Origin of the sequence: Candidatus Avelusimicrobium fimicolum (genome assembly GCF_021632165.1) — a bacterium.
GTDB classification, from domain to species: Bacteria; Elusimicrobiota; Elusimicrobia; order Elusimicrobiales; family Elusimicrobiaceae; genus Avelusimicrobium; species Avelusimicrobium fimicola.
Genome location: NZ_JAJWTS010000002.1, coordinates 56,952 through 138,566 on the forward strand (window position 1 = coordinate 56,952; position 81,615 = coordinate 138,566).

79 protein-coding genes and 1 tRNA gene (1 of these 80 cut by a window edge) are annotated in these 81,615 nt (G+C 47.4%); 38 read left to right on the forward strand and 42 right to left on the reverse strand.

Annotation, left to right across the window (positions count from 1 at the left end; genetic code table 11):
• Positions 1-661, reverse strand: partial view of an MDR family MFS transporter gene (locus ACQY2K_RS01580; RefSeq protein ID WP_428040487.1) — the 5' portion only. The gene continues 584 nt to the left of window position 1, outside the view; the window shows 661 of its 1,245 coding nt (coding positions 1-661); the start codon lies at positions 659-661; the stop codon falls past the left edge of the window.
• Positions 662-771: 110 nt separating this feature from the next.
• Here ACQY2K_RS01580 and ACQY2K_RS01585 point away from each other — a divergent pair, with 110 nt between their 5' ends.
• Together ACQY2K_RS01585 and ACQY2K_RS01590 are read left to right on the forward strand one after the other, a co-directional pair.
• On the forward strand, positions 772-1,473 hold the full coding sequence (locus tag ACQY2K_RS01585; protein WP_428040488.1) for a YggS family pyridoxal phosphate-dependent enzyme: 702 nt from the start codon (positions 772-774) through the stop codon (positions 1,471-1,473).
• Positions 1,470-1,736 (forward strand): DUF167 family protein, encoded by a 267-nt coding sequence (locus ACQY2K_RS01590; RefSeq protein WP_177747271.1) that lies wholly within the window; start codon positions 1,470-1,472, stop codon positions 1,734-1,736. Before ACQY2K_RS01585 ends, ACQY2K_RS01590 begins: the two co-directional genes overlap by 4 nt.
• A gap of 553 nt (positions 1,737-2,289) precedes the next feature.
• Here the strand turns inward: ACQY2K_RS01590 and ACQY2K_RS01595 are convergent.
• Entirely contained in the window at positions 2,290-3,564 is a 1,275-nt protein-coding gene (locus ACQY2K_RS01595) for a mechanosensitive ion channel family protein (RefSeq protein WP_428040489.1), read from the reverse strand.
• Positions 3,565-3,605: 41 nt separating this feature from the next.
• Here ACQY2K_RS01595 and ACQY2K_RS01600 point away from each other — a divergent pair, with 41 nt between their 5' ends.
• Complete coding sequence (locus tag ACQY2K_RS01600; protein WP_428040490.1) at positions 3,606-4,487, forward strand: hypothetical protein; 882 nt, start codon at positions 3,606-3,608, stop codon at positions 4,485-4,487.
• A 70-nt stretch (positions 4,488-4,557) separates the two neighbouring features.
• Here ACQY2K_RS01600 and ACQY2K_RS01605 read toward each other — a convergent pair whose 3' ends face one another.
• Together ACQY2K_RS01605 and ACQY2K_RS01610 are read right to left on the reverse strand one after the other, a co-directional pair.
• Positions 4,558-5,664 carry a hypothetical protein gene (locus tag ACQY2K_RS01605; protein WP_428040491.1) on the reverse strand — a complete coding sequence of 369 codons (1,107 nt, stop codon included), beginning with the start codon at positions 5,662-5,664 and terminating at the stop codon, positions 4,558-4,560.
• Positions 5,665-5,935: 271 nt separating this feature from the next.
• The gene (locus ACQY2K_RS01610; RefSeq protein ID WP_428040492.1) at positions 5,936-10,951 is read right to left on the reverse strand and encodes a PAS domain S-box protein; all 5,016 of its coding nucleotides are present in this window, start codon (positions 10,949-10,951) and stop codon (positions 5,936-5,938) included.
• A 164-nt stretch (positions 10,952-11,115) separates the two neighbouring features.
• Between ACQY2K_RS01610 and ACQY2K_RS01615 the strand changes: the two genes are divergently transcribed.
• From ACQY2K_RS01615 to ACQY2K_RS01675, 13 genes are all read left to right on the forward strand, one after another.
• The gene (locus tag ACQY2K_RS01615; protein ID WP_428040493.1) at positions 11,116-11,682 is read left to right on the forward strand and encodes a hypothetical protein; all 567 of its coding nucleotides are present in this window, start codon (positions 11,116-11,118) and stop codon (positions 11,680-11,682) included.
• A gap of 24 nt (positions 11,683-11,706) precedes the next feature.
• Positions 11,707-12,447 carry a DUF1189 family protein gene (locus ACQY2K_RS01620; protein WP_428040494.1) on the forward strand — a complete coding sequence of 247 codons (741 nt, stop codon included), beginning with the start codon at positions 11,707-11,709 and terminating at the stop codon, positions 12,445-12,447.
• On the forward strand, positions 12,448-12,792 hold the full coding sequence (locus ACQY2K_RS01625) for a 6-carboxytetrahydropterin synthase (RefSeq protein ID WP_177748893.1): 345 nt from the start codon (positions 12,448-12,450) through the stop codon (positions 12,790-12,792).
• On the forward strand, positions 12,767-13,360 hold the full coding sequence (locus tag ACQY2K_RS01630) for a 7-carboxy-7-deazaguanine synthase QueE (protein ID WP_428040495.1): 594 nt from the start codon (positions 12,767-12,769) through the stop codon (positions 13,358-13,360). The genes ACQY2K_RS01625 and ACQY2K_RS01630 overlap by 26 nt, the downstream gene beginning before the upstream one ends.
• Positions 13,285-13,905 (forward strand): GTP cyclohydrolase I FolE, encoded by a 621-nt coding sequence (gene folE, locus ACQY2K_RS01635; protein ID WP_177748889.1) that lies wholly within the window; start codon positions 13,285-13,287, stop codon positions 13,903-13,905. Before ACQY2K_RS01630 ends, folE begins: the two co-directional genes overlap by 76 nt.
• 8 nt (positions 13,906-13,913) lie before the next feature.
• Complete coding sequence (gene folP, locus ACQY2K_RS01640; RefSeq protein ID WP_428040496.1) at positions 13,914-14,711, forward strand: dihydropteroate synthase; 798 nt, start codon at positions 13,914-13,916, stop codon at positions 14,709-14,711.
• Positions 14,708-15,058 (forward strand): 6-pyruvoyl trahydropterin synthase family protein, encoded by a 351-nt coding sequence (locus ACQY2K_RS01645; protein WP_428040497.1) that lies wholly within the window; start codon positions 14,708-14,710, stop codon positions 15,056-15,058. The genes folP and ACQY2K_RS01645 overlap by 4 nt, the downstream gene beginning before the upstream one ends.
• Positions 15,058-15,555 carry a 2-amino-4-hydroxy-6-hydroxymethyldihydropteridine diphosphokinase gene (gene folK, locus ACQY2K_RS01650; protein WP_428038311.1) on the forward strand — a complete coding sequence of 166 codons (498 nt, stop codon included), beginning with the start codon at positions 15,058-15,060 and terminating at the stop codon, positions 15,553-15,555. Before ACQY2K_RS01645 ends, folK begins: the two co-directional genes overlap by 1 nt.
• Positions 15,556-15,598: 43 nt before the next feature.
• On the forward strand, positions 15,599-16,153 hold the full coding sequence (locus ACQY2K_RS01655) for an OmpA family protein (RefSeq protein ID WP_428040498.1): 555 nt from the start codon (positions 15,599-15,601) through the stop codon (positions 16,151-16,153).
• 145 nt (positions 16,154-16,298) lie between these two features.
• A complete protein-coding gene (locus tag ACQY2K_RS01660; RefSeq protein WP_428039947.1) occupies positions 16,299-16,934 on the forward strand; it encodes an OmpA family protein in 636 nt (211 codons plus the stop codon).
• A gap of 157 nt (positions 16,935-17,091) precedes the next feature.
• Positions 17,092-17,937 (forward strand): transglutaminase family protein, encoded by an 846-nt coding sequence (locus tag ACQY2K_RS01665; protein WP_428040499.1) that lies wholly within the window; start codon positions 17,092-17,094, stop codon positions 17,935-17,937.
• Positions 17,938-17,953: 16 nt separating this feature from the next.
• On the forward strand, positions 17,954-18,379 hold the full coding sequence (locus ACQY2K_RS01670) for an NfeD family protein (protein ID WP_428039949.1): 426 nt from the start codon (positions 17,954-17,956) through the stop codon (positions 18,377-18,379).
• A 47-nt stretch (positions 18,380-18,426) separates the two neighbouring features.
• A complete protein-coding gene (locus tag ACQY2K_RS01675) occupies positions 18,427-19,443 on the forward strand; it encodes an SPFH domain-containing protein (RefSeq protein WP_177748873.1) in 1,017 nt (338 codons plus the stop codon).
• Between the two features lie 137 nt (positions 19,444-19,580).
• On the opposite strand, the gene ACQY2K_RS01680 is transcribed toward ACQY2K_RS01675, so the two are convergent.
• Positions 19,581-19,766 (reverse strand): hypothetical protein, encoded by a 186-nt coding sequence (locus tag ACQY2K_RS01680; protein WP_428040500.1) that lies wholly within the window; start codon positions 19,764-19,766, stop codon positions 19,581-19,583.
• Between ACQY2K_RS01680 and ACQY2K_RS01685 the strand changes: the two genes are divergently transcribed.
• From ACQY2K_RS01685 to ACQY2K_RS01695, 3 genes are all read left to right on the forward strand, one after another.
• Complete coding sequence (locus ACQY2K_RS01685) at positions 19,746-21,125, forward strand: TrkH family potassium uptake protein (RefSeq protein ID WP_428040501.1); 1,380 nt, start codon at positions 19,746-19,748, stop codon at positions 21,123-21,125. The two genes, ACQY2K_RS01680 and ACQY2K_RS01685, sit on opposite strands and share 21 nt — an antisense overlap.
• A 28-nt stretch (positions 21,126-21,153) precedes the next feature.
• The gene (gene rimO / locus ACQY2K_RS01690; RefSeq protein ID WP_428040502.1) at positions 21,154-22,449 is read left to right on the forward strand and encodes a 30S ribosomal protein S12 methylthiotransferase RimO; all 1,296 of its coding nucleotides are present in this window, start codon (positions 21,154-21,156) and stop codon (positions 22,447-22,449) included.
• Between the two features lie 92 nt (positions 22,450-22,541).
• Positions 22,542-23,066 (forward strand): hypothetical protein, encoded by a 525-nt coding sequence (locus ACQY2K_RS01695; protein WP_428040503.1) that lies wholly within the window; start codon positions 22,542-22,544, stop codon positions 23,064-23,066.
• Here the strand turns inward: ACQY2K_RS01695 and ACQY2K_RS01700 are convergent, their stop codons facing one another.
• A complete protein-coding gene (locus ACQY2K_RS01700) occupies positions 23,067-23,669 on the reverse strand; it encodes a GDSL-type esterase/lipase family protein (protein ID WP_428040504.1) in 603 nt (200 codons plus the stop codon). It abuts the gene before it with no gap.
• Between the two features lie 78 nt (positions 23,670-23,747).
• On the opposite strand from ACQY2K_RS01700, the gene cdd reads away from it, so the two are divergent.
• From cdd to ACQY2K_RS01725, 5 genes are read left to right on the forward strand one after another with little or no spacing between them, the layout of a single operon-like run.
• On the forward strand, positions 23,748-24,182 hold the full coding sequence (gene cdd, locus ACQY2K_RS01705) for a cytidine deaminase (RefSeq protein ID WP_177748862.1): 435 nt from the start codon (positions 23,748-23,750) through the stop codon (positions 24,180-24,182).
• 27 nt (positions 24,183-24,209) lie between these two features.
• The gene (locus tag ACQY2K_RS01710) at positions 24,210-25,148 is read left to right on the forward strand and encodes a DUF5107 domain-containing protein (protein WP_428040505.1); all 939 of its coding nucleotides are present in this window, start codon (positions 24,210-24,212) and stop codon (positions 25,146-25,148) included.
• A gap of 30 nt (positions 25,149-25,178) precedes the next feature.
• Positions 25,179-26,351, forward strand: coding sequence for a galactokinase (locus ACQY2K_RS01715; RefSeq protein WP_428040506.1), 1,173 nt, complete (start codon positions 25,179-25,181; stop codon positions 26,349-26,351).
• A gap of 57 nt (positions 26,352-26,408) precedes the next feature.
• Positions 26,409-27,383 carry a UDP-glucose 4-epimerase GalE gene (gene galE / locus ACQY2K_RS01720; RefSeq protein ID WP_428040507.1) on the forward strand — a complete coding sequence of 325 codons (975 nt, stop codon included), beginning with the start codon at positions 26,409-26,411 and terminating at the stop codon, positions 27,381-27,383.
• A 14-nt stretch (positions 27,384-27,397) separates the two neighbouring features.
• Positions 27,398-28,903, forward strand: a complete 1,506-nt coding sequence (locus ACQY2K_RS01725; protein WP_428040508.1) for a UDP-glucose--hexose-1-phosphate uridylyltransferase — start codon at positions 27,398-27,400, stop codon at positions 28,901-28,903.
• A gap of 59 nt (positions 28,904-28,962) precedes the next feature.
• On the opposite strand, the gene ACQY2K_RS01730 is transcribed toward ACQY2K_RS01725, so the two are convergent.
• Positions 28,963-30,231 (reverse strand): hypothetical protein, encoded by a 1,269-nt coding sequence (locus ACQY2K_RS01730; RefSeq protein WP_428040509.1) that lies wholly within the window; start codon positions 30,229-30,231, stop codon positions 28,963-28,965.
• 302 nt (positions 30,232-30,533) lie between these two features.
• Between ACQY2K_RS01730 and ACQY2K_RS01735 the strand changes: the two genes are divergently transcribed.
• A complete protein-coding gene (locus tag ACQY2K_RS01735; RefSeq protein WP_428040510.1) occupies positions 30,534-31,142 on the forward strand; it encodes a LexA family protein in 609 nt (202 codons plus the stop codon).
• A 282-nt stretch (positions 31,143-31,424) separates the two neighbouring features.
• Here the strand turns inward: ACQY2K_RS01735 and ACQY2K_RS01740 are convergent, their stop codons facing one another.
• The 13 genes from ACQY2K_RS01740 to ACQY2K_RS01800 all read right to left on the reverse strand — a co-directional run bounded on the left by ACQY2K_RS01740 (position 31,425) and on the right by ACQY2K_RS01800 (position 44,156).
• Positions 31,425-32,054, reverse strand: coding sequence for a hypothetical protein (locus ACQY2K_RS01740; RefSeq protein WP_428038094.1), 630 nt, complete (start codon positions 32,052-32,054; stop codon positions 31,425-31,427).
• 18 nt (positions 32,055-32,072) lie between these two features.
• Positions 32,073-32,143 (reverse strand) — tRNA-Gly (locus tag ACQY2K_RS01745).
• Between the two features lie 51 nt (positions 32,144-32,194).
• Complete coding sequence (locus tag ACQY2K_RS01750; protein ID WP_428040511.1) at positions 32,195-33,724, reverse strand: HD domain-containing protein; 1,530 nt, start codon at positions 33,722-33,724, stop codon at positions 32,195-32,197.
• Complete coding sequence (locus ACQY2K_RS01755; RefSeq protein ID WP_428040512.1) at positions 33,702-35,327, reverse strand: class I adenylate-forming enzyme family protein; 1,626 nt, start codon at positions 35,325-35,327, stop codon at positions 33,702-33,704. The genes ACQY2K_RS01750 and ACQY2K_RS01755 overlap by 23 nt, the downstream gene beginning before the upstream one ends.
• Positions 35,328-35,373: 46 nt before the next feature.
• On the reverse strand, positions 35,374-36,249 hold the full coding sequence (locus tag ACQY2K_RS01760) for an ABC transporter permease subunit (RefSeq protein ID WP_177748841.1): 876 nt from the start codon (positions 36,247-36,249) through the stop codon (positions 35,374-35,376).
• A 1-nt stretch (position 36,250) separates the two neighbouring features.
• Positions 36,251-37,276 (reverse strand): ABC transporter permease, encoded by a 1,026-nt coding sequence (locus ACQY2K_RS01765; protein ID WP_428040513.1) that lies wholly within the window; start codon positions 37,274-37,276, stop codon positions 36,251-36,253.
• Positions 37,277-37,288: 12 nt separating this feature from the next.
• Positions 37,289-38,434, reverse strand: coding sequence for a M20/M25/M40 family metallo-hydrolase (locus ACQY2K_RS01770; RefSeq protein ID WP_428040514.1), 1,146 nt, complete (start codon positions 38,432-38,434; stop codon positions 37,289-37,291).
• An 8-nt stretch (positions 38,435-38,442) separates the two neighbouring features.
• Positions 38,443-39,423 carry an oligopeptide/dipeptide ABC transporter ATP-binding protein gene (locus ACQY2K_RS01775; RefSeq protein WP_428040515.1) on the reverse strand — a complete coding sequence of 327 codons (981 nt, stop codon included), beginning with the start codon at positions 39,421-39,423 and terminating at the stop codon, positions 38,443-38,445.
• The gene (locus ACQY2K_RS01780) at positions 39,420-40,397 is read right to left on the reverse strand and encodes an ABC transporter ATP-binding protein (RefSeq protein WP_428040516.1); all 978 of its coding nucleotides are present in this window, start codon (positions 40,395-40,397) and stop codon (positions 39,420-39,422) included. The genes ACQY2K_RS01775 and ACQY2K_RS01780 overlap by 4 nt, the downstream gene beginning before the upstream one ends.
• 39 nt (positions 40,398-40,436) lie before the next feature.
• Complete coding sequence (locus ACQY2K_RS01785) at positions 40,437-41,303, reverse strand: VIT1/CCC1 transporter family protein (protein ID WP_428040517.1); 867 nt, start codon at positions 41,301-41,303, stop codon at positions 40,437-40,439.
• A gap of 26 nt (positions 41,304-41,329) precedes the next feature.
• Positions 41,330-42,790 carry a M20/M25/M40 family metallo-hydrolase gene (locus tag ACQY2K_RS01790; RefSeq protein WP_428040518.1) on the reverse strand — a complete coding sequence of 487 codons (1,461 nt, stop codon included), beginning with the start codon at positions 42,788-42,790 and terminating at the stop codon, positions 41,330-41,332.
• Entirely contained in the window at positions 42,787-43,230 is a 444-nt protein-coding gene (locus tag ACQY2K_RS01795) for a DUF192 domain-containing protein (protein ID WP_428040519.1), read from the reverse strand. The genes ACQY2K_RS01790 and ACQY2K_RS01795 overlap by 4 nt, the downstream gene beginning before the upstream one ends.
• Positions 43,231-43,568: 338 nt before the next feature.
• Complete coding sequence (locus ACQY2K_RS01800) at positions 43,569-44,156, reverse strand: type IV pilin protein (protein WP_428040520.1); 588 nt, start codon at positions 44,154-44,156, stop codon at positions 43,569-43,571.
• A 399-nt stretch (positions 44,157-44,555) separates the two neighbouring features.
• Here ACQY2K_RS01800 and metK point away from each other — a divergent pair, with 399 nt between their 5' ends.
• From metK to ACQY2K_RS01815, 3 genes are read left to right on the forward strand one after another with little or no spacing between them, the layout of a single operon-like run.
• The gene (metK, locus tag ACQY2K_RS01805) at positions 44,556-45,716 is read left to right on the forward strand and encodes a methionine adenosyltransferase (protein ID WP_428039967.1); all 1,161 of its coding nucleotides are present in this window, start codon (positions 44,556-44,558) and stop codon (positions 45,714-45,716) included.
• A 49-nt stretch (positions 45,717-45,765) separates the two neighbouring features.
• Positions 45,766-46,215, forward strand: coding sequence for a C-GCAxxG-C-C family protein (locus ACQY2K_RS01810; RefSeq protein WP_428040521.1), 450 nt, complete (start codon positions 45,766-45,768; stop codon positions 46,213-46,215).
• Positions 46,216-46,755: a DJ-1/PfpI family protein gene (locus ACQY2K_RS01815; RefSeq protein ID WP_428040522.1), complete on the forward strand. Its 540-nt coding sequence runs from the start codon at positions 46,216-46,218 to the stop codon at positions 46,753-46,755. It begins immediately after the preceding gene.
• A 50-nt stretch (positions 46,756-46,805) separates the two neighbouring features.
• On the opposite strand, the gene ACQY2K_RS01820 is transcribed toward ACQY2K_RS01815, so the two are convergent.
• The 7 genes from ACQY2K_RS01820 to ACQY2K_RS01850 form a co-directional block, all read right to left on the reverse strand.
• Complete coding sequence (locus ACQY2K_RS01820) at positions 46,806-47,126, reverse strand: cupin domain-containing protein (RefSeq protein WP_177746239.1); 321 nt, start codon at positions 47,124-47,126, stop codon at positions 46,806-46,808.
• Positions 47,127-47,244: 118 nt separating this feature from the next.
• The gene (locus ACQY2K_RS01825) at positions 47,245-48,012 is read right to left on the reverse strand and encodes a hypothetical protein (RefSeq protein WP_428040523.1); all 768 of its coding nucleotides are present in this window, start codon (positions 48,010-48,012) and stop codon (positions 47,245-47,247) included.
• A gap of 29 nt (positions 48,013-48,041) precedes the next feature.
• The gene (locus tag ACQY2K_RS01830; RefSeq protein ID WP_428040524.1) at positions 48,042-48,383 is read right to left on the reverse strand and encodes a DUF192 domain-containing protein; all 342 of its coding nucleotides are present in this window, start codon (positions 48,381-48,383) and stop codon (positions 48,042-48,044) included.
• Entirely contained in the window at positions 48,380-48,835 is a 456-nt protein-coding gene (locus ACQY2K_RS01835; protein ID WP_428040525.1) for a hypothetical protein, read from the reverse strand. The genes ACQY2K_RS01830 and ACQY2K_RS01835 overlap by 4 nt, the downstream gene beginning before the upstream one ends.
• Entirely contained in the window at positions 48,835-49,401 is a 567-nt protein-coding gene (gene efp / locus ACQY2K_RS01840; protein ID WP_177746246.1) for an elongation factor P, read from the reverse strand. Before efp ends, ACQY2K_RS01835 begins: the two co-directional genes overlap by 1 nt.
• 35 nt (positions 49,402-49,436) lie before the next feature.
• Complete coding sequence (locus ACQY2K_RS01845; protein WP_428040526.1) at positions 49,437-50,501, reverse strand: M24 family metallopeptidase; 1,065 nt, start codon at positions 50,499-50,501, stop codon at positions 49,437-49,439.
• 1 nt (position 50,502) lies between these two features.
• Positions 50,503-51,561 carry a M24 family metallopeptidase gene (locus tag ACQY2K_RS01850; RefSeq protein WP_428040527.1) on the reverse strand — a complete coding sequence of 353 codons (1,059 nt, stop codon included), beginning with the start codon at positions 51,559-51,561 and terminating at the stop codon, positions 50,503-50,505.
• Positions 51,562-51,691: 130 nt separating this feature from the next.
• On the opposite strand from ACQY2K_RS01850, the gene ACQY2K_RS01855 reads away from it, so the two are divergent.
• The gene (locus tag ACQY2K_RS01855; RefSeq protein ID WP_428040528.1) at positions 51,692-53,308 is read left to right on the forward strand and encodes a hypothetical protein; all 1,617 of its coding nucleotides are present in this window, start codon (positions 51,692-51,694) and stop codon (positions 53,306-53,308) included.
• A gap of 86 nt (positions 53,309-53,394) precedes the next feature.
• Here the strand turns inward: ACQY2K_RS01855 and ACQY2K_RS01860 are convergent, their stop codons facing one another.
• The gene (locus ACQY2K_RS01860) at positions 53,395-55,173 is read right to left on the reverse strand and encodes a DUF2207 domain-containing protein (protein WP_428040529.1); all 1,779 of its coding nucleotides are present in this window, start codon (positions 55,171-55,173) and stop codon (positions 53,395-53,397) included.
• 65 nt (positions 55,174-55,238) lie between these two features.
• On the opposite strand from ACQY2K_RS01860, the gene dacB reads away from it, so the two are divergent.
• A complete protein-coding gene (gene dacB, locus ACQY2K_RS01865; protein WP_428040530.1) occupies positions 55,239-56,693 on the forward strand; it encodes a D-alanyl-D-alanine carboxypeptidase/D-alanyl-D-alanine endopeptidase in 1,455 nt (484 codons plus the stop codon).
• A 164-nt stretch (positions 56,694-56,857) separates the two neighbouring features.
• Here the strand turns inward: dacB and ACQY2K_RS01870 are convergent, their stop codons facing one another.
• On the reverse strand, positions 56,858-58,222 hold the full coding sequence (locus ACQY2K_RS01870) for an MATE family efflux transporter (RefSeq protein WP_428040531.1): 1,365 nt from the start codon (positions 58,220-58,222) through the stop codon (positions 56,858-56,860).
• Positions 58,223-58,309: 87 nt separating this feature from the next.
• Positions 58,310-58,513, reverse strand: a complete 204-nt coding sequence (locus tag ACQY2K_RS01875; protein ID WP_087288232.1) for a cold shock domain-containing protein — start codon at positions 58,511-58,513, stop codon at positions 58,310-58,312.
• Positions 58,514-58,652: 139 nt separating this feature from the next.
• On the opposite strand from ACQY2K_RS01875, the gene ftcD reads away from it, so the two are divergent.
• Complete coding sequence (gene ftcD / locus ACQY2K_RS01880; protein ID WP_428040532.1) at positions 58,653-59,624, forward strand: glutamate formimidoyltransferase; 972 nt, start codon at positions 58,653-58,655, stop codon at positions 59,622-59,624.
• A gap of 14 nt (positions 59,625-59,638) precedes the next feature.
• Here the strand turns inward: ftcD and rsmA are convergent, their stop codons facing one another.
• Genes rsmA through ACQY2K_RS01895 form a run of 3 tightly spaced genes read right to left on the reverse strand, consistent with a single transcriptional unit; the run spans position 59,639 to position 62,567 of the window.
• Entirely contained in the window at positions 59,639-60,415 is a 777-nt protein-coding gene (rsmA, locus tag ACQY2K_RS01885; RefSeq protein WP_428040533.1) for a 16S rRNA (adenine(1518)-N(6)/adenine(1519)-N(6))-dimethyltransferase RsmA, read from the reverse strand.
• Position 60,416: 1 nt separating this feature from the next.
• Positions 60,417-62,111: a tetratricopeptide repeat protein gene (locus ACQY2K_RS01890; protein ID WP_428040534.1), complete on the reverse strand. Its 1,695-nt coding sequence runs from the start codon at positions 62,109-62,111 to the stop codon at positions 60,417-60,419.
• Between the two features lie 39 nt (positions 62,112-62,150).
• Complete coding sequence (locus tag ACQY2K_RS01895; RefSeq protein ID WP_428039981.1) at positions 62,151-62,567, reverse strand: hypothetical protein; 417 nt, start codon at positions 62,565-62,567, stop codon at positions 62,151-62,153.
• Between the two features lie 60 nt (positions 62,568-62,627).
• On the opposite strand from ACQY2K_RS01895, the gene ACQY2K_RS01900 reads away from it, so the two are divergent.
• Positions 62,628-63,449 carry a radical SAM protein gene (locus tag ACQY2K_RS01900; protein WP_428040535.1) on the forward strand — a complete coding sequence of 274 codons (822 nt, stop codon included), beginning with the start codon at positions 62,628-62,630 and terminating at the stop codon, positions 63,447-63,449.
• A 44-nt stretch (positions 63,450-63,493) separates the two neighbouring features.
• Here ACQY2K_RS01900 and ACQY2K_RS01905 read toward each other — a convergent pair whose 3' ends face one another.
• The 6 genes from ACQY2K_RS01905 to thrS all read right to left on the reverse strand — a co-directional run bounded on the left by ACQY2K_RS01905 (position 63,494) and on the right by thrS (position 71,566).
• Complete coding sequence (locus tag ACQY2K_RS01905; RefSeq protein ID WP_428040536.1) at positions 63,494-64,891, reverse strand: PTS transporter subunit EIIC; 1,398 nt, start codon at positions 64,889-64,891, stop codon at positions 63,494-63,496.
• Positions 64,892-65,509 (reverse strand): carbonic anhydrase, encoded by a 618-nt coding sequence (locus tag ACQY2K_RS01910; RefSeq protein ID WP_428040537.1) that lies wholly within the window; start codon positions 65,507-65,509, stop codon positions 64,892-64,894.
• A gap of 156 nt (positions 65,510-65,665) precedes the next feature.
• Positions 65,666-67,363 carry a glycoside hydrolase family 3 N-terminal domain-containing protein gene (locus tag ACQY2K_RS01915; protein WP_428040538.1) on the reverse strand — a complete coding sequence of 566 codons (1,698 nt, stop codon included), beginning with the start codon at positions 67,361-67,363 and terminating at the stop codon, positions 65,666-65,668.
• Between the two features lie 20 nt (positions 67,364-67,383).
• The gene (locus ACQY2K_RS01920; protein WP_428040539.1) at positions 67,384-68,997 is read right to left on the reverse strand and encodes a hypothetical protein; all 1,614 of its coding nucleotides are present in this window, start codon (positions 68,995-68,997) and stop codon (positions 67,384-67,386) included.
• On the reverse strand, positions 68,987-69,691 hold the full coding sequence (locus ACQY2K_RS01925) for a glycosyltransferase family 2 protein (RefSeq protein WP_428040540.1): 705 nt from the start codon (positions 69,689-69,691) through the stop codon (positions 68,987-68,989). The genes ACQY2K_RS01920 and ACQY2K_RS01925 overlap by 11 nt, the downstream gene beginning before the upstream one ends.
• Positions 69,692-69,814: 123 nt before the next feature.
• Positions 69,815-71,566, reverse strand: coding sequence for a threonine--tRNA ligase (gene thrS / locus ACQY2K_RS01930; RefSeq protein WP_177746280.1), 1,752 nt, complete (start codon positions 71,564-71,566; stop codon positions 69,815-69,817).
• A 106-nt stretch (positions 71,567-71,672) separates the two neighbouring features.
• Between thrS and ACQY2K_RS01935 the strand changes: the two genes are divergently transcribed.
• Positions 71,673-73,412, forward strand: coding sequence for an LTA synthase family protein (locus ACQY2K_RS01935; RefSeq protein ID WP_428040541.1), 1,740 nt, complete (start codon positions 71,673-71,675; stop codon positions 73,410-73,412).
• 262 nt (positions 73,413-73,674) lie between these two features.
• Here the strand turns inward: ACQY2K_RS01935 and ACQY2K_RS01940 are convergent, their stop codons facing one another.
• Positions 73,675-74,169 carry a type IV pilin protein gene (locus tag ACQY2K_RS01940; RefSeq protein ID WP_428038075.1) on the reverse strand — a complete coding sequence of 165 codons (495 nt, stop codon included), beginning with the start codon at positions 74,167-74,169 and terminating at the stop codon, positions 73,675-73,677.
• Positions 74,170-74,316: 147 nt separating this feature from the next.
• Here ACQY2K_RS01940 and yajC point away from each other — a divergent pair, with 147 nt between their 5' ends.
• The 5 genes from yajC to ACQY2K_RS01965 all read left to right on the forward strand — a co-directional run bounded on the left by yajC (position 74,317) and on the right by ACQY2K_RS01965 (position 78,466).
• Positions 74,317-74,628 carry a preprotein translocase subunit YajC gene (gene yajC / locus ACQY2K_RS01945; RefSeq protein WP_177746284.1) on the forward strand — a complete coding sequence of 104 codons (312 nt, stop codon included), beginning with the start codon at positions 74,317-74,319 and terminating at the stop codon, positions 74,626-74,628.
• On the forward strand, positions 74,628-76,043 hold the full coding sequence (gene secD, locus ACQY2K_RS01950) for a protein translocase subunit SecD (RefSeq protein WP_428039990.1): 1,416 nt from the start codon (positions 74,628-74,630) through the stop codon (positions 76,041-76,043). The genes yajC and secD overlap by 1 nt, the downstream gene beginning before the upstream one ends.
• Positions 76,040-77,050 (forward strand): protein translocase subunit SecF, encoded by a 1,011-nt coding sequence (gene secF / locus ACQY2K_RS01955; protein WP_428038076.1) that lies wholly within the window; start codon positions 76,040-76,042, stop codon positions 77,048-77,050. Before secD ends, secF begins: the two co-directional genes overlap by 4 nt.
• A 91-nt stretch (positions 77,051-77,141) precedes the next feature.
• Positions 77,142-77,774: a hypothetical protein gene (locus ACQY2K_RS01960; RefSeq protein ID WP_428040542.1), complete on the forward strand. Its 633-nt coding sequence runs from the start codon at positions 77,142-77,144 to the stop codon at positions 77,772-77,774.
• A complete protein-coding gene (locus ACQY2K_RS01965; protein WP_177746292.1) occupies positions 77,774-78,466 on the forward strand; it encodes a DUF374 domain-containing protein in 693 nt (230 codons plus the stop codon). Before ACQY2K_RS01960 ends, ACQY2K_RS01965 begins: the two co-directional genes overlap by 1 nt.
• 7 nt (positions 78,467-78,473) lie before the next feature.
• Here ACQY2K_RS01965 and ACQY2K_RS01970 read toward each other — a convergent pair whose 3' ends face one another.
• On the reverse strand, positions 78,474-80,012 hold the full coding sequence (locus ACQY2K_RS01970) for a glycosyltransferase family 39 protein (protein ID WP_428040543.1): 1,539 nt from the start codon (positions 80,010-80,012) through the stop codon (positions 78,474-78,476).
• A gap of 5 nt (positions 80,013-80,017) precedes the next feature.
• On the reverse strand, positions 80,018-81,484 hold the full coding sequence (locus ACQY2K_RS01975) for a glycosyltransferase family 39 protein (protein ID WP_428040544.1): 1,467 nt from the start codon (positions 81,482-81,484) through the stop codon (positions 80,018-80,020).
• Positions 81,485-81,615 lie beyond the last annotated feature (131 nt).

Below are 81,615 nucleotides of genomic sequence, written 5' to 3' on the forward strand. Positions count from 1 at the left end.
GCAGTACATACAAGCACATCTTGGCAAGCCGCGTATCTTTCAAAGCAAGCAAAGTGGAAACAAAACTGGGTTTGCGGGATTTGCACGGAATATGGTTATCCTGCACCAAGCGGCCCAAATACAAAATAGTAACAGCATATAAAATAGCCGTAAAATAAAAGGCCATACTATACGAATAGCGTACCAAAAATCCACCCATAGCCGGGCCTAATGCCCAACCGATATTAAGCCCGATGCGGATAATGCCAAAGGCTTCCACGCGGTCTTTTGGCGTGGTATTATCCGTTACCCACGCATTAGAGGCCGGACGGAAAAAAGCACCCAAAAAGGTGGTTAAAAAGTACCAAATAAGCATCCAGCCCACATTTACTTTTAGTTCAATACACAGCCCCAGCGCAAACATTGCTACAATTTGGGAAAACAATCCCCACATCATTACATTTTTCCGTCCAAACGCATCAGCCAGTTCACCGCTGATAGCACTGGATACACAGCGCGACAGCCCGGCTAATGCTATCACCAGGCCGGCCAAAGAGGGGGTTAAATGCCGTTGGGTAATTAAATAAATGGTAAAAAACGGTAAAGAAAGCCCATAGCCAAAGAGCAAAAGGCCGTTGGCTGCGGAAATAAGAATCATACTGCGTTTTGTTTCCCGTTGCATAATATATATTGTATAAAATTAACCGCGTCCCCGTTGAGTGCCCGACGGGTACAAATAGAAAAAATTTCCCAATTAAAGTAAATTTTGATATAATATGTCAAGGGATTTTTATGACCAGGGAAGAAGAACTCATAAAAAATGTGCAATTTGTAGAGTCTGCCCTGTGCGCCGCGTGCCAAAAGGCGGGCCGGAACCCGCAGGATGTATCCCTAATGGCGGTAACCAAGTACGCACAAGACAAAGATGTTTTAACGCTCTTGGATAGCGGCCTTATCCGGCATATCGGCGAATCTCGGGTCCAACAGGCTGAAAAACGTTGGACAAGTTCCGTTTTTGCAAAGTATAAAACCGTTAAACATTTTATCGGTCATTTACAAAAAAATAAAGCGGCAAAGGCCGCGCGGTTGTTTGACTTTATAGACTCCTTGGATAGCGAAGAAACCGCCTTGGCTTTGAACCGTACTGCGCCGGAAGGAAAAACCATCCGTGCGCTTATACAAATAAAACTGACGCAAAAAGACACCCAGTCCGGCTTGCCGCTTGAAGAAGCGCGGAAATTAGTCAAAAAACTGGCGGAATTAGAACACATTAAAGTTTGCGGGTATATGGGTATTGCTCCGCAAGGCGCATCCGAAGAGGAATTGCACCAAATTTTTAAACAGGTCAAAACAGCCTTTGACCAAGATTTTCCCGGGGGCGAGCGGTATTTGTCTCTCGGGATGAGCGAAGATTTTAGGGTGGCGGTAGAGGAAGGCTCTACCTTGCCGCGAATTGGCAGCCGTTTATTTGCCACAACATTGGAGGGTTTATGATTATAAAGGTCCGTTTAATCCCAACCGCCGGACGCAATGAGGTAATTAGCCGCATTGGAAGCGTACTGCGTGTAAAGATTAAAAATAAAAAGGTAGATGATGATGCCGCCAATGCCATTATGAAAACCTTCCTGGCTGATTTCTTTAACGTGGCAGAAGAAAGCATTATTATTGTAAAAGGCGCCAAAGGAAAGGAAAAAACCGTAGAAGTGCGCGATAAAAGTGAAGAAGAATTGCGTAAAATTATGGATTCTATTCCGTAGAATTTACAGAGGTTCCCTACAAAACCCAAAGTCCGGCATTTTGATTGCCGGGCTTTTTTTATGGTGCTTTCAAACGAAAGAAGTGTAATAACGATAGTGCTCGGGAATCCGTTGGTTGTCGTTGCCGTCATCCTGGAAAGTCGTAGTCCAGGATCTGTTGTTATAAAACTAGGATTAGATTCTGGAACGCTCCGCGCCGGGTCCTCGTGGGCCGCCAAAACCCTTCGGGGCTTCCTTTTGATCTCATTCCCGAATGTCGTAGTCGGGAATCTGTTGTTTGTCGTTGCCGTCATCCTGGAAAGTTGTAGTCCAGGATCTGTTGTTCGTCGGACTTGTTTCCTTACGACACCGCTACGAGATCCCCGAACCCTGCGGGCCGCCAAAACCCTCGGGGATGACTTTTGCTTTTGCCTTTTTGCTTGTCGTCATTTCCGCTGTTGAGTAGCCCGCTAGGGTGCCGCCCGGGGAGGGAGGATATGACAAAAATTTTCCACGAAAAACGCCCTAGCGCCTAAACAGGCACTAGGGCGAACGCCAAACAAAACCTGCAATTTTACGCTTTGGGCGCGTTATCCAACAAATTTGCCATACCTTGCGCAATATTCCGCCCGCTGGGCTGTTGGTAAGCATACAGGCCAAACTGCGGCAATACAGCAAATAAATGGTCAAAAATATCACTCTGCAACGCTTCGTAATCGGTCCAAACCGTCGTGTTTAAGAAACAATACACTTCCAACGGAAGACCCTGAGACTCTTGCTTTAATTGGCGGACCATTAAAGTAAAATTGGAGTCATTTGATACCACATACGGACGCGAAGCCAAATACAGTTCCGCATAATGGCGGAAAGTACCCAGGTTTGTTAAATGCCGTCCGTTAATCAAATTTTCCTTTACGTTGCGCTTGGCATTAAAGGCCGCAATTTCGGCCTCTTTATCCGCCAAATAATCTTTTAACAGTTCAATTTTTTTCAACCGCGCCAACATATCGCTATCCAAAAATTTAACCGTATCCACATCAATTAAAATACTGCGCTGGATACGCCGGGCCTTGGCTGCATACATACCGCTCCAATTTTTAAACGGTTTGGAAATCATATCGTAAGTCGGCACGCTGACAATCGTCATATCAAAGTTTTGCACGCGCACACTGGTAAGCGAAATATCAATAATATTTCCGTCAGCCCCGGCAGAATCTACGGTAATCCAGTCGCCTATTTTAATCAGTTTGTTTGTAGTCAACTGAATACTGGCGGCAAATCCTAAAATCGGGTCTTTAAAAATTAAAGAAAATACGGCTGCCAAAGCGGATAAACCCGTAATAATATACATTGGTTTGCGCCCCAACACCAAGGACAATATAAAAAGCCCCGTGCCCAAAAAGACGACGATTTTTACCGCCTGCACAAGCCCCTTTATGGGGATATTCGGGTTGCGCCCGTACAGGTGGGATAATGTATCCAAGAGCGCATTAATCAGCCACGAAAAACTAATCACCACGAACAGGCCCGTCAGTTTACCCATTAAGGTTGCCAGCCAAGTGATATCCTCGGAAATAAAGGCCGGATGCAGATTAATGCCCACCAGCGCAGCCACCACCACACCAAGCGCAGTAAAAAAGCGGTGTTCTTGCATTGCATTAAACCACTTTTCGGAGTTTAATTTCTGCACCAGTTTGCTCAAATAAGTATTGCAAAACCAAGTGCTAATGCGCGCCAACACATACAATATCAGCACAAACAGTACCGCAGACATAATTTGCGCAATCAACACGTTATATTTGTCCGGAATATACGGCAAGTTTTCCACTAACGGCAGGATAAATTTCACAAAATGCTCCTTTCTGTAAAAAAGTTACTATAATAAAGTGTATGAAAAAAATACTTTGCGGCGCAATGCTTGCCTGCCTAATTTCCGCTTGTTATACGCCGCTAAACAACTCCGGCGTAGCCACCACAAAACCTTGGTTGGAAGTTTCCGCCAAGAAACTGGACTTTGACGGCAAACAATACGACTCTTGCTACCAATTTAATCTTCATTTTTGGCCGCAAGAGGCCGCCGAAGCGGTGGATTTAAAAAAATCTTGCGTAAATGCTTGTTGCTGGCGCAGCGACAAAAGCGAAGTAACGCTGGACTTTAATAAAGATTTTGACGCCCGCCTGGCTTACTATGGCCGCGCACGCAAATACACCCCGGGAAAAATAACCTTTAAGGTAACGCACTCCAATTTAGTAAACACCACCAAAGTAACCACAGACCCCAAAGGTGCGGTTTCAAACAGCGGCCTTGTAAAACTGACGTATAAGGAGTATGAAAATCCCGCACGATTAAAACAAATTGAAGAGGCCGCCACCCGCCTGCAAACCAGACGCAACGCTTATTTAAACGAACAACGCCAACAGCAGGCCGAAAAAACCGCTAAAAGGGGCGCACAACCCATTAGCAAGGAATCGCAGGCCAAGGCTTTGCTCTCCCGCGTGGCGGGGCCAAAAATAGACAAATATTTCTATCAAATGAATAAGTCCTACAACCGCCAAGGGGCCGTATTTATGTTAAGCGAGCGCCTGTTGCAAGTGCAGGAATTAAACACACAGGGAGGATTTACCGTCTATTGCCACGCCAAAGCCCGCACAGGAGTAAATACCGCCCAATTAAAAGCATCCACCTTTCCTTGCGGTAAGTGGCGCGTAGATTTGGAAACACAAACCGTCCAGCCGGACAATGCCAAAGCCAGACAAATTTGGGGCAAATAGTTAGCCTTAAAAACACTTAAAAACCCCGGGGACCTTTTATAGTACCCCGGGGTAAATGAGTCGCCTAATGCTATAATTTTGAAGGTTTACAAGTTGCCGTATAAATCCGTCCTTGGCACATTGTTACCGTTTTGGACGAACTTATTTGCCCATATCTACAAGCAATACGGTTACTGTGTTGTTCCCGCACCACGCAGGTTGCGCCTCTCGTGGCCGTCGGGCATGCAGACAACGAATTAGCCACATAGCGGTCCGCCCCACAAGTAGAAGATACCATAATCTCAACTTGGCTTAAACCATTATCTAATAATTGACAATAGGTAGATTCTCTTATTTGGCAACTTATTAAATTGCCCTTGCTGCCCCAAGTACACTTTTCGCTTCCGGAGAAATCCCCATCGGAACTGCCATTACAATTTGCAAGCGCCAAAAGTTTTACCTTTTGGTTATTGCTTGTTACGCGCTCTTCCCATTTTAAGGTGCAGTTGCTAAGTGCCGCGCCTGTATTGACGTGCGAAGATGTCGGCTGCGGAATATCGTTCCCGGATAATGTAAACCCGTCCGTTGTGGCTTCATCATAAAGGCTTGCATCCTCTGAGCCGCTGACAGATAATTTATTAACGCGCAGAGTGGCCGCTTTCTGTTTTAAGCGGTTTACCGCATCTAACGTGGATATATACGAATCGCTTTTGACCGTTGTCGTTCCGCCGTTTACATACACTTTATTTAAAAGTGCATTAGGTGTACCCGTATTGACGGCCTGATAGTTATCATAAGTATTGGCCGCCGCCCCGTGGATAGCCGTGTTCGGCATATCAAGCGTAGAGCCGGACTCCCCCACCACGGCGGGAACATTATAATTTAAATTAGGTGAACTGGCGCTCACAGTACCGCCGGAACGGACCGTCATCGTATTGGATTCAATACCGCCTTTTAAATTAGCCTTATCGGCTACCTTTAAATAAACATAATCGCCCATACGAGACGGATTATACGACACCGCGGAAATGATTTCCGCCGGAGCATTTACCGCCGCAAATAGAGTAATCAGAAACAAAACAACCAACCGTTTGACAAAGGCTCTTGCCGTGCGGCCACTTGTTGTTAAACCGTCATTCCCAAGAGTGGAGCGGCCCGCTGAGTTCGGGAATGACACCATAGAAGTAACTCCTTTCATTTTTCTCCTTTTTAAGGTCTTTATATTTAGGCAAAAAGGCCTTTTATACGCGTTTTTATATACCGGATACATCCGGGTATATCCGGCCTTAATTTTCAAAATTTTAACAAAAAAAAAAAATAAAACAACCCTTTAAAAAGAAGTCCTGCGGACGGCTTGCCTTTTCCCCTCTTTTGACTAATGGAGCCACACTATTAGAGTATTAGCACAAAAAGGGACAGCCTGAAAAATACAGGCCGTCCCTTAAATAACACTACTGCTAAACGAAAACTTAATTGCCGGAGGCGATTAAAGCATAGCCGTCAATCTCTCCGTCGGAATTTTTGCACGCATACACGTCCCACGCGGTATCTTGGTAGAGACCGTTTTCGTGCAATAAATCCATACGCACTTGAAACGCGTTTCCCGCGGCAGAATTTTCGGCCGATTTGAACATCCGTTTGGATAAATCGTCATTACGGATAACCGTTGCAAAAAAGTCGTGTCCCAGCATATTGCCAATGCGCTTGCCCGTCGTCTGCAACAGGGCATTATTCACAAAGGTTGTCTGATAATCCAGGTCAATAATAGCGGCGGGCATTTCCACATATTCCAGCGTCCGCGCCAAGGAGCGCGAAGCCTCGCCCAACTGCTTGCCGGTTTGGCGCAATTCTATGCGCAGGCCGAGCAGCCGCGCCATAATTCCCAACAGTTCCTCGGCTCCGTCGTCAAAACTGCGGCGGGAGGCTCGGGAAGCAAAACACAGCGCGCCCTGCACCTTTCCCCCCACATACAAAGGGGCCGCAGCCAAGGAGCCGAAGTTCTTTTCCTTATGCAAACAATGCTCACAGGAAGCATTACCCAAATCCGGGAACATAACCACATTTCCATCGGGAACATCTACCAAACATTCCTCTACCGGAAATTCCATATGGCGCTCCAAATGAAAATCATTTTTAGTAACGTACACGACGTGGCTTTCCAAGCCCAATTTGCCTTGTTCAAACCGCAGAACAAGCCCCACGTCCGCCCGGAACGCCTTTAAACCAAAAGCCAATACTTTATTTACCTGGTCGGTAATAGAAAGCCCCGGTTCGCTTGTTAAATGATACAGTTCGTGTATTTGCTCGTCGTATGCGTGGGAGTTGGAAACGTCCTTTACCCACAGGACAGCCTCATCCCGCCCGGAAATGGGCGTTACGCTTGCTTCAAAGTGGCGCAGTTTGTCCGGCACCGTCCACGAAAACTCAAAGTTGGAACTTACGTTAATGGATAACGATTCCTTAATAGCAAACAGCGCCCGTCCGGCGGCTTCCTCCGGCCAATATTCGGCGGGTTTTTTATCCAAAAACAGTTCCGCGGCCTGCTGGTTATTTAAATAGTCCAAGTTGGAATACACTTCCAACACCCGGCCGTTATTATCGGTTTTTAAATAGAGGCCGGGCAGAGCTTGGCGGACGCTTTTTAATTCCTGCGCTTCCTTGGAGTCTTTGGACATACGGTCCATTTGCTCGGACAAATCGTGCACCACCACCAAGGCCGAATCTTTCCCCGGCATATCCAGCGCGGTCAATACGGTTTGCGCTTCAAAAGTAGTGCCGTCCTTTCTGCGTACCGGCAGTTTAAAGGACGTTTTGCCTTGCAAGGCCAGTTCCTCTTGGGCGCGAGCCAAGACGGACGCGCAAAATTTTTCGCCGCGGTTTTTATCGTCAAACAAATCGGCAAAATTCTTATGCACCAACTCATCCTGCGAAAAACCCAACTTGTGCGCAAGCGGTTTACCCGCTTGTTCAATGTGTCCGAAACGTCCGTTTTCAAACAATACAGTAAAGACCACACCGTCGGTGGCTTCCAACAAAGCGTTTAGTTGGGCGGAACGCTCCTCTAAAATCTTCATAATTTGGCGGTGAAATGCCATATTACGGAACACAAACAAATACCGTCCGTCCGTTTCCTTGATAGCCGTCAGGCGAACGGCTGTGCTTTCCGGGCCGTTACCCAGCAAAATATGGTACTCGCGGTTGACCAAGGTGCCGTCCTGCAAGAGGTCCTTTAAATCGGTTTCCAACCGCTTGCGGGATTCTTCATCAAACATACTGCGGATATCTTTTCCCGTCAGCCCGTCCAACGGTCTTTGGCACAAGGAAGAAAATAAATCATTGCATACGTCAATTTGCCAAGTATCCTTGCACAGCGCGTAAGGCTCGCTGTTGGGCAAAACAAGCATTTCCTGCGGAGTTTTGGTGATGACTTCGTGCACCGGCGGGGCGGGCGGCAGCGGAGTGTGCTGTTTTTTAGGCTCCAAAAACACCACATAGTCGGCCTCAATAGAGCCGTCCTTTGCATCGCGCTTATTTATCGGCACAAAACTGACGGAGAGCGGCATTTTGCCTGTACCCTTTACGCGCCCGGGGAACTGCCGCGCGGCGCGGTCAAAATCAAAGGTATAATCCATTTGGGCCGGTTGCCCCGCACGCAACAGTTTACGCGCAGAGAGCGAAATGGCCGGTTTTATATAGACATTACGGTAGAAATTCTTATCCGCTTCCGTAAGGGCAAACAAACTGCGGCAGGACTCGTTCATTACGCTGATATATCCCTTATGCGATAAGATAAATGCCGGGGTTACGCATTTTTCAAACGCGGCGCGGAAATTGGCGCGCTCATTTTTTACCTCGCGCAGGGTGCGGTTGGCCCCCGTTACATCACGCACGAAGCCCAGCACAATGCGCCGGCCCAAATAAGTAGAGGCCACGGCGGCAAACTCGGCTTCTATTTCCGCCCCGTTCTTTTTAATCATACGCAAATCAATGGCAGAGGAAGCATCATCGGCCCCGGCCACCACAGCATCGTATTTATCCTTTAAAAACAAGCGGTGATCCTCAACTGCCAAGTCCAACAGTGCTTTGCCTTTTACGGTGGCTAAATCTTCATATCCCAACAAACTGCACAAGGCGCGGTTGGCGTAGATAATTTTGCCGTCCTCCAAAATGGCAATTCCTTCGCGGGCGTTTTCAACCAAGAGAGTGTTTTTGTCGCTCGCTTCGCGGATTTGCTTTTCCATACGCGTTTTGGCGGTAACATCTTCCGAAACAGAAAGCAGACAGTTGGGGGTGCCGTCCTCGTTAAACAGCGGCGTTTTAACTGTGTGCATAATCTTTACGCCCTCGGTAGCCGTGGATATAAGTTCCTGCGGAATATTTTGTTCGCGCTTGTTATCAAACACACGCAAATCGGACTCGCGTACAAACTCCGCCTGGTCCTTGTTCAAGTCCGCGCGGTACGAGGTCTTGCCGATAACATCCTTGGCAAGTGCGCCAAAGATTTCCTCGGCCTTTTTGTTCCACAAAATATATTTTCCGTCGTAATCTTTTACAGACAAGGAAACAGGCAGGTTGTTAATAACCGTCTGCAAGAAGTTGCGCGCATTGACAATAGCCTTTTCCTGCGCTTTCTTTTGCGTAATATCCTCCGCCACCGTCAGCACCATAAAGGGCTTGCCCTCTTTGTCAAAAACCGGGGCTTTAATTAAATGCAAGAGGATTTTATCCCCGCGCTTGGTGGTGTACCACTCCTCGGGAAATTCCACCATTTTGCCGTCGTGGAAAATGCTGTCTTCGCGTTGGATATAGAAAGGGTCCTCTTTTTCCGGATTTTCGTCGGGGAACAGTTCCAAGGCGCGGCGGTTTACATACGAGATTTTTTTGTCCACCCCGCGTGAATAGATAGCCACCGGCACTTGGTCCAACAAGGTTTGCAGGAAATTTTTATTTTCTATCAAAGCCTTTTCCTGCTCTTTCTTTTGCGTGATATCTTCGGCCAGGGTAATCACCATATTGGGTTCGCCATTAGTACCCGTAATCGGCACTTTAATCATATGCAAAAGTTTCTTTTCGCCGGAGCCAAGCACATATTCTTCCTCCGGGATATCCAGGGTTTTGCCCTGTTTTAACAAATCGTGTTCACGCGTGATATACTGGCTGACTTGGTCCGGCGTTTCGTGCGGCAAGGCACCATCCAGAGAGAAGGCCTCCTCTTTTTCGCCAAAAATATCACAGCATTTTTTGTTGCGCAACCACATTGTCCCGTCCTCTCCACGGGCATACAGGCCGATAGGCGCATTTTGCAAAATGGCGGAAAGGATACTGTTCATACGGGAAATTTTTTCTTCCTGTTGGCGGCGTTCGGTGATGTCCTCCACAATAGAAAGCACCAAGGGTTTTGGCCCCGCATCCATAAGCGGCACCTTGATTAAGTGTAAAATTTTTTTATTTCCGTGGTGGTCCACATATTCTTCGGAAGGATAGTCTTGAATTTTTCCCTCTTTCAAAACTTCTTGTTCGCGGATATGATGCTCGGCCACCACATTTTTATCCTGATACGGATGCGGGGTATTGACGCATTTTGCATCCGTTTCGCCCAGCACCGTCATACTCTGCCGGTTGTAAAAGGTCATTTCGTTGTCGCAATCGCGCGTATAAAGCCCCAAAGGTACGTTATCCAAAACAGCACGCAGCAAAGTACGGTTTTGCAACAGGTCCTGCTCGTAATTACGGCGCTCGGTGCAGTCCTCAAACGAGGTTAAAATAAATTGCGGTTTGCCGTTATCGCCTTTTACCAAGGTTTTGCTTACACTCAGGGCGCGTTCCTCCCCCTTGGTATTGCGATACGTCAGTTGTACGCCCTCGCGCGGTTCCAGTTTGGTGCGGACCTGTTCATCCACGCGCTTGACGGACGGGATAATTTCCTTGGGTAAAAAGTCATAAATACTTTTGCCTGTTACATCCGCCGACTTATGGCCGAACAACTTGGCCGCTGCATTATTCCACAAAGTACAAACGCCCGCAAAATTTTGCAATGCAAGCGCACAGGGATATCCGTCCAACAAAGAAGATAAAAAGTTTTTTTCCGCTGTTAGTTGTTTGAAAAGCGGCACGGCTTCAAACGTCAGCATAATAAACGGAGTGGAGGCCAAATTGCTCGCACCCGCACTGACAAAAACGGCATCGGCATCCCGGTTGACGAGTTGGATTACCACCTTTTTGGCGGTTTTATCCTCCGCCATTGTACGCACCTGCGGCATTGTCAGGCCGAAACGGTCCACCTTGGCCCCGGTTAAAGAAGATACTTTACTGTGGAGTAACGTCGCCGCGCTGGCGTTAGCAAAGGCAATTTTTCCCGTAGCATCTAACAGCAAAATAGCCGTAGGGAACTGGCTTAAAAAGGAAAACATTTCCGGAGTTAAAGTATTAATTTCAACGGACGGAACTTCTTTTTTGGAAAAAAAGGAAAAAAAGTTATTGGACATAAGCCCTCTTTACAATATAGAGATGATAATACGGATATATCTTAATAAATTCCGCCCGCACTTGCAACATACAGAAGTACGCGCCCGTCCGCGTGCGTACGGAAAAACAAGAACTAATCATTTTTTACACCGGCACAAAAAAATAAATTTGCTACTATACCCTTATGAAAAAATTTTTATTTTTATTCTTGATCCTGGGCGCCACCGCTATCCAAGCGGCAGACGGCGGCAGTAAAAAACCGCAAACGGTGCGTGAAGCCCCGCAATATTTATCCACCGACGGCGCAGCCGTGGAGGACACCTGCCCGGGCAACGATATTTTTAACCAATTTTTCTGCTCGTCCAAAGAGAAACCGGGCTTTAAATGCTTTGATGTGTACCGCGTACAAGGCGACCCCATAGATACAGAACGATACACCCTGCTCGCCCAAACGCTGACGACCGAAAATTCCTCCGCCGAACCCGCCTGCACTTTTGAGGGCGAACTGACTTGTGATAATTTTTTAAAAGCACTCAACTACAATTTATCCTTTTCGTGGTTTATTGATAATTTTCCCACCTCGTCTTTTCCCGAGTGCGGCAAAACCTATTCCTGCACGCGGATATCTTGTTTAAAGGGTTTGCCCCCTGCGGCAAACGGCTCACCGCAATCAGCCAAACTTACTTGCGTGTTTAAAAAGAACCAAATCTACTTTTTGGGAACTCCGCTTACCTGCCAGAACAAAAAATAACCCCCAAATTGCTATAATGGACATATGATTTGGTTGCATATAAAAAGTATTTTTTCCTTCCGTTTCTATCACCGCCTGGCCTTTGCCACGCGGGGACAAATGATTGCGTTCGGCATTTATCTGTTTATGCTCTCGCTGGTTGTTTTCTACTTTTTTGCGGGTTCATATATTGATAAAAATCTGCCTGTCCTGCTTAAAAACTTCCCCGAAGTTACCTTTGAAAAAGGTGTATTGGCGGCACCAAAAAACGCGGTCAGCGTTACCGTGCCGGACAGTGATGTAAAACTGGTGTTTGATGCCTCACGCACCACACCGCCCACACAAGCGGATATGGTAAAGGAGCAAATTTTAATGTTAGTCAGCGGAAATAAACTCTATATGCCGGCCGCCAACGGGGTGCAAAGCCGGGACCTTCCGCCACAACTGACGTTTGTAACCTCGCAAGATAATTTAGCCAAGCAAAAAGACTCTTTGGCCTCGGCACTAATGGTAATGGCGTGCCTGTCAGCACTTGTTGCTATTCCGCTTGTTATGCTTTTCGGCTTTTGTGTAGCCGGGGCGGTGGGAATGTTTTTCAAACTGTTTACCCGCAGCGCACTGCCGCGCAAGATTATTTTTAAATGGGCTTTTTTTATGCTGGGGCCGTTGTCTGCGCTGTGGTATGCACGGCTATACTGGAATATTCCGCTGTTTACCTTTGCCCAAATCATTTTATGCCTTATTTATATGCAACAAATTTTTAATACACTTCCCGAGGAGAAATAAATGTTAGTAAAACTTATCCGCTCTTTCAGTTCGGCCCACCGTCTGCCGCAATACGACGGCCCCTGCCATAATCTGCACGGGCATACCTGGAAGGCTGTTTTTGTGATTGAGGGCGAAATACGCCCGGACGGGATGGTCTGCGATTTTAAGGTTATTAAAAAATTGTTGGACGACAACTTGCCAGACCACCGCTTTTTGAACGATTTGGTGGAAAATCCCACCGCAGAAAATTTGGCCGATTACCTGTTCCAAAAAATCGGCGCAGAACTGGCAAAAAAAGATTTAAAACTAAAAACATTGGAAATTTGGGAGAGCGACAATGCCGCAGCCGTCGTGGAAGGTTAACGAAACTTTTTATTCTATCCAAGGAGAAGGCCGCCATACGGGTATGCCCGCTGTTTTTTTGCGTCTGTCCGGCTGCTCTATGAACTGCTCCTTTTGCGATACCAAATATGCCTTTGGCGCAGGCAAGGAAATGGGCGCAGAGGCTCTGTTAAATGACCTGGCACAATACCCGGTAAAAACCGTTATTATTACAGGCGGAGAACCCACCGAGCAAGATTTGCCCGCGCTGATTGCCCTGCTTAAAAAGCACGGCTACACCGTACACCTGGAAACAAACGGCGCACGCGACTGCAACGTCAGCCAAGCGGATTTTGTGTGTGTATCACCCAAAAAATACGTCAGTCCGGAAATGCTAAAAAAGGCGGATATTATCAAAATTGTCGTCGGACAGGACACCGATTTAACAGATTTGAAGAAATACTATGCGTATGAAAACGACCACACCCGTATTTATCTTCAACCCGAAAGTAACAAACAGGAGAACATTGACTTATGCGTAAAACTGCTAAAAGAACATCCCACAGCCCGGTTAAGCCTGCAAATGCACAAACTGATAAACATCCGCTAACCGAAGAAAAGATTTTGCAAAACCTGCGTGAAATTTTAGCCTATATCGGCGACGACCCGGCCCGCGAAGGATTACTGGAAACGCCCAAACGTATCGTGCGCAGTTGGCAAAAACTCTTTGGCGGTTACAAAATGAAACCGCAGGACGTCTTAAAAACCTTTACAGAAGGTTCCTGCGAAGAAATGGTGGTGCTGAAAGATATTGAATTTTATTCCACCTGCGAACACCATTTGCAACCGTTCTTCGGCACAATCAGCATCGGCTATCTGCCCAAGGGGCGCGTGCTTGGCATTTCCAAATTGGCGCGCCTGGTGGAGGTTTATGCCAGACGTCTGCAAATCCAGGAAAAACTGGTGGCGCAAATTGCCGACAGTTTAATGGAAACTTTACAACCCTATGGTGTAATGGTGGTTTGCAAGGCCAAACATATGTGCATCAGCGCACGCGGCATTGAAAAGCACGATGCCGTAATGGTTACAAGTGCCATCCGCGGTGCGTTCAAAAAAATGGAAGTGCGCAGCGAATTTTTGGAAATGATTAAATAGGCTCGCTTATGACAAAACCGCTATTAATGGGCATTGTAAACGCCACACCGGATTCGTTTTACGACGGCAATCCGCAAAACAATCTGCCCACCTTGCTTGCCAAATGCAAAGATTACGCAGACGGCGGCGCAGATATTTTTGATATCGGCGGCGAATCCACCCGCCCGAGTGCCGCCCCCGTTCCGGCGGAGGAAGAATTGGCCCGCGTTTTGCCGCTTATACAAGAGGTGCGCAAGGCCTGGCCGCAAATACCCGTTTCGTTAGATACCGTCAAAATTCCGGTAGCCTTAGAGGGGTTAAAGGCGGGCGTTTCTATCATCAACGACGTAAGCGGTACCCCGGATAAAGAAATGTTTAAAATTGTCAAAGATTTTAACGCAAAAATTGTGGTAATGCATACCCGCGGAACCCCGCAGACAATGCAAACAATGACGGAATATAAAGATTTATTGGGTGAAATAAAAGAATTTTTGGCCCGCAAAATAGACGAAGCCGTTTCGTGCGGGATTGCAAAGCAAAACGTGATTATAGATGTAGGCTTCGGCTTTGCCAAAACGCGCGAACAAAACTATGAACTCTTAAAACATTTATCTTTCTTTAAAGATTTGGGAGTACAAATGTTAGTCGGCCTGTCGCGCAAAACCTTTCTTGCGCAAAAGCGCGAACTCCCCCCCAAACGCAAGGCGCAAACATTAGCCGCTAATTTAGTAGCCTTGCAGGGCGGGGCGGACATTTTGCGTGTGCACGACGTAAAAGATACACGCAAAATTATGGACTTTTACCAAGAATTACAGGGGGCCAAATGAGCAAGGTCTATTTGACCCAATGCGGCTCCTTTACCGCGCGCCACGGACACGGCGGCACCTTGGCCGAGGCCGTTCACGCGCATCATTTCCATTACGAGGTTACCTTTTACGGCCCCACTAATGCGGAGGGCTACCTGATTGATTTCCGCCTTTTAGCGGACACCTTTCAAAAGGAAATTAACGAAAAATTGGATGATTGCGACCTGGGAACCTTTTTAAAGCAACCCACCACCGAAGAACTGGCCGTATGGATGTACAACCGCCTAAATGCCCTGTTGCCGTATTTGTTTAGCGTAAAAGTAGGCGAAGAGCCTGACCGCTGGATAGAATACAGAGGAGAAAACTAATGCCCCGTGCCGTAATTGCTTTGGGCAGCAATATTGCCCCCGCCAAGGAACACATAGACCGCGCCATTAAGGCCCTGTCTGCCGCCGGAACAGTAAAAGAAGTGGCTCCGTATATTATTTCCAAACCGGAAGGATATTCTCACCAAGAAGATTTTATCAATACAGTGCTGATTTTAAGCACCCCCTTTCAGCCAATGCCGCTTTTAAAAAAACTAAAAGCGTTGGAAAAGGAACTGGGCAGAAAACCCTCGTTTACCAACGGCCCGCGCGTAATTGACTTGGATATTTTGTTTTATGACGATTTAGTCCTGTTTGAGGACGACCCGCAATATCACTTATTTCTGCCGCATCCGCGCCTGCACGAGCGGGAATTTGTATTAAAACCGCTCTCGTACCTGTTGCCGGATTATGTTCACCCCAAACTGGGTAAGCCTGTTTACCGGCTCTACCGCGAGTTGATGAAAAAAAAGGGCGCACCCACCTGCCGTATTTTGTAAAATATATACAGAGCAGTCATACTGTACACAACAAGGAGATTCTATGAAAAAAGTAGTTACAATCTTGGCCGCTGCTTTATTTTTAGGCGCGTGCCATTGCACTTGCACAAAAAACACCTGCAAAACCACTAAAAAGCCCGTTCAAACCCAAGCCGCCGCTAAACCGGCCCCCAAGAAAGAACCTGCCAAACCCGCCAAAACCGTAGTGGACGACAAAGATTTTACCGAAGTTGCCAAAGTCAACCGCAAGGCAGACCGCGTTGTTTTGACCTATAAAGAACCGATTAATTTCCGCTACAACAGCGACGAAATTGACCCCGCCTCTTTAAAACCCATTAAACAAACCGCCCGCGCGCTGAAAAAATACCCGGATCATACCGTCCGCGTAGCCGGTTACACCGATTCCTTCGGCCCCGCCGATTACAATATGGACCTTTCCCAACGCCGCGCCAAGGCCGTAGCGTTGGAACTCGTAAAGGAAGGCGTACCCGCTAAAAATGTATCCTTTATCGGTTACGGCGAAGCGAACCCAATTGCCTCCAACAAAACCCGCGAAGGACGCGCCAAAAACCGCCGCGTGGAATTGGAAATCAAATAGTTTTATCCGGTTGTATGACAAAAGCCCCGCCCCCGCGGGGCTTTTTATTTTTATGCGTTTTTTTGTCAAAAACACTTTGAAGCAAACGCTAAAAAAAGTAAAATATATTTACTTTAAAAAAGTTGTACAAGGAGATACATCTACTATGAAGAAAGTTGTTTTGCTTTGCACGGTTTGCGCTTTACTCGGCGCGGCCTGCACGACTCCCGGCAAAAGAACCGCTTGGGGTGCCGCTGGCGGCGCTGCCGTAGGCGCGGCTGCCGGTGCTATCATCGCCAACAATACGGGCCACAAGAGCGAACACGGTGCCATTTACGGTGCGCTTGCCGGCTTGGCTGCGGGCGGTGCGTTAGGCAATTATTATGACAAACAAGCCAAAGAATTGGCCAGAATCGCCGAAGTCGTCAAGACCGATAACGGTATTCAAGTTTATTTGAAGAACGATATTTTGTTCGCCACCGGCAGTTCCGAACTCAGCGCCGATTCTATGCAAACGCTGACGGACCTGAACAGAGTGTTCAAAAAATATCCCAAAAACCGCATTGTGGTACAGGGATACACCGATTCTACCGGTTCGGCTGCTATTAACAATAAACTTTCCACCCAACGCGCCAAAGCCGTGTACGATTTCCTCTTGGGCAGCGGTTTAAAGACCAAGAGCATTACCTATGTGGGCTATGGTTCCGCCAACCCGATTGCCAGCAACGCTACCGCTGCCGGCCGCGCGCAGAACCGCCGCGTAGTCTTGCAAATCACCGCCAACGAAAAAGATATCCAATAACTTTTTTGAAGCGATATTGCTGAAAAGCCCCTCCTTTGGGATATTCCCAGGGAGGGGTTTTTGTTGGCAAAATTTAAAGGAATATATTTTCCCCCGTCAATAAATGCCCTTCAAAAAACAGTAGAAAAAACAACCCCAATTTGCTATCTTTTATTATATGACTATTCTTGGTTACGACGGCATCAAAGCACTTATCAAACTCTTGGAAACGGAAGGCGACGCATACGGCCCCGTTTTGAAGGACGCGTTGGCTGTCGCTATCAAACAAAACCCCGACCAGGTAGAGCGCGTAATGCAGGAAGAATTCCACTCCTCGGCACCGCGCACCGTCGTCCACGCATTAGAGGAAATCTGCTGGGAAGACCTGGCCAAAGCATTGGCGCGCTACTGCAACAAAATCAACCCGGATCTGGAAGAAGGTCTCACCTTACTTGCCAAGTTTACCAGTCCCACCACTGCACGCGGGAACATTTCCGCGCCGCTAGACCGTATGGCGCAAGACTTACGCCCGGCTTTATTAAATGCCGCCAATTATGGGGAAATTGCCGCTATTTTGGGTCATTATATTTTTAATGTAAGCCAATTTTCTGCCTTGTCCGCCAGCGCGGACGTAAAGGATATGTCTTTTTCCCGTTTTTTAGCCAAAAAACGCGGCTCCGGCTTATGTATGGCTTGTCTGTATGCGGCATTAGGCCAACGCTTTGGCCTGGATGTAAACCTGATTGATTTAGCCGGACGGATACTCGTCAATTTGCAAAATCCTGCTACGGGTGAGGCATTGTTCATTGACCCGTTGGATAACGGAAAAATTTTAAGCGAGCGCGACTGCCGCCAATACATTGAACTCCGCCAACTCTCTTGGCACGATTCCTTCTTAACACCGCTTTCATCCCATTTAATTATCCGGCGTTTTATCGCCAATATGATTTATGCTTTAAATAAACTCCGCGATGAAAGGCGTCTAAAATACCTGCGCGGCTATTTGGATATTATCAAGGGCTAACCCCAAGGAGGGAAAAATGAACTATTATGTATGGCTAATTATTGCCGTAGGTTGTTTTGTGGGCGAAATGTTTTCTATGGAATTTTCGCTTGCGTGCTTGGGTACGGGATTGTTAGGGGCCGCCGTGGCGGCTTATTTGGGGCTGGGTTTATGGGCCCAAGTAGGTATATTTGCCGCTGTTTCCGCCATTACCTGGATAGGTGTCCGCCCTTTTGCTTTAAAACATCTCTACGGCAAGGCCAAGGACGTTAAAACCCCGGCCGAGGACGTGCTTGGCAAACCGGCTGTGGTAGAAACGGATATTGACCCCTTGCAAGAGACCGGACGCGTAAAAGTGGAGGGCGAAAGTTGGAAAGCCACCGCAAAAGAACCCTTACCGGCCGGCACAAAATGCGTAGTTGAAAAGTTAGACGGCGTAACCTTGACGGTACGCAAAGAGTAATTTGGCAGGAACGCCCACGGGCGTAAAATAAAAAAAGGAGTTATTCTATGATAGAAACAGCAGGGAACTTCGGGCTAGTGTTTTTGGCTGCCTTTATCTTCTTTGTCATCGTCATCATCGCCAAGGGCATTGTAATTGTGCGCCAGGCGCAGGTGATTATTATTGAGCGTTTCGGGAAATATTTGGAAACGTTAAACCCGGGCATCAACTGGATTATCCCGATTATGGATAAGCCGCACTTAATGGAGTGGCGCAACAGCCGCGAATATTTGGATTCCACGGGCCGCACGCGTTCCGTACCGTTTATGGAAATGCGCGACACGATTGATATGCGCGAAACAGTGTATGACTTTCCGCGCCAGAGCGTAATTACCAAAGATAACGTGGGTATTGAAATTAACGCTTTGCTGTATTTCCAAATCACAGACCCGATTAAAGCCGCTTACAAAGTGGAATCTTTGCCGACCGCCATTGAGAAATTAACCCAAACTACGTTAAGAAATATCATTGGCGAAATGGACCTGGACCAAACGCTTACTTCGCGCGAAATTATCAACAGCAAATTACAGGTAATTTTGGATGATGCGTCCAACAAATGGGGTGTAAAAGTCAACCGCGTAGAATTGCAGGACATTATCCCCCCCGCCGCTATCCGTGAGGCTATGGAAAAACAAATGAAAGCCGAACGCGACCGCCGTGCAATGGTAACGGAAGCCGAAGGTACCAAAACGGCCCAAATTTTAAAGGCCGAAGCCGTACGCGAAAGCGAAATTAAAAAAGCCGAAGGTATGAAACAATCTGCTATTTTACAGGCAGAAGGTGTGGCGGAGGCCAAAATCAAAGTGGCCCAGGCGGAAGCCGAATCCGTCAAAATTGTAGCCGCCACCGTGGCACAATCTTCCAACCCGGCCAGTTATATGATTTCGCTCAAATACATTGAAGCCTTAACCAAAATGACCGACGGCAAAGACAATAAAATCGTCTATATGCCTTACGAAGCCTCCAATGTGTTGGGTGCGGTAGCCGCTATCAAAGATTTAACGGGCGGCGTTCCCACCAAATAGTCTTTACGGACAAGGTTTTACTACCCCGGGTGTTACAATCCGGGGTGTTTTTTATTCTAACGGTCTGTAACGACTTTTTCCTTTTAGTTGTCATTCCCGAAGTTCGTAGTCGGGAATCTGTTTTTATTGTTCTTTGCTTACAACACGACAGATCCACGAACGCTCCGCGCCGGCAGACACTCGGGGATGACGGCTGGTGCTACCTTTTCATTTGCCAGAAACTTTACAAATAGTGTATGGTTCCACCAATCACTACCCAGCACTTTGAGCAGCCACCCGCAGGGATTTACTATAATAATTTTATGGGAAAAATTAACTGGCATCAGGTATATGCCGAAGTAAAAGAATTTACCAAAATTACGCTCAAAAAATATTCGTTGTTTCTTGTGCGCCTCACTCCGCACCAAAACATCGCCCAAACGGTCTTATCCTACACGCTTATCGGGTGGATTGTCCTTTCTTTGCCGTTTATGAACACGGTACACGTTTCTTTTTTGGATAATCTCTTTACCGCTGCATCCGCTGTTTCCACGACCGGGCTTAACAGTGTAAACTTTGCCGACTCTTATACCTTTTTAGGCAAATTAGTAGTCTTAGTTCTTATTCAAGTAGGCGGCGTGGGGTATATGACGTTCGCTTCGTTTGTGTATTTGTCCTTTTCACAAAAGCACCGTCTGCGCAAAAGCCAACAAGATGCCCTGTCTGCCGAAGTAGCCTTGCCAAATACCTTAAAACTTTCCGACTTTTTGTGGGCGGCACTCGCGTTTACTGTTATTGCGGAAAGTATCGGAACCGTTTTTTTGTTCAACTATTTCCGCCACCACGACTATACTATTTGGCAGGCTGCCTGGTACAGCGTTTTCCACAGCGTTTCCGCTTTTTGTACGGCGGGTTTTTCTCTTTGGAATAACAGTTTGGAAACTTTTGCCGACAGTAAAACCATTAACTTGGTAATGTCGTGCCTGATGTTAGCGGGGGCGATGGGTTTTATCGTAGTAACAGACCTGTTCAACTTTATCTGCCGCCGCACCAAAGAAATTTCTTTTACCACCAAACTGATTTGCCTTTCCACCGTAGTAATGGTGGCATTCGGTACATTTACACTGTTTGTAACCACGCCGGGGCTTTCCGTTTGGGAATCTTTTTTCCAATCTGTTGCCGCAATGACCACCGCCGGGTTCAATACGGTAAACATTGGTATTTTATCCTCGTGTTCATTACTTATTTTAATTTTACTTATGAGCATCGGCGGTTCCCCCTCCGGCACCGCAGGCGGTATCAAAACAACGGCTTTCGTGAGCGTAATGGCAATTATGTATAACCGGTTGCGTCTGCACGACCGTGTGGAAATGATGGGCCGCCGCTTGCCCTTGGTGCGGATGTATGCCGCCACCTCTACTTTTTTACTCTATGCCTTAATGCTGTTTGGCAGTATTTTCCTTTTAACCTGGACAGAAAAATTGCCATTTTTAGATTTAGTATTTGAAGCCTCCGCCGCACTTAGCACCTCGGGTTTATCCACGGGGGCTACGGCACAACTTTCATGGTTGGGCAAACTGATTATTATCGGCACAATGCTTATCGGCCGTATCGGTGTAGTAACGTTTGGTATGGCCCTTTTAGGAAATGATGACGATGATGACAACGACAAGCCCGCCGAAAAAGAGGACGTGGCCGTTTAGCCGAGGGCCAATTTAGTAAAATATAAGTATGAAATTTTATCTTATCAGTTTGGGTTGCCCCAAAAACTTAACCAATAGTGAAGAATTTTCCGCCCGGCTTTTAGCCAACGGGCACGAACTCGTCTTCTCGCCAGAAGAAGCCGACACCGTTATTATTAACACCTGCGGATTTATTTCCTCCGCCGTCAAAGAAGGCACGTCCGAAATACGCCGTGCGCTGGAACTGAAAAAAGAGGGCAAAATCAAACGTGTAGCCGTTACCGGCTGTATGGTGGACCGCTACAAAGAAAAAATGGCAAAAGACTTTCCGGAAGCCGATTTAGTGTTTTCTATTGCCGCGCAGGAACACGTAGAGGATATTATTGGTCAAAACGGCCTGTTTTTAGAATCTTTGGCAAATGCCTTGTATATTCCCGAATACAAAATGAGCCTAACGGCCACGCACACCGCTTATTTAAAAATTGCCGACGGGTGCAACTACCGCTGCGCTTATTGCACTATTCCTTTTATCCGTGGGGCGTACCGTTCAAAACCTATGGAACAAGTCGTGCAGGAAGCACGCCTGATGACCCAAAACGGCGTGAAGGAAATTTCGCTGATTGCACAAGACACTACCTCATACGGAATTGATTTGTATAAAAAGCCGCAACTGACGGAACTGCTTAAAAAGTTGTTAAAAATCCGCGGGCTGGGCCGTTTGCGTATTATGTACGCATATCCCAATATGGTTACGCGGGAACTGGCGCAATTAATTGCCGGAGAAGAAAAGATTTTCCATTATGTAGATATTCCGTTGCAGCATATTGCGGACCCGGTGCTAAAAAATATGAAACGCCAATGCGACGGGAAAAAAGTGCGTGCCACGCTGGATATGCTTAAAAAGGAAATCCCTGACGTATCCCTGCGCACAAACTTTATTGTAGGTTTTCCGGAAGAAACGGAGCAAGATTTTGAAGAATTAAAAGATTTTGTCCGCGAATATGAGTTTGACAATATGGGTGTATTTGAATATTTCCGCGAAAAGGGTACAGCGGCCTACGAGATGAAACAAATTCCCGCCAGTATAAAGCACCGCCGGGCGCGGGAATTGGAAGAAGTGCAAAGCCGCGTAATTGATAAAATCAACAAAAACCTGATAGGCTCCGAATTGGAAGCCGTTGCGGACGGCGCTGATTTTGGGCGCACTTATAAAGATGCGCCGGATATTGACGGACGGGTAACCTTTACAAAACCCGTTATGCCCGGGAGCATCTTCAAAGGACGCATTGTCGCAGCCGAAGGATACGACCGCGTACTGGAACCCCTAAAAATCATCAAAAAGTAAATTAAATGCCCCGGTATTTCCGGGGTTTTTTAACCCTTTTTTTCCTCTGCCCAAAAGCGTGCTTTTTATTATTCTAAAATCAGGAGCCGCTTATGCAAAAAAACCTTTCCCTATATGTACCCGGTCATAAAATTACGGTACACGATAAAATGCAAACTCATTATTCCTATGTGCTGCAAAAACCGCCGGGAACAGACTTAGCCTTTTCCCCGCAACTTACGCCTGGGCAAATGTTGGAAATGGGCGTTTTTGAAGGGCATTACTTAACAGACTGTACGGAGGAATTTCCGGCAGAGTGGTTTAAAAAGGCAAAATTAAACCCAAACCGCCCCGATATTACGCTAAATTGTTTTGGAGTAAAATCCCGCCTGAACAGAAGCGATTGGATACAACGCGGCTGGATTTTTCCGCCTGACCCGCGAGGCTGGTTTCAATGGTATTGCCGCTATTGGTTGGGAAGGAGAATCTCCGGTCTGGACGAACTTCAAATAACCCGTTGGAAAAGTTTTAAACGGCATTTAGCGCAAGTAGAAAAAAATTGTCTCCCGGCAGACCTGTCTTGCCGTCCAAGACAGCGGCAAGCCCTTCTCCAATGGGCCTATAATCCGTTTATTTAATCATAAATACGGTTTAATACCCTTGTACACCCGCTCAGCAACGATTTCATACCCGGCGGTATTGGGATGTATTTGGTCCGCTTTATATTTATTTTGGTGAAAAATGCCATCTAAAATACCCGGCACAAACACAGCGCCGGTTTCGCGTGCAATTTGTTTATACAGTTTGGTGTAGCGCGCCATTTGGGAATATCCCCCCGTATCCACAATCACGGCAATGGCTCCGTACTGTTGCACCGCGGCAACAATTTGACGGATAGATTTTTCCGTTTCCTCCAAACCTACCCCGCGCATAAAATCATTTCCGCCGAACTCAATTAACACCATATACGGGTTTTGTTCCATCACTTTGTCCAGGCGCACCGGCGCCGCCGCGCCCGTATCGCCAGAGAGGCCCAAATTTACCACCGGGCGGCTAATTTTTTTAGCAAGCACGCTAGGATAGGCATTATCCCTACCCGCGCCGTATCCTGCCGTCAAACTGTCGCCAAATGCCACCACCGTCAGCCCGGGGTTATGCAAATTTTTGATTTTCGTTTCCGGTGTCATAAAAAACCAATAAGCCGCCCCCGCCAGTAAACAAATAAAAAATGCTTTTTTCATACTCTTATTATAACAAAGCGCCGTACGCGCGTACAAAAAAAGGGTTGACTTTTTGTTACTTTATTATAGAATAAGAGTATGAGAATACCGCTGAGCAAAGACGAAGAAAAAAATCTGTTAGACGCCGCGCAGAACGCGCGGGAAAATTCCTACTCGCCCTACTCTAAATTTAAAGTAGGGGCGGCCGTGCTTACGGAGGATAATCATATCTTCGCAGGCACCAATATTGAAAACGCTTCCTACGGGCTGACTGTATGTGCCGAACGCAACGCGATATTCGCGGCTGTCGGCGCGGGCAAACGCCGTTTCCGCGCGCTAGCGCTCATTACGCAAAAATTGCCCGGGCTGACGTTTAACTCGCCTTGCGGCGCGTGCCGTCAGGTAATGAGCGAATTTATGGCGCCCGATACGCCGATATATATTGCCGTATTAAACGGAACCAAACGCGTTGCCTACAAAAAGCAACTGCGCGAAATTATGCCTTATCCGTTTGATAAATTTACGGAAAAATAATTCCGCTTTACACACTGGGGGAACCTTATGACCGAAGCCGTCTATAAAGGGCTTTCTGCCCTTGTGCTGGAAAATGAAATACTGCGCCTGACTTTTCTGCCCGGGTACGGGTTTAAATTAGCCAGTTTACTCAGCAAGAAAACAGGGCGGGAGTGGTTGTTCCAATCCCCGGAAAATACCCTGCGCATACCGGAATACGGCGCGCCGTTCTCCGCGTATGATTCCAGCGGCTTTGACGAAGTGTTCCCCTCTATTGATGCCTGTCCGTACCCGGACGGCCCCTATAAAGGCTTACCCGTGCCGGACCACGGCGAACTGTGGACCCTTCCCTGGGAGGGCATAGCCTCGCCGGACGGGAAATCGGTAAAAGCGTTCACAGAGAGCAAAATTTTCCCGTATATTTTTTCCCGCCGGACCACGTTAAACAACAACGAAATTACCTTTGAATATGAGGTGGAAAATACCTCGTGCGAGGAATTTAAATTTATTTGGACACCGCATTGTCTGCTGGCCTGTTCCCCTGCCACGCGCATTATCGTACCGGAAAATTTAACCCAAGTTATGACGGTGGAACACTCCACCCAGCACTTAGGCGTTTGGGGTTCGCGCCATTCTTACCCGATTACTACTGATATACACGGGAAAACGATTGACCTCGCCGCCACCGAACCGGCGAGCGCGTGCAACTGCGAAAAGTTTTATTTTACCTCCCTTAACTTGGCCGGCTGGTGCGCCATTGAACACACCGACACCGGCGAAAAACTCCGCTACGATTACGACGGCAAAAAAATACCTTATTTGGGCGTATGGAAAACCCAAGGAGGCTACCGCGGAGACTATAATATCGCCTTGGAACCCTGCACGGGCGAGTTTGACGATTTGTACGTCGCCAACAAACTTCGCCGTACTGCGGTAATAGAACCCAAAGACAAATTTGTTTGGAAATTAAAAATGACTGTGCTTTAAAACAGGCGCTTATGCGCCAAGGGGATAAATATGAACCAACTGGCTTTAAGAAGTAAATTTAACGAAGTTTTTAAGAAGGAAAAACTATACTTTTTTGCTCCGGGGCGCGTAAATTTAATCGGCGAACATACCGACTACAACGGCGGACACGTTTTTCCGTGCGCGCTCTCGTTCGGTACACATTGTGTATTCTGCAAACGCGACGATAAAAAGATACGTCTTTATTCGTTAAATTTTCCCGAAAAGGGCATTATAGATGCTGATTTATCCGCCATTTCATACGATAAAAAACAAGATTGGGCCAATTACCCGCTGGGAGTCATCAAAACCTTGCAAAACCACGGCTATAATATTAACCAAGGTTTTGAACTAATGTTCTGGGGAGATATCCCCAACGGAGCGGGATTGTCGTCCTCCGCGTCCATAGAATTGGCTACCGCCGTAGCGATGAACAAGGTTTTTAACCTCTATATCCCGCAAGTGGAACTGGTGAAATTTTGCCAAGAGGCCGAAAATAAATTTGTAGGAATGAACTGCGGCATTATGGACCAGTTTGCTATCGGTATGGGCAAAGAGGGCTGCGCGGTGCTTTTGGATTGCAATACGCTAAATTACGAATATGCCCCGCTGGATTTAAAGGGCGTGTCTATCGTAATTATGAACACCAATAAACGCCGCGAATTGGCCGATTCCAAATATAACGAACGCCGCAGCGAGTGCGAACGCGCCTTAAAGGAACTGCAACGCAAACTGCCAATTAAATCGTTGGGCGACTTATCCATAGACGAGTTTGAAAAAAACAAGGAGTTAATCACAAACCCGACCGACAGGAAACGCGCCAAACACGCCGTGTACGAAAACCAACGGACCTTGCAGGCCGTGGAACGCTTAAAGGCGGGCGATTTAAAAACCTTTGGAAAACTGATGAACGAATCCCACATTTCCTTGCGCGACGATTACGAAGTAACCGGAAAAGAACTGGACACCTTGGCCGAAGCCGCTTGGCAGCAGCCGGGCGTATTGGGCGCAAGAATGACCGGTGCAGGCTTTGGCGGCTGCGCAATTGCACTGGTGCAAGATGCCGACGTAAAACATTTTATTGATAACGTGGGCAAAATCTACCGCGAAAAAACAGGGCTCCAAGCAGATTTTTATATTGCTTCCGTCGGCGGTCCGGCGCGGCAAGAAGAAAAGATGTATTAAAATTTTACGCCGACAAAAAAGCACCTCGGCTATACCTATTTGATTGGAGGACAATTTATGAAAAATATTTTAGTAATCGGCGGGGCAGGCTACATTGGCTCCCATATGGTGCGGATGCTCGCCAAACAGGGATATAATCCTGTCGTATTTGATAATCTTTCCAAAGGGCACAGAGAAGCCGTAGCCAACTATCCCTTTGAACTGGGCGACTTGGGCGATAAAGCCCGATTAACCGAAGTATTTAAAAAATACGGTATAGAGGCGGTAATGCACTTTGCCGCATTTGCCGAAGTGGGAGAGAGCGTCAAGGAGCCTTCCAAATATTACCACAACAACGTAGCCAAGGTGCTGGATTTGCTGGACGCGTTGGTGGGAAACGATATCAAATACTTTGTGTTTTCCTCCACGGCGGCCACCTTTGGCGAGCCTATCCGCCCCAAAATTGACGAATCTCACCCGCAAAACCCCATTAATCCCTATGGCAACACCAAATTAATGGTGGAAAAAATACTCGCGGACTTTGACACCGCCTACGGCTTAAAGGCTACCGCCTTGCGCTATTTTAACGCAAGCGGTGCTGATGATTCGGGCGAAATCGGCGAATCACACAATCCCGAAACGCACTTAATCCCCATTGTGTTGCAAGCCGCCGCAGGCAAACGCGCTTCTATTAAAATGTTCGGTACGGACTACCCAACGCCGGACGGTACCTGTGTGCGTGATTATGTGCACGTGAACGATTTGGCCCGCGCCCATATTTTAGCACTTGAAAAAATGTTCAAAGATAACGTCAGCGAACGCTTTAACCTGGGAAGCGGAAACGGATTTTCCGTGGCTGAAATCGTCAAAGAGGCGAAACGCATTACGGGCATAGATTTTACGGTAGAAAAGGCCCCCCGCCGCGACGGAGACCCTGCCGTTTTGGTGGCGGACAGTGCCAAGGCCGAACGCATACTGGGCTGGAAACCACAGTATAACTTAACCCGCATTATTGAAACCGCTTGGAACTGGGAACAGCACCGCAAATATTAGGAGTTTTTATATCTATGGATATCAATTTACTGATTGACCAATTAATTACCTACGCAATCAACGAAAAACTGCTCGCGCCGCGCGACCGTGCGTGGGCGGTAAACCAATTGTTATCGCTCCTGCACCTGGACGAATACATTCCCAGCGGCTTTAAGGGCAAAACTCCCAAATTTCCGTGCGAAATTTTAAACAACATCTGCAACTGGGCCGCCAAAAACGGCCTTATTTCGCCCGATACGGTTACGATGCGCGATTTGTTTGATACGAAACTAATGGGTGTTTTTGCCGGTTTACCCTCGGCAGTTACGGACGAGTTTTTTAAACTGCACAAAAAAAGCCCCAAATCCGCCACCGATAAGTTTTATCACGACGCCCGGGCTTTGGACTATATCCGCACCAACCGCGTGGCTAAAAACCAAGTTTGGAAAACGCGCACCCCGTACGGCACGCTGGACATCACTATCAATATGTCCAAGCCCGAAAAGAGCCCCCAAGACATTGCCGCCGCTTTACAAGCCAAACCTTCCGCCTATCCGCTATGCCTGCTGTGCAAGGAAAACGAGGGCTACTCCGGCAGAATTAATCACCCGGCACGCCAAAACCTGCGCTTAATTGCGCTAGATGTGTTAAAGGACGGGAACCCGTGGTATCTGCAATACTCCCCGTATGTTTATTATAACGAGCATTGTATTTTTCTTTCCGCGCATCACGAACCGATGAAGATTTCCCAAACCACCTTTGCGCGACTCCTTAATTTTGTGGAATTTTTACCCCATTATTTTATCGGTTCCAATGCGGATTTGCCTATCGTCGGCGGGTCTATTTTAACGCACGACCACTTTCAGGGCGGGCGATATACCTTTGCTATGGAAAAGGCCCCCGTGGACAGGACCTTTAAAATGAAGAAATTTCCGCGCGTGAAAGCAGGCATCGTCAAATGGCCGATGAGCGTTATCCGCCTGAACGGAACGAAGAAAGATTTAATAGAAGCAAGCGGATACATCCTTAAAAAATGGCGCGCTTACAGCGACGAAAAAGCCTCTATTTTGGCGCATACAAACACCACGCCCCACAACACCATTACACCGATAGCCCGGCGGCGCGGAAAAGCGTTTGAAATAGACCTTGTTCTGCGTAATAACCGCACCTCGCCGGAGTGTCCGTTCGGCATTTTTCACCCGCACCAAGAGGTGCACCACATCAAAAGGGAAAATATCGGGCTGATTGAGGTAATGGGCCTGGCTGTTTTGCCGGCACGGTTAGGCAAGGAACTGGCAGACTTGGCCCCCTTACTCATCAAGCGGGATTTAACGTCCATAAAAAAGAGCGACACGCTAAATAAGCACGCCGAGTGGGCCGAAGAACTGCTTAAAAGATATACCTTTACCCCGCAAAACACGCAAACCATTTTGCGCAGCGAAGTGGGCAAAGTGTTTGCCAAAGGACTGGAATATGCAGGGGTTTTTAAGCGCACGCCCGAGGGGCAGGATGCCTTTGACAGGTTTATCAAAAAGTTGTAAAACTACCGTAAAAAACCTCCGCAAAAGCGGAGGTTTTTACTTTATTCCCCAATATAGCCTTACTGTGGGCAACAGGTAACATTTCCCGTGTAAAATTGATCGGATTTTGCGACCTCACACAGCCCGGCAGTAATAACATACCAATAGTTAGTCGGGGTCCCATCCGGTGCTTTCACACGAAAAAGACCACCCGAATACATCAGATAGTAGCCCTCTTCTCTTTCAAGCGGAGCCCGTTCTTTACAAATTTTCCTAAACTCATCATGTCTAACACCTGCTGCATAAGGCAGGTTACCGCCTATACCCTCCCAGTCCATGACTACACCCTTTGGATGCTCCTCCCAGAAATATGAATCCCTGTATTCCATATATCCTTTAAAGGCCTGTCCGCCAATGCCTTTTGGCAAATAACGTTCCATAACATTTGGAGAAGTAGGACGACTGCTGCTTGGCTGTCTTTTATAATCAATTTCAGTTCCATAGTCATCTTTAAATTTCGTTTCTGGCACCCTGTTCGTATATATGCCTACATAGGAAGAACCGTCCCTATGAGCTTTATAAATATCTATACATTCCTTTTTCTCGGTCAAATTAGTCGGACAAGTATATTTTTGAAGTTTGGCGTAGTAGTCGAAACAAAGGTTTCCTTGGTCCTCCAAGTACATGGCTTCTTCTTCTGTAATTTTTTCATATTCAGAGCGGTAAGGCGTGCAGTCGTCAACACTTCCTTTGCTTTTCAGCAAAAACGAGGTGTAAGTTTTGCCGTTGGTTTTCTTGTTGCCGGAAGCATCATAATCGTTTTTGTATTGGTTATCCCACCACAGTTCCACTCCCAAATTCTCTGTCTTTTGCGCACTTTTGTTTATTTTAGCCGTGGAACTAATTTCCATATTGTCCGTTTTTCCGCCCATTACGGCTACATCATTTCCGTAAAGCGTATTTGTTACATTACTTTTGTGGTAGTTAGTATCGTCAAAGGTAACTTGATTAGCCATTACGCGCCCGGCCGTTATCGTTCCGTCATTTTCAATAGTCAGTTTTTCACCCAAACGGTATTCCGGGGTATTTGTACTGCCCAAGGCAGTTCCGTTTTGGATATCTATTTGTTTTAAATACGCTCCCGCCCCTTTGATGGCTATCTTCCCTGCGCTGGAGCGCGTATTACAAAAGTTAAGTATCGGCGCAGTAGTTACGTAAGTAGAGTCTGCCGCGTCCAAGTGAGCAAAACTACCCACCGGGGGAGATATTGTAGTTACAAACTGTAATTCTTCTGCACTCGCGGCTGTAAATAGCAGCAAAGAGGCAGAAAAAAATATAATTTTCTTCATACTTCCTCCTTTTTTGACTTTTTTATATTTGAGCAAAACGGCCTTTTATACACGTTTTTATACAGCGCACACATCCGGGTACAGCCGATACTCAATGTCTGCATTTTAACAAAAAAAAAAAAAACGAAAACAACCCCTTTATGATAACTACTAAACAACAACGACAAAAACCCAAAAAGTAGATCCTGAAACAAGTTCAGGATGACCTCTTTTTTCGTAAATAGGAAATTCCCCCTTGACTTGTTCCCCATAAATTTTATAGAACAAAATATAGAACGATACAATATGTAAAAGGAACGCTTATGAAAGCCCTGCACCCCAAACAAACAGAACTTTTGGAAATTTTAAAAAGCAATATTTCCGACCCGCTGACTATGGAAGAATTGGCTGACCGCCTAAACGTAAGCGGAAAAAGTGTGGTCTTTCATCACATTAAACAGTTGGAAAAAAAGGGTTTTTTAAAGCGCAACCCCGCCAACCCGCGCGACTATATTATTTTAAAAGACCCGGAGCGTAACGTCATCTATCTAAAAATGTACGGTATGGCCAAATGCGGCCCGGAGGGGACTATTTTGGACGGCGAACCTACGCGCATCGTGCCGGTGGACCCTAGTATGATTTATTTTCCGGCGTGCAAGGGCTTTATGGTGGAAGCCAAGGGCGACTCTATGGAAAACCTTATCGCCCCGCACGACTGGCTGATTGTGGAGCAGAACCACCAACCGAAAAACAAAGATGTCGTCGTATGTGTGAACAACGGGGAAGTAATGGTAAAACGGTTTACGCAGGATGGCGAAAATGTTATTCTGCAATCGGAAAACCCGCGCTATAACCCCATTGTAGCCGATAGAACGGCCTTCCGCGTGGAAGGCATTGTGCGCAGTATTATCAAGCGCAACGTAAGTTGCTAAACATCCTGCTGCCCTTGGGTGCCGAAACCCGGGGCAATTAGTCGTAACCTCACCCCCCGCGTTTGCTGGCGCGGGGGCTTTTTATTGTATCTAGCCCCCGCTTTGCCGGGGAATAGTTTAAAGGCTGTTTACACCAAAAAGAAATCCCGGTCTTAAATGACCTTTATTTTTTCTTTTACGCGTAATCTCTAAAAGTTTTAGATAACAGACCAAATAAAGAATATTCCGACACAATAAAAAACCCCGCACACAAGGAGCGGGGTTTTCTCTTAAAAATTTATTTTATTTGACGATTAACAGCGAACGTCCGTCTTTTTCTTGGGAGTACGGGTCCAAGGTATTTTGCCCGTCCACCACATATAAGAATTTATAAGTACCGGGCGCAATAGAAAGGGTGGTTTCCCAATAGCCGTTGCGTTTTTTAAGTGCTTGGGGCTTAGCCATTGTAAAACCGCTTACAATCGCTACTTTGTTCCCCTCGCCATACCAACGGAACGTTACGCGGCGGTATTTGCTGCTTTTAGAAGGATTAACCGTTACGCTTTCTTTTGTTTCCTGCTTCGTTTCGGGCGCGGGAGCGGCTTTGGCGGGTTCGGCCTTCTTTTCTTCTTGCTCAATTACAGCCGTAACCGGGATTTCCACCGGAGCCGCCGCAGGGACTTTTTCCTCTACCGGTTTATTTTCTTCCACCAACACAGGTTCGCTCTCTTTGGGGAGTTCGGGCGTTTGCACGACTTCGGCCTGTTCGGCACGCGGAGCATTGGCAGGCGCGTCAAACACGCGCGCAGAAAAATGTTTGTAAACGAAATAACCGAAAACGCACAGAAAGATAATGTCTATAATAATCAGAAACAGCCATAAATCTTTATTTCCGGCAGGTTTTATGTCCAAATCTAAATTTTCGTTTTCCATAATGGTTCCTGATTAAAAAGCGGGCGAAGGGAATCGAACCCTCGTCTAAAGCTTGGGAAGCTTCCATTCTACCATTGAACCACGCCCGCATAGCGGAGTCCGCTTCTTTATTTTAGCAAATTTTAGGCGAACATACACAACTATTTAATATGTTGCGCCCGTAAATCTAATGTTTTAAGAAAATCAAGCGCATCTTGGCGGCTTGCTATTTTTCCTTCCACCTGGGCCACGGAAACGGCTTCCAAAATCTCACCGATTTTGGGGCTTGGCGGCAGGGATAACGCGTCCATTACGTCGCGCCCGGTAATCAGCCGCGTGGGCTGAACCTTTTTCGGTTGGTCAAAAAATTTGTGCAGCAGTAACGTCAGCACTTGCATATGCCGCAGGGTTTTACCCACATTAGCCGTTTGCTGGGCGCGGGCAATACTCATCAACCGTTCTCCGCTTTTGGGCATAATACGCCGCAACTGCGCATCCGTAACATAACTGGTATAATCGGCCCAGCACAATAGCAGCATTGGCACACCGGCTTCGCCCAAATCGCGGAAAAAATGATAGGCTCCTTTGTCGGTTATCACGTCGTTACTGGCCAGATTAGACGGGCGCAAATGCTCGCCAATCATCGCGCAAATCAGCCGGATATCGGCCCGGCTGTAATGCAACCGTTCCAATACGGTTTTGGCCATTTTGGCGCCCCGTTCTTCGTGATAGAAAAAGCGCAGGCGGTCCCCCACTTTTTTGGCAGTGGCGGGCTTTGCGATGTCGTGCAACAGAGCCGTCATTTTATAAAGCGCTTTATGCCGGGCAATCGGAGCCAGTTTGGCGGCGTATTTAGGGAAAGCCTTTTGCAAATGGTCTAACAAATATTCCATACGTTTAAACACATCTAACGTATGTTTCAATACTCCGCCCTTTCCGTAATAAACTTCGGCACAGGCACGCTGGGCTTCCAACTCCGGGAATAACGCGGTCAGCAGTCCGCACGAGTCCATTAAAAGCAAATTTTCATATGCCTTGGAGGTAGAAAACAAACGCTCCAATTCTTCGCGCACACGTTCGCCTGCGGGCTGATTGATAAGAGCGCGGTCTTTTTTAATTTGTGCCAGGGTGCGGGGCGAAATAGAAAAACCCAACTCCGCGGCAGAGCGGAACGCGCGCAACATACGCAAGGGATCCTCTTTAAATACGCGCGGATTGTTTTCATCAATCACTTTATCCGCCACCGCCTGCAAGCCGCCAACCACATCTACAATATTTTTGCGTTGCAAACGCTTTAAAATCACGCGGGCTGTGCCGTCCGGATGCGGGGTAATTTCTATTTGCGGCAAGGCAGAAACAGGGTATGCCAGCGCATTAAACGAAAAATCGCGGCGCAACAGATCCGCCTTTAAATCTTTGCCTTGATAGGCGGTCAAATCAATTTGAATTTTATCCTTATGCGTTACCAAACGCCACACACCAAATTCAGCATCCATTTCAAACGAGGCGGCCTTTAACCGGCGCGACAGTTCCAATGCCGCCGGCTTTACATCTTCGGGTGGCAACGCAATGTCCAAGTCGGAGGATTGGCGTTTTAATAAACTGCTGCGCACAATTCCCCCCACATAATGGGCCTGAGGAATTACCTCGTTTAAAATGCGGGCCAAATCAAGCAAGGGAGTCCTCCGCACTTGCCCCCGCTCCGCGCGCGGCCAATTTGGCTACGGCATCTTTGCGCAGTTCGCGTTTTAACACCTTGCGCAAAGCATTTTTGGGCAACGATTCCACAAATTCAAAATCACGCGGGCGTTTATAGTTATCCAAGTGTGTTTTTAAGAATTTTCTAAATTCGCCGTCGGAAAGTTCCGCCCCCTCTTTTTTGACGACATACACTTTAACAAATTCGCCGCCGCGCCCGTCCGGCACACCGATTACGGCGCACTCTTCCACCGCGGGATGTTCGCAAATAACGGCCTCCACCTGGGCCGAAAACACTTTCAACCCTTTGATGATAATCATATCTTTCTTGCGGTCTTTAATAAAGATAAACCCGTCATCATCTACCGTAACGATATCACCGGTTTTGAACCAACCATCCTCGGTGAACGCATCGTGCGTGGCTTTTTCGTTTCCCCAATAGCCGCGGAACACATTAGGCCCCTTTACGCACAGTTCGCCCTCTGCATTGCGCGGTACTTCTTTGCCGTCGTCGTCTAATACCAAGGTACTAACCGCCGGAATAGCCGGGCCTACGGATTTAATTTTTTGCAATTCCTCCGTGTTCACGCTGACGACCGGGCTTGTTTCGGTAAGGCCGTAACCTTCCAATATGGGTACACCGATTTTTTCTTCAAACCGGTCTTTGATTTCCTGCGTCAGCGGGGCCGCACCGGACACGCCAAAGCGCACGTTTTTAAACGGCCAAAAACGCAAGTAAAGACGTTTTAGACCCTTGGCTTCTTTGGAAAGCACCGCATAAATCTGCGGAACAGCCAAAATCAGGGTTACTTTTTCCGTTCCCATAGCCCCCAACCATTTACTGGCGGGCATTACGTTGGCTACAATAACCACCTTTAAATTAAGATACAGCGGAATTACCACGCAAGCCGTCCAGGCAAAGGAGTGAAACATCGGCAACAGACATAAAAAACAATCGTTATCGTTAATTTTAAAAATCTGCGCACACGAAATAACGTTAGAGGCCAAATTGCCGTGTGTGAGCATAGCCCCTTTGGGCAGCCCCGTGGTGCCGGAGGTGTAGAGGATAAAGGCCAAGTCTTCTAGGCCGGCTTGGGCGGAAGCGGTTTCGTCGTGGAAGGTAGATTTTTCAATTTCCTCCCAGAATTTTTGCACAATCGGGCACTCCGCCGCAGAGGACGGAATTTCATCCGTTGTGAAAATATATTTAACAGTCGGCAACTGGGGAAGGCACTTTACATAATGGCGGATAAATTCAGCCTGCGTTACGACCGCCTTGGCTTCCGCATTGTTTAAAATATATTCAATTTCCTCCGGTTTGGTAACCATAAAGTTCATTGGAATACATACTGCGCCCAACTTGTAAAGCCCAAAGTTGGCTACTACCGTATTAATAGAGTTGCGGTGCGCCACGGCCACGCGGTCGCCTTTGCGGATACCGTGTTCAAAAAACATATCGGCGGCGCGGTCCACCTGCATCAAGAGTTCGTGGTAGGACACCTTCTTGCCCGTACCGGCTTCCACTAATGCTATTTTATCCGGAAAGCGGAACGCACTATCAGCCAAAGCAGTGTATAAATCTTTACGGCGAATCATAAGCACCTCTTATATAATAATATCCCTTTTCTAAATTTTAGTAAAATTAAGCCTGGCGGGGGTCCAAAATATCCCTAAACGCATCTCCCAACAGGTTCCAACCCAATACAAATAAAAAAATGGCTCCGCCCGGTGCAACGACCGTGTACCAATAGGCAAACGGATGGCCGGGAGTGCCGAGCACCCAATTACGCGCCATAGCGATTAACTGCCCCCAATCTGCCGTACCCGGTTGGGCACCAAGTCCCAAGAAGGACAAGGAAGCCGCTGTCAGCACCACATAGCCGATATCCAGACTGGCTACCACAACCGACGGATAAATGGAATTCGGTAAAATGTGCCGCAAAAGGACCCTCGGCCCGCGCGCGCCCAAGGTTCGGGCGGCGGTTACATAGTCGCGCTGTTTGACGGATAATATATCCCCGCGCACGAGACGCGCGTAAGACGGCCACGCGACAGCCGTAAGGGCTATCATCATATGCTTGATATCTGGCCCCAACATAGCGGCAATTACCATAGCAAGCACCAGCGAGGGTACTGCAAAAACAACGTCCGTCAGGCGCATTAAAATTTCGTCCAATTTTCCGCCGAAATAGGCCGCGGCTCCGCCCACAAAAAGCCCTATTAAAAAGGCGAAAAAGGTTACGGTCAGCCCAATTTTAAACGCAAGGCGCGTTCCCCACACCACGCCGTAATACAAATCGTATTGCTGTTCGGTAGTACCGAACCAGTTTTGTGCAGACGGCGGCTGCGGCGCAATTTGGTAACTCTTTTGCGGCAGTTGGTAGGGGTTATTTTGATTTTGCACCGGAGCCAGCCAAGGTGCAAACAAAGCCACCAGCAGGAAAAACACCACGATTACCAAACCCAAAAGAGAGGTTTTGTTGGTATAAATACGTTTTAAAAGGCGCTCACTAATCATATTAATCCAAGCGGATACGCGGGTCCACCGCAGTATATAAAATATCCGAAAGTAAATTTCCCAGCACAAACAGCACCGCTACCATTAAAGAGAAACCCAATATACCCGCAATATCCAACTGTTGCGCGGCAATCACACCAAAGCGGCCAATGCCGGGATAATCAAAAATTGTTTCCACAATTACCGTTCCGCCAAGAAGACGGATAAACTGGATACTTGCCAAGGTAATCACTGGGATAATGGCATTTTTTCCGGCGTGCTTATAAACGATTTGCCATTTGGTAAGGCCCTTGGCGCGGGCGGTACGGACATAATCTTTATTTAATTCTTCCAACATACTGGAACGCATTACCCGCACCATTAAAGCAAACGAACCGATACATAACGTAACCGCCGGCAAAACCAAGTGGGATAATACGTCCCAAAACACACGAAAATTGCCGTTTAACAAGGAATCCGCCAGTAAAAAGCCTGTATAGGTTTTAAACATTGGGCTATGGATAATTACGTCCGTCTGGACGGAATATCCACCGGGAGCAAACCAGCCCAACTGCCCATAAAATACCATTAATAAAATAAGCCCCAGTACAAATATCGGCAACGAAAACCCTCCCACCGATATCAACCGCGCGACTATATCTTTCCACTCGTCCTTGTGTATGGCCGAACCGCACCCGAACCACACGCCAAAAAACACCACAAAAATAATGGTAACAAATGCCAGTTGTATAGTGGCTGGGAGATATTCTTTTATGGCTTTGGCTACGGGCATATTGGCACTGGGGCTATACCCCAAATCGCCGTGCGCTACATTTTTGAGCCACCGTCCGTACTGCTTAAATACATTATCGCGCAGGCCGTATTCGCGGATAACCTCTTCCAGCGCGCCCATTTGACGGGGGTCCTTCACATACAAAGAGGCACGCATTTCGGGGCTTAACCGCTGGGTTAAAAAGAACAACAAAAACGTTACCCCCAGTACCACCAGGGGCAACAACAAAAGCCGCCGAAAAATGTAATTCAACATAAGGTATCCTTTTTATTTTTTGTACGCAAGCACCGCGGACAAGGCTATTTCACACGCGGCAAAAAATTCCTTTAAGAGCAAACTTTCCTTTACCGTGTGGCAATCGCGGCAACCCACGCCCAAGTTCGGCAAAATAAACCCTTTGCCGCTTAAAATATTGGCATCACACCCGCCGCCGGAAGCCAACGGGCGGATTTTTACGCCCTGGGCTTTACCTGCTGCCAGTATGGCCTTGACCATTGGGTGCGTTTTGGGCACATTGACCGCCGGATAACGCGGCGTAACGGTAAATGTCAAAACGGGTTTATGCACTTTGCCGTTAATTTTTTTGGTATAGCGTTTGATGGCTTTTTCAAAGCAGGACTTCATATGTGCGGTCTGCTTTTCCAGTTTTCCATTCTGCAAACTGCGCGCTTCGCCTTTTAAATAAATATTCTCTGTTACGGCATTGGTTAAACTGCCGCCCTTGATAATGCCAAAGTTGGCGACGGTTTCTTTATCAATGCGGCCTAATTTCATAATAGATAAAGCATAGGCGGCTACTTCAATAGCGGAAATACCCTTTTCCGGGCAAACGCCTGCGTGTGCGCCAAGACCCTTGATTTCTACTTCAATCGTATTAACCGCCGGACCTTGGACTAAGAGTTCATTTACTTCCTCGTTATCCAAAATCAGCCCTTCGCGCCCTTTGATTTTTTTAACGTCTAAATTTTTGGCCCCCGCCATACCGTTTTCTTCCGTCAAGGTAAAAACAGCCTCTACGGGCGGGTGGGGCAACTTTTGCTCCTGCAAGGTTTTTAAAACTTCCAAAATAATAGCAATACCGGCCTTGTCGTCCGCACCCAAAACAGTAGTACCGTCCGAGGTAATTTTGTCTTTCTTCACCACGGGTTTAACGCCTTTGCCGGGCACAACCGTATCCATATGCGAACTAAGCACAATGGGAGCGCTTTTAATAGTTCCGGGGAAAAAACCAATCACATTTCCTTGTGCGGTGGTATTATATTTTTTCCCGGCGTTATCCACCTGTACTTTACAGCCCAAATCCTTTAATTTTGAAACCAACACTTCTTGGATATCTTTTTCAAAAAAGGATTCACTGTCAATTTTGGCAAGTTCTACAAAGGTTTCTACCAAGCGTTTTTGATTAATCGTCATAATATCTCCTATACGGCTGCTGAACTTTTTTTATCTTTAAACGGCAACACGCTACACGCACACGCGTGGCGCGGCAAAACTTCCTTTAAAGCGTTATCCCCTTGCCGGCAACTCTTATCAGCATAACGGCAGCGCGAGGCAAACGGACACGCCCAATCCGCACGCTCGGGGTGTTCTTCAAACGGCACGAAAGGCTTTTGCACCACCTCGGCCGACGGCACAGCCGAAAGCAGGGCTTCCGTGTACGGGTGCTGGGGGTTGGTAAACAACTCCTCCGCCGGGGCTTTTTCCACAATGCGCCCCTTGTACATTACGGCAATATCGTCGCACAGGAAGCGCGCCACAGCAAAATCGTGCGTTACAAAGAGCATAGAAAGGCGGCGGGTTTTTTTGATTTCTTTCAGTAAATTTAAAATTTGCGCCTGAACCGACACATCCAACGCGGAAACAGGCTCATCTGCCACTAAAATTTTAGGGTTTAAAGCCAAGGCGCGCGCAATGTTGATACGTTGGCGCTGTCCGCCGGAAAACTCGTGCGGGTAGCGCTCTAACTGGCTTTCGGAAAGGCCGACCGCCTTTAAGAGTTCGCTTAAAAAGGCCTTCCGTTCAGCGCGGTCCTTTTTTAATCCGTGTATATCCAACGGTTCGCTTAACAGTTGGCGCACGTTCATACGCGGGTCCAAACTGGAATACGGGTCCTGATAGACCACCTGCATTACGCGGCGGAGTTTTTTAAATTCACTCTTGGAAATTTTAACCACATCTTTCCCGTTGGCAAGAATAGTGCCCGCCGTTGGCTTTTCTATCCCTAAAAGAGTCTTGCAAAGCGTACTTTTCCCACAGCCAGATTCCCCCACCAAGCCTAAAACGTGGTCTTCTTCCAGCATTAAACTGACATCGTGCAAAACGGTTTTTTCCACATTTTTGCCGATAAAACGGCGGCGCGTGTAGGTTTTAAATAAATGTTCTATTACGACGGGCGCAGTCATTTATCCTCCAACTGCCAGCAACGTACTTGGCGGCCGTTTTTATTAAAAAGCGGCGGGCAGGTTTGGCGGCATTTTTCAAACGCGTGCGGACAGCGCGGCGCAAAAGGACAACCCATTATTTTTTCGCCTGGCACAGGCGGGTGGCCCTTGATAACAGGTAAAATGTCCGCTTTATTATGTACGGACGCCAAGGATTTTAATAATCCCTGCGTATAGGGATGAAGCGGATTTTTAAAAAGTTCAGCCGCAGGAGCATATTCCATACACTCTCCGGCATACAAAACAAGTACATCATCGGCAATTCCCGCCACCACCGCCAAATTATGCGTGATAAATACGGCGGACATTCCGCTTTCCTTCTGCAAATCTTTAATTAATTTTAAAATCTGGGCTTGAATCGTAACATCTAATGCGGTGGTAGGCTCGTCGGCGATTAACACATCCGGCGACAAGGCAAGAGCCATTGCAATCATCACGCGCTGGCACATTCCGCCTGAAAACTGGAACGGATATTCAGCAAGGCGTTTTTCCGGCTCGGCAATGCCTACTTTTTGGAGCAACCGGGCGGCCTGTAAGCGGGCCTCTTTCTTGGAAATTTTGCGGTGTGCCAAAATGGTTTCGGTCAGTTGTTCCCCCACCGTCAAAACGGGATTTAAACTGGCGGCAGGGTCTTGAAAAATCATAGAAATTTTATTTCCGCGGATTTGGCGCAGTTCCCCGCGTGATAGTGAGGCCAGGTTTTTGCCTCTGTATAAGATTTCCCCACCGCTGATGCGCGCTGCCGGTGGTAATAATTGCAAAACAGAAAGAGCGTGCACGGTTTTTCCGCTGCCCGACTCCCCCACCACGCCAAGAACTTTCCCTTTGGGCAAAGTGTACGAAAGGCCGCGCAGAACGGGAACTGTTTTTCCGTCTGAGGAAAATTCCAACTGCAAATTGCGTACTTCCAATACATTTTCGGCGGAATCTGTCATCTTTATTATTATACTAATTTAACACAGGCCTATAAGGCATTAGGCTTCTATTCCGGTAAAGGTTTTTAAAGCATAGCCGATTAAAAAACTGACCGCCGCCACGCCGAAACTTAAACAAGCCATTTCCACAAAGCGGTGTTTGAAACTTTCTCCGCGGGCCACTGCATAGTAAAACATAAACGCGGCAATTAACAAAAGGGCCAATAACAACATCAGCGCCAGCGCAATAAACACATTGGAAAAACACGCAAACGGCGCAATCAGCATTACTACCGTTACCACATAGGCTACCCCGGTGTAGAGCGCGGCCTTTAAGGGCTTTTTGCCTGATGATTTTTCGGTCTTAGAAGATAAATACTCGGAAGACGCCATAGACAACGCCGCCGCCACACCGGTAATCGCACCCGTCAGCGCAATCAACTTCGCGTTGGACAACGCCAAGGTAAAGCCGGCCAGCGCGCCTGTAAACTCTACTAGTGCATCAGACAAACCCAAAATAACAGAACTCATATATTTCAAGCGGTCCTCGTCCAACAGGGCAATAAGTTCGTTTTCCACAGAGGGGCCTTCGTCCGCCAGTTTAGCGATTTTGGGATAGTTGGTAAACGCACGGTACGCACCCGAAGCGTGATGCGGGGCCGCTTCCATTAATTTAATGGCAAACGTCAGCCCAAGCACGCGCGCAAGCAACACATAAAGCCAAATTTTAAAGCGGGACGGCTTGGCATTTACCCCCGTTTCGGTTTTAATGAGTTCGTGGTGTTCCCACTCGGCTTCGGCTATTTTTTTCAGTACAGAGCGGTTGTTGCCGTCTGTTTCCAGTTCGGCCAGGCGGCGGTAAATAAAATGCTCCGTTATTTCACTGCGGGAAAAAATTTCCAAGTCTTTTTTGTCTTGTTCTAACATAAGGCCTTCTTGTAAGTAAAATAAAATCACTCTGCGGTTTTTTCTACGGCGGGAGCCGGGGCGGTCTGCGGGGTAAGCGGCAATAAGTCCTTGCCGTAGGCGAAGTCAAACACGACACCCGCAATAAACTGCAACTGGTGGAAAAAATCTTTTTCGCTGATAAATTCGTCTGCCCCGTGCGCTGTATTTTCGGACAGCGGGTCCATATCCGGCCCCAAACCGTAGGTAATCACGCCCAATTTACGCAAAAACTCGTTATCACCCGAAGCGGGGCTCATACCGGGCACGGTAATAGAATCCGGCACCAGTTTTTTGGCGGTTTTTTCTATGGACGCAAACAACGGGTCTGTTCCGTCCATAGGGGTCGGGAACGGCAGTTGCGGGCGTTCCATAATTTCCAATGAAATAGGCTCATCAGGCGAAAATAATTTAGTCAGATTTTCAAAAAACTCATCCGGGTCCGAACCGGGCAACAGGCGGACGTTTAAAATGGCGGAAGCCTCACCGCTGGTGGAGCCGGTATCCTTGCTGGCGGATAAAACAGTTGGGTTCAGCGTATCTTTTAACTGCGTTCTAAAAAAGGGGTCTAATGCCATTACATCAGCGGCTGATTGGCGGTTTTGAAGGTTGCCGGACAGCAAAAAGCCGATAGTGGTTTGGGCATCTTCGTCCAAAAGCGGTTTAATGGCTTTAAAAAAAGTTCTGGCGGTGGGCGTTAATTTAGCGGGAGGATTGTAAGCCGCAATTTTAGCAAGTGCCTGAGACAAAAGATAAACCGCGTTATCATTTACGGGCATAGAGGAATGCACCCCCGTACCAAAAGCAGTAACCTTAATATCCATATACATTTTGGTTGAGGCTTCAGCAAATACAATATCCTTTCCGTCTTTATTTTTTATAATGCCGCCCCCCTCATTTAGTGCAAACCCGGGTTTAATTTTATCCCAATGCTCTCCGCCCAGCCACAACAGCCCGGTGGCACTGCCGGATTCCTCACCGGACGTAGCCAAAAAAATCAGGTCCCGCTCGGGCAAGGTCTTTTGGTCTTTTAACCAAGTAAAAAGTGCCAAATAAGCGGCTGTATAATTTTTGGCATCAGTAGCACCAAGCCCGTAAATCTTTCCGTTTTCCACGGTGGCTTTGAAAGGCGGGAAACTCCACCCCTCAGCCGCGGGGGCGGTATCTAAATGCGAAATGAGCAGCAAGGGTTTTTTAGCGGGGTCTTTCCCCTTAATGCGGGCCATTAGATTGGCGCGCCCTTGGCGCGGAATAAAAATATCCCAATCTATACCGTGTTTATTAAATTCTTTATAAATATAACGCGCGGCGGCCAGTTCGTCCGGCTCCGGCAGAGAAGTATCAATATTTAACAGATTGATTAAATGACGCTTGGCTTCGGCATTGAGGGGCGTCCAGTCAGGCATTTGTTGCGCGTGTCCGGCTAGTGAATAAAAGATAATCAGTAAGCAAAGCACAATGCGCTTCATTTTTTATCCGGCACAGTAAAGCCCAAAGGCGCTCCGGCGGTTACGCCGTGTTTGGCGGCGGTTTTGGAGGCCAGTTCCAACACATATTGTCCATAACCGAGGGAGTAGGCCACCTCGTCATCGGGCGTATAAGTATAGGAGTGAGGAACTTCCGGCTCTACGGAATTTACTTTTTTATCTGCGCCGATAAAAATAATATCCAAATCTATCAGCGTGTTCTTCATCCAAAAGGCCTGTTCTTCCTCTTGGTTAAAGACAAAGAGCATCCCTTTGTTTTCGGGCAAATCTTTTACAAACATCAGCCCCTTTTCTTGCTTTTGCGGGGTGTCCGCCACGAGGGCATTTACCACAAACCCGTCGGGCAGCGTTATGGAAACGGTTTGATATCCGCCGCACGCGGCAATGAACAAAGAAGCCAGTAACAAAAAGAATACTCTCATATATATAAGTGTAGCAAATTCCAATTTGTTTTTGTCGGTCTGCGCAGAGGATTTTTATACTTTTTGATAACCACGGAGCCGGGAACGCTCCGCGCCGGGTCCTTGCGGGCCGCCTGCTCCCCTCTGGGATAACACTCTTTCTAATTGTCATCCCGGGCGTGGACCCGGGATCCAGTCTGTTTATTAGAAAAACTCCTTATTTTATTTCTGGATTCCAGGTTCCCGCTTGTATGCGGGCCCTGGAATGACAATACAAAATAAACTTATGTATTTTCCCCCCATTAAAAACCGCCCTTTCCAAACAGCGGAAAGAGCGGCCTGAAACGAGTTTTACTAAATTACAGACCAGAACCAACAGCAGAAGGGACTGCACAAGAACCTGCGCCAAATGTTGCCATAGTGGAATCCGTTCCATCGCCAGTGGCTACGCTCGCATCACTGCAACATTCTTTCGTATAGGCATCAACACCGCAGAAGTCAGCACAGAGAGCCTTACCATTTGCATCCGTTCCTCTGCAAGAAGTACCATCATTAGCATAATAGCGGGACAAGACATAATTATACTGCAAACCGCCGCCGCCGTTTTGACGGGTGGAAACTACATTTCCGGTATTATAAGCATCAGCCGCAGACAATTGAATCTTAAAGCCATTACCCGAACTACCTTTTGTGTAGTAAAGAGAACCAGTAGCCCCTTTTGGAGAAACATCTAATCCCGTATAGGCGGTGGTATATTTATTGATTTGTAAATATTTGCGCTGTTGTGCAGAAGCAATATTACTCATCAAGGAAACGGCTTCGCTCATACGGGAGCGTTCCACCGCTTTGAAGTACTGCGGCATTGCCATTGCAGCCAAAATGCCCAAGATTAACACGACCACTAATAACTCAATGAGCGTGAAACCTTTGTTATTATTCTTAATCATTTTTCTTCTCCTTTTTCACTTTCTCTTGTGTACGGCCCGGTTTGGGCGACTGTAGGAGTTTTTATATAACCCTCCCCGGACCGTAATGGTACTGTATCAAAAAAAAACGAGTCAAGCCTTTTTTGGACCCAGACGGAAGAACTCTTTTATACGGGTCTTTTAGACCCGTTAACGGCCAATCAATAAACGACAAAGACAAACGACAGATTTCCGAACCCTGCGGGCCGCCAAACCCTCGGGGATGACGATTGCTTTTGCAATCTTCCCCAAACCCTGCGCGCCGACAACAAAATGTTTTCCCCCCAAAAAGCCACGGGAAACAGGCTTATCTCCACGCAGATTTTCCAAAGTGCTATAATATATTTAATACCCCTCAAATTTGTATCTAGGAGCCGTAGTATGATTAAACAAGGCAAATGTTATTTTACGTCTGAATCCGTTTCCAAGGGACATCCGGACAAGGTCTGCGACCAAATTTCTGATGCGATTTTAGATGAAATTTTAAAGAAAGACAAAACGGCCCGCGTCGCGTGCGAAACATATATTACGAGGGGACTTGTGATTGTCGGCGGCGAAATTACCACCCGCACTTGGGTAGATGTGGAACAAATTGCGCGCGACGTAATAAAAAATATCGGTTACGACGACGCCAAATACGGTTTTAACTACAAAACCTGCGCCGTAATTAACGTCATCGGCAAGCAATCGCCCGACATCAGCCAAGGGGTTGACGTAGGCGGTGCGGGAGACCAGGGCTTAATGGTGGGTTATGCCGTGGACGAAACGATGGAATATATGCCATTGTCTTTGGTGCTTTCGCACGAAATCTTAAAGAATTTGGAAAAAGCACGCCGAACGAAAATGCTCCCCTATTTAGGCCCGGATGCAAAAAGCCAGGTAACGGTGGAATATGTGGACGGCAAGCCCGTGCGCGTGGATACAGTAGTGGTTTCCACCCAACATACCGAAGATATTTTGGATAGAACAGGCAGTAAAATTACCGAAAAATCTAAAAAAGAAATTGAAGCCGCGGCCATTATTCCGGCTGTTAAAAAATGGATTGATAAAGATACTAAAATCTATATCAACCCGACAGGAAAATTTGTTATCGGCGGGCCCCAGTCCGACACCGGGCTTACCGGGCGTAAAATTATCGTGGATACCTACGGCGGCCGCTGTCCGCACGGAGGAGGAGCCTTCTCCGGCAAGGACCCGACCAAGGTGGACCGCTCCGCAGCATATATGGCGCGCTACATTGCCAAAAATATTGTAGCCGCTAAACTTGCCAAAGAATGCACGGTACAAATCGCGTACGCTATCGGACGCGATGAACCCGTCGGCTTTTATGTAGATACGGACGGCACAGGCGTTCTGCCCGACGAAAAACTGGCGCAAATTGCGCGCAAGATTTTCCCGATGACCCCGCGCGGCATTATTGAATATTTCAAACTACGCAATCCTATTTACCTGCAAACGGCATCTTTCGGACACTTTGGCCGCAAAGAATTGCCGTGGGAAAAGACGGATAAAGTAAGTGCCCTTCAAAAAGCGGCAAACTAATTTAAAGCCCCGTGCAAACGGGGCTGTTTTATCAGGAGGAATTTTTACAATGTTAAAATCTCGCGTACAAGAAGCCACCGCTCTCCACAAGCGCGGCTATAACTGCGCACAAGCGGTGGCTTGCACTTATTGCGGGCTGCTAAATATGAGCGAGGCTGATGCCCTGCGCGCGTTGGAAGCCTTTGGCGCCGGAATTGCGGCCAGCGGGGCCACCTGCGGGGCCTTGTGCGGCTTGCTCATACTAGCCGGACTAAAAAACAGCAACGGAAACCCGAACGACCGTTCGGGCCGCGGAAGCACCATAAAACTAGGACAACAACTTATGACCCGCTTTAAGGAGTGGAACGGCTCAACCGTCTGCCGCGAATTAAAAGGAATAGAATCGGGCAAGGTCTTGCGCAGTTGCCAAGGGTGTATTGCCGATGCGGCCAGACTGGCCGAAGAAATACTTTTTGACGGGGTTTTTGAACCATATGCCCCGCGCACGGAGGAAGAATAAATGAAAAAAGTTTGTATGATTTTAACAGACGGATTTGAAGAAATTGAAGCAGTAGGCACTTACGCTATTTTGCGCCGGGGCGGGCTGAGTGTGGATATTTATTCCTTGCTTGACCAAGATGCCACCGGACGATTTGGCCTTACCTGTACAAAATTGAATCTGTTTTCCCAACTAAATGCGGACGCCTATGCGGCCCTGGTTATTCCCGGCGGGCCGGAATACAAAGCCTTGGAAGCAAGCCCCGCCGTACAGGCTCTGATTAAAACTTTTATAGAAGCAGGCAAAGTAGTAGCCGCCATTTGTGCAGGCCCCACCTTACTGGGCCACGCAGGATATTTAAAAGGCAAAAATTATACTTGCTTTACCTCTATGAACGAGGACTTCGGCGGTATTTATCACGACGATTATGCCGTAACGGACGGAAATATTGTTACGGGCAAGAGCGCGGCCGCCACGATAGACTTTGCCTTTGCGGTGCTAGAAGCCGTCGCCGGGCAAGAAACCGCCAACAAAACCAAAAAGGAAATTTACTACAAGTAATTATAACTTGCCAGAGAAAAACCCCGCTTAAAAGCGGGGTTTTTTATATCTTAAAAAACAACGGTTAGCATCATTTTAAACTGTTCTTTGCCATACACCGCGTGCGGGTGGCGGGCCGGCATTAAAATTGCTTCCCCTGCCGACAGTTCGTGCTTTACGCCGTCTATGGTTACCTCGCCTTTGCCGTCCAGGCACAATACCAAGGCGTCGCCGCCCGATTCGTGCGTGCTGATTTCTTCGCCCTTATCAAAGGCAAACAGCGTAATGCTTACCGCGCCGTTTTGCACCAAGGTTTTGCTGACAATCTGCCCGGGCTGGTACGATACTTGGTCTTTAAGTTCTATGGCCGAAGCCACAGGAATATTCTTCATAAAAGTTCCCCCCTTGTGAATATATTACAAGAAAAAATAATTTTTGTTGACTACAAAAAAGGATTAAAAAAGGCGGCTCTCGCCACCCTATTTATAAAAAAATATTTTTTGGTTAAAACTAAAACCGCAAGGACAAGGACGCTTCCGCGCCTAAACCGTAATAGGCATAGTTAGCGGCCAAACTTAAATCCAAGTACGACGGCAATTTAAAGTTAAAACCCGCCGTAGCGCGCGCCGTGGCGGCGTGTTCGTGCGTGCCAATAAGTTCGGGGGCCAGCATAGCCTGGTTAATATTAAGCGTGGTATAATCTACCCCGCCGCCCACATACGGCACAAAATATTTAAACTTCATAGACAGCACCAAACTGGCATTATAATGCGCGGCAGAAAAATCACGCGCGCTCGCGCTATGGGCCGCTACCACCAACATAGGTTGAAAGGAGCCTAACATTTCGTTCGGGCGGGTAATCCCCCAGCGCAGACCGCCGCCGGCAATCGTCAAACCTTGGTAACTGCTCGCGCGGATAAACCCGTCAATACGAAACGGCATACCGATATCCGCCTGCAACCACGGGTATTCCACCGCTCCCACTTCGTCGCGGTCACCCAAGGCGGTATGCTGTTGGGTGGCACGATCCTCACCGTTACCTTTACTCATTTTAAAAACCATACTGGCACGGGGGCCGATTTGAAATCCCCCCCATCCCAAAATACGGCCCGTAGTATAAGTGCCCGAGCCGATAATGCCGCCCAAGTCCTTCGTAAAAGCACGGACATTTTGCTGGGTTACATTCGCGCCGAAATCGTCCCAAATATTGCGGGCAAACACGCCCGGAGCGCATAGAAACAACGCCGTCAAAACCAAAACCAGTTGCTTTACTTTCATTTGTAACCTCTATATAAAAATTAAAATCGTTATTTGATAAGCGCCACTTCGTCGCCGGATTTTACCCGCCCGGCAAGTGTGCCGCCCGCCAGTTCCAACGTATAGCGCGAACCGCGCACAAAACGGCTAAAACGCCACGGCTTCATTTGCTCCGCCACATACAACACGCGCCCGTTTTTATCAAAAAATACGGCATCTATCGCAAAGCGCATAAAGCAAGTGTGTATCTGCGGACAAGGGTCCAGCAAAAGCCCTTTGCCCAACGAAAGCCCCCGCCGGAACATCAAACCTTTTAGGCGGGTCCAATACGAATTTGCCATTTCTATTTCTTGCGCCAGCGTTTCGCCGGTGCGTTTTAATACGCACTTCATTTTTCTTCCTGTGCGCGGGCCGATAACAACTGTTCGGTACGCGCTCGTAATGTTTTATCCAAAAATACAAAATGCTCCGACGCAACTACGCCAAAACCTTCCTTATTTTGAAATATTAAAAAAGTAACCAGCCATTTTTCATCATAAGCCACCTCGGCAATCCACATACCGGGGCGAGTTTTGGCCGGGCGGAACCCGTGTATGGAAATTTCGCCTTTATCTGCCGTTTGTCGGCAAGAGGCCGGACACTTTTTTAACATCTCAAATGTATCTTTGGTAAGCACGCGGATATTGGCATATTTTCCGCGGGCAAGCGGCAGAACCGGTTTACCCTCTTGGCTAAGAGTAATATCTGCCACCTTAAACAAAGAACCGTACTGCAAGGTAAAAGCGCATAGCCCCGGATAGGACCACAAACACAGCCCCAACAGGACTATGCGCTTATAAAACATTAGGCCGCCACGCGTTCAACGTAGTTGCCGGTGCGGGTATCCACCAACACGGTATCGCCTTCGTTGATGAAAAGCGGCACTTTGATTACAGCGCCGGTTTCCAAGGTGGCTTCCTTGGTGGTGTTAGCGACGGTGTCGCCCTTTACACCAGGAACGGTGGAAGCAATTTTAAGCGGTACTTTAATCGGCAGTTCCACATTAAAAAGTTGGTTGTTAATATAAATGCCGATAGCATCCATATTATCTTTTAAATATTTGCTCAAATCGCCCAATTTTTTAAGGGGCACTTCAATTTGGTCGTAGGTTTCCGCGTTCATAAAGGTAGCCATATCGCCATTGGTGTACAAATATTGGAAGGGGCGTTTTTCAACTTCCACTTCTTTGAATTTGTCTTCGGGGCGGTAGGCCGTTTCAATCACGGACCCGGTGTGAATATTGCGCAATTTCACACGAACGACGGCGCGGGCCTGGCTTTTGCGGTGGTGCTGAAATTCAATAATTTCTACCAACTGACCGTTTTCGTCTTCAAAAATAAGACCTTCACGAAATTCTGTCGTACTAAGCATTTTTATTACCTCTTTTCGGGCCAAAGCCCAAGAATCTATTTGTGCGTCAATTTTTTGGAACCGTCCTTGGTAAGCAGATAACTGTCTTCCAAGCGGATACCCCAGCGCCCGTCAAAATAAATGCCGGGCTCCACGGTTACTACAAAGTTTTCCTCCAACTCATCCGGCGCGCCGGAGCGCAAAATCGGACGGTCGTGCACCACCAGGCCAATCGCGTGGCCCGTAGTGTGGAAAAATTCCTTCCCATACCCGGCGGCTTCTATTACGCTGCGGGCGGCGCGGTCAATATCTCCCGCGGCCACCCCGGGGCGCAAGGCTTTTACACCTGCCGTACGGGCTTTGTCCACAATGTTCCAAATCTTTTTGTATTCAGCCGGCTCTTTCTTGCCGTGCCACCAACTGCGCGTCATATCCGAGCAGTACCCTTCGTAAAAACAGCCGAAGTCCATTAACACGGGTTCCTCCGCCTTCAACTTGCGCGTTTTACTGGCGGTATGGTGGGCATCAGCCGTATTTTCGCCAAAACACACAATGTTAAAGGGTATAGAATCTGCCCCGCGGCTAATCATCGCCACCGCCATTAAAATCCGCACCTCATCTTCGGTCATACCGGTTTTAATCTGCGGAAAAACTTCGTCAAATGCTTGGGCGGCTATTTTGCAGGCTTTCTTTATGCGGGTGATTTCGTCATCATACTTTTTAAAGCGCATTTCGCCAATCAGCCCCTCGGCACGGCAAAGGCCGCTGTCCAAAAGTTTCTGCCCTGTCGCCAAGTCCACCAAGGCCGGATCAAAGGCTACGGTATTTAACCCGTGCTTTTTGATTTCGGCTAATGCTCCGTCCAGCATTCCGCCAAAAGGAACGATAACCGTTTTTAAAAATTTGGCGGCGGGAACCATTTTGCTGGCAATTAACTGTTTGGTTACGCACCAAGCCTTGTTGGGTGTAACCAAAAAGACGGCTTCCCCGGCGGAAAGTTCAATGCCGGACAAATAGCGTTGCTCCAACGGGTCAGCGGTTAAATAACCGTCCACCCCCGCCTGTTTGAGCACGCGGCGGAAATCGCACATCCGTTCTTGGGAAAAATCTTTGGCTGCCATATTATTTCTTCGTTAAAATTTCAGCGCCGGTTTTGGTTACTGCCACAGTATCTTCCAAGCGCACACCATATTTGCCCGGCAAATAAATGCCCGGTTCCACGGTTACAATATTTCCTTCTTTTAAAATAGCGTCAGAGTGTTGCGCGTTGTACGGTTCCTCGTGGATTTCCAACCCCACGCCGTGCCCCGTGCCGTGCGTAAAATACGGGCCGTATCCGGCGGCTTCAATTACCGCGCGGGAGGCTCCGTCCACCGCCTTGCACGCTATGCCGATGCCTACTTTTTGGATACCCGTTTTGCGGGCGGTATCGGTGATTTCCCAAATTTTCTTGTATTCGGCCGGCTCATTGTTGCCGTGCCACCAACTGCGCGTCATATCCGAGCAATAGCCCTTATACAAACAACCAAAATCAACCAAAACAGCGTCTTCTTCTTTGAGTTTTGTATCGCCGGTTTCGTGGTGCGGGTTGGCGGAGTTTGCGCCAAAGGCCACAATTGTATTAAACGAAGTGGAGGTGGCACCGTGCCCGCGCATAAATTTTTCCATTTCCGCGGCCACTTCGCACTCGGTCATACCCGTTTTTACGCGCGGCAAAATGTATTCATACGCCAAGTAAGCAATACGGTTGGATTCGCGCATTACTTTCAACTCTGCTTCATCCTTGGTTTTGCGCAGTTCGGTAATAAAACTGGGTTGTTGCACCAAACCGTTTTTTAACATTAACTCACCGTTTAAAAACGATTCCTTTTCCGCATCAAAACCTACATTTTTAAGCCCCAATTCTTTTACTTTCGCAACCGTAGCGGCCACACGGTTTTCCCCGCCGATAACTTCCATATACGGGGCAAACTTGCTAAACGGCTCCACATACAGTTCGCGCGTAAAACACACAATGCCTTTTGGATGAATTAAAAAAACAGATTCATTTGGGTAAAAGAAGAAATTGCTCAAATAAAATTGGTCTAAATTGTTGGTAACAACCAGGCCGTCCAAGTTGTTTTCTTGCATTAATTTTTTAAGTGCGGAAAAGCGGTCCGCCGTTACAATACTTTCAGCCATTATACATCCCTCCAAAACCTCTATACAGATATCATAACAATTTTACAGCCCGTTCACAATTATTAGTTTCCGCGCGCGTAGGAGAATATTGCGGTAAAACCGCGCCAGAATATAATATAATAATGGAAGTATGCCACAATATGCGTTTTTAAAAAAATTTCTGCTGGGCGCACTTTTAGCGTGCGTTCCGTTCGCGTTGCAGGCGGAGGTGTTTACGTCTAAGGACGGTGCGTTTACACTGGATATGCCTGCGGGTTGGAAACAGGTGCAAAACACGCCCGCCGCCACGGTTCTTTCCTTGCAAAAAGGCTCTTCCCGTTTGGATATTAAAAGTGTTCCCTGCACCACAGAAACCTGCATTGAACAAAAAATAAACGCGGATTTGGCCGATGTAAAAAGCAAAAAAATGAAAGTAGTAGAAAATTCCTACACCGGGGAAGAAATTAAACGCATTGAATTTTCCACCGGCGACCCGTTTTTTTACATCAGTTTTTTTACACCCAAAAATGATTTTAGCGCAGGCTATTTTTTGATTGACTCCAAGGCCTATTCCATTTTAGCCAAGGAACTTACTTATGCGGAAACGGACCTGGTGTTTTCGTTTATTTCCCCTGTTGAAAAGTCTGTGACAAAGCCCTTGGAAATAGATATAAAGGATCCCCGAGCCTACGACATTACGGCATTACCCGCCGTACACGAGGAAACATTAGAAGAAACTTTCGTCGCCCCGGTGGAGGAAACGGCCCCGCAAGAGCCTGCCCCCGTTAAGGCCAAAAAGCCGGAGGTCTCTTTCACTGCCAAACTCAAAAAGGTATTAATCTCTTTAAAAGGCAAAACGCTGTTATCTAAAAATATGCCGCCGTATGTGCGCCAATTGGGCCGCGGGTTTGACATATTAGCGGTATTGGGAGTTTTATTTATTTTTCTTCTTATAGGCAGCGGCTGCGTACGTCCGTTTCTGCGTAAAGGGGTTCATTTGCCCCCCGCCAACCCCAACTCACTTTACCCCATTTGGTTCAAACGCCTGTACGGTACGCCTTCGCTCATTTTCCGCGCAAAAGACAACCAAGGCAACACGCTTATTTCACTGTCCTCGCGGTGGGATAGTTTATTTTTATTCTCCGGGCTGGCCTTAATTGTGCTATCCTTTGCGGTGCTGGCTGTTGCCGGGCTGTGCGAACAAACGAACGTGCTTCCCGTTTCCAACTTTGTGTATAACACGATTTACTCGGCCTGCTCGCTCGTTATTCCGTTGGGCGGGATTGTGTTTTTTTGCGGGTTGGTATGGTCCCAGTTGGTCCTGCGCGAAATTACACTTTTTGACCGCAAGGGCCAAAAAGCCGCCATTATTTTGCAAAAAGGTTTCGGGCTGAAAAACGAGCGGTACGAGATTTATTTTGCCCGCTCCAAAGATGTACTGGTCGTTACCCGCAAGCGCTTTTCTTTCCGCCGGGATTGGCGGTTGTTTACGCGCGAAGGGGCAGCATTAGCACACTTGGCAGAGCCTAGCGCACTTAGAGCCCTTTTACGCAAACTGTTCGGGCATTTGTGGGGCGTCTTGCGTGCAGATTATGTGATAAACGGCGCGATGGATGCGCAAGGTTCCCTGCAAAATACACACACTCCGTTTGACAGTTTTGTCTGCAACATAGACAAACCGCAAGCCATTAACGCGCGTGATTTATTAGCGGTTTCCCTGCTGATAAACATCCGCGACCGCGATAAATGGTATCCGTGGTTTAACTGATTTTAGTAACGTAAAAAACCCCGCTTACTGCGGGGTTTTTTAGAAATTTCCCATACCTGTTCATAAACCATAAACGGCCCTTTTTATTACCGTCCTCCTCCGCCACCGCCCCCACAACCGCCGCCGGAAAATCCGCCACCGCCAGAGCCGCTGCCGGACGAAGACATAGCCCCTCCCAGAGAGGACGACAACGCCCCCAATCCGCCCATATCGTGCAGATACAGCCCACGCGAGCGGACGGTCTTTTCAACCATTTCGGCAGATAAGGTGCGTTCAAAATAGGAAATCCATTTCTTTTCCACGCCCAGTGCATAGGCATAGGGTAAATAATCGCAAAATATTTTTTCCGCATCAGTCGGATTGGAGGCGGCCACTCTTCCCCCTTCACCGATTTTTAGATATTCTTTAAAGCCCTCTATTTGGTCCATTTTTTGCCGCCCCACACGCGTATAGGCTTTAATCCACCAAGTAAAAAAAGAGCCAGAAACACCCACAACCACCACACCTACAAGCACAGGGAAAGCCTCAATTTCCCGCAAAGCAGAAAAAAACATAGGCGCAACAAACAAGACAAAAACACCGGCATAAAGCATCATAAACCAGTTTTTTAAAGCAGCCAGCGGCACCCATATAGCCAACATCATAAAAAACGCAATCGGAAGCAACAAATCCATCCCGCCCAGGTCAAGCAACAAGTACGCAAAATATCCAAAAACCAAATAAGTAGGAATCGTCCACAGCAGATTTTCGGAAAAATACTGTACCTTTACCGCTTTTAATTTTTCTTGCAGTTCTTTTCCCGCTTTTACAAAGGTTCTCTGAAAGTCCTGGCTGATGGGCACAGATTTTTGTTTGCCGGGGAACAATGTGTTGAAAACAGCCGTTTCTTCTTCTGCCAAAACAGGCATTTCTTCCTGCGAAAATACCAAACGTTTCAGTGTATATTCACGCGCAAAAAAGTCCTTTTTTTCCTGTATTTTTATTACACCTTTCACCGCCAGACTGACCAGTACCACCGGGAACAAATTGTCCATTTTCCCATAGCGGTACACATACCCCACCTGCGCCGGGGAAAGCCCTTCGGGCGGCGTAAACTGCCGCAGCACGCGCGCCTGCGGGTCCCTGCCTACGCGGTTCCACGCCCATAAATAATATACCCAAAGCAAAACCAACAGCAAGCCCACTGCGCCCCAGCCATACGGGTCCAGTAAAATATCCTTCCACGTTTTGACGGGAGACATAATAAGCCCCTTGGCAAACGGCACCGCCACGGTAAAACCATTATAAGGCGGCAAAGGGCGGGTCGTCCAAAAGGAAAGGTTTTCAAAGTTCCCCGTTGCCTCATTTTTCCGGCTGCCATAAGCACCTGTATATAGGGAAATGCGGTCCTCGTCCACCTGTGCGCCTGGGGGTAAGTGGAGCGAAAACGCCGCCGTCTCTATGGGAAAGTTCCACCCGTTCCCGGTCACGTTCCAATAAAATTCGTCATACCCGTCAAAAAAGCGAATCACATTAGCCATAGAATAAACCAAGCGGTAGGTATGCGGGCCGGGCGCAATATAATTATCATCACCAAAATTTATGCGCAGGTTTTTATCCGCACGCTCGGTGAAATACGGGTGCGGTACTCCGTCCATTGTCAAAGATTCTATTTGTACGGGATTTTTGCGTGAAGAAGGCAACTCGCGGTAGATGCCGCGGCGGATTTGGCGGTGTTCCGCCACGACGGAAATTTCTTCCTCTATCCGCACGGTGGCATTGGTATTTACCCAAGCCGTAGAGTTAAAGCGCGTAATCCGCTCATCCGCCCAAGCGCTCACGCCAAATAAAAACACAGCAAACAAAAGGATTATTTTATTTTTCATTTTTTTATTGTAGCAATTTTTCAACCCTGCGCAGACGGGCTAATTTTGATATCCTATATTAAGATATGAAATATTTTTACTTACTTATTTTTCTCTTTTTCCCGCTTTTCTCCGGCGCGCAAAATTTGCAAACTTATGTGCAGGCGAGATTGCAACACCCTGTTTTGAACGGGGCTTGGTGGGGTGGTTACGCCGCCTATGACAATGCGGAAATTTTTTCCGTTCAGGCAGATGCCCGCTTTACTCCGGCCTCTACCTTAAAACTTTTAACTACCGCCGCCGCCTTGGAAATGCTGGGGCCGCACCACCGCTTTCAAACAAGATTATATGCACAACATAGGCCTGATGAGCGCGGGATATTGAACGGAAACCTGTATCTGCAAGGCGGCGCCGACCCCACCTTGGGCTCCACCCGCGTAACCGGTGGAGAAACGTGGCAAGATGTGGCCGCCCGTTGGGCGCGCGCCGTCAAACGGGCAGGTATCACGCGTGTGGAAGGCAGCATTATCGCTGACGAATCCGCCTTTGAAGGGCCGTCTATTCCCAACAAAGTCAACTGGGAAAATATCGGCAATTATTATGCCGCACCCGCCAGTCCGCTGTGCTTTAACGACAATTCTTTTGAAATCCACTTTAAACCACAGCCCCGCGCGGATAAACCCGCCGAAGTGCAAAAAACGGTTCCGCAAGTGCCGGGCCTCACCCTAAAAAGTTTTGTAACTACCGACGGCAAAACCAAAAAAGACAATGCCTATGCTTACGGCGCCCCCAACCAGTACGAAATGGAACTCTACGGCACAATTCCTACTAATTTTATGGGATTTTCCATTAAAGCGGCCTTACCCAATCCGGCGCAGTTTGCGGCCGAAGCCTTGCACAATGCCTTGCGTGCCGAAGGTATAGCCGTTGGCGGACGGCCGTCTGCCACGCAAACCGGCCCAGATTATACCCAAATGCAATTGCTGGACACCTACGAATCACCCGAATTGAAAGACATTGTGATTATTGTAAACAAGCGGAGTTTTAACCTGTATGCCGAAATGCTTTTGCGAAATTTAGCCTTACACGCCGGGAAAAAAGGCAGCGTGCAAAACGGATTAAACGAACTGTATGCGTTCCTCAAAAAGAATCATTTAGCGGACGAAAAAACGGCGGTTTTGTATGACGGGAGCGGCCTGTCGCGCGATAATATGCTCACGCCGAGGACGCTGGTAAACACGCTTTTATTTATGGCAAAAAGCCCCAATTTCCCCTATTATTATAATTCATTAGCAACGCCGGACGACCGCGGAGATTTACTTCTTTTGCGCCGTTTTTTAAAACCGAAAAAGAAGGTGCAGGAAGTGCGTGTAAAAGGAGGCACGATTGACGGAGTAAAAGCCTTGGCGGGTTATACGCACGATAAGGACGGCCGTATAATCGCTTTTGCATTAATGGCCAACAATTTGGCCTCCAAGGACGAAGCTCTTTTTCGTATTCACGAGGATATTATTAAGCATTTACTCGCACTGCCGGAGTAAACTAAAAACAATCGCCCTTTTTGAAACTAATGATTGTTCCGGTTTCCCATAAGCACTACAACCCGCCAACATAACTATTTTACTTATAAAAATTGCCGTCCCTGCGCCTTTTACAACAGAGCAAGGACGGCAATTTTTAGTTTTTCCGCAAAAAGAGTTTCCTTCTAATTTCCGGTTACGCTAATGGTTTTCCATTTGCCTTGCCACACGCGCCACACCATCAGTACAGCCGTCAGCGCGGCATAAAATGTCAGCCAACTCCATACCCAGAAGACAGACAACTGCCACTTATACACAATCAGCCACGTCCCGGGGATAAGCAGCCCCCACGCGCAAAAGAGCATTACCAACATATAAAACTTGGTATCGCCCGCGCCGCGCAAAGTTTCGCCAAAAATAAGATAAGTGGCATCAAAAAGCACAAAGCAACTCATCAGTTTCATCAGCGGATAAGTTTTGGCGGTAATCTCCGCCGCATTGGGTGAACCCGCCGGGACAAATAACCCGACAAAAACCGGAGCAAAAAAGAAGAACACTACCCCCACCGTGCCTGCATACAGATATCCCAATTTGCACGCGTTTTTAAGCACTTTCAACGTCAAATCCGGGCGTTTTAATCCCTGGTATTTGCTCGCCAAAATTTGGATACCCATCCCCAGCCCCAAAATTACCATAAACACTACGGGCTGCATAGACATTACAATATTGCTCGCTTCTAGCGACAGAACGTCAATACTCCCCACCATAAACGTAAAGAGCGTAAAGGACAAAATGTCCATCAAAAAGCCAAAGCCGTTGGGCAGGCCAAAGCGTACCAACCGCGCAAAAACAGGCTTATAAAACCCGGCCAGACGGCGGATTTTAAACTCGCGCCGCACGCGCCCCGCACAAATAAGCGTGGCATAAATAATCGTCATAGCACCGCAGCCGATAATCGTCGCCCACGCCGCACCGACAATGCCCATTTCGGGGAACCCCAACTTGCCGAAAATCATAATATAATCCAGCACAATATTTACGACGTTACCGGCCAGAGAGGCCCACATCGGCACTTTGGTTTGCCCGCGCCCGCTAAAAAAACTGGCCAGCGCGCTGTTAATCACCGTCAGGCCGCTAAACAAGTTTAATAAACTAAAATATTTTATTTCCAACCCGCGCACAGACATATCGTGCCCGAAGGAATTAATCAGGCCTATACCCAGCGGGGTAAGAGCCGCCAGCAACACAGAGGACAGCACCGCCAGCAAAATGCCCTGCCACAAGGATATCGTAACAGAAGCATATTTCTTTTTGGCATAATATTGCGAAATAAAAACGCTCGTATAACTGGCTAGCCCCATAAACATAGAGGCAAACGTCATCGCCAATACGCCGGCGGGCACACAGGCGGCCAAAGCCTCGTGCGAGTGCCAGGATAAAAACATCCTGTCCGCAAACTGCATAATTACCTGCGCGGCCATCGTTACAATAAGCGGGTATGATAAATACCACAACTCGCCCAGCGAGGCTTGTTTATACATCTTTTTCATTTTACAACACACTCCAAAATACTGCCGTAAGGGCACAAAAAACCCCGCAACCTTACGGCCGCGGGGTTTATAAAGTCTTTCAAAAAATTACAGTTTGACGACTTTAACGGCTTTCGGGCCTTTTTCGGATTCCACGACTTCGAATTCAACTTCTTGACCTTCGGCCAAGGTTTTGAAACCGTCGCCCTGAATTTCCTGATAGTGTACAAAGAGATCTTTAGAACCATCTTCGGGGGTTACGAAGCCGTAACCTTTCTGGTCGTTAAACCATTTAACTTTTCCTTTAGGCATTTTACTTGTTACTTCCTTTTATAATTTACGGGTACTTAAACTTAATAAGTACCTACAATTATTATACTATAAATTAGGAAAAATGGTGCAAATATTCTTAAATATTTTTTCCGCGCACTAAAAGGGGTATAATTATTTTATGAAATTAATGGAGGCCGTTCCAAACTTTTCCGAAGGTCGCCGCACGGACGTGATAAATGCTATCGTCCGGAGAGTGGCTGATGTTTCGCGAGCCAAGGTGCTAAACGTAGATTCCAACGCGGACGCAAACCGCACCGTACTGACGTTAGCGGGCGAAGCGCAAGAGGTGCGAAAAAGTGCGCTGGAACTTTTTAAAGCCACTCGCGAACTGTTGGATATGCGCACACACCACGGGGCGCACCCGCGTTTGGGGGCGGTGGACGTATGCCCGTTTGTGCCGATTGCCGATATGACCCTGGCCGAAGCCGCCGCCGAAGCCCGCCAACTTGGGCAGCAGGTGGCAAAATTAAATATTCCCGTTTACTTTTATGAGGAAAATGCTCCCACGCCCGAACGCCAAAATCTGGCTTTTTTACGCCGGGGAGAATATGAAAGTCTGCCTAAAAAACTGCAAGAACTTCCCCCCGATTTAGGTCCGCAAACTTACACGGAAAGTGTCGCTAAAACAGGAGCAAGTGTCATTGGCGCGCGCAATTTTTTGCTTGCGTACAATATTTCTTTAAATACTTCCGATATAGCCCCCGCCAAACAAATCGCCTCGCTTCTGCGCGAGAAAAACGGCGGGCTGAAAGCCGTAAAAGCCATCGGCTGGCTGATGCCCGGTTACCAAGCGGCACAGGTATCCTTTAACTTAACCGACTTTTACAAAACAGGTATGGCTGAGGTCTTTGAAGCGTGCAGACAAGAAGCCGGAAAACTGGGATTATCCGTAACGGGGAGTGAACTTATTGGCCTTGCGCCGTTGGAAGCCTTGTTGCGGGCAGGCCGCTTTTACGCGCCCATACAAACAGAAGAATATACGCTCGTTCAAACAGCCATTACCCGACTAGGCTTAAATTATATCCGCCCGTTTTCCCCCCGTGAAAAAATTTTAGAATACCGATTGGCAGACGAAAAAATATCCCGCTGACGGCGGGATATTTTTTACAAGCAGCAAAGTTTTTGCCACAACTCCACATATTTACCGGGCGAAATTTCCTCGGGCCGTGCCGTGGGTTTTACCTTGCAGTCGGCTAACACCGTTGTTATCTTTTGTTTATCATACCCCGCCAACGACCAGGAATTAAACAAGGTTTTGCGCTTGTGCAAAAAAGCGGCGGTAACTAATTTGTTAAAAGACGTCCATTTTTCACTTGGCACCGGGCTATTGTTCAAGCGCATAAACGCGAGCACCATACTTTCCACCTTGGGCGGCGGATTAAAGCAGCCGCGGCCCGCCTTGCAAATAGGACTAATCTGCGCACGCAACTGGCTGAAAACAGACAAGGGGCCATAGCCCTGTTCGCCCGCACGGGCACGGATACGCTGTGCCTGCTCTTTTTGGAACATAAATACCGCCGTCTGGAAATGCGGGCAAGAGAGCACTTTATCCAAAATATCTGCCGCATCAATATAGGGCAAATTGCTAACAAACAGCGTAGGGCGCGGAGCCAGTTTTTCTAAATCTGCCTGTAAAAAATTCTGTCTCAAAATTTTTACGCCCGCAGATTCTGGTAAATTTTTCCGCAAATATTTTTCCATTTCAGGATCAATTTCCACTACGGTAAAATTTCTGCTTCCCCGGTCAATTAAGCGTGCGGTAAGCGCCCCTTTGCCCGGGCCGATTTCCACCAGGTTTTCGCTTTTTAACAGGAGGGCCGCATCTATAATTTGGTTGATTACGTTCTCGTTAATTAAAAAATGTTGTCCGTATTTTTGCATATCACTCCGCCAATACCTTTAAATTCCGTACGGCTATTTTATTCTTAGGCTCCAAACGCAAGGCACGTTCGTAATGGGTGCGGGCTTCATCATCCTGCCCGGCCACCACGGCAGCCGTACCTAACCCCAGCCACGAAAGCACATCTTGCGGGTTTTTGTTTTGCGCCGCCAAAAAGGCTTGCGCGGCCTCGCCGCTGTTTCCGCGCGCCAAGGCGGCCACACCCATTAGCAGTTCGCATAGGTTATCCGGCGCACACACGGACAAGGAGTCCTGCAATTCCGCCACCGCGTCCTCTACAAAAAAAATCCAAGTCCGCCCCATCACCCACAAGCCCATATCGTTGCCCACGATGCGCGGGTCATACACAGCCTTGGGGGCGGTTAAATTATTTTGCGTCAATGCCGAGGGCGAAGCAAAATCCACCGTCCTTCCTTGCATAGACAAATTAACATTATACTTTCCGCTCCCCGCTAAAACAGCCTGTTCCAACCCTGAAATTAAATTATCTATTTGCTGCTGGCGTTCCTCCGCGGTAGTTTCCGGCAGTGTAAACATACGCTTAAAAGCGCGGGGCGCAAGGCCGTCCTGCGCGGCATTTTCCGGGCGCAGAGTTTGATAAGCCTGTTCAAAAGTTTGCCCGCGGCGGGTTGTATTTTTGTGGGCGGAAGAAACAGGGTTATACTCCAAAGAGACCTCTATGTTTACCGCCTTGGAAGCAGAAACCTTTTCAAGTCCCTTTTTAAAATCTTCAATCCGCTCTTTAAAGTCCTCTGCCGAGCGGCCACTTGCACGGTACACCGCATTTAGCGCAAGCCCCTCCGATTTAAAGCGGGTAATGGAAAAAGCCTCTGCCAGCACCTCGCGCGCCTTTTTTTTATTCCCTTGCTTATCCAATAAAAACGCATAGCGCAACCGCGCCACATAATCACCGGGTTTTGTATGCACTGCCTTTTTGTAATATTTTAAGGCTTCTTGCGGACGGTTTAATTTTTCTTCTAAGGCCCCTAAACTTAACTGCGCGTCCTCATATAATGGAAATAAGCGCAAGGCTTTTTTAAAAGATTCTTCGGCCTGTTCGTCCCGGCCCATACTTTCGTAAAGCGTACCCAACTGGTAATGGTACAGAGGTTCTTGCGGGGCCAGTTCCACCGCCCGGCGGAAATGTTCCAAGGCCTTTTCCCAGTTTCGTTCCACCGCATAGGTGGAGCCTAAATTCATATGCGTATCGGCTTTATTTTCATCTAGCGAATTGGCCTGCAAAAAATATTCCTGCGCTTGTTTTACATCCCCTTTCCACCCGGCGGCAATGCCAAGCAACTGGTAAGACAGCGGGTTTTTAGGGTCTAACCGCTGTGCTTCCTTATATTCGCTGACAGCATCCTCCACCTTTCCGCTCCAATAAAGAGAAGCCCCCAATAGTAAATACGGCAAAGGCGATTTGGCATTTTTGATGACCGCGCGCGCAAAACTGTCTGTGGCCTCCTTATAGCGCGCCCGGCTCATTTCGTCCATACCGCGCCGCATATCCGCCGCCGATTGCTCCAACATCATACGGTCCCACACCGTTTGAGAATAATCGGTTTTGATTTCCTCTTTGCCAAACGAAAACGGAAAAAAGGCACACAGCGGCCCGGCAGGCACAATCAAAAGCCCTGCCGTCATTAAAAAGGGTATCAAAAGCCTTTTGTACTGCATATGTATATCATAAATAAAAAACAGGGAGTTGGGCAAACCTTAGTGTTCCAGATTGCGGCGCAGCGTTTGGATACGTTCTTGGATATAGTTGGACGCATCCACAGACAGCGGAGAATTTTTGCCCTGCACAATGTGCATAGAGAGTGCGCGCTCAAACCACAAAAGCGCCTTAGAATCGTCCTTGGGCACACCATCGCCGGCCTGGTACATTTCTGCCGCTTGTAACATTACCCCGCAGTCCTCGCCTTTGTTAGCCATTACCACCGTCCATTTAAAGGCCAAGGGATAATATTCGCGTCCTTCCTCCTGGTAGAGCATCAACAGGCGGTAGCGGGCTTCTTCGTCGCCGTTGGAAGCAAGCCTGTCCCATTGTTCGTACAAGGCACGGCGGCGCGCGGCAAAGTCAAAAAAATGCTTTATCTTATTCCACCAAGTATGCAAAGTAGCCGGTAGCATTTCGTTCTCCTTGTAGATATTGTACACTATATAAAAATATTTCGCCAGGGAGAACACGCTATGATACGCCTTGATACGACACCCGTTAAAACGCTCCTTTCTAAATCTAAAATCGCCGGCTTTGATTATGTTATAAACCCATACGTCGGTTGCCCGCACAAATGTATTTATTGTTATGCGGAATATATGCGCAAATTTAGCGGGCACAGCGAGGAGTGGGGTGAATTTCTGGACGTCAAACAATGTGAGACGCCCTTAAAGCCTGCAAAACTCTTTCGCACCAACGTAATGTTAAGTTCGGTAACGGACCCGTATAATGCCTATGAAAAAGAATACGGACTTACCCGCAAATTGTTAAAGCAACTCGTCTATTGCCAAGCCAAGGTGCATATCCTTACCAAATCGGCCCTGGCGGTGCGGGACATTGATTTATTTAAGCAAATGTACCAATGTGAAGTAGCATTTTCCTTTTCTTCGGCAGACGACTCCTTCCGGCAAGCCGCCGAACCAAGAGCCTCGTCCGTACAGGACAAAATAAATGCCTTAAAAATATTGCACGAGGCCGGCATTTCCACCGCCGTAATGGTGGCGCCGTTATTTCCCGGCATTACGGACTGGAAGAAAATTATAAATCTTACAAAACCTTATACAAACCGTTATGGGTTTGACAGTTTAAATATGCGCCCGGCATTTCAGAGCAAGGTCTTAGATTTCGTAGAGGGACACTACCCCGACGCTTTACCGCTGATGGGAGATATTTATATAAAGCAAGATACGTCTTATTGGACGAAACTCGCCAAAGAAATTACCCAATATTGCCACGAGCAAAATCTGCGGGCAGATATTTACTTTGGCTCTTTTGCCTCTTATTCCGGCGAATAACCCACAAAAAAGCCCCCAACTAGTGGGGGCTTTGTGCGTAAAATTTACTCGTTGGGCGGGTCATCAAAGCCCAGTTTCCAAGTAATGGCAAACCCGGCCGCCAGTGCCGTCAAAAAGCCTAATCCGTAAAATATTGCACTATGCAAATTGGATAAAGCCAGAAACAAAACCAGCCCGGACACCCCAAACGGAATAGCCGAAGTAACGTGAAAGGCCGCCACCACCGCACCGCCCACGGCCGCACCTAAACACGCGCCGATAAAAGGTTTAAAAAGCGGTAAAGTTACACCGTAAATAAGCGGCTCCCCGATACCCAGCAAACCAACCGGCAAGGCCGTTTTTACAATCGTTTTCAAGCGCGTATTTTGGGTCTTAAAGAAAACCGCCACCGCAGCCCCTACCTGTCCGGCTCCGGCCATACACAAAATAGGGAACAGCGGGTTCATCCCCAACATATCCACCAGTTGCTGGTGAATCGGCACCAAACTTTGGTGCACCCCCATCATGACAAGCGGCAAAAAGGTACCGCCCAAAAGCGCACCCGTCAGCCAACCGCCGCGGGACAAGGCTTTCTGCGTACACCAAGCCAACAGGTCCGAAAGTTCCCCCGCCACCGGCTGAATCAGCACCAAGGAGAAAAAGCCCACCACCAAAATAGTAAGCGTCGGCGTGATAAACATTTCCCAAGTGCCGGTAATAAAAGAACGCAAGCGCTTTTCAAACCAACTTCCCGCCAAACACACCAGAAGCACGGCAATCACGCCGCCTTTTCCCGGCATTAACGGTGTGCCAAAAAGCGTAATTTTAGCGAGCGCCGGCATATTTAAAATTCCCGCAAAAGCCACGCCCAAAGCAGGAGTCCCGCCAAATTCTTTATTGGCGTTATATCCCACCACCGCATTTAAATAGAAGAAAATTCCCTGCCCGAACACCGCCAGCAAACCCGCCGCATTGGGGCTGTCTGCCAGCAGCGTTTTAGCCAAAATATTGCTAATTCCCAATAGCAAACCGCAGCCGATATAGGCCGGAATCAACGGCAGAAAAATATTCCCCACCACCGAGCAGGCCTTACTTAACCAACTGGAATAGCGTTTGCGTACAGCGGTTTTATTTTCCCGCACTTCCCCCACCGCAGGAGCGGCCTCTTGTTGGGCCGGGGCTTGATAAATGGTATTGGAAAGCGGCGCAAAGTGGTGGCGTTCCTGAAAATAAGCCGCCAATTTTCCCGCCGTAGAAGGTCCCACAATCAACTGGTGTTGTACCCCCGAATAAAAATATCCCGCCACATCCGGCACCTTGCGCAAAGCGTTGGGATGAACCAGGGCTTCATCCTTTACCGTAAAGCGCAAGCGCGTCATACAGCAGCCCAGCGTAGCAATATTATCCGCCCCGCCCGTAGCCGCCAAAATTCCCTCATACATATTTTTTAAATCGGCAGGCATTTACTTTTCCTCCGTAGAAATAAATTCCCATTGGGCACTTACCGCATTGTAGCGTTCCATACGCCCGGTGTGAATATGAAAATACATCCCTTCCAAATGAAGTCCCCGTGCTTGCACGGCTTGCGCCACACACGGGATTTGTTTTAAATGGTCCAACTGGTCCAATACGTTATTTTTAATGGCTTCTTCCAAGGTGGCCCCGCGGTAAGAAGTATGCGTACGGTCCAGCCACGCGCGGATTTCGGGCGTCAACTCCTCCAAATGTTGGAGTTTGGCAACCGCATTACAATCGCTATGCCCCAAAATAACAATATTTTGTACCTTTAAATTTTCCACCGCAAAACGCAAAGAGGCCATCATAGAAAAGTCCTCTTGGTCTATTTGGTTAAGCATATTGCGGTGCACGCAAATATGCCCGTCGTTTGTATTAAAAATGGCTTCGGGGCAGACCCGGCTGTCAAAACAACTGACCACCATTGAGTGCGGCGCCTGCGTATTGGCAATTTGCTCGGCGTGAATAGCGCAGAATCCGCGGCGGACCGGGTCTCCGTTGAAAAACCGGCGGTATCCGTCCACCAACTGGCGCAGCCCGTCATTAGGATAAGCAATTAAATTCATACTTATATTGTAGCAGTTTAAAAACGCCCTGCGGGAGGCAAACCCGGATGAACCGCTAGTATGTGATAAGCCCCGGTGCGGTTCCGGTTTTCCGCACATTCTTATAACAACATAAACCCCGGAACGGAACGCCCCGGGGTTATCAAAAGATTTCCGTTATTTTAACTTAATGGGCAAATGGCCTTTGGCCGGGCGCAACCCAAGTAAAATTTCAGCCGCAATTCTTGCAGTATCTGCCGTAGGGCCATACAAGGCTAAAACTGTTTTGACCTGCGGATAGAGAGCAATTTCGTACGGGTTTAAGAGAGAAACAAGCACCGCCGGCTGATTATTTTGTTCAGCCTGCTTCAAGAGGTCCTGCACCAAGGCATACTGCTTTTGGTCCATTACGCTCGTCCGGCTGGTCCCCAACACCGTAACATCAGCCCCCGCCATACACGCACGGGCCGCTTGTTCGTCAGCCTTTCCCGGTGTGCGCGGGGAATATACCGCATTTACTTGCGGCAAATGAGTGGAAAGCGTATCCGTAAACGCACGCAACTGCAAACTAAAAATACCGTCTGCAAACAGCACCGCGCAAACTTTTTTGTCTTTAAGCGGAAGCAAATTTTGCGTATCGCGCACTAAGGTTACTCCGGCTTCGGCCGCCTGTTTGGCGGCCTCGTCAAAGCCTGTTTCCGTTGCAAAAGCACGGCTTTCAAACAGCCCCAAGCGTTCCTTTAATTTCAAAATTTTCTCCGCCGATTCGCGCACAAATCCGGCGGACACCGCAGGCTCTGCCGCCAGTTGCGTATATTCCACATAATCTGCGGCGCGGCCCGGATAAGTGCGGGCGGTTTTTACATCGCGGATGTCTCCGCTTAACAACAGCAAATTATTCCCCGCCCCATATGCCCGGCGGACAATTTCCTCCACGCCTACGCCCTTTACCGCGCCCATATCCAGCCCGTCCGTGGCAATAATGCCTTTAAAACCCATTTTTTCGCGCAAAAAGCCCTTTAAAATCTTGGAAGAAAAGGAAGCGGTGTTTTCGTCATCCAAGGCCGGATAGACGACGTGCGCACTTAATACCCCTGTGCCGCCTGCCGTGATAGCAGGCTGAAAGGCGGAAATATGTGCTTGCCACAGTTCTTCCGCGGGCAGAGCCGTTACGGGCTGCTCGTAATGGGAATCGGACGACGTATCCCCGTGCCCCGGAAAATGCTTGATAAAAGACGGCACACCGTTATTTTCAAGTGCGCGAGAAGCCGCCCTGGAAAAACGCCCGACATCTGCGGAATTATCCCCAAACGAGCGTGTTTGGATAATTGGATTAAGCGGGTTTGAATTAACGTCCGTAACCGGGCCTAATGCCGTATTGGCCCCGGATAACAAAATTTCTTTAGCCTGTGCGGTGTACATATCCGCCACTACTTTTTCATCACCGGAAGCCGCCAAAAGCATATTGGACGGCATTTGTTTTAGCCCCATAAACATCGGCGAAGTAACCGTTCCTCCCTCGTAATCTACGGCTAATAAAAGGGGAATTTTATGCGGGCTTTTAGATGCCCATTTGTTTAAGTCGCGGATAGTTTTTTCCAACCGTTTCCGTTGGCGGGCAATAAAACGCGCCTGATTTTTAGCGGTAATTTTTGGTTGCGTAACGGCGCCTTCTTTGGCTTTAATAAAAAAACCTGTAACTTCGCCATTTAGCACAGCCTGTTTAAAGGCCTTTTGTTCGCCTATCAGCACGCGGGGCATAATGGTTTGGCCCACTTGCTCGCGCAAAGACAAATCGTCCACCGTCGGTACCGGGTTTCCCCACGCGGTAGCCGTAAAGGAAAACACCAGGCATAAAAAGAGATATTTTTTCATACTTGTATTATACACAAAAACTACTCTGTCCGCTTTTCCACGCGGCAGATAGCCAACCGGGGAGAGTAAATTGTCCAGTTTGTCATAAAAGGCGTGCAATTTTCCAACTGCCCTTTCAGCCCAAAGCGTTTGAGGGCATTATCGTTGACGAGTTCCGGCCAATCAATAGATATCAAATAAATAGGTCCCTCGTGCGCGGCAATTTTTTGGCGTTGGGCTTCTTCAAAGTGATATCGCAAATACTGGGGCTGTATATTATTGCGTTTTTCGGCACGCTGCTGTTCGTGGGGCGGGTAATCTTCGGGGTGGTATAAAAAGCCGCCCATATAGGTAGCCTTGGGGTTTAACAGCGGGGCCAAATACGCTGACGGCAAGTGCATAAAAAAGACTAAAGAGTTGTCCTCTACCTGCGGTTTTTTGTCAAACACTACGGCTTGGTCAAAATAATCCTCGTGCCGCCAATCGGGTGCTTCGTACCAAAACACCAACAAAGAAAAAAGAAGCCAAGACCCATACAGACACCAACGGGTTTGAACAAAACGGTAAATCACACCGACCAACAAAATACCGCTCAATACTTCCAACACCGCCGCATAACGCAAAATGGAAAATTGGATGAGCCATAAAATATACCCTACCACAAAGTAAACAGCAACAGCCAAAAGAGGCCGCTCTCCAAGCGTTTTTAACCGGCGGCACACAGCCAGGACAGTCCAAATAAACAAGCCTACCAAAAGCACAGAGAAGCGCATATCTTGAAGGGGAATTTCGCTTACCAGCGCGTTTGGCGAAAAAGCCCAATAAAAAGGATAAAATATCCATTGTAAAAGTGTCTTGGGAAAAAAGCGCGTTTCCGTTACAAAAATAGGGTCAAAATACGGCGAGTGAAAAATTTGGTTGTAATACGGGAAAACAGGATTTCCATACAGGGAGTACCATTTCCACAAAAAATATCCGTCCGCCAATAAAAAACCCGCCGTGCCAAAGAGTGCAAATAAAAATATGGTTTTAATGGGACGAACGAATTGTTTGCGGCACATAAGTAAAGCGGCAAAAAGGGCCAAACAATATGGAACGGCTGTCAGTTTTAACCCCGCAGCCAACCCGGACAGAAAGGCCGCCGCATATATGCCGCGAACGGAAGATTTGCCTCGTATAAAACGTACCACTAACCATAAGGCCCATATATTTAAAATAGCCAGCGGAATTTCGTTTGTCGTTATTCCTATTTGGGATACTACACCCACCGCCGTTACACCGATAGCGGCCGCAGCCACAGACAAGGCACGCGGATAGGTTGTTTTGGCAAAAATTTCCTTGCTTAAAAGATATACCGTCCACACCAAAAGGCCATAGGGCACTCCCATAAAAAAGGCTATCAGGCGCGGATAATTAAAAAAGAATTTAAAAAGGAAATAAAAATAAATATCCGGAAGCGGGTTCAAACAGGAGTGGACGCCTGCGCCCATAAAGTCCTGTCCGATTTTTCCGTGTAAAAAGGCAAAGGGATTATACAAATGATAATTAAGCAAATCCCAATTTACATCTTGCCCCACATACACACTAAACAAGCCACCTGCCGCCATCAACAGAAGCGGCAGGAATAACGCACAGACAAACAATTTAATTTTCATCAAAAAGCCTATATTTAAGCAAAGTAAATAAATGACGGAAACCGTCCCTAAACGGCCGCAAATGGGGCTTGTGCGAAGGATGCGCAGGACGTAGAGAAATAGGAATCTCTACATAGCGCCAGTTCTTTTTCCCCGCACGCAAAAGCATTTCGCTGGCGAATTCCATCCCCGGCTGTTTTAGGTGTAAGTCTTCATACAAACTGCGCTTTACGGCCCGCATACCGCCGTTACAATCATACACGGGAATGGTATATAATGTCCGCAGAACAAAGGACAAAAAGGGCGTACCGAACCAACGGTTAAGCCACGGCATCGCATCTTTTTGCAAAGTATTATTTAAACGGTTTCCCAGCACCATATCGGCCTGGTTATTAAGGACCGGAGTAAGAAAACGGGCCAACTCGTAAAACGGATAAGAGCCGTCGGCATCAGCAAATACAACAACCTGCCCGCGTGCCGCCAAAATACCCGCATGAAGCGCAGAACCATAACCGCGCCTAGCTACGGACACCACACGCGCGCCATATTCGCGTGCAATACGGGCGCTATCGTCAGTAGAATTATTGTCTGCCACTACAATTTCGTAAGGCAGATTTAGTGCATCAGCCGCTTGGCGGATTTCAATTAAACACACCTGCAAAGAAGGGGCTTCATTCAAACACGGAATTACCACACTAAATATTGCACCGTTCATTTTAAGTTCCCCTCTGATATCTATGTTACTGTATCAAAAATACGACGCAAAGACAACCTCCCTTCAAATGAAAACCCCGGGCAATAAAACCCGGGGCTTTTGCATTGGTTGACAAATACAAGGTTATTTCAGTAAGTTCGTCAAACTGTACGATTTTACTTCCTCTTGCATTTTGGCGATTACTTCGTCCACCGGCAAGGGCTGCGTATTTTCGCCGCCCTTCAAGCGGACAGTCAACTTACCCTCCGCCGCTTCCTTCGCACCGATAATGGCGGTGTACGGGATACGCTGCATATGCGCTTCGCGGATTTTCAGGCCCAGTTTTTCGGGTCTAATATCCAGTTCGGGGCGCAGGCCTGCTTCGCGCATTTTGGCGGCAACTTCTTTGGCGAACGGAATTTGGTCGTCGGTCAGCGTTAAGAGTTTAATCTGCACCGGGGCCAGCCAGAGCGGGAACCACCCGGCATAATGCTCAATAATCACACCGGTAAAGCGTTCAATAGAGCCGAACATTGCGCGGTGAACCATAATCGGGCGTTTGCGGCCTTCCGGGGCCACATATTCCAAATTAAAGCGTTGGGGCAGATTGAAGTCAAACTGAATCGTGGACAACTGCCACAAGCGGCCAATGGCGTCCATAACCTTAATATCAATTTTGGGACCGTAGAAGGCGGCTTCACCCGCGTGGGTGGTATAAGGGATATTATTCGTTTCCAAAACGTGCTTCAAAGCATTTTCGGCACGCTCCCAATCGGCCACATCACCCGTGAAATGTTCTGGGTGTTCGGGGTCGCGGGTGGAAAGTTCCACAGCGTATTTTTCAAAGCCAAAAGTTTTGAAGATGTGCATAGCAAATTCAAAACATTGTTTTACTTCGTCTTCCACCTGTTCGGGCGTGCAGAAGATATGAGCATCGTCCTGCGTAAACCCGCGCACACGCAACAAGCCGTGCAAGGCACCGGAACGTTCGTAGCGGTACACCGTTCCCAATTCGGAAAAGCGCAACGGCAAGTCGCGGTAACTTCTCAAATGGGTATTATAGATTTCTACGTGGAACGGGCAGTTCATCGGTTTAATTTGATATTTTTCGCCGTCCACTTCCATCGGGTGGAACATACTGTCGGAATAGAATCCGGCGTGCCCGCTGATTTCAAACAAATGCAGGCGCGCAATATGCGGGCTAACTACCAAGTCGTAACCGCGTTTCAAGTTCTGTTCCTTAATCCAGTCTTCCAAAATTTTGCGCAGCATACCGCCTTTGGGGTGCATCAAAATCAATCCCGGGCCAACGTGGTCGTTAATGCTGAACAAGTCCAGTTCCGGTCCCAGTTTGCGGTGGTCGCGCTTGGCGGCTTCTTCCTGCTGCTTTACATAAGCATTCAGTTCGTCCTTCGTGTTAAAGCACAAACCGTAGATGCGTTGGAGCATAGGGCGTTTTTCGTCCCCGCGCCAATATGCACCGGCAATAGTAGTAAGTTTAAAACTGTTAATTTTACCCGTGTGTTCCACGTGCGGGCCGCGGCACAGGTCGGCATAGTCGCCGTTTACATAGACGGTAATTTCTCCGTCCGGAAGTTCTTCCAAAAGTTCCAACTTGTATGTTTCGCCGCGTTTTTCAAAAAAGGCTTTGGCTTCCGCCTTGCTCATTTCCTTGCGTTCAAAGGGCTGGCGGGCCTTGATGATTTCCTTCATCTTGGTTTCAATAGCCTTTAAATCTTCGGGCACGAACTGGTGGGGGCAATCAAAATCGTAATAAAAGCCGTTTTCAATAGCCGGGCCGATACCTAATTTTGTACCGGGGAACAACTGCTGCACCGCTTGCGCCATTACGTGCGCGCAGGAGTGGCGCTTAATTTGTAAGTCGTTATTTTCCATACTGGTTTGCGCTATGGTTCTGCCGGCCACAACGACCGGGCCAGAAGCCAAAGGTCCTCAATTAAGATATAATAATTATATCAAATTGCGAGGAACCCGAACGAATATGGACGTAATAAAAAAATACCTTTTATCCCCCTTTAAAAATGACTGGAAACTGCTGCTTTGCTTATCAATACCCGCGCTTCTGTTAGGTGCGTTTGGTTTAAACCAACTGGGCCGTATGACAACGGCTAATTTACTGGCATTGGAAAGCATTAAACTGGTGTGTGAATTTTTATTTTTAGGCGCGCTGTTGTCCCTTTTGCACCTGTTGGGCGTAAAAAACAAGTGGGTATTGGCGAGTGTAGCGTTCTTATATTATTTAACAATGACCGCAGACCTTATTTTGCTGTGGTATTTTAAAGAACGGTTTGGAGCCAAATACCTTAATACAATGGAGGGCGGCGATTATGATTTTTTAAAAGATTGGCGCGTCATCTCCTACTTTGCCGTATTGGCTTCTTTTTGTATTTTTGCCGCCAAAAGGTATTTTCATCCCGCCGCGCGCAAAACGGCCTTTACCCGCTTAACTGTGTGTCTGTCGGGCCTTGTGCTGCTATATGCCGCAAATCCGCTTAAATTACTCCCGCAACCCGATAATTTCTATACCGCGTATCTGGTTCCGCCATCGGTTGTTTATACGGTTAATGCCGTACTTGCCAACCGCCCGGACGCACGTTTGGAGAAAGATTTGCCTGCCCCGGTAGCGCAACTTGCCCAACAATATAATGTTTTTTCGGCGAAAAATACGCGTGTAGGGAAAAAATATACGCGGGTTGTTTTGATTGCATCAGAGTCGCTTTCCAATAAATATTTGCACCGTGTCAATGCCAACATTCCCCCTCAGGCAAGCGCGCCTTTGGACCGGCTGATGACCGTCTATCCGTCGGCCTCGTTGCAGCACGTTACGCTATCCACGCTCTATGGCCTTACGGTCATTTTTACCTCGCATCCGTATGCGCAACTGTCATACGAAAACGGCTATCCCGTTTCCTTTGTAAAAGAACTTAAAAAACAGGGGTTTCATACGGCCTTTTTGCGCGGCGCCAACGAAACATATATGGACGAAAACATTTTGTTCAAACAAGCCGGCTTTGACGAAGTAATCGGTGCCTCTTATTTTGAAACGCGCCCCGAATACAAGGAATACATTGACTGGTGGGGCTTAACGGACCGCCAACTTTTTAAGTATGCAGGCGAATATTTGCAAAACCACCAAAAAGAACCTCTTTTTATGACGCTCCTTACCGTAGATTCACACGTTCCGCTGGGACGGCTGGATTATTTGGGGCAGGAATATGAGAAAATTGATGCGGAATTTTATAATATTCCCACCTTGCCGCGCGCCTTTGCCCGGTTCGGGCAGGACGTAGAGCACTTTTTGGCAGATTTAAACAAGCGGGGGCTGTTTGACGAAAACACCCTTGTTTTAGTAACGGCGGACCACCCGTCCTACTCCAATACGCCTACAAACAAACTGTTTAAACCGTATCAAGCCGAATTTGATAATCTGCCGTTTATCATTATTACCAAAACGCCGATTAAAGCCCCCTTGGCAAACAACAAATTAATTTCCCAACTGGATATTGCACCCACGGTGCTGGACTTATTACAGGTAGAGCCGCCAAGCGGATTTTTCGGGCACAGTTTGTTTGACACCAAAGTCAAACGCAGTATTTTTGACATCAAAGAAGATTATGCGGTTGTAACCACCGAAAAAGAAAAACTTGTTTTTCCGCTGAACTCGCCGGATAAAAAAGATAAGGAATTAATTAACCTGATGACGACCTTTTGGGTGAAGTAACAGCCCCTTCTAATTTGTCATTCCGGGTTCCCGCCCGGGATGACGGCGAAAACGGCACAATAAAACAAGGACGTCGTCCTGAACTTGTTTCAGGACCTACCGATTGGGTCGTTCACCGTTCAGTCCAACAGCAGAAGACAACAACACCACCAAACAACGGCCACGGCACGCACACTAACGGGAGGACACCCTTGAAAAATCAACAGCCCCCGGCAAAGATTTCCGCCGGGGGCTGCTTACTCTATAAATAGGCAATTATTTCTTATTCATTACCGTCAATACTCCAACCTTGGCCTTTCAACCCCATACAAACAGGCTTGCCCTCTTTGTCATTATAATAGCAAGAGCGTTCCCATTTGCCGCCACGGCTTCTATCTGCACTCAACACATAACTTTCATTATTGCGGTCTGCGCTCCAATGGCAAGCACTAGTGTCACAATACACGTCATAAGCAAAATCCTTGGACACACACACATCATCGCCCTTCGTGCATTTCAAAGCGGCTTCAATATCAATATTTAGTTTGCCCGTTTTGCTTCCATTGTCACCAACTAACTCCACCAAGCCGCTAGCCGGATAGCCTTTTTCAAGCACATACATATCAGCAGCACGCTCCGCCTGCGCCATCAGCGTAACCACTTCCGTAGCGCGCGCTTTTTCTACCGCGGCAGTATATTGCGGCAACGCCACCGCAGACAAAATGCCGATAATGAGCACCACTACCAGCAGTTCAATTAACGTAAAGCCCTGTTTCATAAGATCTCCTTTAAATTAAAAGTTCTACTCCCCTAGTATAGCAATTTTGGCGCAAGTGGCAACACCTTTTAAACCGCCGTCCTAAACGACGGGAAATATGCTAAAATAAAAATGTGTATTTATATCTTTAATTGGAGGATTTAACCTATGGAAACGACAGCCCAGGGTGGTGGAATGTTCTTCTGGTTTATTCTGCTCGCTTTTGCGTTTATCGTTATTTTTCTGCCGGCCCGTTCGCAGAAAAAGCGTGAACAAGAATTAATGAGCAAAGTAAACGCGCTTCAAAAAGGCGACCAGATTATCATCCCCGGCGGGATTATCGGCACCGTGGCGGGTTTTAAAGACAACGCGCTTGAAGTAAAAGTAGCGGAAAACGTAAAACTCACCGTGCTGAAAACCGCCGTCGTCGGACTTTTAAATGACGTACAACCCGCAGCCAAAGAAGGAGGCGCAAAGTAATGTCTAATAAATTAGCCGTAAAATGGGGACTCATTATCGCCATTTTACTGGGGTCTTTGTATTTAATTTACCCCAACTATAAGTGGTACTCTAAACCGCTGGCCGAGCGCGAAACATTAGATACGCTTGGCGAGCGCCCCAAACGGATGCTGAACTTAGGCCTTGATTTAAGAGGCGGTTCCAGTTTGCTTTTGGAACTGGATGTATCCAAGTTGAGTGCCAAAGAGCCTTTAAACGAAGCCATGGCCCGCGCGGTGGAAATTATCCGCAACCGCATTGACCAGTACGGCTTGGCCGAAACCCAAATCACCCGCCAGGGCGATAAATGGATTATGGTGCAGTTGCCCGGTGTTTCTAACCCGCAACGCGCGGAAGAACTTATCGGTAAAACCGCTATGTTGGAATTCCGCATTGTGAAAAACGATACCTCGGCCGCCCAAAAAGCCATTGAAAAGCTGGAAGCCACCGATAAGCCGTTTGACGATAACGGCCTTGTGCTGCCCGAAATTGCCAAATTGGTGCCGGAAGGATACCAAATTATGCGCAATAAAGACGGCGGATACAGCGTGGTTACCGATACTGCCACCGTTACCGGGGCAGACCTGGAAAATGCCCGCGTAGTAATGATGGGCGAAAACGGCTACCCCGAAGTTTCCTTTACGTTTAATGCGGAAGGCAGCAAAAAGTTCGGTCAGTTGACCGGCTCCAACATTGGCAAACAATTAGCCATTGTATTGGATAACACCGTTCAATCTGCCCCCGTGGTGCAATCCCGCATTACCAAAGACGGCCGCATCTCCGGCACATTTACGCCCGAAGAAGCCCGCTCCTTGTCTATCGTATTAAAGGCAGGCGCGCTCCCGGCCCCGGTAAAGGTAATAGAAAAGAAGACGATTGGCCCGACCTTGGGCGAAGACTCCATTAAATCGGGTCTGTCCGCTTCGCTTTATGCGTTCATTGTCATCTTGCTGTTTATGGCGGTGTACTACAAAGCGGCGGGGGTCATTTCCGATATTGCCCTCCTGCTCAACTTCGTGTTTACCGTGGCGATTATGAGTTATTTCTCCGCTACGCTTACTCTGCCCGGTATTGCAGGTATGATTTTGTCCTTGGCTATGGCTATTGACGCAAACGTACTGATTATTGAACGTATGCGCGAAGAAAAGGCCCTTGGCAAACCCGTGTACGAAATTATCAACTTGGGTTACGACAAAGCCTGGTCGGCCATTTTTGACTCCAACATCACCACCATTATCGTGGGTGCTTGCTTGTTGCAATTTGGCACCGGCCCGGTAAAGGGCTTCGCCGTTACGCTTATTATCGGCTTGGTCGTCAGTTTATTTACGGCCGTGTTTGTTACGCGCGCTATCTATGAACTGGTGCTTACCACCAACACCAAGGAGATCAGTTTATGATGCACTTACTTCCTAAAACAAACATTGATTTCCTTAAATTCAGAAAAGTATATTTCACGCTCTTTGGCCTGTTGCTATTGGGCGGTGTGATTTGCTTCTTCACCAAAGGATTCAATATGGGTATTGATTTTACCGGTGGCACGATGGTGCAGGTAAAATTCAACGCCCCCGTGGAAATGGCCGACATCCGCGCTGCGCTCGCGCAGACGGGTGCAAACTCCGAACTACAATCGTTCGGCGACCACTCCTTCGCCATCAGCGAAAAAAGCACCTCCGACGAAGTAGGTGTGGTTCAGGCCCGCATTGAAAAAGCGCTTGATACCTTAAAAGTGCCCTACTCCGTATTGCAGACCAACTCCGTCGGCCCCGCCGTGGGCGAAAATATGACGGAAAGAGCCTTGTGGTCTGTGCTTTTGTCCTTGGTGTTTATCATCATTTATGTAGCGTTCCGTTTCAGCAACATTTTGTGGGGCGTATCCGGCGTAGTAGCCTTGTTCCACGATTTGTTTGTAATGGCGGTGGCGTTTTCGCTTACACAACGGGAAATTGACCTCGTGGTCGTAGCGGCCTTCTTAACGGTGGCCGGGTTCTCTATTAACGACACGATTGTTATTTTTGACCGTATGCGCGAAAATTTCCGCCTGCATCCCAAAATGGACTTTGGTCAAATCATCAACCTGTCCATTAACGAAACGCTCTCCCGCACGATTATCACCACTTTAACGGTGCTGTTTGCACTCGTGGTGTTGTATTTCTTCGGCGGCGAGGTGATTAACTCCTTTGCGTTTGCTATGCTCGTAGGTTGTATTGCCGGTGTATATAGCACCATTGCGCTTACAACCCCCTTGGTGTACGCTTGGAACAATGGCGAAAATAACGACGGCAGCGATTTGAAGAAATCCGCCGCCAAACCGGCCACAAAAGCCGAAGTGGAAGCGTTTGTAAAAGAGCAGAAACCTGCCAAAACTATTACCAAGATCAAACGCACCCGCAGAAGCAAAAAATAAGTCTTTTAAGGGAGTTCCCCCAAGGGGAACTCCCCGTTTTACACGGTCATCCGGAATTTCCGGGTTACGGTGCCAAACGGTAAGGAACAGTATGAGAAAAATTAAACGCTTTAAAATTGCCCCCCGTCAACGCGAAATTTTGCGCCGTTTACTGCGCGAATTGCCGCTTTTGCGCCGCGCCGGGTTTACGAGTGAGGCGGAAGTTTCGGCGTTTATTTTATCCATTTTTAAACTGTTGGACCCGGGCGTAGTGTATGAATTTAACCAAGATGCACATTGGGAATTAGATGAAGAAAGCACTATCCATAAAGAAATGTTCAGCGCTTGCGCCGTAACACTGGGGGCCAAGGCCGAACCCTTTTTAGCCACCCTTACCAACGAGGACCGCAAAACGGCGGCAATGATTGTTCTGTTGGAATTTTTAAAGAGTGCGGTATCCTTTGTAGCGGACCTGGTAAAAGAACAGGCCGAAAAAGAGGAATGTGAAACGCAAGAGGTTCAGTTTGTGTATTTGCCCCCTTTCGGTTTGGCTATTGCGCCCAAATTGTTGCGCGAAGCCGCTCTCTTGGAAGCCCCCCTTGCGCAAAAGGCATTACCGGTAATTTTAGAAAAATTAAGCGCGGGAAAAATTGACCTTTCCGCCCAAGAGGGAAGTTTATCCCCCTTTATGTCCGCCGTATTTTTAGTACCGTGGCAAAAATCCCGCAAAAAAGGTAAAAAATAATGTTTCAACCCACGTCATTAGAAAAGAAAAAAATCTCTTGGAAGCACGTCATCGGTTCCACCTTGGCGTACTGGTACACAATGTTTTTAGGCTGGACGACAAAAATTTATTGGTTCAAGAGTGAGGAAGCCCTAAAATTTGACCGCGAAGGCCAAAACTATATCTTCGGCGTTTGGCACAACCAACAGTTGTTTTTGTTATACCCCTACCGCGGGCAAAAAATTTGCGCCTTGATTAGTTTAAGCGACGACGGCGAATATATTGCCCGCTGTCTGCCGCATTTTGGGATGAAGGCCGTACGCGGCAGCACCACACGCGGCGGGGCCAGAGCGCTCATCAAACTTAAAAACATTGCCGAGGCCGGGTATCACCCTATGCTTACGCCGGACGGTCCGCGCGGGCCGATTTACAAGGTCCAGCACGGCATTTTATTTTTGGCCCTCAAAACAGGATTGCCGATTATCCCGGTGGGCACGGCGCTTAGCCACAAAATAAAAGTAGGCTCGTGGGATAAAATGCGCGTACCGCTGCCTTTTGGCAAAACCGCACTCACCTATGGCAAAGCGGTCTATGTCCGCTCTGACGCGGAAATGGAGGCCGCCGCGGCGGAACTGGAAAAGCAACTTAACTGGGCGACGGACCAATCGGAGCGTTTTATCAATAAAAAGCCCTTTGACACGCAAAAACCGTAAAAAACTTCTATTTAGTTGATTGTGTTTCGGGAACAAATGTTAAGAAACACGCAGTTCCCTCACGGTCTGTTACATATATTGTACTATTCCACATAAGGGACAATTTTTCCAATTTTCGTTCTACACAGTTAGGCATCCAAACAACGGTATTTGGACGGCTTAGCGCTTCATTCCGGGCAGATTCATTCAAATAGTATAATTCTGTAACTGGCATATTTAGATGATAGATTTGATTCACATAAAAACCATATAAGGCTTTCATTGTTTCTGGTGGAAATGACTCCATTGCCACAACTATCATTTCTTTATCTGGATAGCGATCACGAAAAATTTGCCCTATTTTCCTGGCAGGCATTTTTTCGTCCCCGTTATTTAATAAATTGGTATGTTGACTCCAAAAGTTTCCCATTCCACATAATAAAAAACATATAAACAATAATCCCAGCACAATAGATTTCCGGAAAAAAGGTGCAAAAAATATAGCAAACATCAGGTATAAAACCGGCAACAATGAAATAAAATACCTATTGATAAACATATATGTTTTTATACTAACCAAAAACACGCACGCTAAAAACACAAGTATTGCTGCGCCCAAAACCATTAAGTCATACGCCCCACTCAACTTTTTTCCTTTTGCTATGTTCTTCCAACACAAAATTCCGGCATATAACAACAGTCCCCCCATTATCGCGACACCTTTCATACTGCTGGCCCAAAAATAGAGCAAGGTAAACCACCAATGCCAATATGGCATTTGGTTAGCCCACCAGTTGCCCTCAAAACGTTGGAATTTTATTTGCGTTATCAAATTAGGAATCAGCCACGGCAAAAACAAAACAAAAACACAGGCCGGCACAAGAATAAACTCTTTTAGACTGCGTTTATAATACCAAGCCTGCAACAATAACACTACTGAAAACGTCCCGAATAATAACGCCCCGAAATAATGCGTCCAACACAAAAGAACAGAAATTGCTCCAAACAAACACCATTCCCGCAAAGTTATATTTTTGTGATTATTTATCTTATATGAAAAATTTACAAACAAAAACGTAAGCGGCACCGCCAAAAGAAGCATTAGCATATAGGAACGGGCGTGTTGGGAATAAGCAATGGTAAACAAATTACAACTTAATAATGCCACAAATAACTGACGTGCCGTTTTTCCCAAACGCATAGGGAAATAATCCCACGCAAGCGTTAAGGCACCTATTCCCATAACAAAACTGGGCAAACGCAACCACAATTCTGGCCCATAAGGGACCAAATGATTCCATCCCCATATAATAGCATTGTAAAGTGGAGGATGAACATCCACTAACAACCAATGCTTAAATAACCAAACAAAAGAAAGCGTTGGATTGGTAGTTATGGCCGTAAAAATTTCATCATATTCAAACCCTATATTAAACAGTGTAGCCCGCATATAGATAGAGGCCCAAATACAACAAAACACAACCACACTTATTATCTTAATGGTTAGTTTTTTAATAATGGTAATTTTTTTGGATTGTCCAAACAGTTTCATAAAATAATTTTTCATTGTATTTAATCCGAAATTTTTAATATACATACATCAGAAACACGGCCATACACCCCCAACGAGCGGTTCCATTTGGACGAAACCTTCTGCAATTTTGCCTTCGTACAGTTGGGCATCCAAATAAAAGCATTTTCCTTTCTGGTAAGGGCTCTATTGCGGCTTTCATCATCAAGGCTAAATAATTCCGTAACAGGCACATTAAGTCCAAAAACTCTATTTACATAAAATCCATACATAGCAGGCATTGTTACAGGCGGGAATCCTTCTACGGCAATAACAAATATTTCCTTTCCGCGGAATTTGTTCTTGTATATTTGGCTTACCATACGGCTAGAAATTTTAGGTGTATATTTTAATTCCTTATGTCCAAAACCAAAGATGACTAAATTAACCACTAACAATCCTATAAAAATACTTTTTGAACATAAACTCCGCCGCATCAAGGGAGCCAAAAGCAAAGCAATAAGCAAATAAACAACCGGAAAAAACGCAATAAAATAACGTCCAAAGAACATATAGGTCTTTAATGAAAGTAAAGCCACTATCACTAATGTACAAACGAATATAGAAAGCAATAGGAGCATCTCTCTAAAATAAGGAATTCCTCTCCTATATCTATATTGGGTCCGCAACCAAACAAAACTCACGCTAATCAACGCAAACATAATAATGCCCGTGTACCATTTGGTAAAAAACGACAAGAGAAACATTTCGGGAATAGAACTCCAAGGAGAGTCTTTTGCCCACCAATTTCCGGCAAAGCGCTTGAAAGAGATTTGTTCTATAAAATTGGGTACAAGCCACGGCAAAAAACTCATAGTAATAGCAGCAATTATAATTAAAACCGTTCTTATATAAGTTTTATTATACCAAGCATTTGCAAATAGAAAAATAGAACATAAACCGACTAACAAGGCTCCAAAATAATGGCTCCAACACAACAAAATAGATAAAACGGCAAAAGTTACCCATTTTAAAGGGGCAACTCGCCGATGCTTTGCTATTCTGCGAAAGATATCCAAGAATAAAAAGGTAACAGGAACAGAAAACAAAAGCATTAACATATATGAACGGGCGTGCTGGGAGTAAAAAATTAAATATATATTGCAACTTAACAAGCCCACAAATACCAACCGGGTAAGTTTACCAAAAAACTTGGGAAAGAAAAACCACGCACACATAAGGGCCCCTATCCCCATAAAAAAACTGGGCAAACGCAACCAAAGTTCCGGCCCATAGGGTACAAAATGATTCCATACCCACAAAATAGCATTATAAAGAGGGGGATGCACATCAACTAGCAAGTAATTAGAATAAATCCACGAAAAAGGGCGCATTGGGTCCGTAGTAATAGCCGTAAAAAGTTCATCATATTCGTAGGCCATATTAAATAAACGGCCGCGCATAAACAAACTCACACCAACACACGCCAATATCCCAAAATTTAGATATTTTAAAATTGCTTGTTTCATTTGTTTTTTCATCTTGAAAAGCACCCCCAATTTCACGACCATTGGGGGCGCTTTCACTATTTTAACAATTAATAGCAGTTATAGTATCCTCTGCTACGGCAGACAGTACAGAACGAACCACTATACATATC

What these genes read in the sequence shown, in the direction of transcription:
- ACQY2K_RS01585 (WP_428040488.1), top strand. Translation starts at nt 772, where the DNA reads ATGACCAGGGAAGAAGAACTCATAAAAAATGTGCAATTTGTAGAGTCT.
- ACQY2K_RS01590 (WP_177747271.1), top strand. Translation starts at nt 1,470, where the DNA reads ATGATTATAAAGGTCCGTTTAATCCCAACCGCCGGACGCAATGAGGTA.
- ACQY2K_RS01600 (WP_428040490.1), top strand. Translation starts at nt 3,606, where the DNA reads ATGAAAAAAATACTTTGCGGCGCAATGCTTGCCTGCCTAATTTCCGCT.
- ACQY2K_RS01605 (WP_428040491.1), bottom strand. Translation starts at nt 5,664, where the DNA reads ATGAAAGGAGTTACTTCTATGGTGTCATTCCCGAACTCAGCGGGCCGC.
- ACQY2K_RS01610 (WP_428040492.1), bottom strand. Translation starts at nt 10,951, where the DNA reads ATGTCCAATAACTTTTTTTCCTTTTTTTCCAAAAAAGAAGTTCCGTCC.
- ACQY2K_RS01615 (WP_428040493.1), top strand. Translation starts at nt 11,116, where the DNA reads ATGAAAAAATTTTTATTTTTATTCTTGATCCTGGGCGCCACCGCTATC.
- ACQY2K_RS01620 (WP_428040494.1), top strand. Translation starts at nt 11,707, where the DNA reads ATGATTTGGTTGCATATAAAAAGTATTTTTTCCTTCCGTTTCTATCAC.
- ACQY2K_RS01625 (WP_177748893.1), top strand. Translation starts at nt 12,448, where the DNA reads ATGTTAGTAAAACTTATCCGCTCTTTCAGTTCGGCCCACCGTCTGCCG.
- ACQY2K_RS01630 (WP_428040495.1), top strand. Translation starts at nt 12,767, where the DNA reads ATGCCGCAGCCGTCGTGGAAGGTTAACGAAACTTTTTATTCTATCCAA.
- folE (WP_177748889.1), top strand. Translation starts at nt 13,285, where the DNA reads ATGCGTAAAACTGCTAAAAGAACATCCCACAGCCCGGTTAAGCCTGCA.
- folP (WP_428040496.1), top strand. Translation starts at nt 13,914, where the DNA reads ATGACAAAACCGCTATTAATGGGCATTGTAAACGCCACACCGGATTCG.
- ACQY2K_RS01645 (WP_428040497.1), top strand. Translation starts at nt 14,708, where the DNA reads ATGAGCAAGGTCTATTTGACCCAATGCGGCTCCTTTACCGCGCGCCAC.
- folK (WP_428038311.1), top strand. Translation starts at nt 15,058, where the DNA reads ATGCCCCGTGCCGTAATTGCTTTGGGCAGCAATATTGCCCCCGCCAAG.
- ACQY2K_RS01655 (WP_428040498.1), top strand. Translation starts at nt 15,599, where the DNA reads ATGAAAAAAGTAGTTACAATCTTGGCCGCTGCTTTATTTTTAGGCGCG.
- ACQY2K_RS01660 (WP_428039947.1), top strand. Translation starts at nt 16,299, where the DNA reads ATGAAGAAAGTTGTTTTGCTTTGCACGGTTTGCGCTTTACTCGGCGCG.
- ACQY2K_RS01665 (WP_428040499.1), top strand. Translation starts at nt 17,092, where the DNA reads ATGACTATTCTTGGTTACGACGGCATCAAAGCACTTATCAAACTCTTG.
- ACQY2K_RS01670 (WP_428039949.1), top strand. Translation starts at nt 17,954, where the DNA reads ATGAACTATTATGTATGGCTAATTATTGCCGTAGGTTGTTTTGTGGGC.
- ACQY2K_RS01675 (WP_177748873.1), top strand. Translation starts at nt 18,427, where the DNA reads ATGATAGAAACAGCAGGGAACTTCGGGCTAGTGTTTTTGGCTGCCTTT.
- ACQY2K_RS01685 (WP_428040501.1), top strand. Translation starts at nt 19,746, where the DNA reads ATGGGAAAAATTAACTGGCATCAGGTATATGCCGAAGTAAAAGAATTT.
- ACQY2K_RS01680 (WP_428040500.1), bottom strand. Translation starts at nt 19,766, where the DNA reads ATGCCAGTTAATTTTTCCCATAAAATTATTATAGTAAATCCCTGCGGG.
- rimO (WP_428040502.1), top strand. Translation starts at nt 21,154, where the DNA reads ATGAAATTTTATCTTATCAGTTTGGGTTGCCCCAAAAACTTAACCAAT.
- ACQY2K_RS01695 (WP_428040503.1), top strand. Translation starts at nt 22,542, where the DNA reads ATGCAAAAAAACCTTTCCCTATATGTACCCGGTCATAAAATTACGGTA.
- ACQY2K_RS01700 (WP_428040504.1), bottom strand. Translation starts at nt 23,669, where the DNA reads ATGAAAAAAGCATTTTTTATTTGTTTACTGGCGGGGGCGGCTTATTGG.
- cdd (WP_177748862.1), top strand. Translation starts at nt 23,748, where the DNA reads ATGAGAATACCGCTGAGCAAAGACGAAGAAAAAAATCTGTTAGACGCC.
- ACQY2K_RS01710 (WP_428040505.1), top strand. Translation starts at nt 24,210, where the DNA reads ATGACCGAAGCCGTCTATAAAGGGCTTTCTGCCCTTGTGCTGGAAAAT.
- ACQY2K_RS01715 (WP_428040506.1), top strand. Translation starts at nt 25,179, where the DNA reads ATGAACCAACTGGCTTTAAGAAGTAAATTTAACGAAGTTTTTAAGAAG.
- galE (WP_428040507.1), top strand. Translation starts at nt 26,409, where the DNA reads ATGAAAAATATTTTAGTAATCGGCGGGGCAGGCTACATTGGCTCCCAT.
- ACQY2K_RS01725 (WP_428040508.1), top strand. Translation starts at nt 27,398, where the DNA reads ATGGATATCAATTTACTGATTGACCAATTAATTACCTACGCAATCAAC.
- ACQY2K_RS01730 (WP_428040509.1), bottom strand. Translation starts at nt 30,231, where the DNA reads ATGAAGAAAATTATATTTTTTTCTGCCTCTTTGCTGCTATTTACAGCC.
- ACQY2K_RS01735 (WP_428040510.1), top strand. Translation starts at nt 30,534, where the DNA reads ATGAAAGCCCTGCACCCCAAACAAACAGAACTTTTGGAAATTTTAAAA.
- ACQY2K_RS01740 (WP_428038094.1), bottom strand. Translation starts at nt 32,054, where the DNA reads ATGGAAAACGAAAATTTAGATTTGGACATAAAACCTGCCGGAAATAAA.
- ACQY2K_RS01755 (WP_428040512.1), bottom strand. Translation starts at nt 35,327, where the DNA reads ATGATTCGCCGTAAAGATTTATACACTGCTTTGGCTGATAGTGCGTTC.
- ACQY2K_RS01760 (WP_177748841.1), bottom strand. Translation starts at nt 36,249, where the DNA reads ATGATTAGTGAGCGCCTTTTAAAACGTATTTATACCAACAAAACCTCT.
- ACQY2K_RS01765 (WP_428040513.1), bottom strand. Translation starts at nt 37,276, where the DNA reads ATGTTGAATTACATTTTTCGGCGGCTTTTGTTGTTGCCCCTGGTGGTA.
- ACQY2K_RS01770 (WP_428040514.1), bottom strand. Translation starts at nt 38,434, where the DNA reads ATGACGATTAATCAAAAACGCTTGGTAGAAACCTTTGTAGAACTTGCC.
- ACQY2K_RS01775 (WP_428040515.1), bottom strand. Translation starts at nt 39,423, where the DNA reads ATGACTGCGCCCGTCGTAATAGAACATTTATTTAAAACCTACACGCGC.
- ACQY2K_RS01780 (WP_428040516.1), bottom strand. Translation starts at nt 40,397, where the DNA reads ATGACAGATTCCGCCGAAAATGTATTGGAAGTACGCAATTTGCAGTTG.
- ACQY2K_RS01785 (WP_428040517.1), bottom strand. Translation starts at nt 41,303, where the DNA reads ATGTTAGAACAAGACAAAAAAGACTTGGAAATTTTTTCCCGCAGTGAA.
- ACQY2K_RS01790 (WP_428040518.1), bottom strand. Translation starts at nt 42,790, where the DNA reads ATGAAGCGCATTGTGCTTTGCTTACTGATTATCTTTTATTCACTAGCC.
- ACQY2K_RS01795 (WP_428040519.1), bottom strand. Translation starts at nt 43,230, where the DNA reads ATGAGAGTATTCTTTTTGTTACTGGCTTCTTTGTTCATTGCCGCGTGC.
- ACQY2K_RS01800 (WP_428040520.1), bottom strand. Translation starts at nt 44,156, where the DNA reads ATGATTAAGAATAATAACAAAGGTTTCACGCTCATTGAGTTATTAGTG.
- metK (WP_428039967.1), top strand. Translation starts at nt 44,556, where the DNA reads ATGATTAAACAAGGCAAATGTTATTTTACGTCTGAATCCGTTTCCAAG.
- ACQY2K_RS01810 (WP_428040521.1), top strand. Translation starts at nt 45,766, where the DNA reads ATGTTAAAATCTCGCGTACAAGAAGCCACCGCTCTCCACAAGCGCGGC.
- ACQY2K_RS01815 (WP_428040522.1), top strand. Translation starts at nt 46,216, where the DNA reads ATGAAAAAAGTTTGTATGATTTTAACAGACGGATTTGAAGAAATTGAA.
- ACQY2K_RS01820 (WP_177746239.1), bottom strand. Translation starts at nt 47,126, where the DNA reads ATGAAGAATATTCCTGTGGCTTCGGCCATAGAACTTAAAGACCAAGTA.
- ACQY2K_RS01825 (WP_428040523.1), bottom strand. Translation starts at nt 48,012, where the DNA reads ATGAAAGTAAAGCAACTGGTTTTGGTTTTGACGGCGTTGTTTCTATGC.
- ACQY2K_RS01830 (WP_428040524.1), bottom strand. Translation starts at nt 48,383, where the DNA reads ATGAAGTGCGTATTAAAACGCACCGGCGAAACGCTGGCGCAAGAAATA.
- ACQY2K_RS01835 (WP_428040525.1), bottom strand. Translation starts at nt 48,835, where the DNA reads ATGTTTTATAAGCGCATAGTCCTGTTGGGGCTGTGTTTGTGGTCCTAT.
- efp (WP_177746246.1), bottom strand. Translation starts at nt 49,401, where the DNA reads ATGCTTAGTACGACAGAATTTCGTGAAGGTCTTATTTTTGAAGACGAA.
- ACQY2K_RS01845 (WP_428040526.1), bottom strand. Translation starts at nt 50,501, where the DNA reads ATGGCAGCCAAAGATTTTTCCCAAGAACGGATGTGCGATTTCCGCCGC.
- ACQY2K_RS01850 (WP_428040527.1), bottom strand. Translation starts at nt 51,561, where the DNA reads ATGGCTGAAAGTATTGTAACGGCGGACCGCTTTTCCGCACTTAAAAAA.
- ACQY2K_RS01855 (WP_428040528.1), top strand. Translation starts at nt 51,692, where the DNA reads ATGCCACAATATGCGTTTTTAAAAAAATTTCTGCTGGGCGCACTTTTA.
- ACQY2K_RS01860 (WP_428040529.1), bottom strand. Translation starts at nt 55,173, where the DNA reads ATGAAAAATAAAATAATCCTTTTGTTTGCTGTGTTTTTATTTGGCGTG.
- dacB (WP_428040530.1), top strand. Translation starts at nt 55,239, where the DNA reads ATGAAATATTTTTACTTACTTATTTTTCTCTTTTTCCCGCTTTTCTCC.
- ACQY2K_RS01870 (WP_428040531.1), bottom strand. Translation starts at nt 58,222, where the DNA reads ATGAAAAAGATGTATAAACAAGCCTCGCTGGGCGAGTTGTGGTATTTA.
- ACQY2K_RS01875 (WP_087288232.1), bottom strand. Translation starts at nt 58,513, where the DNA reads ATGCCTAAAGGAAAAGTTAAATGGTTTAACGACCAGAAAGGTTACGGC.
- ftcD (WP_428040532.1), top strand. Translation starts at nt 58,653, where the DNA reads ATGAAATTAATGGAGGCCGTTCCAAACTTTTCCGAAGGTCGCCGCACG.
- rsmA (WP_428040533.1), bottom strand. Translation starts at nt 60,415, where the DNA reads ATGCAAAAATACGGACAACATTTTTTAATTAACGAGAACGTAATCAAC.
- ACQY2K_RS01890 (WP_428040534.1), bottom strand. Translation starts at nt 62,111, where the DNA reads ATGCAGTACAAAAGGCTTTTGATACCCTTTTTAATGACGGCAGGGCTT.
- ACQY2K_RS01895 (WP_428039981.1), bottom strand. Translation starts at nt 62,567, where the DNA reads ATGCTACCGGCTACTTTGCATACTTGGTGGAATAAGATAAAGCATTTT.
- ACQY2K_RS01900 (WP_428040535.1), top strand. Translation starts at nt 62,628, where the DNA reads ATGATACGCCTTGATACGACACCCGTTAAAACGCTCCTTTCTAAATCT.
- ACQY2K_RS01905 (WP_428040536.1), bottom strand. Translation starts at nt 64,891, where the DNA reads ATGCCTGCCGATTTAAAAAATATGTATGAGGGAATTTTGGCGGCTACG.
- ACQY2K_RS01910 (WP_428040537.1), bottom strand. Translation starts at nt 65,509, where the DNA reads ATGAATTTAATTGCTTATCCTAATGACGGGCTGCGCCAGTTGGTGGAC.
- ACQY2K_RS01915 (WP_428040538.1), bottom strand. Translation starts at nt 67,363, where the DNA reads ATGAAAAAATATCTCTTTTTATGCCTGGTGTTTTCCTTTACGGCTACC.
- ACQY2K_RS01920 (WP_428040539.1), bottom strand. Translation starts at nt 68,997, where the DNA reads ATGAAAATTAAATTGTTTGTCTGTGCGTTATTCCTGCCGCTTCTGTTG.
- ACQY2K_RS01925 (WP_428040540.1), bottom strand. Translation starts at nt 69,691, where the DNA reads ATGAACGGTGCAATATTTAGTGTGGTAATTCCGTGTTTGAATGAAGCC.
- thrS (WP_177746280.1), bottom strand. Translation starts at nt 71,566, where the DNA reads ATGGAAAATAACGACTTACAAATTAAGCGCCACTCCTGCGCGCACGTA.
- ACQY2K_RS01935 (WP_428040541.1), top strand. Translation starts at nt 71,673, where the DNA reads ATGGACGTAATAAAAAAATACCTTTTATCCCCCTTTAAAAATGACTGG.
- ACQY2K_RS01940 (WP_428038075.1), bottom strand. Translation starts at nt 74,169, where the DNA reads ATGAAACAGGGCTTTACGTTAATTGAACTGCTGGTAGTGGTGCTCATT.
- yajC (WP_177746284.1), top strand. Translation starts at nt 74,317, where the DNA reads ATGGAAACGACAGCCCAGGGTGGTGGAATGTTCTTCTGGTTTATTCTG.
- secD (WP_428039990.1), top strand. Translation starts at nt 74,628, where the DNA reads ATGTCTAATAAATTAGCCGTAAAATGGGGACTCATTATCGCCATTTTA.
- secF (WP_428038076.1), top strand. Translation starts at nt 76,040, where the DNA reads ATGATGCACTTACTTCCTAAAACAAACATTGATTTCCTTAAATTCAGA.
- ACQY2K_RS01960 (WP_428040542.1), top strand. Translation starts at nt 77,142, where the DNA reads ATGAGAAAAATTAAACGCTTTAAAATTGCCCCCCGTCAACGCGAAATT.
- ACQY2K_RS01965 (WP_177746292.1), top strand. Translation starts at nt 77,774, where the DNA reads ATGTTTCAACCCACGTCATTAGAAAAGAAAAAAATCTCTTGGAAGCAC.
- ACQY2K_RS01970 (WP_428040543.1), bottom strand. Translation starts at nt 80,012, where the DNA reads ATGAAAAATTATTTTATGAAACTGTTTGGACAATCCAAAAAAATTACC.
- ACQY2K_RS01975 (WP_428040544.1), bottom strand. Translation starts at nt 81,484, where the DNA reads ATGAAACAAGCAATTTTAAAATATCTAAATTTTGGGATATTGGCGTGT.